Origin of the sequence: Arthrobacter sp. RT-1 (assembly GCF_003367205.1) — a bacterium.
Classification (GTDB): domain Bacteria; phylum Actinomycetota; class Actinomycetes; order Actinomycetales; family Micrococcaceae; genus Arthrobacter.
Window position 1 is genome coordinate 1 of sequence record NZ_QRGQ01000019.1, and the last position, 89,194, is coordinate 89,194.

The window sequence follows — 89,194 nt, forward strand, 5'->3', positions numbered from 1 at the left end:
CCGGCAGCCCGCCGCTTTTTTCAGCAGCGTGCCCCAGCCGGCACTCCTGCTTCCTATCCGGCCGAGCGCCGTTCAACAACACGCGGGACCCTCCGGACGACGGAGACGGATTCCCACCGACAGAGAGTGATCCCATGACACGCAAAGTAGTCATTACCGGTCTGGGTGCCACCACGCCCATCGGCGGCGATGTACCCACAATGTGGAACAACGCGCTCAAGGGGGTCTCCGGTGCCCGCACCCTGGAAGACGACTGGGTCGCCAAGTACGAGCTTCCCGTCCACTTCGCCGCCCGGTGCAGCACCCCGGCACTTGACGTGCTCAGCCGTGTCGAGGCCAAGCGGATGGACCCCTCCACCCAGTTCGGCGTCATCGCTGCCCGCGAGGCCTGGGCCGACTCCGGCATCACCGAATTCGACAAGGACCGCCTGGCTGTTGCCTTCGCGACCGGCATCGGCGGGGTCTGGACCCTGCTGGACGCCTGGGACACGCTGAAGGAAAAGGGCCCCCGCCGGGTCCTCCCCATGACCGTTCCCATGCTGATGCCCAACGGTGTTGCGGCGGCTGTCAGCCTGGACCTGGGAGCCCGTGCAGGCGCCCACACGCCCGTATCTGCCTGCGCCTCCGGCACTGAGGCCCTGCACCTGGGCCTGGACCTGATCCGCTCGGGCAAAGCGGACGTGGTGATGTGCGGCGGCGCGGAAGCCGCCATCCACCCCATGCCCCTCGCGGCCTTCGCCTCCATGCAGGCCCTCTCGCGCAGGAACGATGAACCGGAGCGCGCATCCCGGCCCTACGACCTTGGCCGCGACGGCTTCGTGATGGGCGAAGGCGCAGGCGCGCTGGTGCTTGAGGCCGAAGAGCACGCGCTGGCACGCGGAGCCCGGATCTACGGTGAACTCGCCGGAACGTCCGTTACCGCCGACGCGTACCACATCACCGCACCGGACCCCGAAGGCCTCGGTGCAACCCGCGCACTCAAGGCAGCCATGTTCGACGGCCGGATCCAGGCTGAAGACGTGGTCCATGTGAACGCCCATGCCACGTCCACCCCCGTTGGTGATAAGCCGGAATACACGGCCCTCCGCGCCGCCCTCGGTTCGCACATCGACAACGTGGCGGTTTCGGCCACCAAGTCGCAGATGGGCCACCTCCTGGGTGCGTCCGGTGCCGTCGAAGCCGTCCTCACCGTGCTCGCCGTCTACGAACGCAAAGCGCCTGTCACGATCAACCTCGAAAACCAGGATCCGGAAATTCCGCTGGACGTTGTCACGTCTGCCCGCGACCTGCCGGCAGGCAACATTGTGGCACTGAGCAACTCCTTCGGTTTCGGCGGCCACAACGCCGTCGTCGCTGTCCGGAGCGTCTGACACCGGCCCCGGGCCTGATCCCGGACCACAAGAGGAGGCCCCGCCGGCTGGCGGGGCCTCCTCTTTGCTATGGAGTCCTTACTGAAAAACGTACGACGGCGGTCAGCCCACCTGGTGGAGCCAGCGCACGGGAGCGCCTTCGGCGGCGTGCCGGAAGGGCTCAAGTTCCTCGTCCCAGGCCTCGCCCAGTGCGAGCGACAGCTCGTGGTAGACCGCTGCGGGATCGCCTGCTCCGGACTCGTACGCGTAGCGGATCCGGTCCTCGGACACCATGATGTTGCCGTGCACGTCGGTGACCGCATGGAAAATACCGAGTTCGGGGGTATGGGACCAGCGGCCGCCGTCCACACCCTGGCTCGGTTCTTCCGTGACCTCGAAGCGCAGATGCGCCCAGCCGCGGAGCGAGGACGCCAGTTTGGCTCCCGTCCCGGGTGTCCCGGTCCAGGACAGCTCGGCACGGAACATTCCGGGCGCGGCAGGTTGAGGGGTCCACTCAAGGTCCGTCCGTTTGTCCACGACGGAGCCAATGGCCCACTCAACATGAGGGCACAGGGCCGTAGGGGCCGAGTGAACAAACAGCACACCACGGGTCATTGCAACAGACATTCCATCCTCCATAGCTCTAGGTACGTCTTCCCCAACGACCTCTGCCTGGATGGAACTGCTGTGCCTTTTCCTGCGGGAGTTGCCTGCCCGGTTATTCAGATGTATCGGATTAAGCTGTGTCCGGACTTGCCGCGCCGCGTAAAGCCTCATGAGCTTCAAGCGCCACTTGAAAGTTGCCGGACGTGACTCTTATTGTGCCGTACCCCGCCGAATTACGCCAGTGCGATTACCCACACTGTCACTCATGCCCGGGGGTGTGCCTGCTGGTAGCTTTTGCGCAGCCGGTCCACCGAAACATGGGTGTAGATCTGGGTGGTGGCGAGGCTGCTGTGTCCCAGGATTTCCTGGACCGCTCGAAGGTCCGCGCCACCGTCAAGGAGATGTGTGGCTGCGGAGTGGCGGAGGGCGTGTGGTCCGGATGCCGAGGTGTCCCCCAGTGACCCGAAGAGGCTGTTCACCAAAGCCCGGACCTGCCGCTGGTCCACCCGTCCCCCGCGGGCACCAAGGAAGAGTGCCGGACCACTGGTGTCCCTGGCCAGCAGCGGCCGGCCCCGCCGCAGCCAGTCATCCACCGCGACAGCAGCCGGAACACCGAACGGCACCGTCCGTTCCTTGTTGCCCTTGCCGATGACCCGCAGTGTCCGGCGGTCCGGGTCCAGGTCATCGATGTCAAGGCCTGCCAGTTCACCCACGCGTACGCCTGTGGCATAGAGGAGTTCCACGATGGCGCGGTCGCGGACTGCCATGGGTTCACCGTCGGCTGCCGCTTCCTCCATCTTTGCCAGCAGACGGGTGAGCTGGGAAGTCTGCAGGACGCCGGGCAGGGATTGTTCACGTTTGGGCGCCTTCAGCCTGAGGGCGGGATCGGCTGCGATCCGCTCCTCGCGCAGCGCCCAGGCCGTGAACGACCTTACGGTGGCGGACCGGCGGGCAAGGGTTGCCCGTGCGGCACCTGCCTGGCTTTGCACCCCCAGCCAGCGGCGGAGCGTCCCCAACTCGAGGTCCTTGAGTCCGGCGGCCCCTTCGGTTGCTGCGTGGGCCAGGAGGCTCCGCAGGTCACCCAGGTACGCCCGCCGGGTGTGGGCCGACAGGGCCCGCTCCCCTGACAGATAACCGGCGAACGCATCCAGTGCTTCCTCGAGCTCTGCGGGCAATTCCTCATGATCCACTCTCCTACTGTCTCAGTTTTGGCCGGCGAACCGCCGGCTGACACGGCCAGGCCGCTGCACAGCATTGGTGCCCAATCACGCTGATGCCTTGCCGCGTTTCCAGCCGCCCCGTTCCGAAACTGCCAGCCCGAGCAATCCCAGGCGGCCGAGCCCGGCGCGCACCGATTCGACACCCAGGCCGGCGACTGCCGACAGTTTCTCGACAGAGGTGGTGGAGCGCAGCGGCAGCGCATCCAGGAGGATCAGGTCCTCCAGGGTGAGCCCATCCTGGACCTGGGCGCGTCCCGGCCGTTGTTCCGGCAGCGCTGCACCGCTTGGTGATGCCAGCTCCGCCACTTCTGCAGCATCAGTGACACACACCGCTCCCCCGTCCCGCAGCAGCCGGTGGCAGCCTGCCGAGTTGGCACTGTGCACCGATCCGGGAACGGCCCCGACAGCCCGGCCCAGCGTTTCGGCGTGGTGGGCGGTGTTAAGTGCCCCGGAGCGCCATCGGGCTTCCACCACGACGGTTACCGCAGACAGGGCGGCAATCAGCCGGTTCCGCTGCAGGAACCGGTACCGGGTAGGCGCAGAACCGGGAGGTACCTCGGCAAGCACCGCTCCCTGGTTGCAGACAGCCCGCAGGAGATCCTCGTTCCCGGACGGATAGAACCGGTCCACACCGCCCGCCATCACGGCGATGGTGGGTACGGCGCCGGAGCCCCCGGCCAGCGCAGCCCGGTGGGCATGGGCATCGATGCCGTATGCGCCACCCGAGACCACGGTGAATCCGCGCTGCGCGAGCGAGTAGGCGAGGTCGCCCGTGACGGCCGCTCCATAGCTGGTGCTGTCCCGCGACCCCACCAGGGCGATACAGGTGTCAGCGGCCGGGAGCGGCTGCTCCTGGCCGCGCCACCACAGGCAGATCGGTTCCTGGATTCCAAGGTCGGCCAACTGGCCGGGCCATAAATCGTCGGACGGGATGATGAGCCGTCCGCCCAGGCGGGCCATGGTAGCGAGGTCGCGTTCCGGCGCCAGGTCAGGGATCCGTGGCTGCCAACGCTTAAGCGCAGCGGCCATTCCGGCCCAGCTTGTGGCGGAGCCGTCGTCAGCAAGGAGTCCGGTGATTTCGCGCTCCAGGTCGGGCCCCGCCTTCAGCTGGCCGGTGGCGATTCCGAGGGCGTCCACCGCGCCCGCCAGCTGGACGAGGGCGAGGCCCGCAGCGTCCTGGGGCTCCATGAGCCGTGACAGCGCGGCGCGTGCCAGCCGTTCCGCATCGATGGTTTGTTCCTTCATGCCGCGGCCGCCGCTGCCTGCCGCAGGCCCAGGGCCTGCCCGATGTGGTCTGTATCGGGGACGTCCCGATGGGCAAGGTCGGCAAGGGTCCACGCCAGGCGCAGAACCCGGTCGTAGCCGCGGGCTGTCAGGACGCCGCGTTCCAGGGAATGGTCGAGGATGCGGGTGGCAGTTGGGGGAAGCCGCAACTCCCCGCGCAGGATGCGGCCAGGCACCTGCGAATTGGTCTCCAACCCGAACGTGCCTAACCGCTCGGCCTGTCGGGAACGCGCAGCCCGCACCCGCCGGGCAACTGATGCCGTATCCTCCTCTTCCCCGGCCTGTCCGAACTCGGCCAGGGACACCCGCTCGACCTGGAGCTGGATATCCACGCGGTCCAGCAAAGGCCCTGACATCCTGGCGAGGTAGCGGCGCCGCATCATGGGGGTGCAGGTGCAATCGAGCCCTTTGCCGGAGGCCTTGCCGCACGGGCAGGGATTGGCGGCGAGCACCAGTTGGAAACGCGCGGGGTAGGCAGCGGTTCCTGCGGACCGGTGGATGACCAGCTCACCGCTCTCCAGGGGCTGCCGCAGGGCATCGAGGACCCGGCGTTCGTACTCGGGGGCCTCGTCCAGGAACAACACCCCGCGGTGTGCCCGCGATGCCGCTCCCGGCCGGGGCAGCCCGGAGCCGCCGCCGATGATGGCAGCGGCGGTTGCGGAGTGGTGCGGGTTTTCAAAGGGCGGCCGGCGCAGGAGCTGGACCGCGGATGACGGCAGGCCGCACAACGAGTGGATGGCGGTGACCTCCATGGATTCATGGTCGCCAAGGTCAGGCAGCAGGCCTGGCAGGCGTTCCGCGAGCATGGTTTTGCCGGCGCCCGGCGGACCTGTGAGCAGCAGGTGATGGGCTCCGGCAGCCGCGACCTCAAGGGCACGGCGGGCGTCGCCCTGGCCGGACACATCCGCCATGTCCGGGCAGCTGACGGCCCCGCCGGGCGCGTCGCCGTAGTCATCGGCGTCGTCCGGTTCGAAATCCAGGGCAAGTTCCTGCGGGTCTGCCCCGAAGTCCAGCGCCAGCCTGGCGAGGGTCCGGTATCCGCGGACGTTGGCGCCGGGAACCAGCGACGCCTCGGCGTGGTTGGCTTGCGCCACCACGATCTCCGGATAGCCGGCCTCCACCGAGGCCATCACGGCAGGAAGGATTCCCCGGACGGGCCGGAGCCGGCCGTCAAGCCCGAGTTCCGCGATGAAGACCGTGCGGCCAGTCGGCTTGATGTCGTTGGCGGCCCGGAGCACAGCCATGGTGACAGCGAGGTCAAAACCCGAGCCGCGCTTGGGAAGCGATGCCGGGATCAGGTTGGCGGTGATCTTCCGCCGGCTGAGCGGGATGCCGGAGTTCTTCGCCGCGGACCGGATGCGCTCCTTGGCTTCATTTAAGGCGGCATCCGGCAGGCCGAGGATCACAAAAGCCGGGAGGGTCTGGCCGATATCGGCCTCAACTTCCACTATGTACCCGTTCAAACCCACCAGCGCGATGGAGTACGTGCGGCCCAGCGCCATTCACCCCACCCCCTTGAGGTGCTCCACCAAGGGTTCGCCGCCGCCGTCGTCCACGACCGCTATCACGTCCACGCGCCGCAGGGGCATCCGCAGTTCCCGGTCCCGGCACCACGCCGAACCGAGCCGGTGAAGCCGGGCGAGCTTTTCGGGCCCGACGGCCTCGAAGGGATGGCCGTAATCCAGCGAGCGGCGGGTTTTGACTTCGGCAATGACCAGCGCGTCGCCGTCGAGGGCCACGATGTCTATTTCGCCCTCGGTGCAGCGCCAGTTGCGCTCCACCACCAGCATGCCCAGGGATTCAAGGTATCCGACGGCGAGGTCCTCGCCGTGCCGGCCCAACAGGTCTTTTGATTTCATCTTCTACCTCCGCAACCAGCCTGCTGCCGGAAGCAAGCGGAGGTAAGGGAACAACTGCCCTATGTGGACCGGGCAGGATGTGGAGGAGAAGTGGAGTCGCGCCCGCGCTAGTTGCCCAGGTCCACGTCCTTGGGCATGGCCAGCTCCTCGTTGCGCGGAAGCTCTTCCACGTTAACGTCCTTGAATGTGAGGACCCGGACGCTCTTGACGAACCGCGCCGACCGGTACACATCCCACACCCAAGCGTCCTGCAGTGTCAGGTCGAAGTAGACTTCACCGTCCGCGCTGCGGGCCTGAAGATCAACATGGTTGGCCAGGTAAAAGCGCCGTTCGGTCTCGACAACGTAGCTGAACAGTCCGACGACGTCGCGGTATTCACGGTAGAGCTGCAGCTCCATGTCGGTTTCATAGTTTTCAAGATCTTCAGCACTCATGGTTCCATCTTGCACCATCTCCACCGCCACAGGCGCCGGGGCATGGCAGGACTCAGTCTTCCGCTGAATCTTCCCCGCCGGGCAGCCCACCGGGGTCCGGCTCCCCGTCCTGCAGCTCCCCGTCCTGCAGCTCCCCGCCCAGCAGGCGCCAGCTCACCCGATGGTAGGGAGTAGGCCCAGCCGCGCGGAGCACGTCGCGGTGCAGCGCAGTGGCATACCCCTTGTTGATGTCCCAGCCGAAGTCGGGGTACTCAACGTGCAGTTCCCGCATGGTCCGGTCCCGCTCAACTTTGGCGATGACGCTGGCGGCGGCCACGCTCAGGCACTGCATGTCCGCCTTAACCTTGGTATGCACCGGGGCGTCACAGGCAACGTCGGGGACGGGCGGATCGAACAGGGACGGCTGCCCGGCTGGCGAGAGCCAGTTGTGGCTCCCGTCGAGCAGCACCATGTCCGGGGTAACTCCGCCGGCAAGGATGTCATGCCAGGCACGGGTACCGGCCAGACGCAGCGCGGCGATGATGCCAAGCGCGTCAATCTCCTGGGCGGAGGCATGCCCCACCGCGGAGGCCACGCTCCACCGCCGCACCAGGGGCTCCAGCCGCTCCCGCTCCGCAGGGGCCAGGAGCTTGCTGTCCCGCACCCCGGCCAGTGACTTCTGCCGTTCGAGGTCGACCACGGCGATGCCCACGCTCACCGGGCCTGCCAGTGCACCGCGTCCCACCTCGTCCACCCCGGCAAGGTACCGGACCCCCTGCGCCTTGAACGACCGCTCGTGGCGCAACGTCGGGGCCTTGGCGCGGACGGCGGATACCTTGGTGGATCCGGACCGGGTCCTTCCAGGAGCGGCCTGTGCCGGATTCGTCTGTGCCGGATCGGCCTTAGCCGGGCCCGCCTTGACTGCCGGGCACATGTCAGGGGGCCGCCGGCACGTTCCGGAACACGTCCGGGTGGTTGTCCAGGGAGGTGATCCGGCTCAAAGGCCACGCGATGACCGCTGCCTTGCCCTCGAGGTCGTCGACGTCGATGAAGCCGCCGTCGGCGTCCATATGCGCGCGGGAATCGGCGGAGTGGTTCCGGTTGTCACCCATCACCCACACCTTCCCTTCCGGGACAACGACGTCGAAGTTGCGGACCTGCGGGACCTCGGCAGGGTTGACGTACGTTTCGTCAAGGGCGGTCCCGTTAACAGTGATTTTACCGCCGGCGTCGCAGCAGACCACGTGGTCCCCGGGCAGGCCGATGACCCTCTTGACGAGGTGCTGCTCCGAGTTGTCCGGCAGCAGCCCAACGAACGTCAGACCGTCCTGCACCCAGGTAAACGGCCCCTCCGCCTTTGCGGGCGCTGCCGGCAGCCAGCCCTTGGTGTCGCGGAAGACCACAACGTCCCCGCGGCTGAGCGAGAAGGGTTCAGGCACCAGGAGGTTGACGAAGATCCGGTCGTCGACATCCAGTGTGTTCACCATGGATTCGGACGGGATGAAGAAGGCCCGGAAAAGAAAAGTCTTGATGAGGAAGGAGAGCACGACGGCGATCACCACAACAGTGGCCACTTCCTTCAGCCAGGCGAACACCGGATTGCCGGTCGGCTTGTCCGCCGCTTTGGCAGCCGAACGGCTTTCCGCCGGCGCCGGGGCAGGAGACGCGGGGGCCGGTTCGTCCGCGCCGGGGACAGTTGCCCCGGAGGCCGGGCCGGCCGGGGTATCCGAAGTGCCGTCGTGGCGCGGTTCCGGTGTCCGCGCGTGGTTCTCGGGCATCTACTGTCCGTTCTCTATGGTTGGTTCAGCCGCGGGCGGCCGTGGTACTGGAGCAAATCTATCAAGCGGCCAGACGATCTGGACGGGCCTGCCGATAACCCGGTCTATGGGCACCATCCCCCCGCCGGGAGCGCCCAGCAGGCTGCGGGAGTCTGCGGACAGGGAACGGTGGTCGCCCAGCAGCCACAGCCGGCCGTCCGGGACCACCGCACTGAACCTTTGGGTACTGGGCGCGTCGCCGTCGAAAATGTACGGCTCCTCCAGGATCTGGCCGTTGACGGTGATCTTTCCTCCCGCATCGCAGCAGACCACAGTGTCACCGGGGAGTCCGATGACCCGCTTGACGTAGGTGGTGTCGCTGCCGGTGAGTCCGAGCCACTGGGTGATTCCCGATGCGGCGTCCGCGAGCGGGCCCCGGCCGCTGTTGAGCGGCGCAAACGTGCCCCGCCCGTCAAAGACAACAATGTCTCCCCGCCGTATCGGTTCTTCCTGGAAGCCGGTCCGCGATACGAGGATCCGGTCTCCGCCCTCCAGGACAGGCTCCATGGATTCGGACGGGATGAAGTAGACATCAATCCACAGGGACCGGACCAGGCCGCTGACCGCGACCGCCAGGAGGAGCGCCAGGAACGCAAAACGCCAGCCCATTTTTGGGGGCTGGCGTTTTGTCTGGTCCATGTCCGTATCCTGCTGCGCTGGTGCTGATGGGCTCCGGCGCTGGCCGGTTACGGCTGTGGCCCAGCCTTCGTAGGTCCGGGAGGGACTTACTTGGCGGTGCTGAAGTCGCGCTTTTCCTTGATCTTTGCAGCCTTACCGCGCAGTGCACGCATGTAGTAAAGCTTGGCGCGGCGAACGTCGCCCTTGGTGACAACTTCGATCTTGTCGATGATCGGGGAGTGTACCGGGAAGGTACGCTCAACGCCGACACCGAAGGAGACCTTGCGGACCGTGAAGGTCTCGCGGACGCCGTCACCCTGGCGGCCAAGGACGAAGCCCTGGAACACCTGGACGCGGGAGTTCTTGCCTTCGATGATGTTCACGTGAACCTTGAGGGTGTCACCCGCGCGGAACTCGGGAACATCGGTGCGCAGCGAAGCTGCATCTACGGAATCGAGAATATGCATGATTGCACTCCTGGTGAACGCCACAGGTCATTCACTTTGGGTCACGGCAGGCAAGCCCGGGCGCTTGTCAGCGGCCCGGAAATTGCTGCCGAAAGTTAAGTGGTCCGGCCGCCTCAATGGTTGACGAGGCCGGTTGCCTAAGCTGTTGGTTGCGCTCCCCCTGTGGCAGGTGCGGACCCAGCAGACACAAGGACTAATTTTGCCACAGTGGAACCGTTACAGCCAATCCTGCCGGGCCCCGGCAGGCAGGGTACGCCGGGCGGCGCAAATCAGGGGTGTTGCCCGGTCGCTTCGGGGCGGCGGGCCAGCTTCCCGTCCACGACGTCGTATCCCAGGTTCTGCAGTTCGGTGCGGTCCGCACGGGGGAGGCTTCCGGCGTCGAAACCTTCCAGCAGGTCCGGGCGGCGCGACGCCGTCCTGCGGAACTGCTCGTGGCGGCGCCACTGGGCGATCTTGCCGTGGTTGCCGCTCAGCAGCACGGCAGGCACTTCCCGCTCCCGCCAGACGGCGGGCTTGGTGTACACGGGATACTCCAGGAGGCCGTCGGAATGGGACTCCTCCACCAATGATTCGGGGTTGCCCACCACGCCGGGCAGCAGCCGGCCGATGGCCTCCACCATGGCCAGGACGGCCACTTCCCCGCCGTTGAGGACGTAGTCCCCCAGGCTGACCGGCCGCACATCGAAGTGCTCGCGTGACCACTCAATCACGCGCTCATCGATTCCCTCGTAGCGCCCGCAGGCGAAAGCAAGATGCTCTTCCTCCGCGAGTTCGTAGGCCAGCGCCTGGGTGAACCGCTCCCCTGCGGGCGAGGGGACGATCAGGACGGGCTTGCCCTCGGCCCGGGGCCGCTCTTCGGCGATGGAGGCGAGGGCCTGCGCCCAGGGTTCCGGCTTCATGACCATGCCCGCGCCACCGCCGTAGGGGGTATCGTCCACGGAACGGTGCTTGTCGGTGGTGAAGCTGCGGAGGTCGTGGACGTGGAGGTCCAGGATTCCGTCCTGCCGGGCCTTGCCGATCAGCGAGAGTTCAAGGGGCGCCAGGTACTCGGGAAAGATGCTGACGACGTCGATGCGCATTTAGGCGTTGCCTTCTGGTTCCGAGGGGGCTGCTTCGGCCTCCGCGTTCAGCTCGAAAAGGCCGGCCGGCGGCGTAAGGAGGATGTACCCTTCCTCGATGTTGACCTCGGGAACAATCTGCTCGACAAACGGAACCAGGATTTCGTTGCCTTCCGGGGTGGTGACCATGAGCAGGTCCTGCGCGGTCCCGGTGTTGAGCGCGGCAACCTTGCCCACCACGTCTGAGCCCACCCGGGCCTCGAGTCCAACGAGTTCGTGCTCGTACCAGCCTTCGTCGTCGTCCTCATCCAGCTCCTCGGTTTCAATGAAGAGCTTGGCGCCGCGCAGTGTCTCTGCCTGGTTGCGGTCTGCCACCTCTTCGAAGCCGAGCAGGAGGATGTCCTTGTTCCACCGCGCACTGCTCACCGTCAGGGGGCCCAGGGCCGCCGGGTCAACCACCATCTCGGTGCCGGGGACAAACCGGTCCCCAGGGGCATCGGTCAGGACCTGGACCGTGACTTCCCCGCGGATGCCGTGGGGCTTGCCAATGCGGGCCACCTGAAGCTGCATGTGTTCCTCTGTTCCAATGTGTGGATTGCGGTTGTTCGGGAAAAGCACTCCGGCCCCTCCACCTGATGGTGGAGGGGCCGGAGCATAACTGATGTTGCCGGACGCTCAGCGGCGGCGGTCGGTGTCGACGACGTCAACCCTTACCGGTTCGCCGCCGGCCAGGGCTGCCACAACGGTGCGCAGAGCGCGTGCCGTGCGGCCCTGGCGGCCGATCACCCGTCCGAGGTCATCCTGGTGAACGCGCACCTCGAGGGTGTCCCCGCGGCGGTTGCTCTTCGAGCTGACCTTGACATCGTCCGGGGAATCGACGATTCCCCGGACCAGGTGTTCCAGCGCGTCTGCCAGCAATTTACTCAGCCTCGGTGGTCTCTGCTTCGGCCTCGGCGGCGTCAGACTTGGCTGCCTTCTTGGTGATGGCTTCCGGGATGATCACGGAACCCTTTTCCGGGGCAACGAAGGCTTCCTTCTCAGCTTTGGTCTTCAGGGTGCCTTCCTGACCCGGCAGGCCCTTGAACTTCTGCCAGTCACCGGTGATCTTCAGGATGGCTGCAACCTGCTCGGACGGCTGGGCGCCGACGGACAGCCAGTACTGGGCACGCTCGGAGTTGACCTCGATGTATGAGGGCTCTTCGGTGGGGTGGTACTTGCCGATTTCTTCGATGGCACGGCCGTCACGCTTGGTGCGTGAGTCGGCGACAACGATGCGGTAGTACGGTGCGCGCATTTTGCCAAAGCGCTTAAGGCGAATCTTTACGGCCACTTTTGTGGTCACTCCTGTTTCAGAAAAGGGGGTGAACCCGGCTTTCTGCACCCGTGGGGCGGGCCGTACTTGCGGGTTCGAAGGACAGGATCCGGACGCGGAGAGAGGGGCCACGCAGATCGAGTACCTGTCTATTGTGCCAGATCAGCGACGGGATTTCGACTTGACACAGCGGCGGCCGGAAGATGGCCGGGGGGCGGGCCGCTCAGGCGGACCAGACGTAGAGCCCCGTCCGCTCCGAATCGTCGACGCTGCCGGCCAGTTCAGCCAGCTGCTGCACGTAGGTCCGCGCCTGGTCTGCGTCGAAGGGCATGTCGTCCTGGGCTGCCCACTGCGCGGCAACATCATGAAGGATGTTGCCTTCGCCTTCGGTTTCATACGAGAGCAGGTCCGCCAGGGCGCGGACCATGGCCGGCGGGACGGCCAGCAGCGAATCGCTGGACACGTCCACCATGGTCAGTTCATAGTCGGCACCGCCGGCGTGCACGGCAGTTCCGGCGAGGTCCCCCAGCTGTTCAACTTCGAAATCACTGATCCCCGGGATGCGGACGGCCTGGCCGGCGGGTGCACTGCCGCCTTCGTCCAGGACGCCGGCACGCTTGAGCGCGGCGTCATGGGTGGCAACAAAGATCTCGGTGAAGCCCATGGGAAGTACCCTTCTTCCGTTGACGGTGGTGCCGGCCGGGAGCAATGCCTGCCGCCCGGCCGTTCGGGTTCAGCCTAGTACGGGAACGCCCGGGTCAGCGTGCCGCTACCCGGATGCTGTTCCGCCAGGGGTCTTCAAACCGCAGTTCGGCTCCGGTGTGGTGGGCCCGCACGCCGGCGACCTTCAGGCGGTCCGCCAGCGCGCCGACGTCGTCACCCGCGGGCACCTCGATGAGGACTTCACCCAGGCCCAGCGTGTCCTTGCGCGGCCCCGCGCCGCGGCTGTTCCAGACATTCATGGCCATGTGGTGGTGGTAACGGCCGGCGGAGACGAAGAGGGCCTGGCCATGCCATCCGGCCGTTTTTTCGAACCCCAGGACACCGACGTAAAAATCGCGCGCGGACTGCACGTCACCCACCTGGAGGTGGACGTGGCCCACTCCTGCGGCCGTCCTGTGCTGCCCTTCCAGGGAATCCTCCGTCAGGTGCTGCTCAAGGTACCGCTGCGGCGGCAGGGCCAGGCTGTCCATGACCACGTCGGTTCCGTTCCAGGACCAGTTGCTGCGGGGCCGGTCCCAGTAGAGTTCTATGCCGTTGCCTTCGGGGTCGCTGAAGTAGAAGGCCTCGCTGACCAGGTGGTCGGCGCTCCCGGTGAAGGACCGCGGCTCGTATTGGGCGGCGGTGGCGATGGTCGCCGCGAGGGAGGCCTGGTCCTCGAACAGCAGGGCCGTGTGGAACAGGCCCGCTTCTCCCCTGCCCGGGAGGTTCAGCCCGGGCGCAGGCGCAAGATGGACCAGCGGCATTTGCAGCCGGCCCAGGTACAGCCCGCCGTCCTGTTCGGCGACCACCTCAAGGCCAAGGGCGCGCTGGTAGTAATCGGTCATGACCTTCATGTCGCCGACCTTGAGCATGACGGTGCCCATGGTGAGGTCGGCAGGAAGAAGATCCTGGCTGGTGGCTTCTGCAGTCATTGAACGCTCCCTGTGCTGGCGGCCGTCGGGATGGGGCGGCCTGTCACAGTTAAAATTACTTGAAGCTTCAATTTATTCCAAGTGCTTCGGCCCGGAAATGTGCTCAGCGGATGATGCGGCCTCCCAGCACCACATGGGCGAGTTGGCTGACCGTCCGGGGTACCGTCAGCGGATCCTCGCTGCAGAGGACGACGTCGGCGCGCGCCCCTTCGTGGAGGCCGTCCGCACCGAGCCACTTGCGGGCTGACCAGCAGGCTGCGTCCAGTGCAGCGGCCATGGGCAGTCCGGCCTCATGCAGGGCCAAAATCTCGTCCGCGATTCTTCCGTGGTTGATGACGCTGCCGGCGTCCGTGCCGGCGAAGATCCTCACGCCGGCCCCGTAAGCTTCCGCCACCCGCTCCATCCGCCGCTCCCACAGCGCCAGCATGTGGTCCGCGTACCGCGGAAACTTGGGCCGGGCCTGGGCGGCGATGTCCGGGAACGTCGCGATGTTGATGAGTGTGGGGACGATCGGCACTCCCTGTTCGGCGAACCGGGGAAGATGCCGGGGCAGGAGTCCGGTGGCATGCTCAATGCAGTCGATGCCGGCGTCCAGCATCTGGTCCAGGGTGTCCTCAGCGAAGCAGTGGGCGGTGACCCGGGCGCCTTCGTCATGCGCCGCCTGTACCGCGTCCCGCACGACGGCGGAGGGAAAGGACGGCGCCAGGTCGCCAATGCCGCGGTCGATCCAGTCCCCCACGAGCTTGACCCAGCCGTCGCCGTCGCGTGCCTGCTTGCGCACGGCTTCCACAAGGCCTTCCGGTTCCACCTCGTCGGCGAAACCGCGAAGATATCGGCGGGTCCGGGCAACGTGCCGTCCAGCGCGGATCAGCACCGGGAAGTCCCGGCCGCCCTGCATCCAGCGGGTGTCGGCCGGGGAGCCGGCATCCCTGACCAGCATGGTGCCGGCCGCCAGGTCTGCCCGGGCCTGGTCTTCGGCGGCAGCAGCGTCCACCGGGCCGCCGGGTCCGAGCCCGATGTGGCAGTGGGCATCCACGAAACCTGGCAGGACCCAGCCCTCCAGCACCTTGTCCGGCACCTGCTGCGGGCGTGTGAAGGTCAACAGCCCGTCAATGGACCACAGGCCCCGCCGCTCGCTGTCCGGCCCGGCAAGCACCGGGCCGCTGAATTCGATGATCTCCGGCATTGGACTCCTTTTCCCGCCAGTCAGGCTAGCACCGGCCATGTGACAAGCCCCTCCCGGAAGGCTGTGGTAGCTTTCTTCCTGACCACACGGGTGCCCCTGCAGGGGCTGAGATCGGGCTGACGCAGCCTGCGACCGTTGAACCTGTCCGGGTAATGCCGGCGAAGGAAGTGAGTATTCCTTGAATACACCCAATGAACAGTTGAACCCTGCCCTGAATCAGTCCCGCGAAGGCGTGTCCAGTGGGGCGGCGGAGGCCCAGGTCACCCAGTCCCTGACGTCGCATTCGCTTGCGTTCATCGAAGACGCAGAGTCGGGAATCCGGGTACCCGTAACGGAAATTGCCCTGGAGCCTTCCCCCAACGGGGAACCGAACGGGCCCTTCCGGACCTACCGGACGGCCGGACCGGGCAGCGATCCGGTTCGCGGCCTCAGCCCCTTCCGGTCCGAATGGATCGTGGCGCGGGGCGACACCGAAGCGTACGGCGGCAGGGAGCGGAACCTGCTCGACGACGGCCGCTCGGCTGTCCGCCGCGGCGCAGCCTCCGCCGAGTGGCAGGGGGCCCAGCCGGTGCCCCGCCGCGCCGTCGAGGGCAAGACGGTAACGCAGATGCACTACGCCAGGCAGGGCATCATCACCCCCGAGATGCGCTTCGTGGCGCTGCGCGAGAACTGCGACGTTGAGCTGGTCCGCAGTGAAATCGCGGCCGGCCGGGCCATCATTCCCAACAACATCAACCATCCCGAGTCAGAGCCGATGATCATCGGTAAGGCCTTCCTGGTCAAGATCAATGCCAATATCGGCAATTCGGCAGTCACCAGTTCCATTGCCGAGGAAGTGGACAAGCTGCAGTGGGCCACCCAGTGGGGGGCCGACACCGTGATGGACCTGTCCACCGGCGATGACATCCACACCACCCGGGAGTGGATCATCCGCAACTCCCCGGTCCCGATCGGCACCGTGCCCATCTACCAGGCATTGGAGAAGGTCAACGGGGAAGCCAATGCGCTGACCTGGGAGACTTTCCGCGACACCGTGATCGAGCAGTGCGAGCAGGGTGTGGACTACATGACCGTGCATGCCGGCGTCCTGCTCCGGTATGTTCCGCTGACCGCCAACCGGGTCACGGGCATCGTCTCGCGCGGAGGCTCCATCATGGCAGGCTGGTGCCTGGCCCACCACCAGGAAAACTTCCTGTACACGCACTTCGACGAGCTGTGTGAAATCTTCGCCAGGTACGACGTCGCGTTTTCCCTCGGCGACGGTCTGCGGCCGGGAGCTACGGCGGATGCCAATGACGCCGCGCAGTTCGCGGAGCTGGACACGCTGGCCGAGCTCACCCAGCGGGCCTGGAAATACGACGTGCAGGTGATGGTGGAGGGCCCGGGGCACATTCCGTTCCACCTGGTCCGGGAAAACGTCGAACGGCAGCAGGAACTCTGCAAGGGGGCACCGTTCTACACACTCGGGCCGCTGGTCACTGACGTGGCTCCCGGTTATGACCACATCACGTCAGCGATCGGTGCCACGGAAATCGCCCGGTACGGCACGGCCATGCTGTGCTACGTCACACCGAAGGAACACCTGGGCCTGCCCAACAAGGACGACGTAAAAACCGGTGTCATCACGTACAAGATCGCCGCCCACGCCGCCGACCTTGCCAAGGGCCACCCGGGGGCGCACGAGCGGGATGACGCGCTGTCCAAGGCACGCTTCGAGTTCCGCTGGCGGGACCAGTTCGCGCTGTCCATGGACCCGGTGACGGCCGAGGCCTTCCACGACGAGACGCTCCCCGCGGAACCGGCCAAGACTGCCCACTTCTGCTCGATGTGCGGGCCAAAGTTCTGCTCCATGCGGATCAGCCAGGACATCCGGGACGAATACGGGTCCGCCGAGGCGCAGGCGGCCCTGGCCGAGGCGGCCTCAGGCATGCGCGCGAAGAGCCGGGAGTTCATGGCCGCCGGGGCCAAGGTGTACCTGCCGGAGCTGAACGTTCCGGCAGCGGGACGTAGCTGACTCCCGTCGAGTTTCCCGTCCGGCCGGCAATTGGGGGCCGGCCGGACGGGAAGGCTGCGTGCTGGCCGGGGTCAGGAGGCCCTGGCAGGCTCGGTCCTGCTGACCTCGCTGATGAAGGAGCGGATGGCGCGGTCGCCGTCCCGTGACTCGTGGGGCCGGTGGCCCCCGGCAGCAACGCGGTGCAGGGCGCCCGTCTCACGGAGGTAACCGGCGATCTCCTCATAGAGGGGCTCCCATCCCCCGGTCAGGACCAGGGTGGGGACACCCGGAACGATGTGCAGCGGTGCCTCCCACGACGGTGACTGCAGCCGCAGCCGCCTGGCCGAGCGCTTCTCCTCGGCAGTGACCGGCTCCTGAAGGTCCGTGGCATAGACCCGCCGGACGAACTCCCGCTGGAAATCCTCGTCGCTGAGTTGGCGGCGGACGTCGAACAACGGCTGCATGAGGCGGATATGGGCCGCTGTGGCCGGCAGTTCCGCGGTAAGGGAGAGGCACGCCGGCTCCACGAGGGTCAGCGAATAGACGAGGTCGGGCCGTTCGACGGCGGCCATCATGGCGGCGATGGCCCCTTGTGCATGAGCCACGATGTGTCCGCCCGCGGCACCGCGGCCGTCGTCCGCCAGGGACCGCAGCACGATGGCCGTGTCCTCGGCGAAGGAGGACTCCACGGGTTCGGCGACGGGATCGTACCCGTGGCGGCGCAGGAACAGTGCGTCGTAGGACAGCGCCATACCGTGTTGGCGCGGCCAGGCCGCGGCGCCGAAACTTCCGGCGCCGTGCACGAACACTACCCTCTGCTTGAACATGACCCAACCCTATTCCACGGCACCGGCAACCCCTGCAAACGGCAGCAGGTGTCGTTTTGAGCCCTCAAAACGACACCTGCTGCTACCTGGTCGGGATGCTGTTACTTGCCGAGGAACTTGTCGAAGCCCTTGGGCAGGTTCAGCTGGGACGGATCGAAGTCGCCCCCCTGCTGGCCGAAGGCCGCGCCGGTGGGCAGGGCCTTGGCTGCATTGGCACGGCGTGCTTCAGCGTCCTTGCGCTCCTGGGCGGCCTTTGCCGGGTTGCCCGACTTTGCCTTCTTCTTCGGTGCGTTCTTGGCGTTCTTCCGGGCTCCGCCGCCCGCCCCGGGCATTCCGGGCATCCCGGGCATGCCCGGCATGCCGCCCTGGGCCATCTTCTTCATCATCTTCTGGGCCTGGGCGAATCGTTCCAGCAGGCCGTTGACCTCGGAAACGTGCACGCCGGAGCCGCGCGCGATGCGGGCGCGGCGGGACCCGTTGATGATCTTGGGCGCAACGCGCTCGTGCGGGGTCATGGAGCGGACAATCGCTTCCACGCGGTCGATCTCGCGCTCGTCGAACTGCTCCAGCTGCTGGCGGATGTTCTGCGCGCCGGGCATCATCATGAGCATCTTCTTCATGGAGCCCATGTTGCGGATCTGCTGCATCTGGGCCAGGAAGTCGTCCAGGGTGAAGTCCTCCTGGTCGGCGAACTTCTTCGCCATCCGGGCAGCTTCGTCCTTGTCCCAGGACTTTTCGGCCTGCTCGATGAGCGTGAGGACATCGCCCATGTCCAGGATGCGCGAGGCCATCCGGTCCGGGTGGAACAGCTCGAAGTCGTCCAGGCCCTCGCCGGTGGAGGCGAACATCACGGGCTTACCGGTGACCGACGCGACGGACAGCGCGGCACCACCGCGGGCGTCACCGTCGAGCTTGGAGAGGACGATGCCGGTGAAGTTGACGCCTTCGTCGAAGGCGTGCGCCGTGTTCACGGCGTCCTGGCCGATCATTGCGTCGATGACGAACAGGACTTCGTTGGGCACGATGGCGCGGCGGATCTGGCGTGCCTGTTCCATCATGTCGGCGTCGACGCCGAGGCGGCCCGCGGTGTCAACGATGACGACGTCGTGCAGCTTCTGGCGGGCTTCCTCGACGCCGGCGCGCGCCACCGCCACGGGGTCACCCGCAGGATGCTCAAGTTCGGACGAGGTGGCACCCGGGTGGGGCGCGAACACCGGCACGTTGGCGCGCTGGCCCACCACCTGCAACTGGGTGACGGCGTTGGGTCGCTGCAGGTCACAGGCCACCAGCATGGGGCTGTGGCCCTGCGCCTTCAGCCACTTGGACAGCTTGCCGGCCAGGGTTGTCTTACCGGCACCCTGCAGGCCGGCCAGCATGATGATCGTGGGGCCGTTTTTGGCGAGCCGGATGCGGCGGGTCTCGCCGCCGAGGATCTCCACGAGTTCCTCGTTGACGATCTTGACGATCTGCTGGCTCGGGTTCAATGCGGCCGATACCTCGGCGCCCAGGGCGCGTTCGCGGACCCGCCCCGTGAATTCCCGGACAACGGGGACTGCAACGTCGGCGTCCAGAAGGGCGCGGCGGATCTCGCGGACTGTTGCATCGACGTCGGCCTCGGTGAGGCGGCCTTTGCCGCGGAGATTCTTGAAGGTTGCTGTCAACCGGTCAGAGAGTGAATTGAACACGCGCCGTGCACTTCTTTCAGTGGATGATCGGGACTCGACTATCTAGGGTACCAAGTCGGGCACCCAAGATGGCATGCTGGCAAAATGACGAGCCAAACAACTGTAAGAACCCTGCTCATCCTCGGTGCCTCCGGCGATCTCACCGGCCGGCTCCTCCTGCCCGGGCTGGCGCGGCTGGTGGCGAAGGGCCGCGCCGCAGGGCTGCGGCTCGTCGGGGCGGGATCTGATCCGTGGACCCCGGAACAGTGGCGGGAGAGGGTGCATTCGTCGTTTGCTGCAACCGCCGAAGCCGCAGCCGCCGAGGGACAGGAAGCGCTTCAGGCGCTCGAAAAGGAAACTGTCTACCATCAGCTGGACGTCACCGCCGGCGGCGGCCTTGCCGCACTGCTGCGCAGCCTCGAGGGGCCCGTGGCCGTCTATTTTGCGCTCCCCCCGAAGATCAGCCAGCTCGCGTGTGAGGCCTTGCAGCCCGAGGACGTCCCGGACGGGACGCGGCTGGTGATGGAGAAACCCTTCGGGTCGGGTGAGGAATCCGCACGGTCCCTTAACCGCACCCTGGTGCGGCTGGTGCCCGAGGACCACATCCACCGGGTTGACCACTTCCTGGGCAAGGCCACCGTGCTGAACATCCTGGGCCTGCGCTTTGCCAACAACTTCCTTGAGCCCGTCTGGAACCGCCACCACATTGAAAAGGTGGAAATCATCTTTGACGAGGACCTGGCCCTGGAAGGGCGGGCGCGCTACTACGACGGCGCCGGCGCCCTCCGGGACATGGTCCAAAGCCACCTGCTGCAGATTATGGCCCTGATGGCCATCGAGCCGCCGGCCACCGTGGGCGAGCGGGACCTGCGCGATGCCATCTCCGCCGTCCTTCGGGCCAGCCGCGTCCGTGCCCCCTTCGCCGCCTCCACCCGCAGGGCACGCTACACCGCAGGCTCTGTGGCAGGAAAGGCGGTGCCGGACTACGCCAGGGAGGAGGGAGTGGACGCGGACCGCGGAACCGAAACCCTCGCGGAGATCCAGATAGGGATCGACAACTGGCGATGGAAGGATGTCCCGTTCGTCCTGCGGTCCGGCAAGGCTTTGGGTGCCAAGCGCAAGGAAGCCGTGGTCACGTTCCGCCCGGTCCCCCACCTGCCCAAGGGCTTCACGGGCGTGGACTCGCCGAACCAGCTGCGGATCGGCTTCGGTCCGGACACTTTGCAGTTCGACGTCGACGTGAATGGCCCCGGAGACATCTTCAGCTTGAGCCGGGCCACCCTTCAGGCCGAACTGAGTGCCTCCGAACTCCTCCCCTATGGCGAAGTCCTGGAGGGCGTGCTCGCCGGTGATCCCCTGCTGTCTGTCCGCGGCGACACCGCGGAGGACTGCTGGCGGATTGTTGAGCCGGTGCTTCTGGCCTGGCAGCGCAACGACGTCCCGCTTGAGGAGTACGGCGCCGGTTCGGCCGGGCCCGCTTCCTGGCCTACCGCAGGGCGTGCTGACAGCGGGTCCTGAGGCCCGGGCGCACGACTTACGGCCCTGCGCTATTAACGACAGAGCGGGCAGGAAACCTTCCGGTTTCCTGCCCGCTCCTGCTTGCTCTTCAGGTTCCGGGAGAAGACGCTCCGCCCTAGATGGCGGCGACTCCCCGTTCACCGGTCCGGACCCGGACGGCTTCGAAAACGTCCATGGTCCAAACCTTGCCGTCACCGGCACGGCCGGTGTTGGAGCTGGCGATGATGACGTCCAGGATGTCGTCAGCCTGCTCGTCCGTGGCCAGCACCTCCACCCGGATCTTCGGCAGGAGATCCACGTTGTACTCTGCACCGCGGTAAACCTCGGTGTAGCCCCGCTGCCGGCCGTAACCGCTGGCCGCGCTGACCGTCAGGCCCTGTACGCCGTAGGCTTCCAGTCCTTCCCGGATGGCTTCGAGCTTTTCCGGCCTGACGATAGCAGTAATCAGTTTCATGCCCCCACGCTTTCCTTGCCTGTTGCTGATTCGTTCTTCTGGGCAGCCGCTGCGGGCTGGTCAGAGGTTTCCTGCTGGTTCTTGCCGGTGATCATGTCGTGCAGCGGCTGGAAGCTTCCACCGTGGCCGCCCACACCGAACTCGTAGGCGGTCTCGGCGTGCAGGCTGAGGTCCACACCCACCGTTTCCTGTTCCTGCGAGACGCGGAAGCCCATGGTCTTGTGGATGGCGAAGGCGATGATCGCGGTCAGGATTGCCGAGTACGCGATGGCGATGCCTGCCGCTGCCAGCTGTGCCCACATCTGGGTCATGCCGCCACCGTAGAAGAGGCCGCCGCCCACGCCGTCTGTGGGCAGTGCGATGAAGCCGAGGGCAACGGTGCCGATGATGCCGGACACGAGGTGGACGCCTACAACGTCGAGCGAGTCGTCGAAGCCCCAGCGGAACTTCAGGCCAACAGCCAGGGCAGAGGCGACACCGGCCACGACGCCGAGGCCAAGGGCACCGACAGGGCTGACGTTCGCGCAGGCCGGGGTGATGGCCACCAGGCCGGCGACCACACCGGAAGCGGCGCCGAGGGAGGTGGGGTGTCCGTCGCGGATGCGTTCGGTGACGAGCCAGCCGAGCATCGCCGCTGCGGGAGCCGCGAGCGTGTTGACCCAGATGACGCCACCCTGTTCAGCAGAGGAGGCAAGGCCGCCGTTGAAGCCGAACCAGCCGAACCACAGGATGGCTGCTCCGAGCATCACGAACGGGATGTTGTGCGGGCGGTGGTTGGGGTCCTTGCCGAAGCCCTTGCGGTTGCCGATGATCAGGACGAGGATCAGGGCCGCCACACCGGCGTTGATGTGGACCACGGTGCCGCCGGCGAAGTCGATGGCCGGGCCGAGGGCCTGGCCAATCGCGCCTTCCTCACCGAAGAGGCCGCCACCCCACACCATGTAGGCGAGCGGGCAGTACACGAGGGTCACCCACACGGGCACGAACACCGACCAGGCGCCGAACTTGGCGCGGTCAGCGATCGCACCGCTGATCAGAGCCACAGTGATGATGGCAAAGGTGGCACCGTAGCCGACAAGGATGAGGCCGTCCGGCGTGTCTGCCGTGTTGACTCCCTCGAGACCAAAGCTGGTGAACGGGTTGCCGACGATCTGCAGGAAGCCATCACCGCCCGTCATGGAGTAGCCCCACAGTACCCACACAACGCTCACGATGCCGATGGAGATGAAGCTCATCATCATCATGTTCAGTGCTGCCTTGGCACGGGTCATGCCGCCGTAGAAAAATGCCAGGCCCGGTGTCATAAACAGCACAAGTGCTGCCGCCACCATGAGCCAAACGTGACCTGCGGTAAGTTCCATGGTGCACGTCCTCTCTCATCGAATGTTGCGGAATGCTCCGCCTGCCAACGCCTTTTTGCGTCCTGTAAAAATTGTGTCGGCGGCGTGTTTCGCCCGGAGAGGATTTAGATTGCCGCTCTGTTACAAGAACCTCTAGGAAGTAAATGGTGCATATCCGGGTTGTTACGGTTGTGTTTCACCACTCCCGCCGGACCCCGGCCGCACTCTCTGCAAGGAACTCCGCTTCATGACTGCAGCACCCCGCGTGAGCGGCGCCACATCAAGGATTTTGGCGCGCCTTCGGCCGCGACGGGACAAGCTCCCGCGCGACATCAAGGTGATGCTCGCCGCCGCGTTCCTGATCGCGCTTGGATTCGGGCTTGTTGCGCCCGTATTGCCGCAATTCGCCACAACCTTTGGCGTGGGAAACACCGAGGCGGCGGTGATCGTGGCGATTTTTGCCTTCATGCGGCTCATTTTTGCTCCGGCAGGCGGAACCCTGATCGGCCGGCTGGGCGAACGGCCCGTTTACGTGGCGGGCCTGCTGATTGTGGCCGGGTCCACGGCGGCGTGCGCCTTTGCCCAGGACTACTGGCAGCTGCTGCTTTTCCGGGGGCTGGGCGGTGCCGGTTCCGTGATGTTCACCGTGGCGTCCATGGCTCTGGTGGTCAGGCTGGCGCCGCCGGAGAGCCGGGGCAGGGTGTCCGGCGCCTATGCGTCAGCGTTCCTGATCGGCAACGTCTGCGGTCCGATCGTGGGCGGCCTTTTGGCCGGTTTCGGGCTGCGGATCCCATTCCTGGCCTACGCCGGCGCCCTGGTGATCGCCGCAATCGTGGTGCAGACCCAGTTGAGCCACCAGCGCCGCGGGTCCCGGGATTCCCGGGACAAGGCGCCGGACATGCGCCTCGGGGAGGCGCTGGGGACCGGCGCCTACCGGTCAGCCCTGTTTTCCAGCTTCGCCAACGGGTGGGCCACCTTTGGAGTCCGCATGGCCACCGTTCCCCTGTTTGCTGCCGCTGCGTTCGGCTCCGGCCCCGAAGCGGCGGGGCTGGCACTGGCGGTCTTTGCCGCCGGTAACGCCGCCGCCCTGACGTTTTCCGGTCGCCTGGCCGACAGCTTGGGACGCAAACCCATGATGATCTGGGGCCTGCTGGTGGCCGGTCTCGCCACCGCCGGCATCGGCTTCACGTCAGACCTCGGCTGGTTCCTGGCCGCTTCAGCGGTTGCCGGCATCGGCTCCGGGCTGTTTGGCCCTGCCCAGCAGGCCGCCGTCGCCGACGTGATCGGCAGCGGGCGTTCCGGCGGGAAGGTGCTGGCCGTCTACCAGATGACGTCCGACGTCGGCGCGATTGTTGGGCCCGTCCTGGCAGGCGTGCTTGCCGACCGGCTGGGCTTCGGCTGGGCCTTCGGTGTCACCGGCGGCATCATGCTGGTGGCCGCGTTCACCTGGCTCGCCACCCGGGAGACCCTCCAGTCAGCCAGGCCCTAGGAACCGGCCGGGCGCAGGACGGATCCGCAGCTCAGTTCAGCAGCGCGTCCACAAAGCCCTCGGCCTCGAACGGGGCAAGATCGTCCGCGCCCTCGCCCAGGCCGATCAGCTTCACCGGAACGCCGAGGCTCTTCTGGATGGCAACGACGATTCCACCCTTGGCCGTCCCGTCCAGCTTGGTCAGGACGATGCCGGTGATGTTGACAACCTCGGAGAATACCCGTGCCTGGTTCAGGCCGTTCTGGCCGGTGGTGGCATCCAGGACGAGCAGCACCTCATCAACTTCGGCAAGCTTTTCGATGACGCGCTTGACCTTGCCGAGCTCGTCCATCAGGCCGACCTTGTTCTGCAGACGTCCGGCGGTGTCGATCATCACGACGTCCACTTCCTGGTCAATGCCTGCCTTGACGGCTTCGTAGGCCACCGAGGCGGGGTCGGCGCCGTCAATGTCGGACTTGACGGTGGGGACGCCAACACGCTGGCCCCACGTGGCAAGCTGCTCGGCGGCTGCGGCGCGGAAGGTATCGGCGGCGCCCAGCAGGACGTCCTTGTCTTCGGCCACCAGTACGCGTGCCAGTTTGCCCACGGTGGTGGTCTTACCCACACCGTTCACGCCCACCACCATCATGACGGCGGGCTTGTCGGCGTGGCGCTGGACATTGAGGCTGCGGTCCATGGTGGGGTCCACCAGCTTGATGAGCTCCTCGCGGAGCAGTTTCTTGACGTCCTCCGGGGTCCGGGTGCCCAGTACCTTGACCCGCTCGCGCAGGGCATCCACCAGCTGCATGGTGGGCTCGGTGCCAAGGTCTGCCAGAAGGAGGGTTTCCTCTACTTCGTCCCAGACGTCCTCGTCGATTTTGTCGCTGGAGAGCAGGGCCAGCAGGCCTTTGCCCATGATGTTGTTGGAGCGGACCAGCCGCTCCCGCAGGCGCATGAGCCGGCCCGCCACGGGCAGCGGGGTTTCCACCGGAATGACTTCCAGCCCGGCGGCGGTGTCGGGAACAGTCGTGGCGTCCAGGTCATCGAGGGCAATTTCCTCCGGTGCCTTCCGGTCCGCAACCGCCGGCCCGTCAGCCACCAGGGTGCTGCCGCCGGACTGGATCTCCGGATCGTTGGCGTCACGGGTACCCGGGTACCTGGTGATGTTCTTCCGAGTCTTCAGCAGGACAGGAATCAGCCCGCCGATAACCGCCAGGGCAGCAACAATGGACAGGATAATGGGAAGGATGTCATTCACTCCCCTAGCTTCTCACAAACGGAACAGGCGTTTTGGGCGGCTGGGGACGCTTGACCTGCCCCGACGCCGCCAGGATCCCGTGCCTACACCTCGGCGCCGAGCCGCTGGCTGATAACGGTGGAAACGCCGTCGCCCCGCATTGTGACGCCGTAGAGGGCGTCCGCCACTTCCATGGTGCGCTTCTGGTGGGTGATCACAATGAGCTGGCTGGATTCCCGCAGTTCCTCGAAGATGGTGATGAGCCTGCCGAGGTTGGTGTCATCCAGGGCGGCCTCCACCTCGTCCATCACATAGAACGGGGACGGCCGCGCCTTGAAGATCGCCACCAGCAGTGCCACTGCGGTCAGCGACCGTTCACCGCCGGACAGCAGCGAGAGCCGTTTGATTTTCTTGCCGGCGGGGCGGGCCTCCACCTCGATGCCCGTGGTGAGCATGTCCGCGGGATCCGTGAGGACCAGCCGTCCCTCGCCGCCGGGAAAGAGCCGTTCGAAAACCCTGACGAACTGGGCCTGGGTGTCTTCGAAGGCTTCCGTGAAGACCCGCTGGACCCTGTCATCCACTTCCTTGATGATGTCCAGCAGGTCCTTGCGGCTGGCTTTGAGGTCCTCAAGCTGTGTGCTGAGGAACTGGTGCCGCTCTTCCAGCGCGGCGAACTCCTCCAGCGCCAGGGGGTTCACCTTGCCGAGGCTGGCAAGATCCCGCTCGGCTTTCCGCAGGCGCTTCTCCTGCTCCGGGCGGTCGTAGGGCTTGCCCTCCCTGATCTCTTCTCCGCCGGCATCAACGGGCGCGCGAAGGGCGGCCCATTTGTCGGCGCTTTCGTCCGCGGGAACCGGAACAGGCACGTGAGGCCCGAACTCGTCCACCAGGGCGTCGGGGGTGATCCCCAGTTCATCAATGGAGCGCGTCTCCAGCGCCTCGATCCGTGCGCGCTGTTGGGCACGGGCCAGCTCGTCCCGGTGCACGTTGTCCGTAAGGTCGGAAAGCTCCCGGGCCAGCGCCTCATTCGCGTTCCGGATTTCCTTTAGCCCCCGGTCCCGCAGCTCACGGTTCTCCTCGGCGAGGTCCCGCTCGTGCCGTGCAAGGTCAACGGAGATGTCCACGTGGCGGAGTGCGAGGCCTACGGCTGCCGAAACTGCCGCTGCGCGCCGGGCCTGGACGCGACGGCGGCGGGCCCGTTCGGCCGCTTCCTCGCGGGCCCGGCGTTCCGTGGCGGCAGCACGTTCCAGCGATGCCACGCGGTTGCGGGTGGCAGAAAGCTGTTCCTCGGCGCTCCGCAGGGACAGCCGCGCCTCCACTTCGGCGGCGCGGGCCTGGGACGCCGTCCGGGCCAAAGCGTCCCGGTGTTCAGTTGACGGCTCCTGCTCCAGGGGCACCTCCTGAGCCGCCGCCAGGCGGGCAGCGACGGCGGCGAGCGCTTCTTCCTCCGCCACAACGTTTGCCTCGGCACGGACCAACGAAGCCGCCAGCCTGTCACTTTCGCCGACGGCGCTGCGCAGCAGGGAGTTAAGGTGGCCGAGGCGTTCCGCCACTGCCGCGAGCCTCGCGTCGGACTCGTGGAGCTTGTCCAGGGCCGCGTCGGCCCGTTCCTGCGCCTCGGCGCGCCTGGCTTCAGCGCCTGCCAGGGCGAACCTGTTTTGTTCCATCGCGGTGGTCACCGCCGAAAGCTGTCTGTCGGCGTCGTCCACGGCGGCCTGGACTTCAAGCAGTGACGGCGTCCTGGCCGAGCCTCCCGTAACTGACAGCGCTGTGAAAATGTCCCCCGCGCGGGTAACGGCCGTGAGGCCGGGCTGCGCCGCCACCAGTGCGGCGGCGCCTTCAATGTCGGGAACGACGGCGGTACGGGACAGCAGGTGCCTGACCAGTGCCAGGGACCTGCCGTCGCCGGACACCAAGGCCGCGGCCCATTGGGCTTCCCCGTGCAGGTCAGGCAGGGTTGTGTCCTGCAGGTCAGTGCCCGCCGCGGAAGCGATGAGGAGTGACGCCCGGCCGGCGTCGTCGTCGTTGAGCCGCTGCAGTACCTCGGCGGCCGTGGACGGATCCTGTACAACAATCGCCTCCGATGCCTCCCCCAGGGCGGCGGCGACCGCCGTTTCGAATCCGGACTCCACCGCGAGTTCCGCGGCGAGGCTTGCGTGAACGCCGGGGATTCCGGACTGCAGGACATGCCTGGCGCCGTCCTTGCGGTCCAGCCCGAGCTTCAACGCATCACGGCGGGCTGCCAGGGCGTCACGCTTGCGGATCCCCTCGTTGATGGCTGCCTTCAGGTCCGAGATTTCGCTGAGGACGCCGTCCAGGGCAGCGCTTGCGGCCTCGTAGTCGGCATCGAGCGATTCCTCGCCCTCTTCAACTCCTGCCACCTGGTTTTCCAGGGCTGTGAATTCGGCCTGTGCGCGGGCACGGCGCTCGGCACCGGCGGCCACCGATTCCCGCAGCCTGCCCAGCTCGGCCTGCGCGGATTCGACCCGCGACCTGGCCGCCGCCACTTGTCCTGCCAGGCGGGCCAGCCCCTCGCGCCGGTCCGCCACGGCCCGCAGTTCCGCGGTAAGCCGCTGATCTTCGGCATGGGCATCCCGTTCGGCCTGGACCTTTACGGCAGTGGCGGATTCCAGGGCGCCCCGCCGGTCCAGGATGGACTGTTCGAGTTCGGCAAGCTCCTCGCGGACACGCGCGGCCTGGCGTTCCAGCTGTTCCGGATCCCGTCCCGGAGGTGGTGCGGAATCCACGGACCCGAGCAGGCGGCTGCGGTCCCCGGCGAGCGAGCCGAGGGAACGAAGCCGCTCCCTCGCCGCCGACAACCGGTACCAGGTATCCCTGGCGGCGTTCAATGCCGGCGTGGCCTCCGCCGCCAGCTGCTCAAGCGTTGCCTGCTGCCGGCGGCCCTCCTCCAACTCCTGGTTGACCACCGTCCGCCGGGCCTTGAGAGCCTCTTCGTCCGCCACATCCTGTTCCAAGGCAAGCTGCAGCTGGACAAGGTCGTCAGCCAGCAGCCGGGCCCGGGCGTCCCGGACGTCAAACTGGACGCGCTGGGCCCGGCGGGCCACCTCGGCCTGCTTGCCCAGCGGTGTGAGCTGGCGCCGTATTTCGCCGGTGAGGTCGGAGAGGCGCTGGAGATTGGCTTGCATCGCCTCGAGTTTGCGGACCGTCCGTTCTTTGCGCCGGCGGTGCTTGAGGATGCCGGCCGCTTCCTCGATGAAGCCCCGCCGGTCCTCAGGCGTGGCATGCAGGATGCGGTCCAGCTGTCCCTGCCCCACGATGACGTGCATTTCCCGGCCGAGGCCCGAATCGGACAGGAGTTCCTGGATGTCGAGCAGGCGGCAACCTGCGCCGTTAATGGCGTATTCGGACCCGCCCGTGCGGAACAGGGTCCTGGAGATGGTGACTTCGCTGTATTCGATCGGCAGGGCACCGTCGGTGTTGTCGATGGTCAGCGAAACGTGGGCCCTGCCCAGGGGCGGCCGGCCCGATGTGCCGGCGAAGATCACATCCTCCATCTTGCCGCCGCGGAGGGTTTTGGCGCCCTGCTCGCCCATCACCCAGGCCAGCGCGTCCACCACATTCGACTTGCCGGAACCGTTCGGGCCGACTACGGCAGTGACGCCCGGCTCAAAGTCGAAGGTGGTGGCGGACGCAAAAGACTTGAACCCCCGGACGGTGAGGCTTTTGAGGTGCAAGGCGTTTCGGATCTCCTGAGTGGCTGTAGCGGCTGCTTTCGCAGACCCTAAATCTACTTCGTCTCCGGCCAAAATACGGGATTCCCACGGCTTCCGCCCTGCACTCCGGCGGCCCGGTTCGCGCCGTTCACCGGACCACCGCCAGGGATCGCGTCCGTACTTACGGAGTGGCTACCAGTGTCCGTTGCGGGGACGGGGCTGGCAGACCGGGCAGGTGTGCGATGAGCGGTTCATGAACTGCTCACGGCGGATCGTGGCGTGGATTCCGGCGGCCGCGCAGCGCTTGCAGGGCTCGCCTTCGCGGCCGTAGGCGTTCAGGGACCTGTCAAAGTATCCGGAGGCCCCGTTGACGTTCACGTAGAGGGAGTCGAAGCTGGTGCCGCCTGCTGCAAGTGCATCGAGCATCACCTCGCGGGCGCTGCTGACCACTCTTTCGGCTTCGCCCCTGCGCAGTGTCTCGGTGGGCCGGGCATAGTGCAGCCGCGCCCGCCACAGTGCCTCGTCGGCGTAGATATTACCGATGCCGGACACCAGGCCCTGGTCCAGGAGAGCGCGTTTAAGCCCCGTTTTGCGCTTCCGCAGCCGGCGGTAGAAGAGGTCGAAGGAGAAGGCCGGATCCAGCGGGTCCCGGGCAATATGCGAGGCCTCTTCCGCAATCAGCGGGAGGGGCGATTCAGCCAGGCCGCCCGGGCCGCCGTCGTCCGTGGGCACCATGGCCGTGACAAAGAGGCCTCCAAAAATCCGCTGGTCCACGAACCGCAGTTCTTTCGGCATCCCATCACGGGCGCTGAGCCGGAACCGCACTTTGAGATGCTTTTCGTCCGGGACCTGGCTGTCCTGCATCAGGAGCTGGCCGCTCATGCCCAGGTGCGCCATCAGCGCGACAGCGGGCCGCGCGAACGCGTCGGGGGTAGCCCCCTCCTGAGCCTGGGAGTTGTCCGAAAGCGGCAGCCAGAGGAATTTGCCCCGGCGTACAACGTCGGTCACCGTGGTGCCTTCGAGGTTGCCGATGAAATCCCTGACCCCGAGGGAGTGGCGGCGGACTGACCGCGGGTCCAGTACATCAACGGCTTCGATGCTCCGGCCGCGGACCCAGCTCACCAGGCCGCGGCGGACCACTTCCACCTCGGGGAGTTCCGGCACGGTGCCTACTTGGCTGCTACGGAACCGGTGGACTTGCCGGATGCGTCGGAAGGACCAGTTCCGGAAAGGACGCGCCAGGCATCGGCTGCGGCTTCCTGCTCGGCTTCCTTCTTGGAGTGTCCGGAGCCCTTGCCGCAGGGTTTGCCCCCGATGTTCAGGACTGCCGTGAAAGTCCGGGCATGGTCCGGACCCGCACCGTCCACAGCGTAGTGGATGGTGCCCAGCTGGCGGCTGGCGGCAAGCTCCTGGATGCTGGTTTTCCAGTCTGTCCCCGCACCGAGCACGGCAGCGTCCTTCAGCAGGGGCCCGATGAGCCTCATGACAAGCTGGCGGGCGGTCTCGATATCGTTTGACACATAGGTGGCACCGATCAGCGCCTCCATGGTGTCGGCCAGGATGGACGCCTTGTTCTTGCCTTCGGTGAGCTTCTCGCCCTGCCCAAGGTAGATGTAGTCGCCAATTCCAAGGCTGCGTCCAATGTTTGCCAGCGCGCGTGTGCTGACCACGGCTGAGCGGCGCTTTGCCAGGTCTCCCTCCGGAAGGTCCGGGTTGTCCCGGTAGAGGGCATCAGTAACGGAGAAACCCAGGATTGAGTCGCCGAGGAATTCCAGCCGCTCATTCGTGGGAATGCCGCCGTTTTCGTAGGCGTACGAACGGTGTGTGAGCGCAAGACGAAGCGTCCCGGCGTCAATAGTGACACCGAGACGCTTCAGAAGCTCTTCAGTTGAAGACATCTGGTCAGCCTTAGTGGCCGATTAGACGTCAGCGACCTTGCGGCCCTTGTACTCAAGGAACAGCGCAGTGCCAGCAGAGTCGGTGACGACTTTAGCCTGGTGCGGCAGGCTGTAAGTAACCTGGCCGTTCTCAACGGTCTTCACCAGGTGGGGGGCGGTCGCCTTCCACTGCGAGCGGCGGGCGCGGGTATTCGAGCGAGACATTTTCCGCTTGGGAACAGCCACGGCTAACTCATTTCTCTCTAGACAAACACGTACAAATCAATTTTGCCGGTCAGGCTTAGCCATATCAGCTAGGGCAGCCCAGCGAGGATCCAAGACCTCGTGGTGGTGCCCCGGCTCGTCTTCCAGGCGAACTCCACATTCGGAGCAAAGACCCTGGCAGTCTTCCCGGCACACCGGCTGGAACGGCAGGTTGGTGACAACCGCGTCCCGCAACACCGGTTCAAGATCGATTACATCGTGCTCGACTCGACGTTGCTCTTCATCATCTTCTTCGTCCGAAAGCTCAACACCTTCATAGAAGAAAAGTTCTTGCACATTGACCTCAAGGTCATACGCAAGGGGATCCAGGCATCGACCGCACTCACCGGTTACTTCCGTGAGGACGGTTCCTGATACCAGAATTCCTTCGTGTACGGCCTCAAGCCTCAGATCCAGCTCGACATCCGAGCCTTCCTGAACACCAATGAGCGCCACACCAAGGTCACTTGGTGCGGGTACATGTTCCTTCAGTGTCCGCATGCTTCCCGGGCTGCGCCCGAGGTCCTTGACGTCGAACGCCAAGGGCGAACCAGCATCTCTTTTAATGAGAACTCCTGTTGAACATATGACCGACGTACCATCTTAGCCTGAAGAGTCACGGGGACTCAAACCGGCGGCCGGCGGCGCCGAAGTACCGGACCAGCCTACCGCCTCGGCAGCTGATCCTGTGCAGGCTCGCCAGTCAGCATCCTCCGTTGGACGGATCTTGGGACATACTCAGACACGCTGCCGCCAAGGGCTGCCACCTCTTTGATCAGCGTGGAGGACAGGTGGACATAGTGGGCCTCGGCCGGCAGGAAGACTGTTTCCACGCCGCTCAGCTGCCGGTTCATGGTGGCCATGGGCAGCTCGTAGTCGAAATCCGAGGACGACCGAAGCCCCTTGACGATGGCCGACACACCGCGCTGGCGGCAATATTCGGCCAGCAGGCCCTCCCCCACCGGCTCAACCACGATGCCTTTGAGCGAAGCGAGGGTCTCGCGTGCCATCTCCAGCCGCTCGTCCAGGGTGAACCTGTACTTTTTGGCGTAATTGGTGGAAATCGCGACGATGACTTCGTCAAAGAGTCCGGCCGCCCGTGCGATGACTTCAAGATGGCCGTTGTGGATGGGGTCGAAGGATCCTGGGCAGACAGCTCGTCTCATGCTCCGAACCTACCCCATGAAAAGCCCGGGATACCATGACTGGATGCATCCTCCACGGGAACTTTCCCCGCCCCTGGCTCCTGCTCCCTGGCAGCGCGCCGCGCTGGGCGCCAACCTCCTGGCACCCGACGGCACCCTGGGTGTCACCATCTTCGAAGAGATGACCGGTTTGGCCCTCCAGACCGGCGCCATCAACCTCGGCCAGGGCTTTCCCGACGAGGACGGGCCGCTGGAGATCCGGGAGGCAGCCCGTGCCGCGATTTCTGCCGGAGCAAACCAGTACGCGCCCGGCAAAGGCCTCCCGCAGCTGCGCGAAGCCGTCGCCGCGCACCAGGAGCGCTTTTATGGGCTCACGTTGAACCCGGACACAGAGGTCATCGTCACCACCGGCGCCACGGAAGGTATCGCAGCAGCCCTTCTCGCGTTTGCCGGTCCCGGCGACGAGGTGCTGACCTTTGAACCCTTCTACGATTCCTACGGAGCAGTGATCGGCCTCGCCGGCGCCACCCACGTGACGGCGCCGCTGCTTGCCCCGGACTTCCAGCCGGACATGGCAGCCCTTGAGGCTGCCTTCAGCGAACGGACCCGCGTGGTGCTGCTGAACAATCCGCACAACCCGACCGGTGCGGTCTTTCCCCGGAACGTGCTTCAGCGCGTGGTGGACCTCGCCCGGAAACACGGCAGCATCATCATCACCGATGAAGTGTATGAACACCTCACGTTCGGTGTTTCACATCTGCCGGTGGCATGCCTGCCTGGCGCAGCGGAGCGGACCATCACCATCTCATCCGCCGGAAAGACCTTTTCCCTCACCGGCTGGAAAATCGGCTGGCTCTCAGGTCCCGCCGAGCTCGTGGCTGCTGCCCGCACCGTGAAGCAATTCCTCACCTACAGCTCCGGGACGCCGTTCCAGGCAGCCATCGCTGCGGGGCTGGCACTGCCAGACGCTTTTTACACGGGCATCGCCGCGGACCTGGAGCATAAGCGCAACATCCTCCGCCAGGGACTGGCCGCCGCCGGGTTTGATGTGCTTTCCCCGCAGGGCACCTACTTCATCAATGTGGACACCGCCCCTCTGGGCATCGAAGACTCCGTTGACCTGGCCAGGCGGCTTCCGGCCCTGATTGGCGTGGCCGCAATCCCGGTCCCGGTGTTCTGCCATCCGGAGGGCGCCGCCAGGACGCGCAGCCTGCTCCGTTTCGCCTTCTGCAAAAGGACCGAAGTTCTTGAAGAGGCCGCGGAACGGCTTGCCACGCTCAGCGGAAGGCTCTGATGGCCGCCAGGAGCCAGGGGCAGGCTGCACGGTTCCTGCAGACCACGGGCCAGCATGCCTCCATCGAACCGGACGCGTTCACCGAGGGCAGCTATGTGCTCAGCATCGGCGGTTCGGAGCAGTCGCACGTAAATCTTGCCCACCCCGAAGAGATCTTCTACGAATACCTCCGGCGGATCGGGCATCTGGTGGACCTCGCAGCGCCTCCCGGAGTCCCTGTGAAGGCACTCCATCTCGGGGCAGGGGCGCTGACGCTGGCGCGCTACATCCAGGCGACCCGACCTGGGTCGCAGCAGTACGCAGTGGAGCTGGAGCGTGAGCTGCTGGACTTTGTCCTGCGCCAGCTTCCGCTTCCGGAGGGAACGGACCTGCTGACCATCACGGGCGACGCCCGGGAGGCACTCGGTGAGCTCGACCCCGGCCTGATGTTCGACGTCGTGATCCTGGACATCTTTTCCGGGCCCGAGGCCCCGGCCCATATTGCCAGTGCGGAGTTCTACCGGGAGGTGCGGGCACGGCTTGGCCCGCGGGGCGTGCTGGTGGTCAATGTGGGCGACGAGCAGGGCCTGACGCTGGTCCGCAGCCAGGTGGCGGCGATGCGGCAGGCGATGGCTGATGTGGCCGCCTTTGCCGAAGCAGGGATGTTCCAGGGACGCTATCCGGGCAATATCATCCTGGCCGGAACGCAGGTGCCGTGGCCGGAGGAGTGGTCGGCGGAACTCGCCGCCCGCGGCCCGCACCCGGCAAAAGTGCTGGCAGGAGTGGATTTGGACCCGCTGGCGGGATAACCGTGTGGAATGTGGCCCGGCCGGGGTGGCTCCCCCGGCCGGGGCTAGTACCCGGATCCTTCCGGTTCTGCCACCGCCGGAACGTCATCGCTGTCGATGGCGTCGGGGACGAAGGGCTCCGCGAACCACAGCCTGGTTTCGCCGTATTTCTTTTCCGCGAACCGTGCCAGGGCGCCGGGCCATTGCGGTTCAGGGGAACGGGACGAGCGTTCCACCACCACCACCGCCGCCGGTGCCAGGTGGGCGGAAAGCTTCTGGAGGACGGCGGCCAGCGCCTCCTCCTCCAGCGGATACGGCGGGTCGACGAATACGAGGTCCCAGGTGTCGTCGGGCGCCGCGCGGTCCAGGAACGGCTCGACCTTGGAACGGTGCACCGTGACGGCTTTGCGGCCGAGGACGCCATTGATGAGGTCGGCGTTCCGCTGGCAGACAGCGCTGGCCTTGGCGTCAGACTCCACGAGTTCCACCGTCCGGGCTCCACGGCTGCCGCTCTCCACCCCCAGCGAACCCGACCCGGCGTAGAGATCGAGCACGCGGGCGCCTGCGACGACGTCAAAGGCGTCAAGGCGGGAGAAAAGGGCCTCCTTTACCCGGTCGGTAGTGGGCCGCGTCAGGGAGCCCGGGACCGCTGACAGAGGGGTGCCGCCGGCGGCACCCGCGACGATCCTGGTCATGTGCTCCACCTGAATCCACTGCCGCGCACTGCGGCCTCCTGCTTAACCGCGCTCAAGGAACGCCTCCTTCTCGGGGTTGAGGTACTTATTAATGGCATCCGCGAGTTCCGGGTGGCTGGACAGGAAGGGATCCTTCCCCACGATGTCCTGCGCGTCCTCCCGGGCCCGGGCGATGACGTCCTCGTGTTCCAGAACACGCAGCAGTTTCAGGGTGGAACGCCCGCCGGACTGGGAGGCACCCAGGATGTCACCCTCACGGCGCAGCTTCAGGTCCTCCTGCGAAAGGATGAACCCGTCCGTGGTCGCAGCCACTGCCTCCAGCCTTCGCCGGCTGGGATGAGCGGGCTCCAGGGCCGTAACCAGCAGGCATGTTCCGGGCAGGCCGCCGCGGCCCACGCGCCCCCGGAGCTGGTGCAGCTGGGAGATGCCAAACCGGTCGGCATCCAGGATCACCATAAGCGTTGCGTTATGCACGTCGACACCCACCTCGATCACCGTGGTGGACACCAGCAGTTTGACGCTGTTGCCGACGAACCCTGCCATGGTGGCGGACTTGACCTCAGGATCCTGGCGCCCGTGGAGCGGAGCCAGCGGGACGCCGGCGAGGGACGGTTCGGTCGAAAGGTGCTCGACGACGGCAGCCACCGATGCGAGTTCGCGTGACGCGTCGTCCGACTCAAGGCCGGGCGGTTCGGCTTCGCCCGGGCTGAAATCGCCGTCGTCGTCCGTGCCGATTTTGGGGCAGACGACGTACACCTGGTGACCGGCGTCAATCTCCTCGCGGGCGCGGGCCCAGATGCGCCCTGCCCAGGCCGGGTTCTCGGAGAGGCCCACCAGATGCGTGGTGATGGGAGCCCTGCCCTTCGGAAGCTCGTCGAGGGTGGATGTCTCCAGGTCACCGAAGACGGTCATGGCAACAGTGCGGGGAATGGGCGTGGCAGTCATGACCAGCAGGTGCGGGGGCTTTCGGGCCTTGGCACGAAGGGCATCGCGCTGCTCCACGCCGAACCGGTGCTGCTCGTCCACCACGATCAGTCCGAGATCGTAGAAGGACACATTGTCGCTGAGCAGGGCGTGGGTGCCGATCACAATCCCTGCCGTCCCGGACGCCGCGTCCAGCATGGCCTGCTTGCGCGCCGCGGTGGGCATGGACCCGGTCAGGAGGGTGACCTGGACGGATGCGCCGTCCGGTCCGGCAAGCCCGCCGAGCAGGCCGTCCCGGGAGAGCGGTCCGAGGGTGCGGCGAATCGAGTCATAATGCTGGGCGGCGAGGACTTCCGTGGGTGCCAGGAGCGCCGCCTGGCCCCCCGCGTCAACCACCTGCAGCATGGCCCGCAGAGCCACCACCGTCTTGCCCGAGCCCACCTCCCCCTGCAGCAGCCGGTTCATGGGGGTATCCTGGGCCAGTTCCGCGGCGAGCGTCTTCCCGACGGCGGCCTGCCCGTCTGTGAGCGTGAAGGGAAGGCTTCTGTCGAAAGCGGCCCGGACCCCGTCTGCCACCGGCCGGCGGGCGGTGGCTTCTTCCGAGGCGAGTTGGGCCCGGCGCCGGGCGAGCGCGGACTGCAGGACCAGGGCTTCGTGGTACCGGAGCCGTTCCCGGGCCCTCTTCCAGTCTGCGGCAGTCTCCGGCGCATGGATGAGCCGGTAGGCCTGGGCCAGGGACAGGAACTTCTCCCGCTCGGCAACCTTGGGCGGCACCGGGTCCGGAAGCGAAGCGAGGTCCACGGTCTCAAGCAGTGTTGTAATGACCTTCTGGATCTTCCAGCTGGGAAGTTTTGCGGTGGCGGGGTACACCGGAATAGGCATGGCCGCCAGCTTCTCCGGATCCTGGCCGCCGTCGCTGAACGGGTCCTCGTCCAGGACATGGAAATCGGGGTTCGTGAGGCCCAGGACACCGTTGAAGCTGGTGACCTTGCCGGAGAACAGTGCACGGCGTCCCTGCAGCAGTTCGGCCTTGGCCCGGTATCCGTTGAAAAAGCTGATCTTGAGCGTCCCGGGGACCTTGCCCCGGTAATCCGTCCCGCCTACCACCCTGAGGCCTGCCTTGCCGTCGTCGTCCGAAACCACGACGTCGGTGATGCTGCCGCGGCGCGCCCGCATGGTGCGGGTGCTGCTGGACAGGACCCGGGCGATCAGGGTGACCTCCTCATCGCGCGGGATTTCGCTGATCGGCGTCAATTCACCGCGGGTCAGGTACCGGCGGGGAAAGTAGTTCAGCAGTTCTTCCACCGTGGTGATGCCCAGGTGCTTCTCGATGACGGCGGCGGAACGTTTTCCGATGCGGCGTTCCAGGCCCAGGTCCAGCTCAGCGTTCATGCCCACTGGAGTTCACTGCGTCCGTGTCCGGATCACGCGGCAGCGCGAGTTCGCTGATGCTGATCTGGGAGGGTTCCCCCAGGGATCTGATGATAGCGACCGCGGGGTCGGGGTCGGGGACGTGGACGTGCACCCGCCACCGGTAGTTCCCGTCGGCATCCATGCCGCTCCCCACCTGGCTCATGATGACCGACTCGCCGATCTCGTCCAGCCGTTGCCGGAGTGTGGCGGCATTCAGGGGTGAAAGGCTGATGGTGCACATGACCTCCACACCGTCGTCGTCCGGCATGTCCGTGTGGATGTGCGGATCGGCGACGTCATACCCGTGGAGGCCGTCAAGGAGTTCGCTCTGCAGTTCCTCGCCCAGTACCGCGGAGCGCAGGCAGTCAAGGATCAGGAGCATGCCCACTCCGCCGGCGTCCACCACATGCGCGCTGGTGAGTGCGTCAAGCTGGTCCTCGGTGTGGATGACGGCCGTGAGTGCCGCTTCGACGGCGGCGTCCAGCACAAGGCCCAGGGCGTGGTTGCTGTCATCTCCGTTTTGCCCGGCATCCACGGCCGCTGCTGCGCGTGCCGCAGCTTCCATCACGGAAAGCATGGTGCCTGGAACGGGGTCGCTGAGGGCGGACCAGGCACGGATCTGGGCCCGGTTCAGGGCGGCCGCCAACAGCGTGGACGTCAGCCGGGTATGGCCCGCGAGCGGTTCGGCAGCGGCGCACAGGAACACAGAGAACAGCGTGCCGGAGTTTCCCCTTGCCTCTTCGAGGGCGGCCTGGCCGGCTGTGGCCAGCACGGCGCCGACGTCCATCTGGACCGGCTGGTCTCCGCTGGTGGCAAGGGCCCGGGCCGCGGCACGTACCGTCAGGTAGAGGTTGGTTCCTGTGTCCCCATCCGCCACCGGGAAGATATTGATGGCGTTCAGGCGGTCGCTGTGGTTGCCCAGGGCCGTCTCAGCCTTGCCCAACCACCTCTTCATCGCTTGCGCGTTGGCGGCAACCTTAGTGTGCAAAGTGATCCCATCCCCCGGTGTCCGCGGACCGGCCCGCAATCATGACGCCCGGGCCTTCATCGATTCCCAGTGCTTGTACCGAGCCTATCGCAGTGAATCCCGCAGGCAGCCGGAAGCCCGGCGGGAATGTGGCGAGGAGCCCGTGGTCCTCGCCGCCGCCCAACACCCATCCCGCTGCGTCCATGCCCAGCAGCTCCGCTGCCGGATGCAACACCGCTGCCAGGCGCGCCAAGTGTCCAGGGTCGAGGTCGATGCCGACATTGCTGGCAACCGCCATGCGCCGGCCATCGCGCAGCAGTCCGTCCGAAACGTCCAGCATGGCTGTCGCTCCGGCTTCCCTGGCGGCCGGCCCTGCGGCGAGCGGTGGCCGCGGCCGGCACTGGAGGTCAAGGAAGACGCGCTGCTCCGGGGTGAGGAGTTCCACGTTCATGGGGGATTCAAGAAGGGCCAGGCCTGCGGCGGCATGCCCGGCAGTGCCTGCCAGCGCCAGGATGTCACCCGGGCGCGCGCCGGAGCGGAGGACCGCCTCTCCCCCATGAAGGGTGCCCACCACGGCCACGGTGACAGAGATTTCCCGCCCGCGGCCCAGGTCGCCGCCCGCCACCGAGCAGCTGTCCGCCCCGAGTTCCCTGATGCCCGCTGTAAGGCCGTCCGCCACGCCTTCAACCCAGCTGACGGGAGTGTCCGGCGGCAAGGTGAGGCTGACCACCATGGACGTTGCCGTTGCCCCCATGGCGTTGATGTCGCTCAGGTTTTGCGCTGCCGCTTTCCACCCCACGTCAAAGCCGGTGGTGCGGTAACCATTGGACCAGCGAAGGCGGAAGTCCTGGTCTTCAACCTGGGTGTCAATGCTGATGACAGTCTTTCCGTCAGGGGCAGCCACCACGGCGGCGTCGTCCCCCGGGCCAAGGAGGGTGGCTGCGGAGTGGGCCCCTGCCATGGAAAGCCGGGGAAAGATCCGGGCCAGCAGTTCGGCTTCGGAGAGGTCAGCAACCGCCGGCTGCTGTCCCGGTCCGGACCCGTCCGGGCCGGCCTGGCCTGCGGATATCCCGTCAGTGCGGGTCTGTTCACTGCTGCTCATGGGCTTTTCTGGCACGGCACTACGCTACAGCGCGGCACCGACATTGAGGCCCCGAGTCGACTTAGCTACTTGCCCGGTAGGAGCCTGCAAGGAACAGCTACCTGCCAGTTTGCCGGCGTAACGGGGATAACCGCCTCAGTCAGCGACGGGTCCGCGGCGCACTGGACGGTAGCGGTCTGGACACCTGTCATCCACTCGGGGCCGGTTTGCCGGACAGGCGTAGCCTGCAGGTAGCTGTTGGAGAGAAAGACCGCCAGCAGGACAGGCGCGAGGTACCTGGTCTTGTTAGGACCGATTACCCCTTTGTCTTCCGCCACTGCGCAGGCTATGGGAACCAGTGCGAGCAAGAACATGGAGGGTGCGGCCGCGTAGCGGAAAAACGTGAATTTTGACAGCCAATCATCTTTGGAAAAGTTGGCGAAATCGAGTTCCGGTGACGGATTGAGTACCGTTGCGGCAGCCCAGCAGGATGCAGCGGCGGCGAGGGCATACAAGGCAGTCACCTTCCACTGTGCCCGACCGTACGTCAAGATGTACGCGAGCAGTCCGAAAATGACGATGATGGGAATGGCCACAGCAAACCCACCGAATGTCACAACATTGAGTGCCATTGTGTCCGCATCCGTCTCCCAGATGGATCCAACCGGCTGCAGGAGGAACCCGTAGATGACTGACAAAGGGTCCATCGAATCGAGACGGGGAGCTTCGGAGTAACGCGGGTTTGCGACCGTGGCCAGAAACTGCAGGCCGATGCCAAGAATGAGCGCGGCCGGCGCGGCATAATTCTTCCTTTTGACGATCTCCCAGATCGCCAATGGCAGGAAGATTCCTACGATAATTTCAGTCGTGGCAGCTGCCAGCGTGGCAACAAAAAGGACGGCACGCACGGGCCAGGTGCGGGGCTCAAAAATCAGCAGCCATGGGCAAAGCCAGAGCAGATACCAATGGAGGTTTGCCGCGTTTCCCAAAACTTCAAGCGGCCCAACAGGTACGAGGACCGGGATGAGCGCCACCATCAGGCGATAGCTTTTGTGCTGGAAAAGCTGCCCGGACAAAAAGTACGTGCCTGTTGCTATGGCTGCAACCGTCATGCAACTGAGGAAAGTAACAAGCATCGCATACCCCTCGATGGGGCCGGCTGTGTAGGCAATGGCAGATACAATCCGCGGAATCGTGTGAAGATAACCCGCGTACGGCTCAACGATGCTTTGCCAGGACCCGACGGATATTGTCTCTGCCAGGAAAACAGCGGCATCCTCGGCCCAAAGAGTCCCACGGGATACTTCAGGAAGGCGGAACCACGTCACAAAGGTTAGCCCTATCACCGCCGCCGCCACGCTCACGGCCCTCAGACTGCGTACACGGTAGGACCGTTTGGCCTTTTTCTCTGGATTTAGCCGGTGGCCTGGCGCAGCAACAGCAGTGTTATTCATGATGGAACCAGCTTATAAGGAGAAGAAACCGACACGGGCCACGCGCTAGTCAGGCGAAGTGGAACACAGGAGCCAGCCCATGGGCTTGGCCGTTACACCTTTCACTTACTTCGCAATTCCGGGCAAGCGATTTCGACCTGCGCGAACTTCCAGGTAGCAGGTGCGACTACCACCACTGCAGAGGCCAAAGCTCTGTCGTTGCTGCAGGCCGTGCGGGCTGCGTCTACTCCCGGTGCCCACGCAGGGCCCGTTTGACGGGTTGTGGCAGTGGGAAAGTAGCTGATGAGGAGAAATATGACGAAAATCCCCGCAAAGAAGGGGACGTTGCCGCGACTGATGTGCCCATTCTGCACGGCAGTGGCGACGGCCAGTGGAACCAGCAGGAGAAGGAACATCCCAGGGGCAGCCGCATAGCGTATGTACGTAAAGCTGTTGGCCCAATCTGATTCCGCATAAGCGGCGTAGTTGAACATGGTATTTCCGCTCAAAACTACTGATGCCGCCCAACACAATCCGGAAGCTGCAATGGCAACCACCGCCCCGAATTTCAGAACTGTGGTGCCTTTTGCCACTACAAACGCCAGCAGCCCGATAAACAGCAAAGTCGGGATAACAAGGACCCACGAACCGAAGTTCACAATTCCAGATGCCAAGGTCCTGCTGTCCGGATGCCAGATCGATCCGATGGGCAGCAGCACGTATCCCATCAGGACTGACAACTTGTCGACTGCGTCGGTGGGAGGTGCAGCCCCATTGAACCTCGGGTTGACGAGGGTTGTCAGGACTTGGAGAATCAGGCCGAGCAGCAGTCCCGCGGGTGCTGCGTAGCTCCGTCGCTTCCAAGCAACCCAAACAGCGAGGGGCAAGAACATGCCGCTGATAATTTCGCTAGCTGCAGTCAGGAAGGAAAGCACGAAAAGCACGGCACCGGCCGCCGGGTTGGCTGGCTTCTTCAGCAGGAGCCAGGGCGCCAGCCACAGCAGGTACCAGTGCAGATTGGCTGCATTTCCCAGGACTTCGTTCGGACCAATCGGCAACAGGATCGGAATTACGGCGATCATGAGGCGGACTGATACTGATTCGGTCAGTACGCGGGCCAAGTGGAAAACACCAATTGATATCCCTGCCACCACAGCACAACTCAGCAGCGACATGGCAATGGCGTAGCCCTCCAACGGAACAAAGGCGTGGGAGATGCTGGCCAGGAGCCTGGGCAGGACGTGCAAGTAGCCGTCATAAGGCAGAAAAATGCTTTGAAGGTGTCCAGCCCGCAAAACGTCCCGGAGGAACACTCCGCCGTCCTCGGCCCACACGGTCTCCCCCGTCAGGGTCGGTAGCCGGCCCCACGCGATCATTGTCAGGACACAAGCGGCGCCCAGCAGACTGGCTGCCTTCAGTATGCGGCTCCTCACCGGTGGGGAGGCCTCCACAGCCGGAGGGGCGGAGTCAATTATTCTTGTCATTGTTTCTTCAGCTTATCGCCCTGTCGGCCGGCAGGTTGTCCAGTCGAGCGCGGGGCAGCGTTCGCCTTAGGTTCGTGCAGAGGCCGCCGCATCCCGGGACCCGGGTAGATTGGCGTGTGGCTCTGTGGCCGGAGATGATGGTTGTCATGCCCATCTTCCTGTCCAAGCCACATCCCGGCAGCATGACAAAAATGCGAACGGCCCTCGCAGCGGCGTTCATCATCTCTTCGTTGGCAGGGTGTTCCCCCGCGGTGGATGTCACCGCTGCCAAAGATGCAGCGGATCCAGCCTGCGCACCCATGATGGTGGCACTGCCGGACGCGATCGGGGACGCCCGCCTGCGCAAGACGAACAGCCAGGCCACCGCGGCCTGGGGGGACCCGTCTCTGGTCATCCTTCGCTGCGGGGTCAACGTTCCCGGCCCCACCACCGACCGCTGCGTGACGGTCAATGGCATCGACTGGGTCATCAAGGAAGGCGACCCCGTGTGGACCCTGACCACCTACGGCCGTGAACCTGCTACCGAGATCCTGATGGACCCGGACAAGATCAGCTCCGCCACGGTGCTGGCAGACCTCGCAACGGCGGCCGGGAAGGTGCCGGCCATCCGGAACTGCGTGGGCCAGGAAGAACTCCAGGACCTGCCGCAGAGCCAGTAGGCGCAGCCCGGGCCGCCGGGATCTTTCGCGGGGCTCACCCGTGGAATGGCCCCTGCTTAGCGCAGTCCGGTCTTCCGGTTCAGGGCCAGGTGGATGAGCTCATCGATCAGGTCGGCGTAGCCCAGTCCGGATGCTGCCCACATCTGCGGATACATGCTCTTGGGCGTAAAGCCGGGCATGGTGTTGATCTCGTTGATGATGAGTTCGCCGTCGGGCGTATAGAAGAAGTCGACGCGGCTCAGGCCCTCGGCCCCGACGGCGTCAAACGCGGCCGCCGCCAGTTCGCGGACCCTGGCGATGGCTTCCTCCGGAATCTCCGCGGGGCAGCTCAGCGCTGCAGCATCGTCCTCCACGTACTTTGCGTTGAAGTCGTAGAACTCGTGGCTGCCACCGGACACTGAGATCTCGCCCGGCATCGATGTCCTGGGGGCGTCCGTGCCTCTGCCTTCCAGCACGGCGCACTCGATTTCACGGCCGGCGATTCCGGCTTCGATGACCAGCTTGAGGTCGTGCCGCCGTGCTTCCTCGATGGCGGCATCCAGTTGGTCGAGGGAGTCCACCTTCGAAATTCCCATGGACGATCCGGCCCGTGCCGGCTTGACGAAGACGGGGAACCCGAGCAGGTCCACCTGCTTGCGGACGGCTTCCGGATCCTTGCGCCACTGCCGGTCAGTCACCGCGATATAGGGACCGACCTGGAGCCCGGCCGCCTCAAAGACCACCTTCATGAAGTGCTTGTCCATGCCCACTGCGGAAGCCAGGACACCGGCACCCACGTAACGGGTGTCGGAAAGCTCCAGGAGCCCCTGGATGGTGCCGTCCTCCCCGAAGGGTCCGTGCAGCAGCGGGAAGACCACGTCCACGGCGCCCAGTTCCCGGGGGACTTCATTCGGCGAAGCCACGATCAGCTGGTGTTCGCCGCCGATCTCGGCCAGGGTCACCGTGTCCGAAGACGGCGCCACCTCCGGGAGGGATGACGCAGCCAGGGACCACTGCGCGGTGTCGGTGGAGGCGAGGACCCATTGTCCGGACTTGGCAATCCCGATGGGAATCACGTCGTACTTGTCTTTGTTGATGGCGCCGAGCACTCCGGCGGCCGTTACGCAGCTCACGGCGTGTTCACTGGAGCGGCCTCCGAAAAGGACGGCCACCCGGGGCTTTGCCGGCACTCCTGCAGTCAGGTTGTCAGGGGACATCGTCAGTAATCGCCTTCAGGTTTCAGTTCCCGGGACAGCAGGAGGGGCCCCAGTTGGTCAACGGACAGCTTGCCGGCCAGCACCGCCACGACGGCAGCCGTGATGGGCATATCGACGCCCAGCTTGCCTGCCAGCTCATGCACGGCCTGTCCGGACTTGATGCCTTCGGCAGTCTGGGTCATTTTCTGGCCCACTTCCTCCAGCGTAAGGCCTTCTCCCAGCAGCCGCCCTGCGGTGTGGTTCCGCGACAGCGGTGATGAGCAGGTGGCCACGAGGTCGCCGAGGCCGGCGAGGCCAGCCATGGTTTTCGCGTTCCCGCCCAGCGCCAGTGCAAGGCGCGAGGTTTCGGCCAGTCCGCGCGTGATGACGGAAGCCTTGGTGTTGTCGCCCATCTGCTTGCCCTCGCAGATGCCGACGGCCAGTGCGATGACGTTCTTGACGATGCCACCGATTTCGACGCCCACCACGTCTGAGGTGGTGTACGGCCGGAAATACGGCGCCGTGCACGTCCTGGCCAGCCAGCCGGCCACCGCGGAATCGGCGCATGCCACCACCGATGCGGTGGGCTCCTCCCGCGCGATTTCCATCGCGAGGTTTGGGCCGGAGACGACGGCGATGCGTTCAGCCGGGAGGGCGAGTTCCTCGCTGATGACCTCGCTCATGCGGGCGTCAGTGCCGAGCTCCAGTCCCTTCATCAGGGACACGACGATGGCGCCGGGGGCGATCATGTCCTTCCATTCGCGCAGTTGGGGCCGCAGGGACTGGGCCGGCACTGCAAGGACCACCAGATCCGCTCCCTGGAGCACCTCCCGGACGTCCGAGGAGGCTGTGATACTCGCCGGAAGTTCGATGTCTTTCAGGTACTGAAGATTGCGGTGGATGCTGTTGATCTGCTCCACCACTTCATCGCGCCGCCCCCAGATCCGGATGGCGCGCGTGGTGTCCGCCGCGATGGCGGCGTCCCCGAGGATTTTCGCGAACGTGGTACCCCAGGACCCCGCGCCGAGCACGGCGACGGAACGGGCGGAGCCCGTCATGTTCCCGGAGGTCACTGAGCATCCGCCCCATTGCCGGGCTGCTGCTTCTGCTGCTCGCGCTCCACGAAACGTCCGTGCTTTGCCTGCTGCTGGCGGGTCGGATCCCAGCGCTCTGCCGGTGGCTCCTCGCCCCGGATCCCCGCCAGGAGTCCGGTGATGGCGTCCATGATCGCGTCCGTGGCGGCCGACAACGTGGCCTTGTCCAGCGGCCGCCCGGAGAATGCACTGAGGTCCACGGGATCACCCACCACGACCCTGGACTGCTTGCGCGGGAAAACATGGAACCGCTTGCCATAGCGGGGAAATACCTCGTGTGCGCCCCAGTGGGCGATGGGAACCACCGGGATCCCGCCCTCGAGGGCCAGCCTGGCGGCACCCGTATGCCCCTTCATGGGCCACAGGTCCGGATCGCGTGTCAGCGTACCTTCAGGGTAGATGATGATCGCTCCGCCTTCGGCGACAATCTCCTGGGCGACCTGCAGCGAGCGGTTCGCTCCCGCCGTCGAACGTTCCACCGGCACCTGCTTGGTGGCCCTCAGGAGCCAGCCGAGGCCCGGCACGTTGAAGAGCGCTGCTTTGGCCAGGAAGTGCGGCGCGCGCTTCTGGTTGTAGAGCATGTGCCCCACCACGAGGGGGTCTATCTCGGTGCAGTGGTTGGGCGCTGCGATGAAGCCGCCGGCGGGAAGCTTCTCGATCCCCTCCCATTTCTTGCCCATCATGAGGGTCAACAGCGGGCGGACGACGCCGGCGATGAACACGAATGTGGCCCTGCTCTTGGCAGATTCCTTCACGGTCCGTCCCGTTACTTCGTGGTGGTGATGTCGAAGTCAGCACCCAGGCCGGCAAGCTTTTCGGTGAAACGCTCGTAGCCGCGGTTGATGATGTCGATGCCCGTTACCCGCGAAGTACCGGTGGCCGCCAGGGCGGCAATCAGGTGGCTGAAGCCGCCGCGGAGGTCAGGGACGTCGATGTCGGTTCCCTTGAGCTGGGTGGGCCCGGAGATGACTGCCGAATGCAGGAAGTTGCGCTGCCCGAACCTGCAGGGAACGCTGCCGAGGCACTCGCGGTGGACCTGGATGCTGGCACCCATTCGGATGAGGGCGTCTGTGAAGCCGAAGCGGTTTTCGTACACCGTTTCGTGGACGATGGAGACTCCCTCGGCCTGCGTAAGCGCCACGACGAGCGGCTGCTGCCAGTCCGTCATGAAACCGGGGTGCACGTCTGTTTCCAGGACCAGCGGGTTGAGCTTGCCGCCCCGGTGGTAGAAGCGGATGCCGTCCTCGCCGATGTCCATTCCGCCGCCCACCTTGCGGTAAGTGTTCAGGAAGGTCATCATGTCCCGCTGCGAGGCTCCTTCGACGAAGATGTCTCCACGCGTGACCAGCGCAGCGGACGCCCAGGACGCTGATTCGTTGCGGTCCGAAAGGGCCCGGTGGTTGTAGCCCCCAAGGTCGCGGACGCCTTCGATCCTGATGGTGCGGTCCGTCTGGACGCTGATGATGGCGCCCATCTTCTGCAGCACGGCAATGAGGTCGATGATCTCGGGCTCGGTGGCCGCACCGGACAGCTCGGTGATGCCCTCGGCACGGGTGGCGCTGAGCAGTACCTGCTCGGTGGCCCCCACGGACGGGTAGGGCAGCGAGATCTTGGCTCCGTGCAGACCCTTGGGTGCTGAAATGTGGATTCCGCCGGGACGCTTCTCCACGACGGCACCGAACTGGCGCAGGACGTCCAGGTGGTAGTCAATGGGGCGGTCGCCGATCTTGCAGCCGCCCAGGTCGGGGATGAACGCCTCGCCGATCGCGTGGATCAGCGGTCCGCAGAGCAGGATGGGGATCCGGGAGTCGCCGGCGTGCGCATCGATGGCCGTACTTGGTGCCGTCTTGGCAGCCTTGGGGTCAAGGGTGAGATCGCCGTTTACCGGGTCCTTCTCCACGGTGACGCCGTGCAGCTGCAGGAGGGAGGTGACTACCTCCACGTCCTTGATCTCCGGAACGTTCCGCAACACCGACGGTTCGTTGCCCAGCAACGCCGCCACCATCGCCTTGGGGACCAGATTCTTGGCCCCGCGGACGTTGACGCGGCCTGTAAGCGGGACTCCGCCGCGGATTGTCAGAACACTACTCATATACCGGTTTCCTCACGATTACTCGCCCCCAAATCCTTGCAAAGGCTCCAACCAAGCATAGGAGGTCGCGTTACCGAACCGAAATACGCGGGCCCACCGGCAGGGCGTGGCGGGCCCGAGTACTGCCGATTCCCGCGTCAGTGCGGCTGGGAAAGCCGCGCGGGCAGGGTCTTGGGCTTGAAGGCAGGGCGGGTGGCTTCGTAGGCCGTGATGTCCGCCTCATGCTGCAGGGTGAGCCCAATGTCGTCCAGGCCTTCCAGCAGGCGCCACCGGGTGTAGTCGTCGATCTCGAACGGTGCGACGATGGTGCCGCACACCACCGTTTTCGACTTCAGGTCCACCGTCACTTCGGTTCCGGGAGCGTTTTCCAGCTCTTTCCAGATCAGTTCGATGTCATCCTGCGCAACCTGCGCTGCCAGCAGTCCCTGCTTTCCGGAGTTGCCGCGGAAGATATCGGCAAAGCGTGATGAAAGGACGGCTTTGAAACCGTAGTCCTTCAGCGCCCACACAGCGTGTTCCCGGGAGGAACCGGTGCCGAAGTCCGGTCCCGCCACCAGGACGGAGCCGGTGGTGTAGGGCGCCTGGTTCAGGATGAAGGAGGGGTCCTTGCGCCAGGCGGAGAACAGCGCGTCCTCGAAACCGGTGCGGGTGATGCGCTTGAGGTAGACCGCGGGGATGATCTGGTCCGTGTCAACGTTGCTCTGGCGCAGCGGGACGCCGATGCCGGTGTGCTTGGTGAACTTTTCCATGATGTGTCCTAGGCTGCGTCGGTGCGGATGGCTGCGGGTTCGGGAGCGGGTTCGAGGTCCGACGGCGAGCTGAGCGTGCCGCGGACGGCTGTGGCTGCCGCCACCACCGGGGAAACCAGGTGGGTGCGGCCGCCCTTGCCCTGGCGCCCTTCGAAGTTGCGGTTGGAGGTGGAGGCGCAGCGCTCCCCCACGTCCAGCTGGTCCGGGTTCATGCCCAGGCACATGGAGCAGCCGGCAAAGCGCCATTCGGCGCCGAAATCCTTGAAGACCTTATCCAGGCCCTCGGCTTCGGCTTCGAGCCGGACGCGTGCCGAACCGGGCACCACCAGCATGCGGATGTTCGGGTCCTTTTGGCGGCCGCGGACGATGTCCGCCGCGGCACGGAGGTCCTCCATCCGGGAGTTGGTGCAGGAACCCAGGAAGACCGTGTCAACGCGGATGTCCTTCATGGGGGTGCCGGCCTCCAGTCCCATGTACTGCAGGGCGCGCTCGGCGGCGGCCTTGGCGTTCTCGTCGCCGAAGTCTTCCGGGGACGGGACGGACTGGGACAGGGAGACACCCTGGCCGGGGTTGGTGCCCCAGGTGACGAACGGCTCCAGGGTGTCGGCGTCCAGGTCCACTTCGACGTCGAAGGTTGCGTCGTCGTCGGTGCGCAGGGTGTTCCAGTACTCGACGGCGGCGTCCCACTCCGCGCCCTGCGGCGCGTGCGGGCGCCCGTACATGTAGTCGTACGTCGTCTGGTCCGGCGCGACGAGGCCGGCACGGGCGCCGGCTTCGATCGACATGTTGCAGATAGTCATCCGGGCATCCATGGACAAAGCACGGATCGCCGAGCCGCGGTATTCGAGCACGTAGCCCTGGCCCCCGCCGGTGCCGATCTTTGCGATGACGGCCAGGATGATGTCCTTAGCGGTGACGCCGGGACGCAGGGTACCTTCCACGTTGATCGCCATGGTCTTGAACGGCTTCAGGGAGAGCGTCTGGGTGGCCATGACGTGCTCCACCTCGGAGGTGCCGATGCCCATGGCCAGCGCGCCGAAAGCGCCATGCGTGGAGGTGTGGGAGTCACCACAGACCACTGTCATGCCCGGCTGCGTGAGCCCCAGCTGGGGGCCCACCACGTGCACGATGCCCTGTTCGGCGTCGCCCAGGCTGTGCAGCCGGACGCCGAACTCGGCGCAGTTGTTGCGCAGGGTCTGGATCTGGGTGCGGCTGGTCAGGTCGGCGATGGGCTTGTCGATGTCCAGGGTCGGAGTGTTGTGGTCCTCCGTGGCGATGGTCAGGTCCGGGCGGCGGAGCTTGCGCCCGGCCAGGCGCAGGCCTTCGAATGCCTGCGGGGACGTGACCTCGTGCACCAGGTGAAGGTCGATGAAGAGAAGGTCGGGCTGAGCGTTGGCTCCTTCGCCGTCGCCTTTGCGCACCACGTGTGCGTCCCAGACTTTCTCGGCCAATGTCTTTGCCATGGCCATCTCCCTTCACTGCTGTTGGCTGAATGGTTCAACTGAATCAGCATGGCTCCATACTGCGCCAGCCGAAAGATTTGCATCTCAGATAATGAGACGGCAATATCATTACATGGACAATTCTAGTGGAGTCGGTGTCATTGATAAAGCGGCCCAGGTGCTTGATGCACTGGAGGCCGGCCCCACCACGCTGGCACAGCTGGTGGCGGCAACCGGCCTGGCCCGGCCCACCGTCCATCGCCTGGCCCTGGCCCTCGTCCACCACCGGCTGGTCAGCCGCGATATCCAGGGGCGGTTCGTCCTCGGCAGCAGGCTGGTGGAGCTGGCATCGGCCGCCGGCGAGGACCGCCTGATTGCCTCTGCAGGACCCGTACTCATGCAGTTGCGCGATGCCACGGGCGAGAGCGCGCAGATCTTCCGCCGCCAGGGCGATTGGCGCGTCTGCGTCGCGTCTGCCGAGCGCCCCATCGGCTTGCGGGACACCATTCCGGTCGGCACGCAGCTGTCCATGAAGGCAGGCTCCGCGGCGCAGGTCCTGCTCGCATGGGAAGACCACGACCGCCTGCTCGAGGGCCTGCAGGCCGCACGCTTTACGCCCACCGTCCTGGCAGGCGTACGACGGCGGGGCTGGGGCCAGAGCCTCGGCGAACGCGAGCCGGGGGTCGCCTCCGTCTCGGCACCGGTGCGGGGCCCGTCCGGCCGGGTGATCGCCGCGGTGTCGATTTCGGGCCCGATCGAGCGGCTCACCCGCCAGCCGGGCCGCCTCCACGCCGAGGTTGTGTGCAACGCCGGGCGGATCCTCACCGAAGCCCTGCGCAAGAACAACGACTGACGGCATCCTCCTGGAGCCCGGGCGCTAGGCTGTGGCCATGGGCAGCTACGCAGTGTTTCTCCGCGGCATCAATGTGGGCGGCATCAACATCAAAATGGTCGACCTCAGGGAAGCCCTGAAGGCCTGCGGTTTTCCGGATGCCCTGACCCTTTTGGCCAGCGGAAACGTGGTGCTGACCAGCGGCCTCGGTGCCGCCGCCGTCAAGCGGGAATGTGAAAAGTGCCTGCGCGCCGCTTTCGGCTACGAAGCCTGGGTGGTGGTCCTTGACGCGGGCAGGGTAGCCGAACTGGTGGAAGCATGCCCTTACCCCGACGATGACAGGTCCACGCACACCTACATCACCCTGTCCTCGGACACAGCGGTGCTGGACGAACTGGAGACAGCAGGGGCGGCCCTCGACGGCGCTGAGCAAAAGCGGCTGGGACCCGAGGCCCTGGCCTGGCTGGCACCGGCAGGCGGAACGCTGGACAGCCCGTTCAGCAAGATCACTGCCAAGGCCAGGTTCAAGGCAGCCACCACCACCCGCAACCTGCGGACCCTGGTCAAGGTCCGGGACGTCGCTGCCGCCCTTAATACAGCGCAGGAGCCCGTACAGCAGAAGCAGGGCGCTACCCGGACCAGGCCTTCTTCAGCGCGGCGTTGAAGGCGCCGAGCCTGCTCACCTCCACGTCCACCGGTTCCACCACGAACTCCTGCGCCACGGAAGCGACGGCAGCGTTGAGCCGTTTCCGTGCTTTGCCTGCCCGGGCGCGGCCTGCAGCGGCGGCGATGAAGCGCCCGGTGATGGCCAGGAAGATCCCCAGCACCACTCCCAAAGCGATCATCAGGGTCGGGACCGGCCACCCTTCCACCCGGGGCACCTCCGGTACGGGCATCTGGAAATAGCCCAGCGCCGCCAGGACGCCAAGCCAGCCGAGCCCGCCCACGACAGTCAGCAGCGCCAGCCATTGCACCACGTTGAACACGCCCCACCACCAGGATGTGCGGTTGGCACCCAGGTCCGTTCCGGCAATGGCCTGGTCCAGGGCATCAGGAAGTCGTTCCCTGCCCTCACGGGCCGCGCCGCGGATGGCGGCGCGCCAGGGGCCGGGAGCGCCGGCACTGGCTGCATCGGCAAATTCCCGGACGGCCGCATCAGTGCGGGCCCGCTCCGGTGCGCCGGCCGGCGGCAGTGATGTCCGGTTCAGTTCTGCCGGTGCGCTGCTGCGAAGGTTGAGCCGGCGCAGCGGGTCCGGCCGGAACCGGGATAACCAACGGGTGACGGGCCAACCGGTCCGGCGCACGGATTCCAGCCGGTAGGACTGGCCTACCGCCCTCACCACCACCGGCACGTTCGCCGCCACTGCCAGTTCATCGGCAAGCCGTTTTTTTGATGCGGGGCGGACGCCGGCCGCTTCCCCCTCCCCCGACACGGCCCGCAGCTCCTGTGCTGCCTTGGCGATGTCGGCAGCCAGCCGCTGTGACTGTGCCTTGCGCTGCATGGCTACGCTGCGGATGGCAGCGCGGAGGGCGGCAACGCCGGCACCCGTCGTGGCCGAGGACGCGAGGACCCGGACCTCCGCGAGGCCGTCGCGGGCCAGGATGCCGCGCAGGGAGTCGAGCACGGGCTGCACGTCCCGCTCGGGCAGCCGGTCCACCTGGTTCAGAACCACGAGCGTGACGGCGCCGTGGGAGGCAAGCGGGGCAAGGAAGCCGTGATGGACGGCTGCGTCGGCGTACTTTTGTGGATCCAGGACCCAGACAAGGACGTCCACCAGGCCCATCATCCGCTGCACTGTCTCGCGGTTCGCTTGCCGGGTGGAGTCGAAGTCCGGAAGGTCCAGCAGGATCAGCCCGGTTTCCTCATCGGCGAAGCCGTCAACCGCTGCAGCGTGGTGCCTGTTGTGAACCTCAAGCCAGTCCAGCAGCGGCTCGCTGCCCTCCGCTCCCCACACCCCCGCCAGAGGCTCGGATGTCGTCGGGCGGCGGGCGGCCGCCGTCGCGATTTCCGCCCCGCTGACCGCGTTGAACAGGGACGATTTGCCGCTGCCGGTCGCCCCGAAGAAGCCCACCACAGTGTGGTCCCCGGACAGTGAACGGCGGGAACTGGCCCGTTCCAGGACACGGAGCACTTCCTGCAGGGTTTCATCGGGAAGGACGCCTTCGCCCAGCTCCCGGGCGTCGTTGAGCGCCTGAAGCCGGCCGTCCAGCCGTGTTGACTCCCGTGCGTCGCTGTGCCGGCTCACGCGGTGCCCGCCAGCCGGGCCAGGGCGTCGGACTGGGCCGGCAGGGCATCTTCGGCAACTCCGCCGGCAGCAGGCAGCCGGAGCAGGAACTTCTGCTGCTCCCCGTCCAGCAGGCGCTGGCAGCGGGCTGCGAGGTCCTCCCGGGCTTTTTCGGCCATGCGCCGGACCGCATCCTCGCCGAAGACCGCTTCCAGCAGCCGCTGGCCCACGACGGCGGTCCCGCCTGCCACACCAATCTCCAGGCCGGTCAGTCCCGCGGTCATCGAAAACACCACAATCATTAGAGCCGCTCCCAGTCCGTTGATCCCGAAGGACAACCAGCGGGCCTGGGTGCGCTTGCCTTGGCCCTCCGTGCGGATGAGTTCCATCAGTGCCTCCTGCCAGGCACGGATCTCCTCGGCAGTGCGGTCCGCGAAGCCCGGCGAGGTGCCGGAAAGATCGTCAGTGCCCAGCAGTTGCCGTCCCGCCGGATGGGAGCGCCAGCGCTGGTCGGTCTCCTCGGCAGCGTTGGCTGCCTCATCAACGATCACTGCCTGCAGGCCGGTCTCGATGGCGGCCTCGACCTGCACGGCGGGTGCCGGCTCGCCCCGGAAGAAGGCTCCCAGCCGGTCCCGGAACCGTCCAACGTTCTGTTCCAGGGTCCGGAAGAATTCGCCGGTGCCGACGAAGTCCTGCCATCGTGCCAGGACTTCGCCGCGCAGGAGTGCCCCGTCCCGGGTGGCGTCCAGGATGCGCTCCGCTGCATGCCGGTAGGCTGCCACGGCGTCGGCTTCCAGGCTGCTGGCAGCGCGCTGCTGTTCGCGGGCCGCCTGGGCGATTGCGGCAACCCGGCCGGAGAGGGCACGGACCGACCCGTTCAGGGTCCGGCGGGCAACCTCGGACCGGCCCACGGCATCGGCCGCCAGCTCGTCCAGCCAGGTTTTCAGCTGACGGACTGCTCCTTCCGGCAGCATGCCCCTGGAGTCCAATGGGGTTTCGGGAATGACGAACATCGGCGCGCTCCCCAGCCCTTCCTTGTCCAAAAGTGCACGGAGGTCCTCGCTGACCTCCGCCTCCGCACCCGGCGGGACCCGGTCCAGCACCACGGCCACCATGATGTCCCGGGTGGCGGCATCCAGGAGCAGTTTCCAGGGGACGGCGTCGGCATAGCGGTTGGCGGTTGTGACGAAGATCCAGAGATCCGCGGCCGCCAGGAGTTGCCCTGCCAGCTTCCTGTTGTCGTCAGAAATGGAATCGACGTCGGGGGCGTCGAGGAGGGCGATCCCGGCAGGTACCGACGGGTCGGCCAGCAGTACCAGCGACGACATCGGGGCTGCGTCGGACGTGATCACGTCCATAGCGGAAGGAACCTGGGCCACGGCGAGGGCGCCGCGGATCCGGTTGAGGCCGGGCAGGACGCGCTGCCCCTCGAACCAGGGCGCCTCAGCCGGGTTGTGCAGCAGGATGGGCTGGCGGGTGGTGGGGCGGATGGCTCCGGCACGCGTCACCGGGTGGCCCACGAGCGCGTTGACGAGGGTGGACTTCCCCGCCCCGGTGGAACCACCGACGACGGCAAGCAGCGGAGCGTCAAGGCTGCGGTAACGCGGGAGGATGTAGTCGTCGAGCTGGCTGGCTGCGTTGGCGGCCTCAAGGCGGGCCTGTTCGGCCCCCGGAAGTGCCAATGGCAGGGTGACGCCCGCCAGCCCGTTGCGCACATCCTCCAGCAGCACCAGCGCTTCGGCGGTCCGCGGCTCCGGCTGCGTGTGATCGTGGGGCTCGTTGGACATGGTCACAGCAACATCATGCCAGCTCAAAGCTCCGCGCGCCGGGAAATGAAAAATGGCCCCGGGCTGTTGCCCGGGACCATTTCCGTTGGTGACCCCAGCGGGATTCGAACCCGCGTTACCGCCGTGAGAGGGCGGCGTACTAGGCCGCTATACGATGGGGCCGTGTACTTCCTGCCAGCGTTTCCGCTGGTCAAGCTCAGTGATTGTTTCACACACTGCGCTGTGGTTTCAAATCGGCGGACCGCTTGAAACCGTTCCGTTTTGAGGCCGGAACGGCGCTCAAACCAGAGCTGGGATACCAGGACTCGAACCTAGAATGACGGTACCAGAAACCGTAGTGTTGCCAATTACACCATATCCCAATGATACTTTCGGGCCGGTTTTCAGGGCTTTTGCCCCGCTCCGTGCCCCTCAGCACGAGAAATTACTTTACCCGAGACTTCCGGCTCGCACAAATCGGAACTGTGTGACTTAGCTGACCAGCTGGTCCAGCGAGGCAACCATGCCGCCGTCGAACCCCTGCCCCGGCTCCCCCGTCCGGTTCAGCCAGACGCCAAGCAAGCCGGCCGCCGTCGAGCCTTCCGCATCAAGCAGCCGGTTATCGCCGACGTAGAGGGTTTCGGCGGCAGGGGTGCCCAGCAGCCGGACGCCTTCGAGGTAAATGGCCGGGTTGGGTTTGGCCACTCCCAGGGTGTCCGTGCCCACCAGCCGCGAGACGCGCTCCAGCCCGGCGCTGTCGAGTTTGGCCCGCTGGTAATCGTGGACATTGTTGCTGACCGCGCCGTAGGGAATACCCGCGCGGTCCAGGACATCGAGCAGCGGCAGCACGTCCGGGAAGGGTTTGACGTAGGAGGGCTGCTTCTCCATGTAGGCGCTGAGCCACCGGTGCGATTCCTCACCCTCCCCCAGGTCCACGCCAAAGTGCCCCAATGCGGCCCGGCCGCGGAGGAGGCGCTGCTCGTTGAACGTCAGGTCACCGGCCAGGTATTGGTCGTAGTAGTGCGTGGTCTCGTGGGTGAAGATGCGGCCAAACCGCTCCCACCCGGCCTGGTCCAGGCCGGGCAGGAGGTGTTCGCTGACTTCCCGCAAGGCAGTCGTCATCGAATATTCGAGGTCCACCAGGGTGTCGTCGATGTCGAAAAGGACGCCCCGGACGGGCCCGAAGGGCGTTTCCAGGACACCGCTGCGTGCCTTGCTGGGAGCAGTCATCAGCCGCGGAAGGTCCGGAGCCGGCGCAGGGAGGATTCCTTGCCCAGGATCACCATGGATTCAAACAGCGGCGGCGAGATCCGCCGCCCCGAAACCGCTGTGCGGACGGGGCCGAAGGCGAGGCGCGGCTTGATGCCGAGGTCTTCCACAAGCGCCTGTTTCAGGGCCTTCTGGATGTTGTCCGGGGTCCACTCGTCAACGGGCTCGAGCGCCGTGATGGCCGCGTCGAGGACTTCGGCCAGGTTTTCCGGCAGTCCCTTGCGGGCGTCGTCCGCGATGTCGATGGCGTCATCGTCCTTGAACAGGAATCCGAGCATGTCCGGCGCCTCGCCCAGGAGCGAGATGCGCTCCTGGATCAGCGGTGCGGCTTCGGTGAGGATCTCTTCCTGCCGCGCGGTCGGCTGCTCCCCCAGGTAGCCGGCCGCCTGCAGATAGGGCACCAGCCGGTCCCGGAAATCCTCCGGCGCAAGCATCCTGATGTGGGTCCCGTTGATGGCTTCTGCCTTCTTGATGTCAAAGCGCGCCGGGTTGGCCAGGACGTCGTGCACGTCGAAGTTCTCGATCAGCTGGTCCACCGTGAAGATGTCTTCGTCGGCAGACAGGCTCCAGCCCAGCAGGGAGAGGTAGTTCAGGAGGCCTTCGGGAATGAAGCCGCGGTCCCGCAGCAGGAACAGGTTGGACTGGGGATCCCGCTTGGACAGCTTCTTGTTGCCTTCGCCCATAACGTACGGCAGGTGGCCAAATTCCGGCATGTAGCTGGCCACGCCAAGTTCCATCAGGGCGCGGATGAGGACAACCTGGCGCGGCGTGGAGGAGAGCAGGTCCTCACCGCGCAGCACGTGCGTGATGCCCATGAGTGCATCGTCGACAGGATTGACCAACGTGTACAGGGGGGATCCGTCAGCGCGCACAATGACGTAATCCGGGATGCTGCCGGCCTTGAAGGTGATCTCGCCGCGGACCAGGTCTGTGAAGGTGACGTCCTCATCCGGCATCCGGACCCGCAGCACGGGCTCGCGGCCTTCGGATTTGAAGGCCGCTATTTGTTCCTCGGTCAGCTCACGGTCAAAGTTGTCGTAGCCGAGCTTGGGGTCGCGGCCCGCTGCGCGGTGGCGTGCCTCGACCTCCTCCGGGGACGAGTAGCACTCGTAGGCGTAGCCGGCCTCGATCAGCTTGGCCACGACGTCCTTGTAGAGGTCCAGGCGCTGGGACTGCCGGTACGGCTCGTGCGGACCGCCGACTTCCACGCCTTCTTCCCACGTGATGCCCAGCCACTTCAGTGCTTCGAGCAGCTGCTGGTAGCTTTCCTCCGAGTCGCGTGCCGCGTCCGTGTCCTCAATGCGGAACACGAAGGTGCCCTTCGTGTGCTTGGCATGGGCCCAGTTAAACAGCGCCGTGCGGATCAGCCCGACGTGCGGGGTTCCGGTGGGCGAGGGGCAGAAACGGACCCGTACGGGTGTTTCGGCAGGAACGGAGGGCAGGGAGGCAGCAGGCGACGCAGAAGCAGTAGTCATAGTGGCTTCAACTTTACCGCCTGCCGCCAGGGGCCTTGGCGGGCCTGGGTCAGCGGCGGACTATGGGGTTGGACAACCGGCCGATTCCTTCGATTTCCACCTCAAAGCGGTCGCCGGCGTTAACCAGGCCGACCCCGGCCGGGGTGCCGGTCATGATGACGTCGCCGGGCAGCAGCGTGAAGGCCTGCGAGACGACGGACACGAGTTCGCGGACCCCGCGGATCATCTGGCTGGTGCTGCCGTCCTGGCGCAGTTCGCCGTTGAGCCGGCCCTGGATCTGGAGATCCTCGGTGTCCAGCTCCGTCTCGATCCATGGTCCCAGTGGTGCGGAGGTGTCAAAGCCCTTGGCCCGCGTCCACTGCAGGTCGCTCTTCTGCACGTCCCTGGCGGTGAGGTCGTTGCCGCAGGTGTACCCGAAAATGACGTCGTCCACCCGGTCTTCCGGGACGTCCTTGCAGATCCGGCCGATCACCACGCACAGTTCCGCCTCGAACGAGACTTCCTCGGAGAATTCCGGCAGGACAACGGGATCGTTGGGGCCAACGACGGCGGTGTTGGGCTTCAGGAAGAGGAGCGGCTGGGCGGGCACTTCATTGCCAAGCTCATGGGCGTGCTCCACGAAGTTGCGGCCCACGCCGATGACCTTGCTGCGCGGGATGATGGGCGCCAGCAACCGGACGTCCTCCAGCTTGTGCCGGACGGACGTGCGCTCCACGCCGTTGAAGAAGGGGTCTCCGTGGATGACAGTGATTTCCTCACTGCCCGTTTCGCCTTCCACAACGCCGTACAGGGGATCAGAATCGACAACAAACCTGGCAATACGCATGGTCCCTACCCTACCGTCCCGGCCTGGCCACTTCCTTCAGCGCGCAGGTAGTGCAGCTGTGCGGCAACGGACATTTCGGCTGCCCGCCGGACGGAAGGGCCGACGTCGGAATAGACGACGTCAGCCACCTCACCCACGGTGGCGTCCCGGCCGAGTTGTGCCAGCGCCGCGCGGATCTGGCCGAGCCGCTCCTGCCGGTGCAGGCGGTAATCCCGCGCAATGGACTCCACGGAGGGCAGCACGGGTCCGTGCGCCGGGAGGACGGTGGCCGGACCCAACGCCTCAAGCCTGTCCAGCGTGGTGAGGTAGTCCCCCAGTGTGCCGTCCGGGAAGTCCAGCATGGTGGTGCCCCTGCCCAGGATGGTGTCGCCGGTCAGCACGGAACCGTGGGGGCCGTCGTCGGGAAGATGGAAGGACAGCGAATCCGACGTATGGCCGGGAGTGGGCAGCACGTTAATCTCCAGCCCGGCGGCGTGGACCACCCCGCCGTGCAGGGGTTCTCCGCCGCCGTGGCAATGCACGGGATCGGCGGCACGGACCGGGGCGCCGGTCAGTTCATGCAGGCGGGCCGATCCGGCAGTATGGTCAGCGTGGCGGTGGGTGATGAGGATCAGTTCCACCGGGCCGGCATCGGCAAGTGCCTGGAGGTGGGCCTCGTCCAGCGGGCCGGGGTCCACCACGACGGCGCCGGGATACCCGGCGGCCCACATCACGTAGGAGTTGGTTCCCTCGAGGCTCATGGGCCCGGGGTTTGGGGCCAGGATGTACCGCGTCAGGGCAGAGCTGCGCTGCAGGATGGGGCCGGAAGCTGAAGTCACCATCACATCTTTGCATCCGGCGCCGGACCACCGCCGCCCCGCGTCCGGAATAGAACAGCCGGGTGCCCCGGTTGACCACCAGTGAATCCCCTCGCTCTCTCCCAGGAAGCCGGAACCACACACCATGAGCACCACAACACTTGCAGACCTCCTCGCCGCAGCCGATTCCGCCGGCCACGACCATGCCGCGACGGAGAAGAACAGCGGGCTCCTGCACATCCACAACCATGCAACGGGTGGCATCGTCTGGTTTCCCACGTGGCGGAAGTTCCGCGAAACCGCCGATTGGAGTGAGGCGGTGGAAAAAGCGGCCAGGGACCTGCCTGCGGATTCGGTACCCGCGGAGGAAGCGGCAGCGCGTGTTCTGGCCGACGACCTGGAGGATCTCCTGAAGCGCGCCGCCGCGGCCAGTGACGCAAACATGTTTGTCCAGGAGAACCTCACGCGCCACCTGACCCGGACCTGGGCTGTCGCGGACGCCGTCGCCAAGGCAGCAGGCAAGGATTTGCCTGGCGGCACTACCACGCCGCCCATTTTTACCGGCTACCCCTACGACGTGTACGCCCAGGACGGCGGCGTCTTTGCGACGACGCTGTGGAACGACATGATCGACGCCCGCCGCAACCGGGCGCTGGAAGAAGAAGCTGCACGGAAGGCCCTGAAGCCTGTTTCCCGCAAGGCCTTGAAGAACGCCGCCAGGAAGGCCGCCCGCCGCTGACCTGGACGGCTGACTCCCGCCGTGGTACGTACACAACGAACGGCGCCCGCCGGGCAGATGCCCGGCAGGCGCCGTCGTTGTTGTGGGGCTTGAGCGCCGGCTATGCCAGGCGGGTCAGCCAGCCGTGGGTGTCCGGGACCGCCCCGGTCTGGATGCCCAGCAGCTGCTGGCGGATGGCCATGGTGGTCTCCCCCGCCGTAGCGTCCTCGGAGCCAATGAACTCGGTAGCGTCCTTCAAGACGCCGATGGGGGTGATGACGGCCGCGGTGCCGCACGCGAAGACCTCGGCAATATCGCCGGAAGCGACGCCGTCGCGCCACTCATCCAGGGTGATCTTGCGTTCGGTAACCTCACGGCCCATGTCCTTTGCCACCTGGATGACCGACATCCGGGTAATGCCTTCCAGGATGGTGCCGGTGAGGGCGGGCGTGACGAGCGAGCCGTCCTTCATCACGAAGAACACGTTCATGCCGCCCAGTTCTTCAACAGCATCGTCGTTGAAGTGGTCCAGGAACAGAACCTGCTTGCAGCCGTTGGCTTCAGCCTCTTGCTGGGCAATGAGCGAGGCTGCGTAGTTGCCCCCGCACTTGGCGTCGCCCGTGCCGCCCCGGCCCGCACGGGCAAATTCACGTGAGATCCAGATGGAGACAGGCTTGAGTTCGCCGCCAAAGTAGTTCCCGGCGGGCGAGGCGATCACGCGAAAGGACACTTCACGGGCTGCACGGACGCCCAGGAAGGCCTCCGTGGCGATCATGAAGGGCCGGAGGTAGAGTGCTTCGCCGTCGCCGGCGGGAACCCATTCCTTGTCAGCGGCCACCAGTTCGCGGATGGCTCCGAGGAAGTACTCTGCCGGCAGTTCCGGCAGGGCCAGCCGCCGGGCTGACTTGTTCAGGCGTGCGGCGTTGGCTTCCGGACGGAAGCTCCAGATGGAGCCGTCGGCGTGGCGGTAGGCCTTGAGCCCCTCGAAAATCTCCTGCCCGTAGTGCAGCACCGCAGCCGACGGATCCAGGGTGATGGGTCCATAGGCCTCCACGCGCGGATTGTGCCAGCCGCCGTTGCCGTCCGCGTCCACGCTGTAATCGACGATGGCGGTGTGGTCGGTGAAGTGGTTGCCGAATCCCGGGTTCGCCAGGATGGCTGCACGCTCTTCAGCAGACTTCGGGTTGGCCGAAAGCTGCTGGCTGAATTCGACGCCATGGGCAGTCTGGGTCATGGTTCCTCCACGATCGGCCGCCCCGGGTTCAGCGCTGAACGGCAGGGCGGCATTTGGTGATTCGAGACAAGCTTACGCCCGATGCAGGAGGCCTCGGCGCGCTAGAGTCCGGCGGCGATGGCATCGCCCACGGCGCTGGTGCTGCGGGGGCTGCCGTCGCGCTTTTCGACGTCGGCAACCACCGCGGCTTCGATCTTCCGGGCAGCACCGGCGTAGCCAAGGTGGTCGAGCAGGAGGGCCGCCGAGAGGATTGCAGCGGTGGGGTCTGCTTTGCCCTGCCCGGCGATGTCCGGGGCGGAGCCATGGACGGGTTCGAACATGGACGGCGCTGTGCGGTCCATGTTGATGTTGCCGGACGCTGCCAGCCCGATGCCGCCGGTGATGGCCGCGGCGAGGTCGGTGAGGATGTCACCGAAGAGGTTGTCGGTGACAATCACGTCGAAGCGGGACGGGTCCGTGACCATAAAGATGGTGGCGGCATCCACGTGGAGGTAGTCGTGCGTCACCTCGGGGAACTCCTGGGCAACGGCCTCGACGGTGCGCTTCCAGAGATGCCCGGCGTAGACCAGGACGTTGTGCTTGTGGACCAGGGTAACGTGCTTGCGTTCCCGGGCGCTGGCGCGGCGGAAGGCATCGCGGACCACGCGCTCCACGCCGTGTGCCGTGTTCAGGGACACTTCGGTGGCAACTTCGTGCGGGGTTCCGGCGCGCAGGGTGCCGCCGTTGCCCACGTAAGGGCCCTCGGTTCCTTCGCGCACCACGATGAAGTCGATGGTGCCGGGGTTGGCCAGCGGGCTGCCCACTGTTCCGTAGAGCCGGGACGGCCGCAAATTGACGTAGTGGTCCAGGCTGAAGCGGAGCTTCAGGAGCATCTCGCGTTCAATGATGCCGGAGGGAATGCGCGTGTCGCCGGGAGCGGCGCCCACTGCGCCGAAAAGGATGGCGTCCCGGGTCCGGAGGTCGGCCAGGACCTCGTCCGGCAGCGTCTCCCCCGTGGCCAGCCAGTGCTCGGCGCCGAGCTTGTAGTGCGTCTGCTTGAGCTCAACGCCCTCAGCGGCCACAGCCTTTTCCAGTACTTTGACTGCCTCGGCGATGACTTCGGGGCCAATGCCGTCGCCGGGAATAACTGCCAGATCAATGGAGGATGCGCTCATGGTTTCAGGGTAGCCAAGTCATCCATATGCTGGTCAAGCTGTCTCAATATACGGGCGATGCCACAACGACGACGTTGGTTCCCCAGAGGTCATCCGTGTAGCAGGAAATAAGAACCAGCCTGTTGGGAGCAACGTCCCAAATGGCGCTGTCCTTCAGGCCTGACTTTTCGTACGTGGTGACCGAATCAACACGGTAACCGAGTTCGCCGGTACCGGTGGCTACGGTGAGGAGGTCACCGGCAGACGCCCGGCTGCTGAGCCGGTTGAAGGGCGCCTCACGGTCCTGCCAGCTGTGGCCCACCACGTAGGTGGTATTGGTTGAGCCGGCTCCCGGTGCCCCGTACGGCGTTAGCCAGTATCCGTCCATGGTGGGAGGCGGAATGATGGTCTGGCGCTCCTTGTCGTCGGCGCTCGGATCGAGAGGATGAACCACCACGTCAATGTCCGCAGACGGGTAAACCAGCCGTTGCGGCGGCGCCGCGGGCGGCCAGGCGGGAGTGGCCGGCGGCAGGTCGGGAGTCAGCGGCGCTGCCGGGGATTCCGGGGCCGTACCGTAATTCGTCGATGACGGCGATGCGGAAGCCACGGGCGGGCTGCCGCCAGACTGGACGCTGCCGCCTCCCATACCCAACAGTGCGGGCAGCAACAGGAACATCAGGCAGCCCAGCGCGGTGAGCAGGCCCAGGGCGGCGATAAAGCGAAGGCGCGGTGCGTCCCGCCGGGTCCGTTTCCGGGCGGCAGGACTTTCTTTTTGATGTGCAGTGGCTGGGCCGGGTTCGTTCACGGTCACCTCGGGTTTCGGTCAACTCGATCAAAGGCGCTAAAGGCACACGGCGCCGTGCCACTTGCGGGGCACGGCGCCGTGCGCATCATTCAGCCACTTGCCGCCAGCGCACCGGCCGACGTGCTAACTGCGGGCTTCGCCATGGCGGCTGCCGCCAGCTGCCAGGGTTTTCCGGGCTGCAATGGCACCTCCGGCGAGCAGCAGGACGGCCGCGCCTCCGAGCCAGGGAGCCATCCCCGGATCCGGCTCAGACACCGCGGTCTGCACGTTGAAACCCTCGTTGACCGCGGTCACTGCGCCGCCCCCGACGACAGCGCCTGCCGGGGCGGGGGCCGGGGCCGGAACCACGGCACCGGCCGGAGGTACGACCGCCGGCGGCACTACGGCAGGTGGAACCACCGGCGGAACAACAGGTGGAACTACGGGCGCTGCTTTCGTGGGAACGCACCCGTTGTTGTACGTGGCTTTCCCGTCGTCAGTCCAGTTCTGCCCCGCGGGGATTACCTTCCCATGGTTCGGCGGGATGATGTCCTCGGTGTGCTGGTGGTGGTCGCCAGCGTGGCCGTTGAGGCCCTGCAGGGCGATGGTGATAACCACGTAGGGATTTGACGCCGATCCCGTCGCGTGGCAGATGGTGATTTTCTTGTCGTTGCCCTCATGCGGGGTTCCGCCCGGCTTGGCGCAGCCGGCATTCCACCAGTCCACCTTGTGGAGGTTCTGGCCTGCAGGCAGCATGCTGTTGGCCGGAATGATGTCCTCATTGTGCTGGTGGCCCAGGTGGGCTTTGAGTGCGTTGAGGCTCATGGTGACTGACACGTAGGGGTTCGTGTCTGAGCCCGTCGCGTGGCAGATGGTGATCTTCCCGTCACCGCCGGATGATTCCGGTGGCGAGGCCACGGCCGTGGCTGACGCGCCTAGAAGGGCGAGGCCTGTAACCCCGAGTGCGGCTAGGATCCGATGCATTTTTTCCGTCTCCGTCCATAGTCTGCTTCAAACTGCAAGACGTACGGGAGAACACGACCGCCCCAACCTGACGGGTCACAACGCAAACAGACAGCATCGGGGCGACGGTTCTCCCAGATGCGAACTGTCAGTTTGCTAACCCGTTCAGGCTATGGAAGGCGGGGCGGAGAGTCCCGAGTAGGAAATACCTGTGTTCGAACCGCCGGGCTACTCTGCGACCGGATAGATACCTGCCCGGACGTTCCGGAGCCGGGCATACTGCTTAGGCTTCCGCAGGCTCCTCGTACTTCGGGAACACCGGTGCCGGGGCAGGCAGAGCAGTTCCGGCAACGATCGGGGTACCGATGGCGGCAAACTGGCGGGCTTCCCCTTCGGGCTGGCCCAGGCTGTCCAGGAGGGCGGCCGTGGCGGTGGGCATCACCGGCTGGGCCAGGATGGACACGATCCGGAGCACCTCGAGCGTGACGTACAGCACGGTGTTCATGCGTTCGACGTCGGTCTTCCGCAGCACCCAGGGCGCCTGCTCGGCAAAGTAGGCATTGGTATCGCCCAGGACAGTCCAGATGGCTTCCAGGGCCCGGCTGAATTCCTGTTTCTCGAAGGCAGCCCGGGCAGTTTCGAGGAGGCCGCCCGCCTGTTCCAGGATGGCGCTATCCGCGGCAGTAAACGCACCCGGGGCGGGAACCGCGCCGCCGCAGTTCTTCGCCACCATGGACAGCGAACGCTGCGCGAGGTTGCCGAAGTTGTTGGCGAGGTCGGAGTTCATCCGGCCCACGATGGCTTCGTGGTTGTAGCTTCCGTCTGCGCCGAAGGGAACCTCCCGGAGGAAGAAGAAGCGCACCTGGTCCAGGCCGTACTGCGCCACGAAATCCGCGGGAGCCACCACGTTGCCGAGGGACTTGGACATTTTGACGCCGTTGTTGTGCAGGAAGCCGTGGATCATGACCCGCTTGGGCAATTCCAGGCCCGCGCTCATCAGGAACGCAGGCCAGTAGATGGCGTGGAACCGGGAGATGTCCTTGCCGATCACGTGGACGTCGGCCGGCCAGTACTTACGGAACATCTCCGAATCGACATCCGGGTAGCCAACGCCCGTGAGGTAGTTCGTGAGCGCGTCCACCCACACGTACATGACGTGTTTGTCGTTGCCGGGAACGGGCACGCCCCAATCGAACGTGGTGCGGCTGATGGACAGGTCCTCCAGCCCGCGGCGGACGAAGCTGATCACCTCGTTGAACCGGGACTGGGGTGCGCCGAACTCCGGCTGCGCCTCGTAGAGGGCCAGGAGCCGGTCCTGGTAGGCGGAGAGCCGGAAGAAATAGCTCTCCTCTGCCGTCCAGGTCACCTCGGTGTCGGTCTCTTTCGAGTAGCGCACGCCGTCGTCCTTGACCACGGTGTCATCCTCACCGTAGAACGCCTCGTCCCGGACGGAGTACCAGCCCTCATACTTCGACAGGTAGATGTCACCCTTGGCTTCCATCTTTTTCCAGATGGCCTGCGACGCGGCGTAGTGGTCCTCGTCTGTGGTGCGGATGAAGCGGTCGTACGTGATGCCCAGGGCGGAATGCGCCGCTTTGTACACCTCTGCGTTGCGGTCCACCAGCTCCTTGGGCGTGATGCCCTCCCTCTCGGCCGTCTGCGCGATCTTCATGCCGTGCTCGTCCGTGCCGGTCAGGAACATCACGTCAAAGCCGTCCAGCCGCTTGAAGCGGGCCATGGCATCGGTGGCGATGTACTCGTAGGCGTGGCCGATGTGCGGCACGCCGTTGGGGTAGGTGATGGCCGTGGTGATGTAGAACGGCGTTTTCTCTGAAGCAGTCACGTGCGGACGGTACCTTCGGTGCGGAGGGGCGGGCTAGATCAGTTCAGTCAGGGAATCGCTGAGCCGGACCAGTTCGTGGTCGTGCGACGCCACCAGGACGGCGATTCCATCGGACGTGGTGTCTTTCAGGATACTGATAATGCGGTTGGCGGATGCGCGGTCAAGGCTGGCGGTGGGCTCGTCCACCACCAGGACCCTGGTGCCCAGGATCAGGGCCCGGGCGATGGCCACGCGCTGGCGTTCGCCGCCGGACAGCTGGGCGGGGCGGTGCCGCATCCGGCGGCCCAGGCCCACCAGGTCCAGCAGGTCCTTGGCCATGTCCCGCCGCTGGTCCACTTCACCGTCGGGAACGGCGGGCAGGAGCACGTTTTCGAGGGCGCTCATACCGTCGATCAGGGCGCCGCCCTGGTCCACGTATCCGATCAGCGCACGACGGCGGTCGGCGATTTCGTCGTCGCCCATGCTTTCCAGGGAGTCGCCTTCCCAGAAGACGCGTCCCGACGTCGGCAGCGTGAGTCCCGCGCCGACGGTCAGGATGCTGGTCTTGCCTGAGCCGCTTCGGCCGGCGACGCAGTGCATCTCGCCGGCGTGCAGGGTGAGGTCGAAGCCTTCCACAACGCTGACGGCTTCAGCACCGCCCTTGCCGCCGCCGTAGCGGATGGTGATGTCGCTCAGCTCCAGCGGGGTGGCGTGGTCGGCCTCCTTGACGATGGTGTTGGCGCGGGTCTGCAGGGGAACCTCGCCGGAGCCGCCCCGGCGGCTCCGCTGGACATTGGTCGGGTTTGTCATTGGACCACTTTCGTTGCAATCGGTATCCAGCAAAGTACAGCCACGAGGCCGGCGACGCCTGCCCACAATGCGGCATAGGGTGCCAGCAGGAGGCCGATGCCCAGGGCGCCCAGCACGCCCAGCGGCAGGGCCACGGTTCCTACCAGCGCGTTTTCGAAGAGCCGGACCTGGCGGAGCATGTCCGGGTTCCATCCCATCGCCTCAAGGATGCCCAGGTACTGGCGCTTGGCGTTGAGCTCAAACCGGCCGGTGACCAGTGTCAGCACCAGGCCCACCACAACCCCGGCGAGTGCCAGGAGGATGCTCGGCAGCGCGACGCTGGCGGCGGCGAGCCCGCTCAGGGCGCTGGCGCCGGCCGCGCGGGGGATGTCGATCAGCAGGGCGATCAGCCCGCCCACAGCGGCACCGAACACGCCGACGGCGACGGCCAGGGACAGCGTGTTGAATTTGTTGGTGCCCAGCTGCCGGTTGGCGAAGGTCAGCGGCGAGTCCACAGGAATTAGCCGCTCGTCGTGCTGCGGCTCCTGGTCGATGACGTCGCGGTGGCGGAGCTGCTGGGCTGCGAAGAGGGCAGCGCCTGCGTAGAGCACCAGGACGGCGACGCACACCAGGGCCGTCGCCAGGCTCCAGCTGAGCAGGCTGAGCACGATGCCGGCCACTGCCAGCAGCACGGCTCCCACGCCGAATTCCTCCAGCACCCAGCTGCGGATCCGCCGCTGCGTCCAGCCCATGGCCCGGAGGGTGCCTGCTTCGCTTCGCCGCTTGCGGATGTAGCTCACTGTTGACGCGCCGGTCAGCAGGGCGGCACCGCACAGGGTCAGGAAGAGCAGGGTGATGTTGGTTCCCGACAGCGATCCGGTGACTGCCTCCGCCGCATTCTGCCGGACCCAGGACTGCTGGACGGTGCCCAGGGCAGATTCCTTGCCGGCGTCGTCCTTGGAGTATCCGGGGACGAAGATGCTGGCGTCCTCACGTGCGGAGCCGGCCACGATGGTGGCTTCGAGGCCCATGGCGCGGATTTCGTTGGCGAGCTTTTCCACCTCGGGCTGGGCTTCCTTCCAGCTGCCCGGCGCCTTGGCACGGACACGGATGGCGTCGATGACGTCGGCGTTGTCCGTGTAGCCGCGGGCGGCAGCCAGACCGTAGTAGTCGGTGATGGCTCCGGCAGACTGGCTGGCGAGGCCGGTGGCGCTCAGGGAGGGTTCCAGCTCGGTGGCGGGCACGTCCTTGTCCTCGGCATCCTTGACCAGGGTGAACGGGGTGGGGTCGTAGCCGCCAAGGGGCAGCTTGTTGACGTCGCCGGCGGCCTCCGCCACAGCGGCGGGATCAAAGGTTCCGTAGACCATGGCCAGCGGAGCTGCCACCTGCTCCCCTGTGGCCAGGTTTTCCCGGTAGGAACGCTCATCCACGGGTTCGCGCTGGGTCTGGTCCACGGGGGTGCCGTTGGCGCTCTTTTCAGGCAGCCGGTTGATGGTTACCCATTCGCCGGGAACCGCGGTCTTTTCCACGGCGCCGTTGGCTGCGGCCTCGCCGTCGGTGTATTTGGGGGCGGCGGCAAAGTCGGTGCTCCAGGTGGCAGGGGTGTAAAGGCCCTGGTTGAAGTTGCCGGTGCTGCCCAGGAGGGAGGAGTGGTCCGTGGAGCCGGGCCAGGACAGGACGAAGGGGTCCTTGGAGACGAACGGCAGGTAATCCTTGTCCAGGGAACGGGAGACGGTTCCGACGTCCTTGACCACCTTGCCGGCGTCGTCGATCTCTTCGATCTTGACGTTGTACTTCAGGTCCAGGGAGGTGCCCGAGCGGACAATCAGCGGAATGGCCTGGGAGTCGGCGGTCAGCTGGCCGGTCCGCTTTGCCTGCTGGTACTGGGTCATCAGGGGTGCCCAGTACTTGAGCTTGACGCCCAGGAAATCCGGTCCTTCTTCGAGCTGGTCGAGGCCGATGCCGTTGGTGAAGAGGCCTTCGAAGTAGCGTCCGATGGCTCCGGCGTCGCGGGCGTCGGCAGGCGGGGCCTTCTCCAGCGGGGCAAGGAAGTCACCGGAGGATCCCAGCAGGGCGCGCTCGGCGGCGGGGTCCACGGCCACCACGGATTCCGTTACCTCGGGGGCCAGCGGCAGGGACACGGACAGGTTGAAGAGGTTGTGCTCGGAGCCGCCGGCCGGCGCGGGGAACTTGATGCCCGTTTCACCTTCGGGCGCGGCAATCCGGATGCTGTTGCCGCCGGCGGCCTTTTCCTCGACCAGCTTTGCCTTGCCAAGGCTTCCCTCGGCAGTGGATTTAAAGAGCGTTTGTTCGGAGACGCCGTCGGAGCTCACGGCGCTGGCGGTGAGGCGGTACTTCTTGGTTTCGTCGCTCAGCACGGACTCGGCCGCGGGCCACTTGTCCGGAGCCGTGGCGCCGGCCGCCTGGTCCGCCGTGGCGGTTCCGGCCAGCCCGGCGTTGTAGCCGAGGTAGTCCATGGCGTCCAGGCGCGGGGACTCAAGGTTCTGCGTGACGCGGGAGACCAGGCTGATGGGGGCGGCAACCGACGTGCCGGACAGCTTCCGTATCGAGTCCAGTTGTTCAAAGCTGATGCCACCGGTGCCGTTGGCGATTTCGGGCTGCAGCAGCGCACCGGAGGGCGCTTTCGCCTGGACCAGGACGTCGTAGAGTCCCCGGGAATTTTCATCCACGGTCCTGTTGAGTGCAGCCTGTGACTGGCTTTGGACGAGGACCGACAAGCACATGGCTGCGATCAAGATGGCCGCGGTCAACAGCAGCACTTTGCTTCTGATGAACCTCTGGACGGCGTTCATTGAACTCCCTGAAACCTGGATTGCGTGCGCACATACGTGTCCGGCCGGGCCGGACATGGGCGATTAACGGACGGATGTGCAAAAGGTATTGGCCGGTCTGCCGGCCCGGTCCTGAATCAGGACCCAGCCATTGTAAGCAGACCGGCCAATCATACGTGGCCCCGCTGGGGCGCGCCGAGGGGAGCCGCTGGTACGGCGTTTCCCGGATCCTGGGCTAGTCCTCCAGGTCCACTTCCCGGACCATCTCGGCACCGATGCCGGCCTTGATGGCGTCGAGGACCTGCTGCGGCACGGAGCTGTCGATGGTCAGCAGGGCCAGAACCTGGCCGCCCTGGTCGTGGCGGGCCACCTGCATGCCGGCGATGTTGATGTTGTTCATGCCCAGGATGTGGCCGATGGTGCCAATGACGCCGGGGCGGTCGGTGTAGGCCACCACTACCAGGTGCTCACTGATGGGGATTTCAACTTCGAATCCGTTGATGCCCACCAGTTTCTGGATCTGCTTGGGGCCGGTCAGGGTGCCGGCCACGGAGATCTGGCTGCCGTCGCTGAGGGCGCCGCGGAGGGTCAGGACGTTCCGGTAGGACTCGGTTTCGGGGGTGGTGATCAGGCGGACGTTGATGCCGCGCTGTTCGGCGATGACCGGGGCGTTGACGTAGGAGACCTGCTCGGTCACAACGTCGGCGAAGATTCCCTTCAGCGCTGCCAGCTCCAGGACCTTGACGTCGAGCGACGAGATTTCGCCGGCTACCTCCACGTCGAACTGGGTCAGGGAATCGTGGGTCAGCGCGGTGAAGATGCGGCCCAGCTTTTCGATCAGCGGGATGCCCGGGCGGACGTCGGGAGCGATAACGCCACCGGCCACGTTGACGGCATCCGGAACCAGTTCGCCGGCGAGGGCGAGGCGGACGGACTTGGCAACGGAAACGCCGGCCTTTTCCTGGGCTTCGTCGGTGGAGGCACCGAGGTGCGGGGTCACCACCACGTTGTCCAGCTTGAAGAACGGCAGGTCGGTGCTGGGCTCCTTGGCGAAGACGTCGACGCCGGCACCGGCGATTTCGCCGTCCTGCAGGGCCGTGAAGAGGGCTTCTTCGTCCACGAGGCCGCCGCGGGCGACGTTGACCACGTAGGCGGTGTTCTTCATCTTCTTGAAGGCATCGGCGCCGAGCATGCCCACCGTTTCCGGGGTCTTGGGCATGTGGATGGTGATGAAGTCGGACTGGGCCAGGAGCTCGTCCAGGGTGACCAGCTGCACGCCGAGCTGCGCTGCGCGGGCGGAGGTGATGTAGGGATCGTACGCAAGGATCTTGGTGTCAAAGCCTTTGAGCCGTGCTGCCACCAGGGCGCCGATCCGGCCGAGGCCGATGATGCCGATCTTCTTCTCGAACAGTTCAATGCCGGTGTACTTCGAGCGCTTCCACTCGCCGTCCTTGAGGGCGGCGCTGGCCTGCGGAATGTGGCGGGCGAGGCTGAGGATGTGGCCCACGGTGAGTTCGGCGGCGGAGACGATGTTCGACGTGGGGGCGTTAACCACCATGACGCCGGCCTGGGTGGCGGCTTTGATGTCCACGTTGTCCAGTCCGACGCCGGCGCGGGCGATGACCTTGAGGTTCTTGGCGGCCGCGATGGCCTCGGCATCGACCTGGGTCGCGGAGCGGACCAGGATGGCGTCAACGTCGCTGATCGCCGAGAGCAGCTGGGAACGGTCGGCGCCGTCGGTCTGGCGGATTTCAAAGTCCGGGCCAAGGGCCTCGACGGTGGCGGGGGAAAGTTCTTCGGCGAGCAGTACTACGGGTTTTGACACGGCTGATCCTCTGCGTTGCAGTCCTGGGGATGGAACAAGTCTAGGCCGACGGAAAGGCCGGGCTCACATTGTTAAGTGTGAACCCGGCCTCACGTTGCCCGTTATGGGGGGAAGGAACCGGCAGCCTTAGCGGGCTGCGGAGCCTTCAACGTAGTCCACGTCCTGCTGCTGCCAGGAGAACAGGGAGCGCAGCTCGCGGCCAACACCCTCGATGGGGTGCTGCTCAGCCTTGGCACGCAGTTCCTTGAACTCGACGCCGCCGTTGTCCTGGTCCTCGATGAACCGCTTGGCGAAGGCACCGGACTGGATGTCGGCCAGGACGGCCTTCATGTTTTCCTTCACCTCGGGGGTGATGACGCGGGGGCCGGAGACGTAGTCGCCGTACTCTGCGGTGTCGGAAACGCTCCAGCGCTGCTTGGCGATGCCGCCTTCCCACATGAGGTCGACGATGAGCTTGAGCTCGTGCAGCACCTCGAAGTAGGCGATCTGCGGCTGGTAGCCGGCTTCGGTCAGGGTCTCGAAGCCGTACTGGACCAGCTGGGACACGCCGCCGCAGAGGACAGACTGCTCGCCGAAGAGGTCGGTTTCGGTCTCTTCCGTGAAGGTGGTCTTGATGACGCCGGCGCGGGTGCCGCCGATGGCCTTGGCGTAGGACTTGGCGAGGTCCCAGGCGGCGCCGGAGGCATCCTGCTCGACGGCGATGATGTCGGGGATGCCCCGGCCCGCCTCGAATTCGCGGCGCACGGTGTGGCCCGGAGCCTTCGGGGCCACCAGGATGACGTCAACGCCTTCCGGTGCCTGGATGTAGCCGAAGCGGATGTTGAAGCCGTGGGCGAAAGCCAGTGCCTTGCCCGGGGTCAGCTTGTCCTTGATGGAGTCATTGAAGATCGAGCGCTGGTGCTGGTCCGGTGCCAGGATCATGATGACGTCGGCCCATTCGGCGGCGTCGGCAACGTTCTTGACCGTGAAGCCTGCGTCCTCGGCCTTGGCGGTCGACGTCGAACCCTCCTTGAGGGCGATGACAACCTCGACGCCGGAATCGCGCAGGTTGAGGGCGTGGGCGTGGCCCTGTGAGCCGTAGCCAACGATGGCAACCTTGCGGCCCTGGATAATCGACAGGTCGGCGTCGTCGTCGTAGAACATTTCAGTCACTTGCGTAACTCCTCTTGAGTGGTGTGTAGATAGGTGTTGTGTGGTGGTGCGGTTACGGGCGGTGGTCCGCCAGGGCATTCGCCTAGGCGGAGCGCAGCGCCCGGTCACTCATGGAGCGGGATCCCCGTCCAACGGCCAGGGTGCCGGACTGCACGATTTCGCGGATGCCGAAGGGCTCCAGCACTGAGAGCAGTGCCGTGAGCTTCTCGGGATGGCCGGTTGCTTCAATGACGACGGAATCGGTGGAGACGTCGACCACTGAGGCGCGGAACAGGTCTGCAGCCTGGGTCACCTGCAGGCGTGTTGCGGCATCCGCACGTACTTTAACCAGGATGTGGTCGCGTTGTACGGAAGATTCGGGGGTGAGCTCAACGATCTTGATGACGTTGATCAGTTTGTTGAGCTGCTTGGTGACCTGTTCGATCAGGTCGCCGTCGGCGTCGACCACCACGGTCATCCGGGAGATGCCGGGGACTTCGGTGGGGCCGACGGCCAGGGAGTTGATGTTGAAGGCGCGGCGGGCGAAGAGGCTCGCAACGCGGGTCAGGACGCCGGGCTTATCTTCAACCAGGACGGACAGTGTGTGGCGGCTCATGGTCAGTCCTCTTCTTCCCATTCCGGGGTCATGTTGCGGGCAACCTGGATCTGGTCGTTGCTCACGCCGGCGGGCACCATCGGCCACACCATGGAGTTGGGGCTCACCACGAAGTCGATGACCACGGGGCGGTCGTTGATCTCCAGGGCTTTCTGGATGGTGGCGTCGATGTCCTCGTCGCGTTCGCAGCGGAACGAGGCGCAGCCGTAGGCCTCCCCCAGCTTGACGAAGTCCGGGATGCGGACGGTGTCGTGGCCGGTGTTGAGGTCGGTGTTGGAGTAGCGGCCCTCGTAGAACAGGGTCTGCCACTGGCGCACCATGCCCAGCGAGGAGTTGTTGATGACGGCAACCTTGATGGGAATGTTGTTGATGGCGCAGGTGGCCAGTTCCTGGTTGGTCATCTGGAAGCAGCCGTCGCCGTCGATGGCCCACACCACGCGGTCCGGTTCGCCCACCTTGGCGCCCATGGCCGCCGGAACGGCGTAGCCCATCGTCCCGGCGCCGCCGGAGTTCAGCCAGGCGTGCGGGCGCTCGTACTTGATGAACTGCGCGGCCCACATCTGGTGCTGGCCCACGCCTGCCACGTACACGCCTTCGGGGCCGGTGAGGGCGCCGATGCGTTCGATGACCCGCTGCGGGGCGCTGAGCCCGTCGTCGGGTTCAGTCCAGCCCAGCGGATAGGTTTCCTTAAGGTTGTTCAGGAAGGCCCACCAGGTGGTGAGGTCCGGTGTGCCGGATGCGTCGAACTGCGTGCGGACGGCCTCGGTCAGTTCCGGAATGATTTCCTTGACCGATCCCACGATGGGAACGTCGGCGGTGCGGTTCTTGGAGATTTCCGCGGGGTCGATGTCGGCGTGGATGACCTTGGCCATCGGCGCGAAGGTCTTGAGCACACCCGTCACGCGGTCATCGAAGCGGGCGCCGAGGGTGATCAGGAGGTCGGCCTGCTGCAGCGCGGTAACGGCTGAGACGCTTCCATGCATACCGGGCATGCCGACGTGCTGCGGGTGCGAGTCCGGGAAGACGCCCTTCGCCATCAGGGTGGTCACCACGGGGGCACCGGTGGCTTCGGCGAGGGCCAGCAGTTCGGCGCTGGCGTGCGCCTTGACCACGCCGCCGCCGACGTACAGGACCGGCTTGGTGGACGCGGCAATGAGCTTCGCGGCCTCGCGGACTTGCTTGTTGTGGCCGCGGGTGACGGGCCGGTAGCCGGGCAGGTCCACTTTGGGCGGCCAGGAGAAGGTCATCTGCCCCACCTGGGCGTCCTTGGCCACGTCCACCAGGACGGGACCGGGACGGCCGGTGGAGGCCAGGTGGAATGCTTCCGCCATGACATGCGGAATGTCATTGGGATCGGTCACCAGGAAGGAGTGCTTGGTGATGGGCATGGTGATGCCCACGATGTCGGCTTCCTGGAAAGCATCGGTGCCGATCACCCCGCTGGACACCTGGCCGGTGATGGCCACCAGCGGCACGGAGTCCATGTGGGCATCCATGATGGCGGTAACGAGGTTGGTGGCACCCGGGCCCGAGGTGGCGATGCAGACGCCAACCCGTCCGGTGACCATGGCGTAGCCTTGCGCGGCGTGGCCGGCTCCCTGTTCGTGACGGACCAGCACGTGATTCATGGTGGAGGCCATCAAGGGGTCGTAGGTGGGCAGGATCGCGCCACCAGGCAAACCGAAAATATCGTCGACGCCGAGTTCTTCGAGCGAGCGGACAATAGCTTGCGAGCCGGTCATCACCGTTGGGGGTACAACGTTGTTCGGCCCAAGGACAGGAGAGACGGCAGCAAGGTCGGCGACGACGGCGGCATGGTCAGCCGTGCGGTCGGCGCGTTCCGGAGCCTTGGCGGCTCCAGTGGACTTGGTAGCCATCAGCGAGGGGCTGATGGGCGATCCTTTGCTCATCGGACTCTTCCTTGTGGATCATCTGTGGTTCATGGAAACAGCGGGAAATAAAAAAACCCCTCAGCCTGAGCGGCTCTTCGAGGGGTTTGCGCGTGACGGTTCGTTACCGGAGGAGGCTAATGTGCCACGCGCTTGGTAAGGACGACGACGGTGCCGGCGGTAACGAAAGTCATGCGTTCAGTTTTCCCTCTGGCGAGATACGTGTCAACGAGCCGCTACCCGATCTCACCATGTGGACATCATTGTCCACGTGCTGATCCTACCCCGAACCTCCGGCGCAAGCGCCGTCCCCCGGGGCCCCGGGATCAGCCCTTATTAAGCCCTACCGCCTCCGGCAGTCGTGTCGCCGCCGGAGGCATGGGGTACTCAGGCATCAGCCGCAATATGCGCCTGTACTGGCGCTGTGCACCAGCTTGGCGTACTTGGCGAGCACACCCTTGGTATACCTGGCCGGCAGCGGCTCCCAGCCCACCTTGCGGGCTTCGAGTTCAGCCTCGTCCACCAGCAGGTCGAAGCTGCGCGCTGCGATGTCCACGCGGATGCGGTCGCCGTCCTTGACGAACGCGATGGGGCCACCGTCCACCGCTTCGGGCGCGACGTGGCCGATGCAGAGGCCCGTGGTGCCGCCGGAGAACCGGCCGTCGGTGAGGAGCAGGACGTCCTTGCCGAGGCCCGCACCCTTGATGGCGCCGGTGATGGCAAGCATCTCACGCATGCCCGGCCCGCCCTTGGGTCCTTCGTAGCGGATCACCACAACATCGCCGGCGTGGATCCGGCCGTTGTCCAGCGCGTCCAGGGCACCCTGTTCGCGCTCGAAGACGCGGGCGGTGCCTTCGAAGACGTCGGCGTCGAAGCCTGCGCTCTTCACCACTGCGCCTTCGGGGGCCATGGTGCCGTGCAGGATGGTGATGCCGCCGGTCTTGTGGATCGGGTTGTCCAGCGCGCGCAGGATCTTGCCGTCAACGTCCGGCGGGTTGATGGCGTCGAGGTTCTCCGCCACGGTCTTGCCCGTGACGGTGAGGCAGTCACCATGCAGCAGGCCGGCGTCGAGCAGTGCCTTCATGATCACCGGCACGCCGCCGATCTTGTCCACGTCGGTCATCACGTAGCGGCCGAACGGCTTCAGGTCGCCCAGGTGCGGAATCTTGTCGCCGATGCGGTTGAAGTCATCGAGGGTCAGCTCCACCTCTGCTTCGCGGGCAATGGCCAGCAGGTGCAGGACGGCGTTGGTGGAGCCGCCGAAGGCCATGGTGACGGCGATGGCGTTCTCGAACGCCTTCTTGGTCATGATGTCCCGGGCGGTGATGCCCAGGCGGAGCAGGTTAACCACGGCCTCGCCGGACTTGCGGGCGAATTCATCACGACGGCGGTCTGCCGAGGGCGGGGCGGCGGAGCCCGGCAGGGACATGCCGAGAGCCTCGCCGATGCAGGCCATGGTGTTGGCCGTGTACATCCCGCCGCAGGCGCCTTCACCCGGGCAGATGGCCTTTTCGATGCGGGTCAGGTCTTCCATGCTCATCTTGCCTGCGGCGCAGGCCCCGACGGCCTCGAAGGCGTCAATGAGGGTGACTTCCTTTTCGGAGCCGTCCTCAAGCTTGACCCAGCCGGGCATGATGGAGCCGGCGTAAAGGAAGACGCTGGACAGGTCCAGGCGGGCGGCGGCCATGAGCATGCCGGGCAGGGACTTGTCACAGCCTGCCAGCAACACCGAACCGTCGATGCGCTCGGCCTGCATGACGGTCTCCACGGAGTCTGCGATGACTTCGCGGGAGACCAGTGAGAAGTGCATGCCCTCATGGCCCATGGAGATGCCGTCCGAGACGGAGATAGTGCCGAACTGCATGGGGAAACCGCCGCCGGCGTGGACGCCTTCCTTGGCGCCCTGTGCAAGCCGGTTCAGCGAAAGGTTGCAGGGGGTGATTTCGTTCCATGAGCTGGCGACACCCACCTGGGGCTTTGCGAAGTCGTCATCCCCCATGCCGACCGCCCGGAACATGCCACGTGCCGGTGCGGCGTGGATTCCGTCGGTAACGACCCGGCTCCGGGGTTTGATGTCAGGCTTGTTCTCGGTTGCGATTTGGGTGTCACTCATAGGTGAAAGTCTATGGCTCCACGCGTGGCAGCAACGACCGCGAAGCTCCGGTTAAGCGCAAAATCAGGATTATTTCAATTAGATAGTGGACTGTCATCTCGCATAATGAGATGCCGACCGCCGGGCCGACCAGTTGCTGTGGCGCAGGTCACCGGGACGCCCGCTTTCCAGCCCCGGGATCCCGCCGTGGTTCGCTGCCCGGGACGTTGCCGTCGGCGGGACGCCCGGAGGAACATCCGGGCCGGTCAAAGTGCTGGACAGCGATGTGGACCCGACGTAGCGTCGGGGCAAGGGACCTTGCCGACCGACCGAAGGGCTTGCCATGGAAGCTGTCTTCTTGATCATTCTGCTCGCTGTACTGGTGGGTGTTGTCTGGTGGAGGCTGAACGCCAAGAAATCACCCGCTGCCCGAGGTGACGCCGGCCAGGCCGACGTGGCCCGCAGCGACCGGGGAACCCGCACTGATGGTGCTCTTTCCGGCGGCAGCGCCGCGGCGTCGGCCGAGGCCGCGGGCACCACGGGAATTCCCACAGCCGCGGGCTTTGGCCGGCCGGCCGAGCCCGCCGCGCCCGTCACTGCGGACGAGCCGACAGAAACATCGGCCTCGGTGGATGCACCACGTCCTGAACGCACAGGTTCAGGTTCTTCCGCAGCCTCCCCCGCCGGCACGGCTGGAGCCGGCGCAGCGACCGCGGATGCGGGTGCTGGTGCGGCAACTGCGGGAGCCGGCGCAGCGACCGCGGATGCGGGTGCTGGTGCTGGTGCGGCGACTGCGGGACCCGGCGACGACCGCCGACGCCAGGACCAGGCCGAATGGGAAACCCAGTGGTCCGAAGCCAGCGGCGCTCCCTCCGCCCGGACCAATCCAACCCCGCCAAAGCAGCCGGTCGCAGAGAAGACGGGGACGCACCCGGAAGCAGCACCGGTCCATCACGCCGAGTACACCGAACCGCACGCCGCCACGCTTCCCGGCGCCGAGTCCGCTGCCGTGGAAGAAGCGGACGACGACGGCGCGGCAGCCTCCGCCGTCGGACGTTCAGCAGACCGGCCAGAGGCTGCGGGCGTTTCCGGCGGCACCATCCCGGCCGGTGCCGCCGCAGCCGAAATGCAGGACCGCACTCAGTCCTCTGCCCTCGTGGAGACCGGAGCGGACCATCTGCCGGAACAAGAGGCATCCCCGCATGGTCACTCGCCGGAGGCTGCCGGCCACCTGGCGGCCGACGAACCGTACGGGGCAGGCTCTGCCGCCGCGCGTGCCGATGGCAGCGGGCCGGCAGATTACGGCGTCAAGGCCGATGCCGGCGCCATGGTCTATTACGAGGAGGGGCACCCGGACTATGAACAAGCCAGGGCTGATGTCTGGTTTGAGTCGGCCGCCCACGCGGAGGCGGCAGGCTTCCGTGCCCCACGGCGCAGGCGCCTCTAGGAGCAGGTCCGGCCCGGCCTCAAGGACGAACCTAACCCTGCTTCCTCCCCACGCGGGGAGGAAGCAGTAAATCCTGTGGCCCATTTCACACGTGCGCAGGGGTGGATCAGGGCCGGGATCTTGACTCCTGAAGGAGGTTTCCGGCTTCCCGCAGGCAACCACACCCTTGATTTTGCGCGGATTTTGCCGCTGCCGGGATGATCATCCACCCGCACGGCCGGCCGATTTCACATGCACCAAAAGTTCGTGTAGAGTTTCATGTCGTTGCGGAGATCAACGGGGAAAGAAAAGCCCCGAATGATTGAAACAAAAAGATGCACCTCTAGCTCAATTGGCAGAGCAATTGACTCTTAATCAATGGGTTCCGGGTTCAAGTCCCGGGGGGTGCACCACTGGGAAAACAGCCTCCGGCTTTGCGGAAACGCAAGCCGGGGGCTGTTTTGTTTGTGTCCCCAACTAACGGCACAACAAAAAAGGCGTGACCACAGTTTGCATACTGCGGTCACGCCCCGCCGGCCGGCGGCGAAGTGTAGTCAGGGTGAATTTTCCACGAGCGCGGCGGCGTTGCCGGGCGTGGTGGCGAACTGGCTTGCGAGCTCCCTGACCACTGCCTGGAGCTCCTGGCGAAGGACTTCGGGATCAATGGACGCCGAAGCCAGGACGGAACGCTCCATCTCCACTGCGGCAGCGACCGCCTCCTTGCCCCGTTCGGTCAGGGACACCACGTGGCTCCTGCGGTCAGACGTGCTGCGCACACGGGCGATATGCCCGTGGGACTCCAGCCGGCTCAGGGTCTTGCCCATTGTCTGGGCCTGCACGCGCACATATTGGGCAAGCTGGGCCTGGGTCATTGGGCCCTGCGCGTTCAGCACCTCGATGGCAATGACCCCGGCGTGGGTCAGGCCGATGGCACCAAGTTTTTCGTTCCAGGAGTGTTCGACGAGGCGCGCAGCAGTGGACAAGAGGCGCCCCGTGGGCCAGTGATCCATATCAGGCATAGCAGCAAGTATAGCCAAGTGCCGATTAGCACTGGTTCCTCCCCCTTACTAGGCTGTTGTGACCCGCCTGCTACAAGGAGAAAAACATTGGCCGACAGACTCGTTACCGGTGATGAAGCGCCCGGTTTCACATTGAAGGATTCAACCGGCAAGGACGTTTCCCTGTCCCCCGGTGAAGGCCGCCATACAATCGTCTACTTCTACCCGGCCGCTTCCACTCCTGGCTGCACCAAGGAAGCCTGCGACTTCCGTGACAGCCTCGCTTCACTGCAGTCCGCGGGGTACGACGTCCTGGGAATCTCGCCGGACCCCGTCGAAAAGCTGGCCAAGTTTGCTGCCAGTGAGGAACTGAGCTTTCCCCTGCTCTCGGACCAGGACCATGCTGTAGCGGACGCCTATGGCGCCTGGGGTGAGAAGAAGAACTACGGCAAGACCTACCAGGGCCTGATCCGGTCAACCATCGTGGTGGATCCGGAGGGCAAGGTGGCGCTTGCCCAGTACAACGTCCGCGCTACCGGCCATGTCGCCAAGCTGCGCAGGGACTTGAAGCTGGACGCCTGACCGGCAGCGTTGCCTGCTCCGGTCGTGCCGGGGCAACGCTACAATAAAGACTGGCATCCGCCGTCGTACCTTTTGTGTGACGCCGGCAGGACGCCTGGCGCGAGTGGTGAAATTGGCAGACACGCAGGATTTAGGTTCCTGTGCCTTCGGGCGTGGGGGTTCAAGTCCCCCCTTGCGCACCAAGAAATACAAGAATCCCCCGGTTCACTACCGGGGGATTTTTGTGTTTATGCCCTGCGGGGCAACCCTGGAACTGTTCCCCGAAAAAGGCCTGATTCGTAATCCTCCGAAAAACTCCTTGGATTCCACCCATCCGTATCTGCGCACCGGCCGAATACCCAGTGAGACACCAGCCAAGGGCAGGTGCCCGCCAGCCAGACAAGAACAATGCCGTGAACACCAGTCCGCGGCAGGCATAACGCCATAATCCAAGGAGAACTCACATGCAGACAATCAAGCGCACAACTTTCACCGTCGCAGGCGTTGCAGCTGCAGCTCTGCTGAGCCTGACCGCGTGTGGCGGATCCGCCGGCTCGTCAAGCTCCTCGGCACCGGCCGAGTCCCCCGCACCTTCCAGCATGGCCCCGTCCCCGTCGGCCAGTTCCTCGGCCGCGGCCATGGACCCGGCCGCCAACCTGGTGGGCCCCGGCTGCGCTGGCTACGCCGAGCAGGTCCCCACGGGAGCCGGTTCCGTTGAGGGCATGGCCCTTGACCCGGTGGCAGTTGCCGCCTCCAACAACCCGATCCTGACCACCCTCACCGCCGCTGTATCCGGCAAGCTGAACCCCAAGGTGGACCTGGTGGACACGCTCAACGGCGGCGAGTTCACCGTCTTCGCCCCGGTGGATGAGGCCTTCGCCAAGATCGATGCAGCCACCATCGAAACCCTGAAGACCGATGATGCCCTGCTGAGCAAGATCCTGACCTACCACGTTGTTCCGGGCCAGATCACTCCTGACAAGATCGCCGGCACGCACGCAACCGTCCAGGGTGGTTCGGTGACGGTTACGGGCAGCGGCGACGCACTCAAGGTTGACGATGCAAGCGTCATCTGCGGCGGTGTCCAGACCAAGAACGCCACGGTCTACCTGATCGATTCGGTGCTGATGCCCAAGTAGCCCCCGGCAACCCGCGCCTTTGAAGCCGTGCCCGCACAAGCGGGTACGGCTTCAGTGCTGACCGGCCTCCCCGGGAGCCTGGACCCGGTCAACTAGACTGGGTCCCGCGGCCCGCAAGCGGCGGAGCCGGCAAGATCCAGAGGTGATAAACGAGTGCCCAGCAGTACATCGCGGCGGGCGGTCCTTAAGGCCGGCACCGTCCTCCTGGCGTTGGGGGCAACCTCGTGCACGGCAGTACCGTCCCCCTCACCGTCGTCGGAATCACCCAGCGCCACAACCCCTGCCGAGCCCACCGCCACCTTCAACTTCGGCACCGCCGCACAGCCCCTGGGACTGGACCCCGCCCTCTCCAGCGACGTGGAATCCCAGCGCATCACCCGCCAGATCCTTGAAGGCCTGGTGGGCGTGGACCAGACCACCGGCAAGCCGACACCCCTCCTTGCTACTGAATGGAGCGAGTCCAACGAGGGCCGCTCCTACACTTTCACGCTCCGCACCGACGTCACCTTCCAGGACGGCACGCCGTTCAACGCCGACGCTGTCTGCGCCAACTTCAACCGCTGGTTCGCCTTCCCGGCAGACCTGCGCCGGCAGGCACCCGGCAGTTCCTTCAAGGGAGTGTTCAAAGCCCACTCGGACGAGCCCGACCTGTCTATTTTCAAGAGCTGCACCGCACTCTCTGCAGACACTGTGCGGATCGACCTCACCCAGCGCTTCACGGCGTTCCTCCAGGCCCTGACGCTGCCGGCCTTTGCCATGGCGTCTCCCGCGGCCCTGGCGTCCGGCACCGCGGACGTCCTTGACCAAAGCCGCGGCGGGCGGCCAGTCTCCGCCTTCGCCACCCGCCCTGTGGGCACAGGCCCGTTCAGCTTCGCGTCATGGGACGAGCAGAGCGTCACCCTGGTGACCAACAACACCTACTGGGGCGACCGGGGACAGATCGCCACCATCAACTTCATGGCATACAACCACCCCCAGACCAGGCTCCAGGCCCTGCTCGACGGCAAGATCGACGGGTATGACGCCGTCACGGTGGGGAACTTTGACCAACTGGTCAAACGCGGCAAGCAGATTGTCCAGCGCGATCCGTTCTCGGTCATGTACGTGGGCATCAACCAGGACATCCCGGTGCTGCAGAACCAGAAGGTCCGGCAGGCAATCGAAATGGCAATCGACAAGGACACCCTGATCCGCAGGTTCTTCATCGACAACACCGCCAGGGCGACCCAGTTCGTCCCTCCCAAGATCAGCGGCTTCAACAACGATGCCCCCGAGCTGGGCCACGATCCGGCCAAGGCCAGGGAGTACCTCAAGGAAGGCGGCTACGCGGGCGAGGAACTGAAGTTCTACTATCCGTTGAACGTCACCCGGCCGTACCTGCCCACTCCGGAGAAGGTCTATGCCGAGATCAGCCGGCAACTAACGGCTGTGGGGTTCAACATCCAGCCTGTCCCCGTGGACTGGTCGGACGGCTACCTCCAAAAGGTCCAGTCACCCGGCGACCACGCGCTGCACCTGCTTGGCTGGAACGGCTCCTATTCCGACGCCGACAACTTCGTGGGCCCCCTCTTCGGTGAAAAGAACGGTGAGTTCGGCTACCAGGACCCGCAGGTCTTTTCCAAGATCAACCGGGCACGCGGCCTGCCGGAAGGCGAGGAACGCGATGAGCAGTACCACACCATCAATGCCCAGATCGCAGCCACCGTGCCGGCGGTTCCCATCGCCTTTCCCATCTCGGCCCTGGCCCTCTCCGACCGCGTGGTGAGCTATCCCGCATCGCCGGTCTTAAATGAAGTTTTCACGAAGGTGCAACTAAAGCCTTGACGGACTGGTCCAATTTCAGTATGTCGGCTGCCCGGGGATATTCTGTGACAGCCAGAGCCGCTGCAATCGGAGACTGATCGTGACCTTCATTTCCAAGACCCCACATGCCGACGTCGTCCTGATTGGCGGCGGCATCATGAGCGCCACGCTGGGGGCATTTCTCAAGCAGCTGGAGCCGAACTGGACTATTTCCCTGTTCGAGCGGCTGGACCAGCCCGGACTGGAAAGCTCCGACCCCTGGAACAACGCCGGAACCGGCCACGCTGCCCTCTGCGAACTCAACTATTCCCCTGCAGCCAAAGACGGCTCAGTGAACCCCGCCAAAGCCCTGCTCATCAATGAGCAGTTCCAGCTCTCCCGGCAGTTCTGGTCCCACCTGGTGGACCGGAACCTGATCGGCTCGCCCAAGGGCTTCATTAACACGGTGCCGCACATGAGCTTCGTGCTCGGTGAGGACCACACCCGGTTCCTGAAGACGCGGTATGAGGCGCTGAAGCCCCACACCCTGTTCCGGAGCATGGAGTACTCCGAGGACCACGCCCAGATCGCCAAATGGGCGCCGCTCATCGTCAAGGGACGCGACCCGAAGCAGCGCATTGCCGCCACGCGCGCCGTCGAAGGGACCGACGTCGACTTCGGGGCACTCACCCGGGAGCTGACCACCTACCTCGGGAACAACGGCGTCGAAATCAATTACGGCCACGACGTGACCGGAATTTCCCGGGCGTCCGGCGGCGGCTGGGACCTCTCCCTGAAGTACCCGAAGTCCGGCGAACACGGCAAGATCCACGCCAAGTTCGTCTTCGTCGGCGCCGGCGGCGGGGCCCTCCACCTGCTGCAGGCCTCCGGCATCCCGGAGAGCAAGGGCTATGGCGGCTTCCCCGTTTCCGGCCAGTTCTTCCGCTGCACCGACGAAACCATCGCCGCCCAGCACAGTGCCAAGGTCTACGGCCAGGCGTCGGTGGGTGCTCCCCCCATGTCCGTCCCGCACCTGGACACGCGGTACGTCAACGGCAAGCGGTCGCTGCTGTTCGGCCCCTACGCCGGGTTCTCCACCAACTTCCTGAAGAACGGCTCCTACCTGGACCTGCCGCTCTCCATCCGCCCCGGCAACATCATCCCCATGCTGGCCGTGGCCAAGGACAACATGGACCTCACCGCGTACCTGATCAAGGAAGTGGCGAAGCGCCACGGGGACAAGGTCGAGGCGCTGCGTGAGTACTACCCGGAGGCCAAGGACGGCGACTGGGAACTGATCACCGCCGGCCAGCGTGTACAGATCATCAAGAAAGACCCGCAAAAGGGCGGCATCCTGCAGTTCGGGACTGAAGTGATCGCCGGCCGTGACGGCTCCATCGGTGCGCTTCTTGGCGCCTCCCCCGGAGCATCAACCGCTGTTCCCATCATGATCGAACTGCTGCAGAAGACGTTCCCCAAGAACTTCAAGGGCTGGCAGTCGAAGCTGAAGGACATGATGCCCGGCTACGGGGTGAAGCTGGATGAAAATCCGGACCTCGCCGTCGAGCTGGAGCAGGCAACCGCCAAGTCCCTCCAGCTGGAGGGCGTTTCCGCCAGCCGCTGACCCTGCCGGGGTCGGCGGCCGGCACCATCGGGTCCGCACCAGTTAGTCAACCCCACAGGAGTTCATGCGATGTTCCGGCTGGCACACCTTTCACTGGCGAACCGGGCGCTGATCGCACTGATCACTGTTTTCGCTTCCGTTTTCGGCGTGATCACCATGTCGTCGCTGAAGCAGGAGCTCATTCCCTCCATTGAGTTCCCCCAGATCACGGTGCTGACTGCCATGCCGGGGGCCTCTCCGGAGGTGGTGGACAAGCAGGTCAGCGGGCCGCTGGAGACTGCACTGAACGGCGTGGAGGGGCTGGAATCCACCTCCTCCACGTCGCGCACCGGGGTTTCGCAGATCACGATGGTCTTCACCTACGGTTCCAACCTGGACCGGGCACGGAACCAGATCGACCGGGCCATCTCCAATGCCAAGCGGTCCCTGCCGGAGGACGTCCAGCCGCAGGCCATTGCGGGCAGCATCAGCGACTTCCCCATCGTGTTCCTCGCGGTGTCTTCGGACAAGACCCTCAGTGAACTGAATGCGGACCTCCAGCGGCTGAGCGTGCCCCGGCTGCAGAAGATCGACGGCGTCCGGGGCGCTGATGTCACAGGCGGCGCCTCCCAGCACATCGAGATCCTCCCCCGGAGCGACGCAATGGCGTCTGCCGGGGCGTCCATTACGTCCATCCGGGATGCGCTGGCAAACAACGGCGCGCTGCTGCCGGCCGGAACGCTGGAGGAACAGGGCAAGACGCTCTCGCTGCAGATCGGCAGTCCCGTCGATTCGCTCGACGCCATCAAGGCCCTTCCGTTATCCGGAGCGAAGAATGCGGCCACCATCGGCTCGGTGGCGGACGTGTCCCTCCAGGACGACGAGCGGACGTCCATCACCCGCACTAACGGGACCGAAACCCTGGCCGTGTCCGTCACCAAGAAACCCGAGGGTGACACGGTGGGCATTTCGCATGCAGTGCGGGACACCCTGGACGAACTGGAGGCAGAGCTCGGCTCCAACGCGAAGTTCACTCCGGTCTTCGACCAGGCACCCTTCATTGAAAAGTCCATCAAGGACCTCACCACCGAGGGGCTGCTGGGGCTGGGCTTCGCCGTCGCCGTCATCCTGGTCTTCCTGATGTCCGCACGCTCCACCCTGGTCACCGCGGTATCCATCCCGCTGTCCCTGCTGATCACCTTCATCGGGCTCTCAGCCACCGGCTACTCGCTCAACATCCTCACTTTGGGTGCGCTTACCATCGCCATTGGCCGCGTGGTGGACGACTCGATCGTCGTCATCGAGAACATCAAGCGCCACCTTACCTACGGCGAGGACAAGGTCACCGCCATCCTCACGGCCATCCGCGAAGTGGCCGGCGCCATCACGGCCTCCACACTGACCACCGTTGCCGTATTCCTGCCCATTGCCTTCGTCGGCGAGCTGGCAGGTGAGCTGTTCAGGCCCTTCGCCCTGACCGTCACCATGGCGCTGCTCGCATCCCTGCTGGTCTCGCTGACCATTGTTCCGGTGCTCGCCTACTGGTTCCTCCGGACCCCCGGTGCCTCCGGAAGCTTCCAGCCTGATTCCCCCGCTGCCCGGTCATTTGCCGCCGAGGCGCGGGCGAAGGCCCAGGAAGCCGAACAGCGCAGCAGGCTGCAGCGGGGCTACCTGCCCATCCTCAGTAAGACGCAGAAGCACCCCGTCATCACCCTGGTGGCAGCAGTCCTGGTTCTCGGCGCCACCGCCGCCATGACCCCGCTACTCGCCACCAACCTCCTGGGCAATTCGGGCCAGAACAGCCTGACGGTCCGCCAGGTGCTGCCGGCCGGAACCAGCCTGGCGGACACCAGCGCCGCGGCGATCCGCCTTGAGGAGGTCCTGCGCGGGATCGACGGCGTCAAGGACGTCCAGGTGACGTCCGGCAACGCGCAGGCCGGCTTCGCCGCCCTCATCTCCACCGGCTCCTCAAACTCCACGTTCACTGTGGTGACCGACGAGAAGGCAGACCAGGTGCAGCTGCAGGACACCGTCCGTTCGGAGCTGGCCAAGGTACCGGATTCCGGCAAGGTTTCCGTGGGAACGCAGCAGGGCGGCTTCGGCACGTCCTCCACCGTGGATATCACCCTCAAAGCCGCCACGACGGCGGATCTGCAGGCAGCCAGCGACACCATGGTCGAAGCGATGAACGGTGTGCCCGGCACCAGTGAAGTGGCAACCAACCTTGCCGCCACCCAGCCGGTGGTGCAGGTCAAGGTGGACAGGGCCAAAGCCGTGGCCGCCGGCCTCAACGAGGAGCAGGTCGCCGGCGTCCTGGCATCCACCATCAGCCCCATCCCGGCAGGGGAAGTACGGATTGACACTGACGACTTCCCCGTCCAAATCGGCCAGGGCACCAGGTTCACCAGCATCGAAGCCGTCCGCAACATTCCGCTGCCGGCAGGCAGCGCCCCCGTCACCCTGGGCAGCATCGCCTCGGTGGAGCAGGTGGAGGTCCCTGTTTCCATTACCGCCAGCAACGGCCAGCGGACCGCACGGGTGTCCGTCACGCCGTCGGGGTCCAACCTGGGGGCGGTCAGCGCCGAAGTCCAGAAGCGGCTCGCGGATGTGCAGCTGCCGCCGGGGGTTACGGCGGAAATCGGCGGAGCGACAACGCAGCAGGCCGAGTCCTTCAGCCAGCTTGGCCTGGCCCTGCTGGCGGCCATCGCCATTGTGTACGTCATTATGGTGGCCACCTTCAAGTCCCTTATCCAGCCGCTGATCCTGCTGGTCTCGGTTCCGTTCGCTGCCACCGGAGCCGTGGCGTTGCTCCTGGTGACCGGTGTCCCGCTTGGCCTGCCGTCCCTGATCGGCATGCTCATGCTGGTGGGCATCGTTGTCACCAATGCCATCGTGCTGATCGACCTGATCAACCAGTACCGGCAGCCGCGGGACGGACAGCCGCGCATGAACGTTGCCGACGCCATCACCCATGGCGCCCGGCAGCGCCTCCGGCCCATCCTGATGACCGCACTGGCAACCGTGTTTGCCCTGACACCCATGGCCATGGGGCTCACCGGCGGCGGAGGCTTCATCTCGCAGCCGCTGGCGGTAGTGGTGATCGGCGGCCTGATCTCCTCCACCGCCCTGACCCTGGTCCTGGTCCCGGTCCTGTACAGGCTGGTGGAGGGCCGGCGCGAGAAAAAGGCCCTGCTGCGGGAGCTTCAGGAGCGTCCCGAATTCGGGGCTGCCACCGATGTGGACGAGGAGTTCCAGGACTGGACCACCGGCATGGTTCCGAAGGTCAGCGGACGCCGGGCGGCTCCCGGCAGTACCGAGTAAAAACAGCGGAATATTTTCGTGCGGGATGCGTTGTATCCGTCGATAGATGCAAATGCATCTAAATTGGTCTACACTGGAACCAAGCCAGCAAGTCCATGAACGGAAAGGCACATCATGCAGATCGGTGTTTTCAGCGTCAGCGACATCACCACGGACCCCACCACGGGCCGGACCCCCACCGAGAACGAGCGCATCAAGGCCTCCGTTGCCATCGCCAAAAAGGTCGAAGAAATCGGCATGGATGTCTATGCCCTGGGTGAGCACCACAACCGGCCGTTCTTCTCCTCCTCCCCCACCACTACCCTCGCCTACATCGCCGCGCAGACCGAACGCATCACGCTGTCCACGGCCACCACGCTGATCACCACGAATGATCCGGTCAAGATTGCCGAGGACTTCGCCATGCTCCAGCACCTTGCGGACGGGCGCGTTGACCTGGTGCTGGGCCGCGGCAACACCGCCCCGGTCTATCCGTGGTTCGGCAAGAACATCCAGGACGGCGTGGAGCTGGCCATCGAAAACTACAGCCTGCTGCGCCGGCTCTGGGACGAGGACACCGTCAACTGGTCGGGCAAGTTCCGCACGCCGCTCCAGAACTTCACCTCCACCCCGCGCCCGCTCGACGGCGTCGCCCCCTTCGTCTGGCACGGCTCCATCCGCACCCCGCAGATCGCGGAGGTGGCTGCCTACTACGGCGACGGATTCTTTGCCAACAACATCTTCTGGCCCAAGGAGCACTACCAGCAGCTGATTGGCCTTTACCGTGAGCGCTACGAGCACTACGGGCACGGCAAGGCGGACCAGGCGATCGTGGGCCTGGGCGGCCAGTTCTTCATGCGGAAGAACTCCCAGGATGCCGTGAAGGAATTCCGGCCCTACTTCGACAACGCTCCCGTCTACGGGCACGGACCGTCGCTGGAGGACTTCACATCGCAGACACCGCTGACAGTCGGCAGCCCCCAGGAAGTCATCGAAAAGACCCTGACGTTCCGTGAGTACTTCGGGGACTACCAGCGGCAGCTGTTCCTGATTGACCACGCCGGGCTTCCGCTGAAGACCGTGCTGGAGCAGCTGGATCTGTTCGGCGAGGAAGTCCTTCCCGTCCTGCGCAAGGAGTACGCTGCCCGGAAGCCGGCGCACGTCCCTGAGCCGCCCACCCATGCAGCCCGCGTGGCCACGCTGCTGGCCTCGCAGGACGCCGAGAAGACCTCCGCGGAGGCGTGATGGCTGCCGGAGGATCGGAATCACCCGTCCGCCTTGCCGCAGAGACCTGGGAGTCACTGTTCCGGGCACAGGTGGCGGTCATGCGGAAGCTGCAGTCGGGCCCGGCCTTCCGGAAGCTCGCGGTGAATGAGTACGACGTCCTGTTCACGCTCTCCCGCTGCCCGTCCGGCTGGCTCCGGCTCAACGAGCTCAACGACAACGTCCTGTTGAGCCAGTCCAGCCTGAGCCGGCTGGTGGAGCGGCTGGAGAAGCGGGGGCTGGTGGCCAGGATGCCGGCCCCGGAGGACGGCCGCGGCGTGCTGCTGAAACTGACCGACGAGGGGCGGGAACTCCAAAAGGAGATTGGCCGCGAGCACGTGCGGGACATCTCCGCGCTGGTGGGCCCGGCCCTCACCGCTGCGGAGCAGAAGGAACTCCGAAGGCTGACCGACAAGCTTCGGAGCTCCCTGGGCCCGCGCCCGCCCCGCTAGCGATGCCGCGTCGCTGTCGCTCCGTGATGGGAGAAAGTATGCCCTCGCCTCACCGGAGCTCTGGCTTGGGCTATGGGTTTGGGTTGATCATGGTGGTGTCTGCCACGGTGGACGCCGGTTTGCCTATGGTGCTGTAGTTGAG

General features: G+C 65.7%; 77 protein-coding genes, 4 tRNA genes and 1 riboswitch. Of the genes, 20 read left to right on the forward strand and 61 right to left on the reverse strand.

Features of this window, described 5'->3' with window-relative positions:
- Window positions 1-134 precede the first annotated feature (134 nt).
- Window positions 135-1,370: a beta-ketoacyl synthase gene (locus DXK94_RS14690; protein WP_079598971.1), complete on the forward strand. Its 1,236-nt coding sequence runs from the start codon at window positions 135-137 to the stop codon at window positions 1,368-1,370.
- 102 nt (window positions 1,371-1,472) lie between these two features.
- On the opposite strand, the gene DXK94_RS14695 is transcribed toward DXK94_RS14690, so the two are convergent.
- The 17 genes from DXK94_RS14695 to DXK94_RS14775 form a co-directional block, all read right to left on the reverse strand.
- Entirely contained in the window at window positions 1,473-1,976 is a 504-nt protein-coding gene (locus DXK94_RS14695) for a DUF3145 domain-containing protein (RefSeq protein ID WP_009359312.1), read from the reverse strand.
- A 242-nt stretch (window positions 1,977-2,218) separates the two neighbouring features.
- Window positions 2,219-3,145 (reverse strand): tyrosine recombinase XerC, encoded by a 927-nt coding sequence (locus DXK94_RS14700; RefSeq protein ID WP_115525542.1) that lies wholly within the window; start codon window positions 3,143-3,145, stop codon window positions 2,219-2,221.
- Between the two features lie 75 nt (window positions 3,146-3,220).
- Window positions 3,221-4,420, reverse strand: a complete 1,200-nt coding sequence (dprA, locus tag DXK94_RS14705) for a DNA-processing protein DprA (RefSeq protein ID WP_115525543.1) — start codon at window positions 4,418-4,420, stop codon at window positions 3,221-3,223.
- Window positions 4,417-5,961 (reverse strand): YifB family Mg chelatase-like AAA ATPase, encoded by a 1,545-nt coding sequence (locus DXK94_RS14710; RefSeq protein WP_115525544.1) that lies wholly within the window; start codon window positions 5,959-5,961, stop codon window positions 4,417-4,419. The genes dprA and DXK94_RS14710 overlap by 4 nt, the downstream gene beginning before the upstream one ends.
- Complete coding sequence (locus DXK94_RS14715) at window positions 5,962-6,318, reverse strand: YraN family protein (RefSeq protein WP_115525545.1); 357 nt, start codon at window positions 6,316-6,318, stop codon at window positions 5,962-5,964. It lies immediately after the preceding gene.
- A gap of 107 nt (window positions 6,319-6,425) precedes the next feature.
- Window positions 6,426-6,752, reverse strand: a complete 327-nt coding sequence (locus DXK94_RS14720) for a DUF2469 domain-containing protein (protein WP_009359307.1) — start codon at window positions 6,750-6,752, stop codon at window positions 6,426-6,428.
- A 52-nt stretch (window positions 6,753-6,804) separates the two neighbouring features.
- The gene (locus tag DXK94_RS14725) at window positions 6,805-7,536 is read right to left on the reverse strand and encodes a ribonuclease HII (protein WP_395929452.1); all 732 of its coding nucleotides are present in this window, start codon (window positions 7,534-7,536) and stop codon (window positions 6,805-6,807) included.
- A gap of 130 nt (window positions 7,537-7,666) precedes the next feature.
- Complete coding sequence (gene lepB / locus DXK94_RS14730) at window positions 7,667-8,509, reverse strand: signal peptidase I (RefSeq protein ID WP_115525547.1); 843 nt, start codon at window positions 8,507-8,509, stop codon at window positions 7,667-7,669.
- A complete protein-coding gene (lepB, locus tag DXK94_RS14735; RefSeq protein ID WP_115525548.1) occupies window positions 8,510-9,187 on the reverse strand; it encodes a signal peptidase I in 678 nt (225 codons plus the stop codon).
- A gap of 86 nt (window positions 9,188-9,273) precedes the next feature.
- Complete coding sequence (gene rplS / locus DXK94_RS14740) at window positions 9,274-9,633, reverse strand: 50S ribosomal protein L19 (RefSeq protein WP_079598963.1); 360 nt, start codon at window positions 9,631-9,633, stop codon at window positions 9,274-9,276.
- A gap of 269 nt (window positions 9,634-9,902) precedes the next feature.
- Window positions 9,903-10,712 (reverse strand): tRNA (guanosine(37)-N1)-methyltransferase TrmD, encoded by an 810-nt coding sequence (gene trmD, locus DXK94_RS14745; RefSeq protein ID WP_079598962.1) that lies wholly within the window; start codon window positions 10,710-10,712, stop codon window positions 9,903-9,905.
- Window positions 10,713-11,261: a ribosome maturation factor RimM gene (rimM, locus tag DXK94_RS14750; RefSeq protein ID WP_115525549.1), complete on the reverse strand. Its 549-nt coding sequence runs from the start codon at window positions 11,259-11,261 to the stop codon at window positions 10,713-10,715.
- Between the two features lie 105 nt (window positions 11,262-11,366).
- A complete protein-coding gene (locus DXK94_RS14755) occupies window positions 11,367-11,609 on the reverse strand; it encodes an RNA-binding protein (protein WP_009359302.1) in 243 nt (80 codons plus the stop codon).
- Window position 11,610: 1 nt separating this feature from the next.
- Window positions 11,611-12,021: a 30S ribosomal protein S16 gene (gene rpsP / locus DXK94_RS14760; RefSeq protein ID WP_079598982.1), complete on the reverse strand. Its 411-nt coding sequence runs from the start codon at window positions 12,019-12,021 to the stop codon at window positions 11,611-11,613.
- A 205-nt stretch (window positions 12,022-12,226) separates the two neighbouring features.
- On the reverse strand, window positions 12,227-12,667 hold the full coding sequence (locus DXK94_RS14765) for a hypothetical protein (RefSeq protein ID WP_115525550.1): 441 nt from the start codon (window positions 12,665-12,667) through the stop codon (window positions 12,227-12,229).
- 94 nt (window positions 12,668-12,761) lie between these two features.
- Window positions 12,762-13,637 (reverse strand): VOC family protein, encoded by an 876-nt coding sequence (locus DXK94_RS14770; protein WP_115525551.1) that lies wholly within the window; start codon window positions 13,635-13,637, stop codon window positions 12,762-12,764.
- A 103-nt stretch (window positions 13,638-13,740) separates the two neighbouring features.
- Window positions 13,741-14,823 (reverse strand): amidohydrolase family protein, encoded by a 1,083-nt coding sequence (locus tag DXK94_RS14775; RefSeq protein WP_115525552.1) that lies wholly within the window; start codon window positions 14,821-14,823, stop codon window positions 13,741-13,743.
- Window positions 14,824-14,899: 76 nt separating this feature from the next.
- Window positions 14,900-15,007, forward strand: a riboswitch (TPP riboswitch).
- On the opposite strand from DXK94_RS14775, the gene thiC reads away from it, so the two are divergent.
- A complete protein-coding gene (gene thiC, locus DXK94_RS14780) occupies window positions 15,002-16,837 on the forward strand; it encodes a phosphomethylpyrimidine synthase ThiC (RefSeq protein WP_115525587.1) in 1,836 nt (611 codons plus the stop codon). (Overlaps the previous riboswitch by 6 nt.)
- Window positions 16,838-16,908: 71 nt before the next feature.
- Here thiC and DXK94_RS14785 read toward each other — a convergent pair whose 3' ends face one another.
- A complete protein-coding gene (locus tag DXK94_RS14785; protein ID WP_115525553.1) occupies window positions 16,909-17,643 on the reverse strand; it encodes an alpha/beta fold hydrolase in 735 nt (244 codons plus the stop codon).
- A gap of 101 nt (window positions 17,644-17,744) precedes the next feature.
- Window positions 17,745-19,328, reverse strand: coding sequence for a signal recognition particle protein (gene ffh / locus DXK94_RS14790; protein ID WP_079598956.1), 1,584 nt, complete (start codon window positions 19,326-19,328; stop codon window positions 17,745-17,747).
- A gap of 84 nt (window positions 19,329-19,412) precedes the next feature.
- On the opposite strand from ffh, the gene DXK94_RS14795 reads away from it, so the two are divergent.
- The gene (locus DXK94_RS14795) at window positions 19,413-20,825 is read left to right on the forward strand and encodes a glucose-6-phosphate dehydrogenase (protein ID WP_115525554.1); all 1,413 of its coding nucleotides are present in this window, start codon (window positions 19,413-19,415) and stop codon (window positions 20,823-20,825) included.
- 115 nt (window positions 20,826-20,940) lie between these two features.
- Here DXK94_RS14795 and DXK94_RS14800 read toward each other — a convergent pair whose 3' ends face one another.
- Together DXK94_RS14800 and DXK94_RS14805 are read right to left on the reverse strand one after the other, a co-directional pair.
- Entirely contained in the window at window positions 20,941-21,279 is a 339-nt protein-coding gene (locus DXK94_RS14800; protein ID WP_015937412.1) for a P-II family nitrogen regulator, read from the reverse strand.
- Window positions 21,276-22,640: an ammonium transporter gene (locus DXK94_RS14805; protein ID WP_115525555.1), complete on the reverse strand. Its 1,365-nt coding sequence runs from the start codon at window positions 22,638-22,640 to the stop codon at window positions 21,276-21,278. The genes DXK94_RS14800 and DXK94_RS14805 overlap by 4 nt, the downstream gene beginning before the upstream one ends.
- Window positions 22,641-22,866: 226 nt before the next feature.
- Between DXK94_RS14805 and DXK94_RS14810 the strand changes: the two genes are divergently transcribed.
- On the forward strand, window positions 22,867-24,108 hold the full coding sequence (locus DXK94_RS14810; protein ID WP_115525556.1) for an MFS transporter: 1,242 nt from the start codon (window positions 22,867-22,869) through the stop codon (window positions 24,106-24,108).
- A 31-nt stretch (window positions 24,109-24,139) separates the two neighbouring features.
- Here DXK94_RS14810 and ftsY read toward each other — a convergent pair whose 3' ends face one another.
- From ftsY to coaD, 7 genes are all read right to left on the reverse strand, one after another.
- On the reverse strand, window positions 24,140-25,345 hold the full coding sequence (gene ftsY / locus DXK94_RS14815) for a signal recognition particle-docking protein FtsY (protein WP_115525557.1): 1,206 nt from the start codon (window positions 25,343-25,345) through the stop codon (window positions 24,140-24,142).
- 83 nt (window positions 25,346-25,428) lie between these two features.
- Window positions 25,429-29,016, reverse strand: coding sequence for a chromosome segregation protein SMC (smc, locus tag DXK94_RS14820; RefSeq protein WP_115525558.1), 3,588 nt, complete (start codon window positions 29,014-29,016; stop codon window positions 25,429-25,431).
- Window positions 29,017-29,187: 171 nt separating this feature from the next.
- Window positions 29,188-30,159, reverse strand: a complete 972-nt coding sequence (mutM, locus tag DXK94_RS14825; protein WP_115525559.1) for a bifunctional DNA-formamidopyrimidine glycosylase/DNA-(apurinic or apyrimidinic site) lyase — start codon at window positions 30,157-30,159, stop codon at window positions 29,188-29,190.
- A gap of 5 nt (window positions 30,160-30,164) precedes the next feature.
- Window positions 30,165-30,893, reverse strand: a complete 729-nt coding sequence (gene rnc, locus DXK94_RS14830; protein WP_115525560.1) for a ribonuclease III — start codon at window positions 30,891-30,893, stop codon at window positions 30,165-30,167.
- A gap of 21 nt (window positions 30,894-30,914) precedes the next feature.
- Window positions 30,915-31,118 carry a 50S ribosomal protein L32 gene (rpmF, locus tag DXK94_RS14835; RefSeq protein WP_009356569.1) on the reverse strand — a complete coding sequence of 68 codons (204 nt, stop codon included), beginning with the start codon at window positions 31,116-31,118 and terminating at the stop codon, window positions 30,915-30,917.
- 36 nt (window positions 31,119-31,154) lie between these two features.
- Window positions 31,155-31,679 carry a DUF177 domain-containing protein gene (locus DXK94_RS14840; protein WP_115525561.1) on the reverse strand — a complete coding sequence of 175 codons (525 nt, stop codon included), beginning with the start codon at window positions 31,677-31,679 and terminating at the stop codon, window positions 31,155-31,157.
- A 122-nt stretch (window positions 31,680-31,801) separates the two neighbouring features.
- Window positions 31,802-32,302 (reverse strand): pantetheine-phosphate adenylyltransferase, encoded by a 501-nt coding sequence (coaD, locus tag DXK94_RS14845; protein ID WP_079598947.1) that lies wholly within the window; start codon window positions 32,300-32,302, stop codon window positions 31,802-31,804.
- Window positions 32,303-32,345: 43 nt separating this feature from the next.
- Here coaD and DXK94_RS14850 point away from each other — a divergent pair, with 43 nt between their 5' ends.
- Together DXK94_RS14850 and DXK94_RS14855 are read left to right on the forward strand one after the other, a co-directional pair.
- The gene (locus DXK94_RS14850; RefSeq protein ID WP_258868561.1) at window positions 32,346-33,575 is read left to right on the forward strand and encodes an aminotransferase class I/II-fold pyridoxal phosphate-dependent enzyme; all 1,230 of its coding nucleotides are present in this window, start codon (window positions 32,346-32,348) and stop codon (window positions 33,573-33,575) included.
- Window positions 33,575-34,363 carry a spermidine synthase gene (locus tag DXK94_RS14855; RefSeq protein WP_115525563.1) on the forward strand — a complete coding sequence of 263 codons (789 nt, stop codon included), beginning with the start codon at window positions 33,575-33,577 and terminating at the stop codon, window positions 34,361-34,363. Before DXK94_RS14850 ends, DXK94_RS14855 begins: the two co-directional genes overlap by 1 nt.
- 44 nt (window positions 34,364-34,407) lie before the next feature.
- Here DXK94_RS14855 and rsmD read toward each other — a convergent pair whose 3' ends face one another.
- The 6 genes from rsmD to DXK94_RS14885 all read right to left on the reverse strand — a co-directional run bounded on the left by rsmD (window position 34,408) and on the right by DXK94_RS14885 (window position 42,231).
- On the reverse strand, window positions 34,408-35,037 hold the full coding sequence (rsmD, locus tag DXK94_RS14860; RefSeq protein WP_079598980.1) for a 16S rRNA (guanine(966)-N(2))-methyltransferase RsmD: 630 nt from the start codon (window positions 35,035-35,037) through the stop codon (window positions 34,408-34,410).
- Between the two features lie 42 nt (window positions 35,038-35,079).
- On the reverse strand, window positions 35,080-37,353 hold the full coding sequence (locus DXK94_RS14865; RefSeq protein ID WP_079598979.1) for an ATP-dependent DNA helicase RecG: 2,274 nt from the start codon (window positions 37,351-37,353) through the stop codon (window positions 35,080-35,082).
- Entirely contained in the window at window positions 37,343-38,329 is a 987-nt protein-coding gene (locus DXK94_RS14870; RefSeq protein ID WP_079598944.1) for a DAK2 domain-containing protein, read from the reverse strand. Before DXK94_RS14870 ends, DXK94_RS14865 begins: the two co-directional genes overlap by 11 nt.
- Window positions 38,330-38,351: 22 nt before the next feature.
- On the reverse strand, window positions 38,352-39,302 hold the full coding sequence (gene thiL, locus DXK94_RS14875) for a thiamine-phosphate kinase (RefSeq protein ID WP_258868564.1): 951 nt from the start codon (window positions 39,300-39,302) through the stop codon (window positions 38,352-38,354).
- Window positions 39,303-39,508: 206 nt separating this feature from the next.
- Window positions 39,509-40,786 (reverse strand): hypothetical protein, encoded by a 1,278-nt coding sequence (locus DXK94_RS14880; RefSeq protein ID WP_220272983.1) that lies wholly within the window; start codon window positions 40,784-40,786, stop codon window positions 39,509-39,511.
- A gap of 191 nt (window positions 40,787-40,977) precedes the next feature.
- Window positions 40,978-42,231, reverse strand: coding sequence for a hypothetical protein (locus tag DXK94_RS14885; protein ID WP_181884842.1), 1,254 nt, complete (start codon window positions 42,229-42,231; stop codon window positions 40,978-40,980).
- 290 nt (window positions 42,232-42,521) lie between these two features.
- Here DXK94_RS14885 and DXK94_RS14890 point away from each other — a divergent pair, with 290 nt between their 5' ends.
- Complete coding sequence (locus tag DXK94_RS14890; RefSeq protein WP_079598978.1) at window positions 42,522-42,998, forward strand: DUF3515 domain-containing protein; 477 nt, start codon at window positions 42,522-42,524, stop codon at window positions 42,996-42,998.
- A 56-nt stretch (window positions 42,999-43,054) separates the two neighbouring features.
- On the opposite strand, the gene DXK94_RS14895 is transcribed toward DXK94_RS14890, so the two are convergent.
- The 6 genes from DXK94_RS14895 to leuC form a co-directional block, all read right to left on the reverse strand.
- Window positions 43,055-44,194 carry a D-alanine--D-alanine ligase family protein gene (locus DXK94_RS14895; RefSeq protein ID WP_115525567.1) on the reverse strand — a complete coding sequence of 380 codons (1,140 nt, stop codon included), beginning with the start codon at window positions 44,192-44,194 and terminating at the stop codon, window positions 43,055-43,057.
- A gap of 2 nt (window positions 44,195-44,196) precedes the next feature.
- A complete protein-coding gene (locus DXK94_RS14900) occupies window positions 44,197-45,231 on the reverse strand; it encodes an NAD(P)H-dependent glycerol-3-phosphate dehydrogenase (RefSeq protein ID WP_115525588.1) in 1,035 nt (344 codons plus the stop codon).
- Between the two features lie 11 nt (window positions 45,232-45,242).
- Window positions 45,243-46,022 (reverse strand): 1-acyl-sn-glycerol-3-phosphate acyltransferase, encoded by a 780-nt coding sequence (locus DXK94_RS14905; protein ID WP_115525568.1) that lies wholly within the window; start codon window positions 46,020-46,022, stop codon window positions 45,243-45,245.
- Between the two features lie 11 nt (window positions 46,023-46,033).
- On the reverse strand, window positions 46,034-47,359 hold the full coding sequence (gene murA / locus DXK94_RS14910) for a UDP-N-acetylglucosamine 1-carboxyvinyltransferase (RefSeq protein ID WP_115525569.1): 1,326 nt from the start codon (window positions 47,357-47,359) through the stop codon (window positions 46,034-46,036).
- A gap of 137 nt (window positions 47,360-47,496) precedes the next feature.
- Complete coding sequence (leuD, locus tag DXK94_RS14915) at window positions 47,497-48,108, reverse strand: 3-isopropylmalate dehydratase small subunit (RefSeq protein WP_115525570.1); 612 nt, start codon at window positions 48,106-48,108, stop codon at window positions 47,497-47,499.
- A gap of 8 nt (window positions 48,109-48,116) precedes the next feature.
- Complete coding sequence (gene leuC, locus DXK94_RS14920; RefSeq protein WP_079598976.1) at window positions 48,117-49,571, reverse strand: 3-isopropylmalate dehydratase large subunit; 1,455 nt, start codon at window positions 49,569-49,571, stop codon at window positions 48,117-48,119.
- A gap of 112 nt (window positions 49,572-49,683) precedes the next feature.
- Here leuC and DXK94_RS14925 point away from each other — a divergent pair, with 112 nt between their 5' ends.
- Window positions 49,684-50,403 (forward strand): IclR family transcriptional regulator, encoded by a 720-nt coding sequence (locus tag DXK94_RS14925; RefSeq protein WP_058266868.1) that lies wholly within the window; start codon window positions 49,684-49,686, stop codon window positions 50,401-50,403.
- Between the two features lie 37 nt (window positions 50,404-50,440).
- Window positions 50,441-51,046 carry a DUF1697 domain-containing protein gene (locus DXK94_RS14930; RefSeq protein ID WP_115525571.1) on the forward strand — a complete coding sequence of 202 codons (606 nt, stop codon included), beginning with the start codon at window positions 50,441-50,443 and terminating at the stop codon, window positions 51,044-51,046.
- Here DXK94_RS14930 and DXK94_RS14935 read toward each other — a convergent pair.
- From DXK94_RS14935 to DXK94_RS14970, 8 genes are all read right to left on the reverse strand, one after another.
- Entirely contained in the window at window positions 51,012-52,628 is a 1,617-nt protein-coding gene (locus tag DXK94_RS14935) for a GTPase (RefSeq protein ID WP_115525572.1), read from the reverse strand. The genes DXK94_RS14930 and DXK94_RS14935 overlap by 35 nt on opposite strands.
- Window positions 52,625-54,394 (reverse strand): dynamin family protein, encoded by a 1,770-nt coding sequence (locus tag DXK94_RS14940; RefSeq protein ID WP_115525589.1) that lies wholly within the window; start codon window positions 54,392-54,394, stop codon window positions 52,625-52,627. The genes DXK94_RS14935 and DXK94_RS14940 overlap by 4 nt, the downstream gene beginning before the upstream one ends.
- Window positions 54,395-54,480: 86 nt before the next feature.
- Window positions 54,481-54,556: transfer RNA gene (locus DXK94_RS14945), tRNA-Glu, on the reverse strand.
- Window positions 54,557-54,684: 128 nt separating this feature from the next.
- Window positions 54,685-54,756: transfer RNA gene (locus DXK94_RS14950), tRNA-Gln, on the reverse strand.
- A 109-nt stretch (window positions 54,757-54,865) separates the two neighbouring features.
- Window positions 54,866-55,603 carry an HAD family hydrolase gene (locus tag DXK94_RS14955; protein WP_079597743.1) on the reverse strand — a complete coding sequence of 246 codons (738 nt, stop codon included), beginning with the start codon at window positions 55,601-55,603 and terminating at the stop codon, window positions 54,866-54,868.
- A complete protein-coding gene (gltX, locus tag DXK94_RS14960; protein WP_115525573.1) occupies window positions 55,603-57,117 on the reverse strand; it encodes a glutamate--tRNA ligase in 1,515 nt (504 codons plus the stop codon). The genes DXK94_RS14955 and gltX overlap by 1 nt, the downstream gene beginning before the upstream one ends.
- Window positions 57,118-57,166: 49 nt before the next feature.
- Window positions 57,167-57,943 carry a fumarylacetoacetate hydrolase family protein gene (locus DXK94_RS14965; protein WP_115525574.1) on the reverse strand — a complete coding sequence of 259 codons (777 nt, stop codon included), beginning with the start codon at window positions 57,941-57,943 and terminating at the stop codon, window positions 57,167-57,169.
- Window positions 57,944-57,948: 5 nt separating this feature from the next.
- On the reverse strand, window positions 57,949-58,764 hold the full coding sequence (locus DXK94_RS14970) for an MBL fold metallo-hydrolase (RefSeq protein WP_115525575.1): 816 nt from the start codon (window positions 58,762-58,764) through the stop codon (window positions 57,949-57,951).
- Between the two features lie 121 nt (window positions 58,765-58,885).
- Between DXK94_RS14970 and DXK94_RS14975 the strand changes: the two genes are divergently transcribed.
- The gene (locus tag DXK94_RS14975; RefSeq protein ID WP_115525576.1) at window positions 58,886-59,479 is read left to right on the forward strand and encodes a hypothetical protein; all 594 of its coding nucleotides are present in this window, start codon (window positions 58,886-58,888) and stop codon (window positions 59,477-59,479) included.
- A gap of 100 nt (window positions 59,480-59,579) precedes the next feature.
- Here DXK94_RS14975 and DXK94_RS14980 read toward each other — a convergent pair whose 3' ends face one another.
- From DXK94_RS14980 to ilvD, 12 genes are all read right to left on the reverse strand, one after another.
- Entirely contained in the window at window positions 59,580-60,692 is a 1,113-nt protein-coding gene (locus tag DXK94_RS14980) for a branched-chain amino acid aminotransferase (protein WP_115525577.1), read from the reverse strand.
- A gap of 101 nt (window positions 60,693-60,793) precedes the next feature.
- Window positions 60,794-61,846, reverse strand: a complete 1,053-nt coding sequence (locus DXK94_RS14985; RefSeq protein WP_115525578.1) for a 3-isopropylmalate dehydrogenase — start codon at window positions 61,844-61,846, stop codon at window positions 60,794-60,796.
- A gap of 43 nt (window positions 61,847-61,889) precedes the next feature.
- Window positions 61,890-62,630 carry a class F sortase gene (locus tag DXK94_RS14990; RefSeq protein ID WP_258868562.1) on the reverse strand — a complete coding sequence of 247 codons (741 nt, stop codon included), beginning with the start codon at window positions 62,628-62,630 and terminating at the stop codon, window positions 61,890-61,892.
- Window positions 62,631-62,753: 123 nt separating this feature from the next.
- Entirely contained in the window at window positions 62,754-63,593 is an 840-nt protein-coding gene (locus DXK94_RS21435) for a hypothetical protein (RefSeq protein ID WP_181884843.1), read from the reverse strand.
- Window positions 63,594-63,855: 262 nt separating this feature from the next.
- Window positions 63,856-65,415 (reverse strand): methionine--tRNA ligase, encoded by a 1,560-nt coding sequence (gene metG, locus DXK94_RS15000; RefSeq protein WP_115525579.1) that lies wholly within the window; start codon window positions 65,413-65,415, stop codon window positions 63,856-63,858.
- Between the two features lie 33 nt (window positions 65,416-65,448).
- On the reverse strand, window positions 65,449-66,204 hold the full coding sequence (locus DXK94_RS15005; RefSeq protein WP_079597736.1) for an ABC transporter ATP-binding protein: 756 nt from the start codon (window positions 66,202-66,204) through the stop codon (window positions 65,449-65,451).
- The gene (locus DXK94_RS15010) at window positions 66,201-68,996 is read right to left on the reverse strand and encodes an ABC transporter permease (protein ID WP_115525580.1); all 2,796 of its coding nucleotides are present in this window, start codon (window positions 68,994-68,996) and stop codon (window positions 66,201-66,203) included. The genes DXK94_RS15005 and DXK94_RS15010 overlap by 4 nt, the downstream gene beginning before the upstream one ends.
- Window positions 68,997-69,210: 214 nt before the next feature.
- On the reverse strand, window positions 69,211-70,800 hold the full coding sequence (gene serA, locus DXK94_RS15015; RefSeq protein ID WP_079597734.1) for a phosphoglycerate dehydrogenase: 1,590 nt from the start codon (window positions 70,798-70,800) through the stop codon (window positions 69,211-69,213).
- 126 nt (window positions 70,801-70,926) lie between these two features.
- The gene (gene ilvC / locus DXK94_RS15020) at window positions 70,927-71,952 is read right to left on the reverse strand and encodes a ketol-acid reductoisomerase (RefSeq protein ID WP_079597733.1); all 1,026 of its coding nucleotides are present in this window, start codon (window positions 71,950-71,952) and stop codon (window positions 70,927-70,929) included.
- 82 nt (window positions 71,953-72,034) lie between these two features.
- Window positions 72,035-72,547, reverse strand: a complete 513-nt coding sequence (gene ilvN / locus DXK94_RS15025) for an acetolactate synthase small subunit (protein WP_079597732.1) — start codon at window positions 72,545-72,547, stop codon at window positions 72,035-72,037.
- A gap of 2 nt (window positions 72,548-72,549) precedes the next feature.
- Window positions 72,550-74,457, reverse strand: a complete 1,908-nt coding sequence (locus DXK94_RS15030) for an acetolactate synthase large subunit (protein WP_115525581.1) — start codon at window positions 74,455-74,457, stop codon at window positions 72,550-72,552.
- A 373-nt stretch (window positions 74,458-74,830) separates the two neighbouring features.
- Window positions 74,831-76,549 (reverse strand): dihydroxy-acid dehydratase, encoded by a 1,719-nt coding sequence (gene ilvD, locus DXK94_RS15035; RefSeq protein WP_079597730.1) that lies wholly within the window; start codon window positions 76,547-76,549, stop codon window positions 74,831-74,833.
- A gap of 322 nt (window positions 76,550-76,871) precedes the next feature.
- On the opposite strand from ilvD, the gene DXK94_RS21440 reads away from it, so the two are divergent.
- On the forward strand, window positions 76,872-77,975 hold the full coding sequence (locus DXK94_RS21440; RefSeq protein WP_181884844.1) for a hypothetical protein: 1,104 nt from the start codon (window positions 76,872-76,874) through the stop codon (window positions 77,973-77,975).
- A gap of 316 nt (window positions 77,976-78,291) precedes the next feature.
- A tRNA-Lys gene (locus DXK94_RS15050) sits at window positions 78,292-78,367 on the forward strand.
- A 141-nt stretch (window positions 78,368-78,508) separates the two neighbouring features.
- On the opposite strand, the gene DXK94_RS15055 is transcribed toward DXK94_RS15050, so the two are convergent.
- Complete coding sequence (locus DXK94_RS15055; RefSeq protein ID WP_079597727.1) at window positions 78,509-78,964, reverse strand: MarR family winged helix-turn-helix transcriptional regulator; 456 nt, start codon at window positions 78,962-78,964, stop codon at window positions 78,509-78,511.
- 96 nt (window positions 78,965-79,060) lie between these two features.
- Between DXK94_RS15055 and bcp the strand changes: the two genes are divergently transcribed.
- The 8 genes from bcp to DXK94_RS15095 all read left to right on the forward strand — a co-directional run bounded on the left by bcp (window position 79,061) and on the right by DXK94_RS15095 (window position 89,052).
- The gene (gene bcp / locus DXK94_RS15060; RefSeq protein ID WP_115525584.1) at window positions 79,061-79,534 is read left to right on the forward strand and encodes a thioredoxin-dependent thiol peroxidase; all 474 of its coding nucleotides are present in this window, start codon (window positions 79,061-79,063) and stop codon (window positions 79,532-79,534) included.
- A 97-nt stretch (window positions 79,535-79,631) separates the two neighbouring features.
- A tRNA-Leu gene (locus DXK94_RS15065) sits at window positions 79,632-79,716 on the forward strand.
- Window positions 79,717-79,977: 261 nt separating this feature from the next.
- Window positions 79,978-80,652: a fasciclin domain-containing protein gene (locus tag DXK94_RS15070; protein ID WP_079597724.1), complete on the forward strand. Its 675-nt coding sequence runs from the start codon at window positions 79,978-79,980 to the stop codon at window positions 80,650-80,652.
- A 153-nt stretch (window positions 80,653-80,805) separates the two neighbouring features.
- Window positions 80,806-82,476 carry an ABC transporter substrate-binding protein gene (locus DXK94_RS15075; protein WP_181884845.1) on the forward strand — a complete coding sequence of 557 codons (1,671 nt, stop codon included), beginning with the start codon at window positions 80,806-80,808 and terminating at the stop codon, window positions 82,474-82,476.
- Between the two features lie 79 nt (window positions 82,477-82,555).
- The gene (locus tag DXK94_RS15080) at window positions 82,556-84,058 is read left to right on the forward strand and encodes a malate:quinone oxidoreductase (protein ID WP_115525585.1); all 1,503 of its coding nucleotides are present in this window, start codon (window positions 82,556-82,558) and stop codon (window positions 84,056-84,058) included.
- 69 nt (window positions 84,059-84,127) lie between these two features.
- Window positions 84,128-87,358 carry an efflux RND transporter permease subunit gene (locus DXK94_RS15085; protein WP_115525586.1) on the forward strand — a complete coding sequence of 1,077 codons (3,231 nt, stop codon included), beginning with the start codon at window positions 84,128-84,130 and terminating at the stop codon, window positions 87,356-87,358.
- Window positions 87,359-87,472: 114 nt separating this feature from the next.
- Window positions 87,473-88,582, forward strand: a complete 1,110-nt coding sequence (locus tag DXK94_RS15090; protein ID WP_079597720.1) for an LLM class flavin-dependent oxidoreductase — start codon at window positions 87,473-87,475, stop codon at window positions 88,580-88,582.
- Complete coding sequence (locus DXK94_RS15095; protein WP_079597719.1) at window positions 88,582-89,052, forward strand: MarR family winged helix-turn-helix transcriptional regulator; 471 nt, start codon at window positions 88,582-88,584, stop codon at window positions 89,050-89,052. The genes DXK94_RS15090 and DXK94_RS15095 overlap by 1 nt, the downstream gene beginning before the upstream one ends.
- The last annotated feature ends 142 nt before the right edge of the window (window positions 89,053-89,194 follow it).

Coding starts and splice junctions, on each gene's coding strand:
- DXK94_RS15010 (WP_115525580.1), bottom strand. CDS start 68,996: ATGAACGCCGTCCAGAGGTTCATCAGAAGCAAAGTGCTGCTGTTGACC.
- DXK94_RS14690 (WP_079598971.1), top strand. CDS start 135: ATGACACGCAAAGTAGTCATTACCGGTCTGGGTGCCACCACGCCCATC.
- DXK94_RS15055 (WP_079597727.1), bottom strand. CDS start 78,964: ATGGATCACTGGCCCACGGGGCGCCTCTTGTCCACTGCTGCGCGCCTC.
- DXK94_RS14865 (WP_079598979.1), bottom strand. CDS start 37,353: ATGAACGCTGAGCTGGACCTGGGCCTGGAACGCCGCATCGGAAAACGT.
- DXK94_RS14855 (WP_115525563.1), top strand. CDS start 33,575: ATGGCCGCCAGGAGCCAGGGGCAGGCTGCACGGTTCCTGCAGACCACG.
- DXK94_RS14805 (WP_115525555.1), bottom strand. CDS start 22,640: ATGGAACTTACCGCAGGTCACGTTTGGCTCATGGTGGCGGCAGCACTT.
- ilvD (WP_079597730.1), bottom strand. CDS start 76,549: ATGAGTGACACCCAAATCGCAACCGAGAACAAGCCTGACATCAAACCC.
- DXK94_RS14980 (WP_115525577.1), bottom strand. CDS start 60,692: ATGACCCAGACTGCCCATGGCGTCGAATTCAGCCAGCAGCTTTCGGCC.
- DXK94_RS14930 (WP_115525571.1), top strand. CDS start 50,441: ATGGGCAGCTACGCAGTGTTTCTCCGCGGCATCAATGTGGGCGGCATC.
- DXK94_RS14900 (WP_115525588.1), bottom strand. CDS start 45,231: ATGACGGGCTCCGCCCGTTCCGTCGCCGTGCTCGGCGCGGGGTCCTGG.
- DXK94_RS15085 (WP_115525586.1), top strand. CDS start 84,128: ATGTTCCGGCTGGCACACCTTTCACTGGCGAACCGGGCGCTGATCGCA.
- DXK94_RS15095 (WP_079597719.1), top strand. CDS start 88,582: ATGGCTGCCGGAGGATCGGAATCACCCGTCCGCCTTGCCGCAGAGACC.
- lepB (WP_115525548.1), bottom strand. CDS start 9,187: ATGGACCAGACAAAACGCCAGCCCCCAAAAATGGGCTGGCGTTTTGCG.
- DXK94_RS14890 (WP_079598978.1), top strand. CDS start 42,522: ATGACAAAAATGCGAACGGCCCTCGCAGCGGCGTTCATCATCTCTTCG.
- DXK94_RS14940 (WP_115525589.1), bottom strand. CDS start 54,394: ATGTCCAACGAGCCCCACGATCACACGCAGCCGGAGCCGCGGACCGCC.
- murA (WP_115525569.1), bottom strand. CDS start 47,359: ATGAGTAGTGTTCTGACAATCCGCGGCGGAGTCCCGCTTACAGGCCGC.
- ilvN (WP_079597732.1), bottom strand. CDS start 72,547: ATGAGCCGCCACACACTGTCCGTCCTGGTTGAAGATAAGCCCGGCGTC.
- DXK94_RS14895 (WP_115525567.1), bottom strand. CDS start 44,194: ATGTCCCCTGACAACCTGACTGCAGGAGTGCCGGCAAAGCCCCGGGTG.
- DXK94_RS14695 (WP_009359312.1), bottom strand. CDS start 1,976: ATGTCTGTTGCAATGACCCGTGGTGTGCTGTTTGTTCACTCGGCCCCT.
- thiL (WP_258868564.1), bottom strand. CDS start 39,302: ATGGCAGGGGCCCACTCCGCAGCCACCCTCCTTGGCCCGGGGGACGAC.
- DXK94_RS14885 (WP_181884842.1), bottom strand. CDS start 42,231: ATGATCGCGTGGGGCCGGCTACCGACCCTGACGGGGGAGACCGTGTGG.
- DXK94_RS14810 (WP_115525556.1), top strand. CDS start 22,867: ATGACTGCAGCACCCCGCGTGAGCGGCGCCACATCAAGGATTTTGGCG.
- DXK94_RS14965 (WP_115525574.1), bottom strand. CDS start 57,943: ATGCGTATTGCCAGGTTTGTTGTCGATTCTGATCCCCTGTACGGCGTT.
- DXK94_RS14795 (WP_115525554.1), top strand. CDS start 19,413: ATGACGAGCCAAACAACTGTAAGAACCCTGCTCATCCTCGGTGCCTCC.
- DXK94_RS14775 (WP_115525552.1), bottom strand. CDS start 14,823: ATGCCGGAGATCATCGAATTCAGCGGCCCGGTGCTTGCCGGGCCGGAC.
- DXK94_RS14715 (WP_115525545.1), bottom strand. CDS start 6,318: ATGAAATCAAAAGACCTGTTGGGCCGGCACGGCGAGGACCTCGCCGTC.
- DXK94_RS14720 (WP_009359307.1), bottom strand. CDS start 6,752: ATGAGTGCTGAAGATCTTGAAAACTATGAAACCGACATGGAGCTGCAG.
- DXK94_RS15070 (WP_079597724.1), top strand. CDS start 79,978: ATGCAGACAATCAAGCGCACAACTTTCACCGTCGCAGGCGTTGCAGCT.
- DXK94_RS21440 (WP_181884844.1), top strand. CDS start 76,872: ATGGAAGCTGTCTTCTTGATCATTCTGCTCGCTGTACTGGTGGGTGTT.
- rnc (WP_115525560.1), bottom strand. CDS start 30,893: ATGTCTTCAACTGAAGAGCTTCTGAAGCGTCTCGGTGTCACTATTGAC.
- DXK94_RS14870 (WP_079598944.1), bottom strand. CDS start 38,329: ATGAAGAGGTGGTTGGGCAAGGCTGAGACGGCCCTGGGCAACCACAGC.
- DXK94_RS14925 (WP_058266868.1), top strand. CDS start 49,684: ATGGACAATTCTAGTGGAGTCGGTGTCATTGATAAAGCGGCCCAGGTG.
- leuD (WP_115525570.1), bottom strand. CDS start 48,108: ATGGAAAAGTTCACCAAGCACACCGGCATCGGCGTCCCGCTGCGCCAG.
- DXK94_RS21435 (WP_181884843.1), bottom strand. CDS start 63,593: ATGCATCGGATCCTAGCCGCACTCGGGGTTACAGGCCTCGCCCTTCTA.
- coaD (WP_079598947.1), bottom strand. CDS start 32,302: ATGAGACGAGCTGTCTGCCCAGGATCCTTCGACCCCATCCACAACGGC.
- DXK94_RS14770 (WP_115525551.1), bottom strand. CDS start 13,637: ATGACTGCAGAAGCCACCAGCCAGGATCTTCTTCCTGCCGACCTCACC.
- DXK94_RS14800 (WP_015937412.1), bottom strand. CDS start 21,279: ATGAAACTGATTACTGCTATCGTCAGGCCGGAAAAGCTCGAAGCCATC.
- rplS (WP_079598963.1), bottom strand. CDS start 9,633: ATGCATATTCTCGATTCCGTAGATGCAGCTTCGCTGCGCACCGATGTT.
- rsmD (WP_079598980.1), bottom strand. CDS start 35,037: ATGACCAGGATCGTCGCGGGTGCCGCCGGCGGCACCCCTCTGTCAGCG.
- DXK94_RS14850 (WP_258868561.1), top strand. CDS start 32,346: ATGCATCCTCCACGGGAACTTTCCCCGCCCCTGGCTCCTGCTCCCTGG.
- trmD (WP_079598962.1), bottom strand. CDS start 10,712: ATGCGCATCGACGTCGTCAGCATCTTTCCCGAGTACCTGGCGCCCCTT.
- DXK94_RS14710 (WP_115525544.1), bottom strand. CDS start 5,961: ATGGCGCTGGGCCGCACGTACTCCATCGCGCTGGTGGGTTTGAACGGG.
- DXK94_RS14970 (WP_115525575.1), bottom strand. CDS start 58,764: ATGGTGACTTCAGCTTCCGGCCCCATCCTGCAGCGCAGCTCTGCCCTG.
- lepB (WP_115525547.1), bottom strand. CDS start 8,509: ATGCCCGAGAACCACGCGCGGACACCGGAACCGCGCCACGACGGCACT.
- rimM (WP_115525549.1), bottom strand. CDS start 11,261: ATGCAGCTTCAGGTGGCCCGCATTGGCAAGCCCCACGGCATCCGCGGG.
- DXK94_RS15090 (WP_079597720.1), top strand. CDS start 87,473: ATGCAGATCGGTGTTTTCAGCGTCAGCGACATCACCACGGACCCCACC.
- DXK94_RS14765 (WP_115525550.1), bottom strand. CDS start 12,667: ATGGGCTTCACCGAGATCTTTGTTGCCACCCATGACGCCGCGCTCAAG.
- DXK94_RS14975 (WP_115525576.1), top strand. CDS start 58,886: ATGAGCACCACAACACTTGCAGACCTCCTCGCCGCAGCCGATTCCGCC.
- DXK94_RS14955 (WP_079597743.1), bottom strand. CDS start 55,603: ATGACTGCTCCCAGCAAGGCACGCAGCGGTGTCCTGGAAACGCCCTTC.
- leuC (WP_079598976.1), bottom strand. CDS start 49,571: ATGGCAAAGACATTGGCCGAGAAAGTCTGGGACGCACACGTGGTGCGC.
- DXK94_RS15005 (WP_079597736.1), bottom strand. CDS start 66,204: ATGACAAACCCGACCAATGTCCAGCGGAGCCGCCGGGGCGGCTCCGGC.
- DXK94_RS15030 (WP_115525581.1), bottom strand. CDS start 74,457: ATGAGCAAAGGATCGCCCATCAGCCCCTCGCTGATGGCTACCAAGTCC.
- DXK94_RS14985 (WP_115525578.1), bottom strand. CDS start 61,846: ATGAGCGCATCCTCCATTGATCTGGCAGTTATTCCCGGCGACGGCATT.
- dprA (WP_115525543.1), bottom strand. CDS start 4,420: ATGAAGGAACAAACCATCGATGCGGAACGGCTGGCACGCGCCGCGCTG.
- DXK94_RS14785 (WP_115525553.1), bottom strand. CDS start 17,643: ATGTTCAAGCAGAGGGTAGTGTTCGTGCACGGCGCCGGAAGTTTCGGC.
- gltX (WP_115525573.1), bottom strand. CDS start 57,117: ATGACTACTGCTTCTGCGTCGCCTGCTGCCTCCCTGCCCTCCGTTCCT.